The 114,975-nt window shown below is 68.7% G+C and carries 106 protein-coding genes, 2 tRNA genes and 1 riboswitch (1 of these 109 only partly in view); of the genes, 66 read left to right on the top strand and 42 right to left on the bottom strand.

Annotation, left to right across the window (positions count from 1 at the left end):
* A protein-coding gene (locus AB0F41_RS12445; protein ID WP_357422963.1) for a sulfurtransferase crosses the window boundary here: on the bottom strand, positions 1-556 show its 5' portion. The gene continues 302 nt to the left of window position 1, outside the view; only the first 556 of its 858 coding nucleotides appear in the window; its start codon is at positions 554-556; its stop codon lies beyond the left edge, outside the window.
* 170 nt (positions 557-726) lie between these two features.
* Between AB0F41_RS12445 and AB0F41_RS12440 the strand changes: the two genes are divergently transcribed.
* The gene (locus AB0F41_RS12440) at positions 727-1,689 is read left to right on the top strand and encodes a transcriptional regulator (protein WP_357422961.1); all 963 of its coding nucleotides are present in this window, start codon (positions 727-729) and stop codon (positions 1,687-1,689) included.
* On the opposite strand, the gene AB0F41_RS12435 is transcribed toward AB0F41_RS12440, so the two are convergent.
* The 3 genes from AB0F41_RS12435 to AB0F41_RS12425 all read right to left on the bottom strand — a co-directional run bounded on the left by AB0F41_RS12435 (position 1,618) and on the right by AB0F41_RS12425 (position 4,369).
* Complete coding sequence (locus AB0F41_RS12435) at positions 1,618-2,262, bottom strand: nucleoside triphosphate pyrophosphatase (RefSeq protein WP_357422959.1); 645 nt, start codon at positions 2,260-2,262, stop codon at positions 1,618-1,620. The genes AB0F41_RS12440 and AB0F41_RS12435 overlap by 72 nt on opposite strands.
* 25 nt (positions 2,263-2,287) lie before the next feature.
* Positions 2,288-2,617, bottom strand: a complete 330-nt coding sequence (locus AB0F41_RS12430; protein ID WP_357422957.1) for an acyl-CoA carboxylase subunit epsilon — start codon at positions 2,615-2,617, stop codon at positions 2,288-2,290.
* A 111-nt stretch (positions 2,618-2,728) separates the two neighbouring features.
* The gene (locus AB0F41_RS12425) at positions 2,729-4,369 is read right to left on the bottom strand and encodes an acyl-CoA carboxylase subunit beta (RefSeq protein ID WP_357422955.1); all 1,641 of its coding nucleotides are present in this window, start codon (positions 4,367-4,369) and stop codon (positions 2,729-2,731) included.
* A 261-nt stretch (positions 4,370-4,630) separates the two neighbouring features.
* On the opposite strand from AB0F41_RS12425, the gene AB0F41_RS12420 reads away from it, so the two are divergent.
* Positions 4,631-4,810, top strand: a complete 180-nt coding sequence (locus tag AB0F41_RS12420) for a hypothetical protein (RefSeq protein WP_357422953.1) — start codon at positions 4,631-4,633, stop codon at positions 4,808-4,810.
* A 63-nt stretch (positions 4,811-4,873) separates the two neighbouring features.
* Positions 4,874-5,674 (top strand): biotin--[acetyl-CoA-carboxylase] ligase, encoded by an 801-nt coding sequence (locus AB0F41_RS12415; protein ID WP_357422951.1) that lies wholly within the window; start codon positions 4,874-4,876, stop codon positions 5,672-5,674.
* Positions 5,675-5,703: 29 nt separating this feature from the next.
* Here AB0F41_RS12415 and AB0F41_RS12410 read toward each other — a convergent pair whose 3' ends face one another.
* Positions 5,704-6,651 (bottom strand): acyl-ACP desaturase, encoded by a 948-nt coding sequence (locus tag AB0F41_RS12410; RefSeq protein WP_357422949.1) that lies wholly within the window; start codon positions 6,649-6,651, stop codon positions 5,704-5,706.
* 260 nt (positions 6,652-6,911) lie between these two features.
* On the opposite strand from AB0F41_RS12410, the gene AB0F41_RS12405 reads away from it, so the two are divergent.
* The 3 genes from AB0F41_RS12405 to AB0F41_RS12395 all read left to right on the top strand — a co-directional run bounded on the left by AB0F41_RS12405 (position 6,912) and on the right by AB0F41_RS12395 (position 9,486).
* Positions 6,912-7,424 (top strand): PH domain-containing protein, encoded by a 513-nt coding sequence (locus AB0F41_RS12405; RefSeq protein WP_357422947.1) that lies wholly within the window; start codon positions 6,912-6,914, stop codon positions 7,422-7,424.
* Between the two features lie 72 nt (positions 7,425-7,496).
* The gene (locus AB0F41_RS12400) at positions 7,497-8,174 is read left to right on the top strand and encodes a response regulator transcription factor (protein ID WP_357422945.1); all 678 of its coding nucleotides are present in this window, start codon (positions 7,497-7,499) and stop codon (positions 8,172-8,174) included.
* Position 8,175: 1 nt separating this feature from the next.
* Positions 8,176-9,486: a HAMP domain-containing sensor histidine kinase gene (locus AB0F41_RS12395; RefSeq protein ID WP_357422943.1), complete on the top strand. Its 1,311-nt coding sequence runs from the start codon at positions 8,176-8,178 to the stop codon at positions 9,484-9,486.
* A gap of 144 nt (positions 9,487-9,630) precedes the next feature.
* On the opposite strand, the gene AB0F41_RS12390 is transcribed toward AB0F41_RS12395, so the two are convergent.
* Complete coding sequence (locus AB0F41_RS12390; protein WP_357422941.1) at positions 9,631-10,179, bottom strand: GtrA family protein; 549 nt, start codon at positions 10,177-10,179, stop codon at positions 9,631-9,633.
* An 87-nt stretch (positions 10,180-10,266) separates the two neighbouring features.
* Here AB0F41_RS12390 and AB0F41_RS12385 point away from each other — a divergent pair, with 87 nt between their 5' ends.
* The 6 genes from AB0F41_RS12385 to AB0F41_RS12360 all read left to right on the top strand — a co-directional run bounded on the left by AB0F41_RS12385 (position 10,267) and on the right by AB0F41_RS12360 (position 15,133).
* The gene (locus AB0F41_RS12385; RefSeq protein ID WP_357423013.1) at positions 10,267-11,439 is read left to right on the top strand and encodes a 5-(carboxyamino)imidazole ribonucleotide synthase; all 1,173 of its coding nucleotides are present in this window, start codon (positions 10,267-10,269) and stop codon (positions 11,437-11,439) included.
* Complete coding sequence (purE, locus tag AB0F41_RS12380) at positions 11,432-11,959, top strand: 5-(carboxyamino)imidazole ribonucleotide mutase (protein WP_357422939.1); 528 nt, start codon at positions 11,432-11,434, stop codon at positions 11,957-11,959. Before AB0F41_RS12385 ends, purE begins: the two co-directional genes overlap by 8 nt.
* Positions 11,960-12,016: 57 nt before the next feature.
* A complete protein-coding gene (locus tag AB0F41_RS12375) occupies positions 12,017-12,721 on the top strand; it encodes a TetR family transcriptional regulator (RefSeq protein ID WP_357422937.1) in 705 nt (234 codons plus the stop codon).
* 111 nt (positions 12,722-12,832) lie between these two features.
* On the top strand, positions 12,833-13,993 hold the full coding sequence (locus AB0F41_RS12370; protein ID WP_357422935.1) for an acyl-CoA dehydrogenase: 1,161 nt from the start codon (positions 12,833-12,835) through the stop codon (positions 13,991-13,993).
* A gap of 184 nt (positions 13,994-14,177) precedes the next feature.
* Positions 14,178-14,492, top strand: coding sequence for a hypothetical protein (locus AB0F41_RS12365; RefSeq protein ID WP_357422933.1), 315 nt, complete (start codon positions 14,178-14,180; stop codon positions 14,490-14,492).
* A 29-nt stretch (positions 14,493-14,521) separates the two neighbouring features.
* Positions 14,522-15,133, top strand: a complete 612-nt coding sequence (locus AB0F41_RS12360; protein ID WP_357423011.1) for a Uma2 family endonuclease — start codon at positions 14,522-14,524, stop codon at positions 15,131-15,133.
* A 473-nt stretch (positions 15,134-15,606) separates the two neighbouring features.
* Here the strand turns inward: AB0F41_RS12360 and AB0F41_RS12355 are convergent, their stop codons facing one another.
* Complete coding sequence (locus AB0F41_RS12355; protein WP_357422931.1) at positions 15,607-15,849, bottom strand: hypothetical protein; 243 nt, start codon at positions 15,847-15,849, stop codon at positions 15,607-15,609.
* Between the two features lie 317 nt (positions 15,850-16,166).
* Between AB0F41_RS12355 and AB0F41_RS12350 the strand changes: the two genes are divergently transcribed.
* Positions 16,167-17,288 (top strand): helix-turn-helix transcriptional regulator, encoded by a 1,122-nt coding sequence (locus AB0F41_RS12350; RefSeq protein WP_357422929.1) that lies wholly within the window; start codon positions 16,167-16,169, stop codon positions 17,286-17,288.
* A 97-nt stretch (positions 17,289-17,385) separates the two neighbouring features.
* Here AB0F41_RS12350 and AB0F41_RS12345 read toward each other — a convergent pair whose 3' ends face one another.
* The 3 genes from AB0F41_RS12345 to AB0F41_RS12335 all read right to left on the bottom strand — a co-directional run bounded on the left by AB0F41_RS12345 (position 17,386) and on the right by AB0F41_RS12335 (position 19,530).
* On the bottom strand, positions 17,386-18,369 hold the full coding sequence (locus AB0F41_RS12345) for a hypothetical protein (RefSeq protein ID WP_357422927.1): 984 nt from the start codon (positions 18,367-18,369) through the stop codon (positions 17,386-17,388).
* A 419-nt stretch (positions 18,370-18,788) separates the two neighbouring features.
* Positions 18,789-19,280: a hypothetical protein gene (locus AB0F41_RS12340; RefSeq protein ID WP_357422925.1), complete on the bottom strand. Its 492-nt coding sequence runs from the start codon at positions 19,278-19,280 to the stop codon at positions 18,789-18,791.
* 16 nt (positions 19,281-19,296) lie between these two features.
* Positions 19,297-19,530: a hypothetical protein gene (locus AB0F41_RS12335; RefSeq protein ID WP_357422923.1), complete on the bottom strand. Its 234-nt coding sequence runs from the start codon at positions 19,528-19,530 to the stop codon at positions 19,297-19,299.
* 199 nt (positions 19,531-19,729) lie between these two features.
* Between AB0F41_RS12335 and AB0F41_RS12330 the strand changes: the two genes are divergently transcribed.
* From AB0F41_RS12330 to cutA, 3 genes are all read left to right on the top strand, one after another.
* The gene (locus tag AB0F41_RS12330) at positions 19,730-20,560 is read left to right on the top strand and encodes a sigma factor-like helix-turn-helix DNA-binding protein (RefSeq protein WP_357422921.1); all 831 of its coding nucleotides are present in this window, start codon (positions 19,730-19,732) and stop codon (positions 20,558-20,560) included.
* A gap of 113 nt (positions 20,561-20,673) precedes the next feature.
* On the top strand, positions 20,674-20,985 hold the full coding sequence (locus AB0F41_RS12325) for a hypothetical protein (RefSeq protein ID WP_357422919.1): 312 nt from the start codon (positions 20,674-20,676) through the stop codon (positions 20,983-20,985).
* A gap of 93 nt (positions 20,986-21,078) precedes the next feature.
* Entirely contained in the window at positions 21,079-21,405 is a 327-nt protein-coding gene (cutA, locus tag AB0F41_RS12320; protein ID WP_357422917.1) for a divalent-cation tolerance protein CutA, read from the top strand.
* Between the two features lie 73 nt (positions 21,406-21,478).
* Here the strand turns inward: cutA and AB0F41_RS12315 are convergent, their stop codons facing one another.
* The 4 genes from AB0F41_RS12315 to AB0F41_RS12300 all read right to left on the bottom strand — a co-directional run bounded on the left by AB0F41_RS12315 (position 21,479) and on the right by AB0F41_RS12300 (position 24,890).
* Positions 21,479-22,045, bottom strand: a complete 567-nt coding sequence (locus AB0F41_RS12315) for a Uma2 family endonuclease (protein ID WP_357422916.1) — start codon at positions 22,043-22,045, stop codon at positions 21,479-21,481.
* A gap of 108 nt (positions 22,046-22,153) precedes the next feature.
* The gene (locus tag AB0F41_RS12310; RefSeq protein WP_357422914.1) at positions 22,154-22,441 is read right to left on the bottom strand and encodes a GNAT family N-acetyltransferase; all 288 of its coding nucleotides are present in this window, start codon (positions 22,439-22,441) and stop codon (positions 22,154-22,156) included.
* A 40-nt stretch (positions 22,442-22,481) separates the two neighbouring features.
* Complete coding sequence (locus AB0F41_RS12305) at positions 22,482-23,840, bottom strand: FAD-linked oxidase C-terminal domain-containing protein (protein WP_357422912.1); 1,359 nt, start codon at positions 23,838-23,840, stop codon at positions 22,482-22,484.
* Between the two features lie 48 nt (positions 23,841-23,888).
* Positions 23,889-24,890, bottom strand: a complete 1,002-nt coding sequence (locus AB0F41_RS12300) for an NAD(P)/FAD-dependent oxidoreductase (RefSeq protein WP_357422910.1) — start codon at positions 24,888-24,890, stop codon at positions 23,889-23,891.
* Between the two features lie 196 nt (positions 24,891-25,086).
* Between AB0F41_RS12300 and AB0F41_RS12295 the strand changes: the two genes are divergently transcribed.
* Positions 25,087-25,551: a GtrA family protein gene (locus AB0F41_RS12295; RefSeq protein ID WP_357422908.1), complete on the top strand. Its 465-nt coding sequence runs from the start codon at positions 25,087-25,089 to the stop codon at positions 25,549-25,551.
* Between the two features lie 35 nt (positions 25,552-25,586).
* Here the strand turns inward: AB0F41_RS12295 and AB0F41_RS12290 are convergent, their stop codons facing one another.
* From AB0F41_RS12290 to AB0F41_RS12280, 3 genes are read right to left on the bottom strand one after another with little or no spacing between them, the layout of a single operon-like run.
* The gene (locus AB0F41_RS12290; RefSeq protein WP_357422906.1) at positions 25,587-26,228 is read right to left on the bottom strand and encodes a Type 1 glutamine amidotransferase-like domain-containing protein; all 642 of its coding nucleotides are present in this window, start codon (positions 26,226-26,228) and stop codon (positions 25,587-25,589) included.
* 1 nt (position 26,229) lies between these two features.
* Positions 26,230-27,066 carry a maleylpyruvate isomerase family mycothiol-dependent enzyme gene (locus AB0F41_RS12285; RefSeq protein ID WP_357422904.1) on the bottom strand — a complete coding sequence of 279 codons (837 nt, stop codon included), beginning with the start codon at positions 27,064-27,066 and terminating at the stop codon, positions 26,230-26,232.
* A 58-nt stretch (positions 27,067-27,124) separates the two neighbouring features.
* Entirely contained in the window at positions 27,125-27,565 is a 441-nt protein-coding gene (locus AB0F41_RS12280; RefSeq protein ID WP_357422902.1) for an HIT family protein, read from the bottom strand.
* A gap of 281 nt (positions 27,566-27,846) precedes the next feature.
* On the opposite strand from AB0F41_RS12280, the gene AB0F41_RS12275 reads away from it, so the two are divergent.
* The 6 genes from AB0F41_RS12275 (at position 27,847) to AB0F41_RS12250 (ending at position 33,570) form a co-directional block, all read left to right on the top strand.
* Positions 27,847-28,980: a Re/Si-specific NAD(P)(+) transhydrogenase subunit alpha gene (locus AB0F41_RS12275; protein WP_357422900.1), complete on the top strand. Its 1,134-nt coding sequence runs from the start codon at positions 27,847-27,849 to the stop codon at positions 28,978-28,980.
* Entirely contained in the window at positions 28,980-29,300 is a 321-nt protein-coding gene (locus AB0F41_RS12270) for an NAD(P) transhydrogenase subunit alpha (protein WP_357423009.1), read from the top strand. The genes AB0F41_RS12275 and AB0F41_RS12270 overlap by 1 nt, the downstream gene beginning before the upstream one ends.
* A 3-nt stretch (positions 29,301-29,303) precedes the next feature.
* A complete protein-coding gene (locus AB0F41_RS12265) occupies positions 29,304-30,725 on the top strand; it encodes an NAD(P)(+) transhydrogenase (Re/Si-specific) subunit beta (RefSeq protein ID WP_357422898.1) in 1,422 nt (473 codons plus the stop codon).
* A 246-nt stretch (positions 30,726-30,971) separates the two neighbouring features.
* The gene (locus tag AB0F41_RS12260; RefSeq protein ID WP_357422896.1) at positions 30,972-32,111 is read left to right on the top strand and encodes a DUF5925 domain-containing protein; all 1,140 of its coding nucleotides are present in this window, start codon (positions 30,972-30,974) and stop codon (positions 32,109-32,111) included.
* 54 nt (positions 32,112-32,165) lie between these two features.
* Positions 32,166-33,119, top strand: a complete 954-nt coding sequence (locus AB0F41_RS12255; RefSeq protein ID WP_357422894.1) for an AraC family transcriptional regulator — start codon at positions 32,166-32,168, stop codon at positions 33,117-33,119.
* A gap of 19 nt (positions 33,120-33,138) precedes the next feature.
* Positions 33,139-33,570 (top strand): thioesterase family protein, encoded by a 432-nt coding sequence (locus AB0F41_RS12250; protein WP_357422892.1) that lies wholly within the window; start codon positions 33,139-33,141, stop codon positions 33,568-33,570.
* A 117-nt stretch (positions 33,571-33,687) separates the two neighbouring features.
* On the opposite strand, the gene AB0F41_RS12245 is transcribed toward AB0F41_RS12250, so the two are convergent.
* Complete coding sequence (locus AB0F41_RS12245; RefSeq protein ID WP_357422890.1) at positions 33,688-34,527, bottom strand: SDR family oxidoreductase; 840 nt, start codon at positions 34,525-34,527, stop codon at positions 33,688-33,690.
* Positions 34,528-34,790: 263 nt separating this feature from the next.
* On the opposite strand from AB0F41_RS12245, the gene AB0F41_RS12240 reads away from it, so the two are divergent.
* On the top strand, positions 34,791-36,197 hold the full coding sequence (locus tag AB0F41_RS12240) for a glycosyltransferase (protein ID WP_357422888.1): 1,407 nt from the start codon (positions 34,791-34,793) through the stop codon (positions 36,195-36,197).
* A 25-nt stretch (positions 36,198-36,222) separates the two neighbouring features.
* On the opposite strand, the gene AB0F41_RS12235 is transcribed toward AB0F41_RS12240, so the two are convergent.
* A complete protein-coding gene (locus AB0F41_RS12235) occupies positions 36,223-36,717 on the bottom strand; it encodes an Lrp/AsnC family transcriptional regulator (protein ID WP_357422886.1) in 495 nt (164 codons plus the stop codon).
* Between the two features lie 143 nt (positions 36,718-36,860).
* On the opposite strand from AB0F41_RS12235, the gene pdhA reads away from it, so the two are divergent.
* From pdhA to AB0F41_RS12215, 4 genes are all read left to right on the top strand, one after another.
* Positions 36,861-37,982 carry a pyruvate dehydrogenase (acetyl-transferring) E1 component subunit alpha gene (gene pdhA, locus AB0F41_RS12230; protein WP_357422884.1) on the top strand — a complete coding sequence of 374 codons (1,122 nt, stop codon included), beginning with the start codon at positions 36,861-36,863 and terminating at the stop codon, positions 37,980-37,982.
* Positions 37,979-38,953, top strand: coding sequence for an alpha-ketoacid dehydrogenase subunit beta (locus AB0F41_RS12225; RefSeq protein ID WP_357422882.1), 975 nt, complete (start codon positions 37,979-37,981; stop codon positions 38,951-38,953). The genes pdhA and AB0F41_RS12225 overlap by 4 nt, the downstream gene beginning before the upstream one ends.
* Before the next feature lie 66 nt (positions 38,954-39,019).
* Entirely contained in the window at positions 39,020-40,579 is a 1,560-nt protein-coding gene (locus AB0F41_RS12220) for a dihydrolipoamide acetyltransferase family protein (protein WP_357423008.1), read from the top strand.
* A gap of 105 nt (positions 40,580-40,684) precedes the next feature.
* On the top strand, positions 40,685-41,500 hold the full coding sequence (locus AB0F41_RS12215) for a sulfurtransferase (protein ID WP_357422880.1): 816 nt from the start codon (positions 40,685-40,687) through the stop codon (positions 41,498-41,500).
* 6 nt (positions 41,501-41,506) lie between these two features.
* Here the strand turns inward: AB0F41_RS12215 and AB0F41_RS12210 are convergent, their stop codons facing one another.
* Positions 41,507-42,217 (bottom strand): HNH endonuclease family protein, encoded by a 711-nt coding sequence (locus tag AB0F41_RS12210; protein WP_357423006.1) that lies wholly within the window; start codon positions 42,215-42,217, stop codon positions 41,507-41,509.
* An 82-nt stretch (positions 42,218-42,299) separates the two neighbouring features.
* Positions 42,300-42,662, bottom strand: a complete 363-nt coding sequence (locus AB0F41_RS12205) for a hypothetical protein (protein WP_357422878.1) — start codon at positions 42,660-42,662, stop codon at positions 42,300-42,302.
* Between the two features lie 318 nt (positions 42,663-42,980).
* Here AB0F41_RS12205 and AB0F41_RS12200 point away from each other — a divergent pair, with 318 nt between their 5' ends.
* Entirely contained in the window at positions 42,981-45,794 is a 2,814-nt protein-coding gene (locus AB0F41_RS12200; RefSeq protein WP_357422876.1) for a DEAD/DEAH box helicase, read from the top strand.
* Positions 45,791-46,555: an SWIM zinc finger family protein gene (locus AB0F41_RS12195; protein WP_357422874.1), complete on the top strand. Its 765-nt coding sequence runs from the start codon at positions 45,791-45,793 to the stop codon at positions 46,553-46,555. The genes AB0F41_RS12200 and AB0F41_RS12195 overlap by 4 nt, the downstream gene beginning before the upstream one ends.
* A 25-nt stretch (positions 46,556-46,580) precedes the next feature.
* Here AB0F41_RS12195 and AB0F41_RS12190 read toward each other — a convergent pair whose 3' ends face one another.
* On the bottom strand, positions 46,581-47,639 hold the full coding sequence (locus tag AB0F41_RS12190) for an amidohydrolase family protein (protein ID WP_357422872.1): 1,059 nt from the start codon (positions 47,637-47,639) through the stop codon (positions 46,581-46,583).
* 148 nt (positions 47,640-47,787) lie between these two features.
* On the opposite strand from AB0F41_RS12190, the gene AB0F41_RS12185 reads away from it, so the two are divergent.
* From AB0F41_RS12185 to mmsB, 5 genes are all read left to right on the top strand, one after another.
* Positions 47,788-48,915 (top strand): DUF2157 domain-containing protein, encoded by a 1,128-nt coding sequence (locus AB0F41_RS12185; protein WP_357422870.1) that lies wholly within the window; start codon positions 47,788-47,790, stop codon positions 48,913-48,915.
* Positions 48,916-49,097: 182 nt separating this feature from the next.
* Positions 49,098-50,597: a CoA-acylating methylmalonate-semialdehyde dehydrogenase gene (locus tag AB0F41_RS12180; protein WP_357422868.1), complete on the top strand. Its 1,500-nt coding sequence runs from the start codon at positions 49,098-49,100 to the stop codon at positions 50,595-50,597.
* Between the two features lie 2 nt (positions 50,598-50,599).
* Positions 50,600-51,751 (top strand): acyl-CoA dehydrogenase family protein, encoded by a 1,152-nt coding sequence (locus AB0F41_RS12175; protein ID WP_357422866.1) that lies wholly within the window; start codon positions 50,600-50,602, stop codon positions 51,749-51,751.
* Positions 51,752-51,788: 37 nt separating this feature from the next.
* Entirely contained in the window at positions 51,789-52,877 is a 1,089-nt protein-coding gene (locus tag AB0F41_RS12170) for an enoyl-CoA hydratase/isomerase family protein (RefSeq protein WP_357422864.1), read from the top strand.
* Positions 52,874-53,776: a 3-hydroxyisobutyrate dehydrogenase gene (gene mmsB, locus AB0F41_RS12165; protein ID WP_357422862.1), complete on the top strand. Its 903-nt coding sequence runs from the start codon at positions 52,874-52,876 to the stop codon at positions 53,774-53,776. Before AB0F41_RS12170 ends, mmsB begins: the two co-directional genes overlap by 4 nt.
* 2,680 nt (positions 53,777-56,456) lie before the next feature.
* Here the strand turns inward: mmsB and AB0F41_RS12160 are convergent.
* Positions 56,457-56,534, bottom strand: a complete 78-nt coding sequence (locus AB0F41_RS12160) for a hypothetical protein (protein WP_357423004.1) — start codon at positions 56,532-56,534, stop codon at positions 56,457-56,459.
* 432 nt (positions 56,535-56,966) lie between these two features.
* Between AB0F41_RS12160 and AB0F41_RS12155 the strand changes: the two genes are divergently transcribed.
* From AB0F41_RS12155 to AB0F41_RS12145, 3 genes are all read left to right on the top strand, one after another.
* Entirely contained in the window at positions 56,967-64,214 is a 7,248-nt protein-coding gene (locus AB0F41_RS12155; RefSeq protein WP_357423002.1) for a toxin glutamine deamidase domain-containing protein, read from the top strand.
* 201 nt (positions 64,215-64,415) lie between these two features.
* Complete coding sequence (locus AB0F41_RS12150) at positions 64,416-68,333, top strand: hypothetical protein (protein WP_357422860.1); 3,918 nt, start codon at positions 64,416-64,418, stop codon at positions 68,331-68,333.
* A 38-nt stretch (positions 68,334-68,371) separates the two neighbouring features.
* Positions 68,372-68,692: a hypothetical protein gene (locus AB0F41_RS12145; RefSeq protein WP_357422858.1), complete on the top strand. Its 321-nt coding sequence runs from the start codon at positions 68,372-68,374 to the stop codon at positions 68,690-68,692.
* A 61-nt stretch (positions 68,693-68,753) separates the two neighbouring features.
* On the opposite strand, the gene AB0F41_RS12140 is transcribed toward AB0F41_RS12145, so the two are convergent.
* A complete protein-coding gene (locus AB0F41_RS12140) occupies positions 68,754-69,440 on the bottom strand; it encodes a hypothetical protein (protein ID WP_357422856.1) in 687 nt (228 codons plus the stop codon).
* A 195-nt stretch (positions 69,441-69,635) separates the two neighbouring features.
* Here AB0F41_RS12140 and AB0F41_RS12135 point away from each other — a divergent pair, with 195 nt between their 5' ends.
* The 5 genes from AB0F41_RS12135 (at position 69,636) to AB0F41_RS12115 (ending at position 75,280) form a co-directional block, all read left to right on the top strand.
* Positions 69,636-70,112, top strand: a complete 477-nt coding sequence (locus AB0F41_RS12135; protein ID WP_357422854.1) for a YbaB/EbfC family nucleoid-associated protein — start codon at positions 69,636-69,638, stop codon at positions 70,110-70,112.
* Between the two features lie 77 nt (positions 70,113-70,189).
* Complete coding sequence (locus AB0F41_RS12130) at positions 70,190-72,823, top strand: hypothetical protein (RefSeq protein WP_357422852.1); 2,634 nt, start codon at positions 70,190-70,192, stop codon at positions 72,821-72,823.
* Positions 72,820-73,641 (top strand): ESX secretion-associated protein EspG, encoded by an 822-nt coding sequence (locus tag AB0F41_RS12125; protein ID WP_357422850.1) that lies wholly within the window; start codon positions 72,820-72,822, stop codon positions 73,639-73,641. Before AB0F41_RS12130 ends, AB0F41_RS12125 begins: the two co-directional genes overlap by 4 nt.
* A gap of 6 nt (positions 73,642-73,647) precedes the next feature.
* Entirely contained in the window at positions 73,648-74,394 is a 747-nt protein-coding gene (locus AB0F41_RS12120; protein ID WP_357422848.1) for an ESX secretion-associated protein EspG, read from the top strand.
* 109 nt (positions 74,395-74,503) lie between these two features.
* Complete coding sequence (locus tag AB0F41_RS12115) at positions 74,504-75,280, top strand: enoyl-CoA hydratase (protein ID WP_357422845.1); 777 nt, start codon at positions 74,504-74,506, stop codon at positions 75,278-75,280.
* A gap of 34 nt (positions 75,281-75,314) precedes the next feature.
* On the opposite strand, the gene AB0F41_RS12110 is transcribed toward AB0F41_RS12115, so the two are convergent.
* The gene (locus AB0F41_RS12110; protein ID WP_357422843.1) at positions 75,315-76,361 is read right to left on the bottom strand and encodes a hypothetical protein; all 1,047 of its coding nucleotides are present in this window, start codon (positions 76,359-76,361) and stop codon (positions 75,315-75,317) included.
* 121 nt (positions 76,362-76,482) lie between these two features.
* Positions 76,483-77,025, bottom strand: a complete 543-nt coding sequence (locus AB0F41_RS12105) for a MarR family transcriptional regulator (RefSeq protein WP_357422841.1) — start codon at positions 77,023-77,025, stop codon at positions 76,483-76,485.
* Between the two features lie 208 nt (positions 77,026-77,233).
* On the opposite strand from AB0F41_RS12105, the gene AB0F41_RS12100 reads away from it, so the two are divergent.
* Positions 77,234-77,305: transfer RNA gene (locus AB0F41_RS12100), tRNA-Cys, on the top strand.
* 63 nt (positions 77,306-77,368) lie between these two features.
* Here AB0F41_RS12100 and AB0F41_RS12095 read toward each other — a convergent pair.
* On the bottom strand, positions 77,369-78,790 hold the full coding sequence (locus tag AB0F41_RS12095) for a metallophosphoesterase (RefSeq protein ID WP_357422839.1): 1,422 nt from the start codon (positions 78,788-78,790) through the stop codon (positions 77,369-77,371).
* A gap of 10 nt (positions 78,791-78,800) precedes the next feature.
* On the bottom strand, positions 78,801-79,502 hold the full coding sequence (locus tag AB0F41_RS12090; protein ID WP_357422837.1) for a hypothetical protein: 702 nt from the start codon (positions 79,500-79,502) through the stop codon (positions 78,801-78,803).
* A 180-nt stretch (positions 79,503-79,682) separates the two neighbouring features.
* Here AB0F41_RS12090 and AB0F41_RS12085 point away from each other — a divergent pair, with 180 nt between their 5' ends.
* The 3 genes from AB0F41_RS12085 to AB0F41_RS12075 all read left to right on the top strand — a co-directional run bounded on the left by AB0F41_RS12085 (position 79,683) and on the right by AB0F41_RS12075 (position 82,230).
* The gene (locus AB0F41_RS12085; protein WP_357422835.1) at positions 79,683-80,714 is read left to right on the top strand and encodes a hypothetical protein; all 1,032 of its coding nucleotides are present in this window, start codon (positions 79,683-79,685) and stop codon (positions 80,712-80,714) included.
* Positions 80,715-80,725: 11 nt separating this feature from the next.
* Positions 80,726-81,622, top strand: a complete 897-nt coding sequence (locus AB0F41_RS12080) for a hypothetical protein (protein ID WP_357422833.1) — start codon at positions 80,726-80,728, stop codon at positions 81,620-81,622.
* A 152-nt stretch (positions 81,623-81,774) separates the two neighbouring features.
* Positions 81,775-82,230, top strand: a complete 456-nt coding sequence (locus AB0F41_RS12075; protein ID WP_357422831.1) for a nitroreductase/quinone reductase family protein — start codon at positions 81,775-81,777, stop codon at positions 82,228-82,230.
* 76 nt (positions 82,231-82,306) lie between these two features.
* On the opposite strand, the gene AB0F41_RS12070 is transcribed toward AB0F41_RS12075, so the two are convergent.
* The 5 genes from AB0F41_RS12070 to AB0F41_RS12050 all read right to left on the bottom strand — a co-directional run bounded on the left by AB0F41_RS12070 (position 82,307) and on the right by AB0F41_RS12050 (position 84,844).
* A complete protein-coding gene (locus AB0F41_RS12070) occupies positions 82,307-82,519 on the bottom strand; it encodes a hypothetical protein (protein ID WP_357422829.1) in 213 nt (70 codons plus the stop codon).
* 100 nt (positions 82,520-82,619) lie between these two features.
* Positions 82,620-82,889, bottom strand: coding sequence for a hypothetical protein (locus tag AB0F41_RS12065; RefSeq protein WP_357422827.1), 270 nt, complete (start codon positions 82,887-82,889; stop codon positions 82,620-82,622).
* Positions 82,890-83,041: 152 nt separating this feature from the next.
* A tRNA-Arg gene (locus AB0F41_RS12060) sits at positions 83,042-83,117 on the bottom strand.
* Between the two features lie 93 nt (positions 83,118-83,210).
* Positions 83,211-83,921, bottom strand: a complete 711-nt coding sequence (locus tag AB0F41_RS12055; RefSeq protein WP_357422825.1) for a DUF305 domain-containing protein — start codon at positions 83,919-83,921, stop codon at positions 83,211-83,213.
* Positions 83,918-84,844 (bottom strand): DUF3105 domain-containing protein, encoded by a 927-nt coding sequence (locus tag AB0F41_RS12050; protein ID WP_357422823.1) that lies wholly within the window; start codon positions 84,842-84,844, stop codon positions 83,918-83,920. The genes AB0F41_RS12055 and AB0F41_RS12050 overlap by 4 nt, the downstream gene beginning before the upstream one ends.
* Positions 84,845-85,003: 159 nt before the next feature.
* Here AB0F41_RS12050 and argS point away from each other — a divergent pair, with 159 nt between their 5' ends.
* The 8 genes from argS (at position 85,004) to prfA (ending at position 96,087) form a co-directional block, all read left to right on the top strand.
* Positions 85,004-86,662, top strand: coding sequence for an arginine--tRNA ligase (gene argS / locus AB0F41_RS12045; RefSeq protein WP_357422821.1), 1,659 nt, complete (start codon positions 85,004-85,006; stop codon positions 86,660-86,662).
* A 61-nt stretch (positions 86,663-86,723) separates the two neighbouring features.
* A complete protein-coding gene (gene lysA, locus AB0F41_RS12040) occupies positions 86,724-88,136 on the top strand; it encodes a diaminopimelate decarboxylase (RefSeq protein ID WP_357422819.1) in 1,413 nt (470 codons plus the stop codon).
* 23 nt (positions 88,137-88,159) lie between these two features.
* Entirely contained in the window at positions 88,160-89,521 is a 1,362-nt protein-coding gene (locus tag AB0F41_RS12035; RefSeq protein ID WP_357422817.1) for a homoserine dehydrogenase, read from the top strand.
* Between the two features lie 80 nt (positions 89,522-89,601).
* A complete protein-coding gene (thrC, locus tag AB0F41_RS12030; protein ID WP_357423000.1) occupies positions 89,602-90,663 on the top strand; it encodes a threonine synthase in 1,062 nt (353 codons plus the stop codon).
* Positions 90,664-90,689: 26 nt separating this feature from the next.
* Positions 90,690-91,664 carry a homoserine kinase gene (gene thrB / locus AB0F41_RS12025; protein ID WP_357422815.1) on the top strand — a complete coding sequence of 325 codons (975 nt, stop codon included), beginning with the start codon at positions 90,690-90,692 and terminating at the stop codon, positions 91,662-91,664.
* 411 nt (positions 91,665-92,075) lie between these two features.
* Entirely contained in the window at positions 92,076-94,124 is a 2,049-nt protein-coding gene (gene rho, locus AB0F41_RS12020) for a transcription termination factor Rho (protein ID WP_357422998.1), read from the top strand.
* Positions 94,125-94,531: 407 nt separating this feature from the next.
* Positions 94,532-94,759 carry a 50S ribosomal protein L31 gene (gene rpmE / locus AB0F41_RS12015; RefSeq protein WP_327148199.1) on the top strand — a complete coding sequence of 76 codons (228 nt, stop codon included), beginning with the start codon at positions 94,532-94,534 and terminating at the stop codon, positions 94,757-94,759.
* Between the two features lie 254 nt (positions 94,760-95,013).
* Entirely contained in the window at positions 95,014-96,087 is a 1,074-nt protein-coding gene (prfA, locus tag AB0F41_RS12010; protein WP_357422813.1) for a peptide chain release factor 1, read from the top strand.
* Positions 96,088-96,363: 276 nt separating this feature from the next.
* Here prfA and AB0F41_RS12005 read toward each other — a convergent pair whose 3' ends face one another.
* Positions 96,364-97,245, bottom strand: a complete 882-nt coding sequence (locus AB0F41_RS12005) for an alpha/beta hydrolase (RefSeq protein WP_357422812.1) — start codon at positions 97,243-97,245, stop codon at positions 96,364-96,366.
* Between the two features lie 103 nt (positions 97,246-97,348).
* Here AB0F41_RS12005 and AB0F41_RS12000 point away from each other — a divergent pair, with 103 nt between their 5' ends.
* The 4 genes from AB0F41_RS12000 to AB0F41_RS11985 all read left to right on the top strand — a co-directional run bounded on the left by AB0F41_RS12000 (position 97,349) and on the right by AB0F41_RS11985 (position 99,713).
* A complete protein-coding gene (locus tag AB0F41_RS12000; protein ID WP_357422811.1) occupies positions 97,349-97,984 on the top strand; it encodes a TetR/AcrR family transcriptional regulator in 636 nt (211 codons plus the stop codon).
* Positions 97,985-98,148: 164 nt separating this feature from the next.
* Complete coding sequence (locus AB0F41_RS11995; protein WP_357422810.1) at positions 98,149-98,757, top strand: TetR/AcrR family transcriptional regulator; 609 nt, start codon at positions 98,149-98,151, stop codon at positions 98,755-98,757.
* On the top strand, positions 98,754-99,344 hold the full coding sequence (locus tag AB0F41_RS11990) for an N-acetyltransferase (protein WP_357422809.1): 591 nt from the start codon (positions 98,754-98,756) through the stop codon (positions 99,342-99,344). Before AB0F41_RS11995 ends, AB0F41_RS11990 begins: the two co-directional genes overlap by 4 nt.
* Positions 99,345-99,404: 60 nt before the next feature.
* Positions 99,405-99,713 carry a hypothetical protein gene (locus tag AB0F41_RS11985; protein WP_357422808.1) on the top strand — a complete coding sequence of 103 codons (309 nt, stop codon included), beginning with the start codon at positions 99,405-99,407 and terminating at the stop codon, positions 99,711-99,713.
* 163 nt (positions 99,714-99,876) lie between these two features.
* Here AB0F41_RS11985 and AB0F41_RS11980 read toward each other — a convergent pair whose 3' ends face one another.
* A complete protein-coding gene (locus tag AB0F41_RS11980; RefSeq protein ID WP_357422996.1) occupies positions 99,877-100,191 on the bottom strand; it encodes a MerR family transcriptional regulator in 315 nt (104 codons plus the stop codon).
* Positions 100,192-100,902: 711 nt separating this feature from the next.
* Between AB0F41_RS11980 and AB0F41_RS11975 the strand changes: the two genes are divergently transcribed.
* Positions 100,903-102,045, top strand: coding sequence for a class II histone deacetylase (locus AB0F41_RS11975; RefSeq protein WP_357422807.1), 1,143 nt, complete (start codon positions 100,903-100,905; stop codon positions 102,043-102,045).
* Between the two features lie 101 nt (positions 102,046-102,146).
* A complete protein-coding gene (locus AB0F41_RS11970) occupies positions 102,147-102,530 on the top strand; it encodes a nuclear transport factor 2 family protein (protein WP_357422806.1) in 384 nt (127 codons plus the stop codon).
* A gap of 69 nt (positions 102,531-102,599) precedes the next feature.
* Here the strand turns inward: AB0F41_RS11970 and AB0F41_RS11965 are convergent, their stop codons facing one another.
* From AB0F41_RS11965 to AB0F41_RS11950, 4 genes are all read right to left on the bottom strand, one after another.
* Entirely contained in the window at positions 102,600-104,726 is a 2,127-nt protein-coding gene (locus tag AB0F41_RS11965; RefSeq protein ID WP_357422805.1) for a glycosyltransferase family 39 protein, read from the bottom strand.
* The gene (locus tag AB0F41_RS11960; RefSeq protein ID WP_357422804.1) at positions 104,723-105,973 is read right to left on the bottom strand and encodes a bifunctional glycosyltransferase family 2/GtrA family protein; all 1,251 of its coding nucleotides are present in this window, start codon (positions 105,971-105,973) and stop codon (positions 104,723-104,725) included. Before AB0F41_RS11960 ends, AB0F41_RS11965 begins: the two co-directional genes overlap by 4 nt.
* 190 nt (positions 105,974-106,163) lie before the next feature.
* Complete coding sequence (thiD, locus tag AB0F41_RS11955) at positions 106,164-107,003, bottom strand: bifunctional hydroxymethylpyrimidine kinase/phosphomethylpyrimidine kinase (protein ID WP_357422803.1); 840 nt, start codon at positions 107,001-107,003, stop codon at positions 106,164-106,166.
* Between the two features lie 172 nt (positions 107,004-107,175).
* The gene (locus tag AB0F41_RS11950; protein ID WP_357422802.1) at positions 107,176-107,730 is read right to left on the bottom strand and encodes a TetR/AcrR family transcriptional regulator; all 555 of its coding nucleotides are present in this window, start codon (positions 107,728-107,730) and stop codon (positions 107,176-107,178) included.
* A 31-nt stretch (positions 107,731-107,761) separates the two neighbouring features.
* On the opposite strand from AB0F41_RS11950, the gene AB0F41_RS11945 reads away from it, so the two are divergent.
* Both AB0F41_RS11945 and AB0F41_RS11940 read left to right on the top strand, forming a co-directional pair.
* A complete protein-coding gene (locus AB0F41_RS11945) occupies positions 107,762-109,018 on the top strand; it encodes a KasA/KasB family beta-ketoacyl-ACP synthase (RefSeq protein ID WP_357422801.1) in 1,257 nt (418 codons plus the stop codon).
* Positions 109,019-109,116: 98 nt separating this feature from the next.
* Positions 109,117-109,281: a hypothetical protein gene (locus tag AB0F41_RS11940; RefSeq protein ID WP_357422800.1), complete on the top strand. Its 165-nt coding sequence runs from the start codon at positions 109,117-109,119 to the stop codon at positions 109,279-109,281.
* Between the two features lie 27 nt (positions 109,282-109,308).
* Here AB0F41_RS11940 and AB0F41_RS11935 read toward each other — a convergent pair whose 3' ends face one another.
* The gene (locus AB0F41_RS11935; protein WP_357422799.1) at positions 109,309-109,662 is read right to left on the bottom strand and encodes a nuclear transport factor 2 family protein; all 354 of its coding nucleotides are present in this window, start codon (positions 109,660-109,662) and stop codon (positions 109,309-109,311) included.
* A 113-nt stretch (positions 109,663-109,775) separates the two neighbouring features.
* On the opposite strand from AB0F41_RS11935, the gene AB0F41_RS11930 reads away from it, so the two are divergent.
* Together AB0F41_RS11930 and AB0F41_RS11925 are read left to right on the top strand one after the other, a co-directional pair.
* On the top strand, positions 109,776-110,567 hold the full coding sequence (locus AB0F41_RS11930; RefSeq protein WP_357422798.1) for a helix-turn-helix transcriptional regulator: 792 nt from the start codon (positions 109,776-109,778) through the stop codon (positions 110,565-110,567).
* 128 nt (positions 110,568-110,695) lie between these two features.
* Positions 110,696-111,319 (top strand): SDR family oxidoreductase, encoded by a 624-nt coding sequence (locus tag AB0F41_RS11925; protein WP_357422797.1) that lies wholly within the window; start codon positions 110,696-110,698, stop codon positions 111,317-111,319.
* 103 nt (positions 111,320-111,422) lie between these two features.
* Here the strand turns inward: AB0F41_RS11925 and thiC are convergent, their stop codons facing one another.
* Complete coding sequence (gene thiC / locus AB0F41_RS11920) at positions 111,423-113,051, bottom strand: phosphomethylpyrimidine synthase ThiC (protein WP_357422796.1); 1,629 nt, start codon at positions 113,049-113,051, stop codon at positions 111,423-111,425.
* Positions 113,042-113,168, bottom strand: a riboswitch (TPP riboswitch). (Overlaps the previous gene by 10 nt.)
* A 168-nt stretch (positions 113,169-113,336) precedes the next feature.
* Between thiC and AB0F41_RS11915 the strand changes: the two genes are divergently transcribed.
* Positions 113,337-113,915, top strand: a complete 579-nt coding sequence (locus tag AB0F41_RS11915) for a Uma2 family endonuclease (RefSeq protein ID WP_357422795.1) — start codon at positions 113,337-113,339, stop codon at positions 113,913-113,915.
* Positions 113,916-113,922: 7 nt separating this feature from the next.
* Here AB0F41_RS11915 and AB0F41_RS11910 read toward each other — a convergent pair whose 3' ends face one another.
* On the bottom strand, positions 113,923-114,753 hold the full coding sequence (locus AB0F41_RS11910; RefSeq protein WP_357422794.1) for an exodeoxyribonuclease III: 831 nt from the start codon (positions 114,751-114,753) through the stop codon (positions 113,923-113,925).
* Between the last annotated feature and the right edge of the window lie 222 nt (positions 114,754-114,975).

Here is a 114,975-nt window from a genome sequence, read left to right as displayed (position 1 = left end):
GGGCGCCCGCGTATTCCTGCGGCGAGCGCACATCCACCAAGGGTGCGCCGAGCGCGGCCAGGACATCCTCCCGAAAGGCACGGACGGTCGTGTCGTCCCGTTCCACCAGCGGGTATCCGCTACGGGACGGTTCGGGCTTCTCGAAGACGGTGTCCCGGGCCTCGGCGATCCAGGCGTCGCGTCCACCGTCGAGCAGGCGGACGTCGCGGTGGCCGAACATGGTCAAAACCCACAGCGCGTGCGCGGCGTGCGAGTTACCGTCATTGCCGTACAGCACGATGGTGTCGTGGTGTTCGATGCCTTGGGAGCGCATGAGTTCGGTGAAGCGCTCGCCATCGATATAGTCACGGGTCACCGGGTCGTCGAGGTCGCTGCGCCAGTCGAGCTTGCTGGCACCCGGAACATGGCCTATGCCGTAGAGGAGGACGTCGGCATTACATTCGATGATTTTCAAACCGGGGGTGCCGAGGTTTGCCGACAGCCACTCGGTGGTTACCAAACGGTGTGGGTTTGCGTACGAGCCGAAAGCGGGAGATGGGTCCGGGGCGACGGGCACGTTCAGGGTCCTTCACAGGAGGCGGGCAGTGCTGACGACGACAGGTTCGAGCCGCACCTTGGATAGTAAGTGTGACTTGACGTGAACTTGTTGCAGAGCACAGAGTCGGTGCAATGGGCGAATTAGTCGCACATGACTCCGATAAAGTCTCCCCGAAGGAGGGGTGAGCTATGTCTGATTCTTGGCCGCGGCGGCGCCTGCTCGCGATCCTCCGCGGCGCGAGCGAGCCTCTCGACGCCCAGCAGCTGGCCCAGGTCACCGGCCAGCACGTCACGACCGTGCGTTTCCACCTCGATATTCTCACGCGGGAATCGCTGGTGCGGCAGTTCCAGCAACCCCCGCGCGGCCGTGGCCGGCCCCGGATCGGCTACCGCGCCGTCCAGCGCACCATGGGATACCAGGACCTGGCCCAGGCGCTGGCCGACCAGCTCGGACCGGGTCCGCAGGAGCAGGCGGCGGCCGGACTGGCCGCGGGCCGGGCATGGGGCGGCAAACTCGATACTTCCGAGGAACCCATCGAATCGGTGCGCGAGGCCAAGGACCGTGTCGTCTCGCTGATGTCGGAGCTGGGCTTCGCCCCCGAACGTGATACCAGGGACGTCTCCGGCCGCGACCCGGAAGAGGGCGTGGTGGTGCGGCTGACCGCCTGTCCGCTGCGCGATCTCGCCCGGACCCATACCGAGGTCGTCTGCGGTGTGCATCGCGGTCTGCTGGACGCGCTGCTCGAGCGCGGTGGCGCGGCGGGCAGGATCGAGGCCGAGTTGCGGCCTTTCGTGGCCGAGGAGACCTGTGAGGTGCTGTTGCGGCGAGTGCCCGCCACGGAGCGTTCGCGGACCGAGCAACCGGTTTCGGCCACGCGCGTGGCCGCCGGCCAGGGCCGCATCGATCCCGCCGCGGGACAGGCGGCGCGGATGTCGCGGGTTTCCGGACAGGTGGTCCCGCCCGGGAGTCAGCTGCCGCCGGCCTCGGCCTCGGTGGACGGCGAGCCCCGGCCCGCATCCGGGCCGCTCACGCCCGCGGCGGGACAGCAGGGGGGACGGGTACTGCGCGGGGCTCCGCCGTCAGGGATGGCCGGCCCACAGTTGCGCGATACCGACGCCCACTTTCTGGAGCAGTCGGCGAAGCAGTGGTAGGCCGATGCCCACCACACTGGAGGGGTCGCCGTCTATCCGGTCGACGAACCAGCCGCCCAGCCCGTCGAGGGTGAAGGCGCCGGCCACCTGCAGCGGTTCGCCGGTCGCGATATAGGAGTCCAGTTCGGCCGGGTCCGGGGTGCCGAAATGCACCGTGGTGGCGCTGCAGTCGGTCACCTCCGCGATGACCGTGCCGTCACGTAGCCGGAGCACGCAGTGCCCGGTCACCAGATCCGCGTAATGCCCCGCCATCGCCTGCCAGCGGGCCCGGGCGACCTCCGGGGTATGCGGTTTGCCCTGGAGCTCGCCGTCGATCAGCAGCATCGAATCGCAGCCCACCACGACGAGGTCGTTCCCGAGGGAGGCGATCTCGCCGATGAGGGTCGCGGCCACCGCCTGCGCCTTGGCGCGCGCCAGTTCGACCACGATCTCCCGCGGTCCGGTATCGGCGGGGAGGGCGGCCGCGACGGCGTCCTCGTCCACATCCGATACCCGGACGACGGGTTCGATACCTGCGGCGCGCAGCACCGACCGGCGGGCCGGTGACGCGGACGCGAGGACCAGCCGGGTCACGTCGGGAGATCTCCTGGATCGGGTATCAGAAACGCAGGTGGGAGAGCTGCGGGTAGGAGTACGGCGAGAACGGGGAGTTGCCCCGGTGCAGCATGGTGGGCCGGCCCCACAGGTCTTGCGGGCCCGAATCGGCGGGTGCGGCGGCCGCGGCCGCGGCGCTGAATACGCAGACCAGTGCGGCGATCTCGGCGTCGGTCGGCGCGCCCTTCTCGATGACGAGGAAAGGCTGCCCGCTCCCGGTCGTCTCGGCAGCCGTGCTCGCGTTGTCCCCGCTCACGGTATCGACCGTCAGTTCGCGGGTGGCGAGGTCCAGTTCGGCTGCGGCCAACACCTCTTCTTCTGCCACAATCGTCACAGTGCCAGATCCTCTCTCTTGCCTGGATCGCCGCGCGCGTAGGCCGGCCGATCGTCGTGCACTGATCGCATACCCGAAATCAGTGTCCGGCCTACTGAGCGTATCGCTGGATCACAGCGGGATGTTGCCGTGTTTCTTCGGGGGCATGGTCACCATCTTGCGCTCCAGCAGGCTCAGCGCGGAGACGATCTGGCCCCGAGTGTGCGACGGCGGGATCACGGCATCCACGTAACCGCGCTCGGCGGCGACATAGGGGTTGACCAACGTGTCCTCGTACTCGTTCTGCAGTTCGAGACGCAGTTTGTCCACGTCAGCGCCATCCTTGGCGGCTTCGGCGAGCCGCTTGCGGTACACGAACCCGACGGCGCCGGAGGCGCCCATCACCGCGATCTGGGCGGTCGGCCAGGCGAGGTTCACATCGGCGCCCATATGCTTGGACCCCATCACGTCGTAGGCGCCGCCGTAGGCCTTACGGGTGATGATCGTGATTTTGCCCACAGTGGCCTCGCCGTAGGCGTAGAGGAGCTTCGCGCCGCGCCGGATGATGCCGTTGAACTCCTGCTCGGTACCGGGCAGGAAGCCGGGCACGTCGACCAGGGTGATGATCGGGACGTTGAAGGCGTCGCAGGTCCGCACGAACCGGGCGGCCTTCTCCGAGGCGTCGATATCGAGGCAGCCGGCGAACTGGGTCGGCTGGTTGGCGACGATACCGACGCTGCGGCCGTCGATCCGGCCGAAACCCACGATGATGTTCATGGCCCGCTCGGCCTGGATCTCGAGGAACTCGTCGTCGTCGAGCAGCCGGCGGATGACCTCGTGCATGTCATAGGGCTGGTTCGGCGAATCCGGGATCAGGGTGTCGAGTTCGAGGTCTTCCTCGGTGAGGGAGTCCTCGATCGCACCGGCGATCGGATCGGAGGCCGGGAAGCGGGGTGCCTCGGCACGGTTGTTACTGGGCAGGTAGGACAGCAGATCCTTGACGTAGTCGAGGGCGTCCTGCTCGCCGGAGGCCACGTAGTGGGCGGTTCCCGACTTCACCATATGGGTGTGGGCGCCGCCCAGCTCCTCCATGGTGACCTCTTCGCCGGTGACCGTTTTGATGACGTCCGGGCCGGTGATGAACATCTGGCTGGTCTCGTCGACCATCACCACGAAGTCGGTGAGCGCGGGCGAGTACACGTGGCCGCCCGCGGCCGCGCCCATGATGAGCGAGATCTGCGGGATCACGCCGGAAGCCTGGATATTGCGGTGGAAGATCTCGCCGTAGAGGCCGAGCGAGACCACGCCCTCCTGGATGCGGGCACCGGCGCCGTCGTTGATGCCGACCAGCGGGCGGCCGGTTTTGAGCGCGAGGTCCATGACCTTCACGATCTTCTCGCCGTACACCTCGCCGAGGCTGCCGCCGAAGACGGTCGAGTCCTGGCTGAACAGGCAGACCTCGCGGCCGTCGATGGTGCCGTATCCGCTCACCACGCCGTCGCCGAGCGGCCGCTGCTTGTCCAGGCCGAAGTTGACGCTGCGGTGCCGGGCCAGGGCATCGAGTTCGACGAAGGAACCCTCGTCCACCAGGGCGAGAATGCGTTCCCGCGCGGTCATCTTGCCCTTGGCGTGCACCTTGTCGACCGCGGCCTCACCCATCGGATGCTTGGCCTCTTCGAGCCGGTTCCGCAGGTCAGCCAGTTTGCCGGCGGTGGTGTGGATATCGGGCGCACCTGCCGAATCCGGCGTGGGCTGCTGCTGGACACTCGTCATGGCTCGGAGTGTAACCAGAGCCCTACCGGCCTGTTAACCCACATCTGGCTACTGGTCAGTAGTGCCTGGTCGGGAAAACCCCAGGTGGGTACGTCGTAGACGCCTCTTATGTTGATCGTGAATCTCCCTGGTGACCTGTCACGACGTCCTTCCCGGCGGGTTGTACGGCGGGTACCGGCCGTAATTCGCTTTCGTCGCGTAGGTCTGATCAATACCCTTGTAGCAGATCACTTTTGGAGCCCAGAGGGGAGGTGGTCTGCTATGTGGCATTGGACGACTCTGACCGGGCAGTACCCGGAGGCCGTGGCCTTCACCGCGCAGGTGGGTGAACCCGAGCCGACCGTCACCGATCCGGTACCGGTGGCCGACGAGGCCGAGTCGGAGGGGATCGAGGAGAACCGCGGGGGCGCCCGCCTCGGTGGTTACGATCTCGCCGGCTAGGTCCCCCGGCGGTCACCGCACCACCCTGCGGTGGCCGCCGGGCCCGCCGGTAGCGTGCCCTGAATGCACAGGCCCCCGTTGGATCTCGAACAGCTGCGGCGAGCGCTGACCGGAACCCCGGAACCGGCGTTCTTCACCGGAATCGACGTGGTCGAATCGACCGGGTCCACCAATGCGGATCTGATCGCGCGCGCCGCCGATCCGGAGACCGACCGGATCGTGCTCGTCGCGGAGGCCCAGGAAAGCGGGCGAGGCCGCCTCGCGCGGGCCTGGTCGAGCCCGCCGCGCGCCCAGATCTCCCTGTCGATGCTGGTACGGACCGACGGAGTGGACGCCGAGATGCTCGGCTGGATTCCGCTGCTCACGGGGATCGCGGCGGTGGACGCGGTCCGTGGCGCCACCGGGGTCCCGGCCGCGCTGAAATGGCCGAACGATGTGCTGGTCGAGGGCCGCAAACTCGCCGGAATCCTCGCCGAGGTGGCGGCCACCGGACCGCGGCCCGCGATCGTGGTGGGGATCGGGCTGAACGTGAGCCTCACCGCCGACGAACTCCCCGTCCCGCACGCCACCTCGCTCACGCTCTGCGGCGCCGAACAGCCCGACCGCACCGCGCTCGTACTCGCGCTGCTCACCGAATTCGCGCGGCGCTACTCCGAATGGCGCGACAGCGGCTGGGATCCGGAGGTCCTCGCCGAGGCCTACCGGGAGCGCTGCGCGACGCTGGGAGCCCCCGTGCGCGCGGAGCTGCCCGGGGGACGGCTGCTCACCGGGATCGCCCGCGATATCGACACCGCCGGGCGGCTGCTGATCGGTGAGGAGGCCGTCGCCGCCGGTGACGTGACGCATCTGCGTCCCCAGGACTGATCGGTACCGCCCGCCCGGGCCCGCCGTTCCTACACCGACTCGGAGATCTGTTCGCGGCGGGCCGGCTGCCGGTCGCGTTGTTCCTCGAACCGGACCGTATCGGCGGCCAGCCGCGCCCGCAGCGCCGCGAGTTCGTCGCGCTGTCGTTCGCCCTCCGGCCCGAAATCGTCGCGTTCGAAGATGTTCCACCGGGTGAGCATCGGATCGACCACTTCGTCGAGATGCCGGCGCAGGTCGTAGATGCCGTGTTCGGACATCAGCGCCTCGGCGCGCCGAGGGTCCGGCATCGCGGCGCCCGGCATCCGGAACGCCGTCAGGACCCGGGTGATCGCCCGGATCGCCTGATCGGGGGCCAGATCCAGGGCGGCGCCGCAGAGGGTGCGGTAGAAGATCATGTGCAGGTTCTCGTCGGCGGCGACGCGCTGCAGTATCCGGTCCGCGACCGGGTCGCCGCAGATCTTGCCGGTATTGCGATGCGAAACGCGGGCGGCCAGCTCCTGGAATGTCATGAATGCGACACTTTCCAGGAGACCGGACCACTCCCGCGGTGAGTCCAGGCCGTTGCACATATGGACCATCCGATCCCGGTCCAGCGCGACCGGATCGACGCCGCGGGTGACCACCAGGTAGTCGCGGATGACGATGGCGTGGCGGTTCTCCTCGGCGGTCCAGCGGCCCACCCAGGTGCCCCAGGCGCCGTCCTCGGAGAAACTCTCGGAGATCATCCGGTGGTAGGCGGGAAGATTGTCCTCGAGGAGCAGAGCGGTGATCATGGCCGCCCGGGCGACCGCACCGAGCCCGGATTGCGCGGGCTCCCAGTCCTGCCCGCCGAGGGCGGCGAAATTGCGGCCCGCGTCCCACGGGACGTAATCGTGCGGATGCCAGTCCTCGGCCATCGACAGATGGCGGTCCAGGGACTTCTCGGCCACGGGTTCCAGTTCGATGAGCAGTTCGAGCTGGGTCAGATCTCTGGTCACGCACTTCTCCGATCGTCGCGGGCGTCCCGCTCGGCGGCGGATGGAGGCGCCGCGGGAGCGGGTGTACATGGCTTGCGCAGAACTTCGGTCGAGCGAGTGCGGCGGTGCGGGGACGTCCGCGAGCGGTGTGGTCCGGCTGCGGCGCGGCCCCGGTTCTCCGCCGCGGGCGTGAGATACCGGCCACTCGGTCCCGCGGAATCGCGCAGGTGCCGTGTGGTCGCCTCGGGCATTGTGGCATCTCTTGGAGGTAATGTGCGCCCATGGGTTATCCGGAGGATGCGCTGGCGCCCGACGAAGAGCTGATCCTGCATACCCATCCGCATTGGAAGATGCTCTTCTGGCCCATCGTCACGCTCATCGTCGCGACCGCGCTGGCCGGTTTCCTCGGCGGCCTCGTCTGGCGTACCACCGAGGAGACCGCGCGTACCGCGCTGCTGCTGGGAATTCTGGTCGTCTGGCTGCTGATTCTCGCCTGGCGCTGCGTAGCACCGATCGTGAGCTGGAAATCGACCCATTTCATCGTCACCGACCGCCGGGTACTGGTCCGCGAGGGGGTGCTCACCCACAGCGGTATCGATATCCCGATGAGCCGGATCTCGAGCGTCCAGTTCCAGCACGGACTGGTGGACCGGATGTTCGGCACCGGCGCGCTCATCATCGGCTCGTCCTCCGAGGAACCTCTCGAATACGCCGATATCCCGGATGTCGAACAGGTGCACGCGATGCTCTACCACCAGGTTTTCGAGGCCTCACCGCGTTACGGCGGCTACTGACTCCGCATATCTCCGGCGGTGGCCGGGTCGCGAGCGCGGGGGTACCGGGCCGGCGGACCGTAATGTGGTCGCATGACCGCCGTACTGCTGGGCGAAGACGACGAGGCCATTGCCGCGCCGCTCTCACGGGCTCTGGGCCGTGAGGGCTACTCGGTGACCGTGGAGAGCTTCGGCCCCGCGGTCCTGGATCGTGCGCTCGAAGGCCACCACGACCTGCTGATCCTGGACCTCGGGCTGCCCGGGATGGACGGTCTGGAGGTGTGCCGGCAGGTCCGCGCCCGCGGCGCGGAGATGGCGGTCCTGATGCTCACCGCCCGCACCGACGAGGTGGATTTCGTGGTCGGTCTCGATGCCGGCGCCGACGACTACGTGGGCAAACCGTTCCGGCTGGCCGAACTGCTGGCCCGGGTTCGGGCCCTGCTGCGGCGCAGCGGTATCGGTGACGACGCGGTGGAGGTCGGCGGGATCCGGCTGGAGCCGGCGGCGCGGCGGGTGCTGGTCAACGGGGTGGAAATAGGACTGGCCAACAAGGAATACGAGCTGCTGAAGGTGCTGATCGACCGCGCCGGGCAGGTGGTGGCGCGGGAGACGATCCTGCGTGAGGTGTGGGGTGACGCGGAACTCCGCGGATCCAAAACCCTGGATATGCATATGTCGTGGCTGCGCCGCAAGATCGGGGACGAGGGCCCGATGGCCGAGCGGCGGATCGTCACGGTGCGCGGAGTCGGTTTCCGATTGAACACCGACTGACGTGCGGCGGCGGATTCTGCGGTCGATGCTGACCGTGCTGATGCTGACCACCGTGATCCTCGGCGTGCCGCTCACCTATACCGCGTGGCTGTGGGTCGAGGACATCACCCGCAACGATCTGCGCAGCCGGTTGGAGCTGATCTCCGCCGAGGTCATCGTGCAGGAGAGCGATAACGGGGTGGTGCGCGGCGGGCTCGACCTGCGCACCGTGCAACCGCTGGTCCCGGAGGGCGGCCGGCTGACCGTGGTCTATCCGGCGCCCGGGGACAATGCCGCCAAGGTCGAGGTGGGCGCCGCGACCGTCACCGACCCACTGGTGGAATCACTGTCGATGGGTACCGACGGGTCGCTGCGGCTCGAAGTGCCCGCCACGCCGATGAAGGCCCGGCAGCGGCAGGCGGTGGCCGGTGTGGCGCTCGCCGTGGCGCTCTCCCTGGGGGCGGCCATCACGGTGGCGATCGTCACCGCCCGCCGGGTCGCCGACCCCATCCGTGATGTGGCCGCGCGCGCCGCCCGGCTGGCCATGGGCGATTTCCGGCCCGATCCGCGCCGGCACGGTATCGCCGAACTGGACCGGGTGTCCGATGTGCTGGATTCGGCGACCGTCGAGATCGCCGGCCGGCTGCAACGGGAACACGCGCTGGTGGCCGATGTCTCGCATCAGTTGCGCAGCCGGTTGACGGCGGTCCGGCTGCGATTGGACGAACTGTCCGCGCATACCGATCCCGAGGTCGTGCACGAGGCGGAAGAAGCGATGGCGCAGGTCGACCGGTTGACCGAGGCCATCGACGATCTGGTCCGCGCTTCGCGGGACGAGGACGCGAGCGACCGCGATCCGGTCCCGGTGATGGACGAACTGCGCGGCATCGTCACCGAATGGACGCACCCGTTCTACGAGGCGGGCCGCACGCTCACCCTCACCGGCGACGAATCACTACGGGCGCCGATCAGCGGCTCCCGGCTCCGCGAGGCGGTCACGGTTCTGGTGGACAACGCGCTGATGCACGGCGGCGGACCCTGCACCGTATCGGTGCGGACGGTGCGGCCGGGCCGGGATCGCGAACCGCTGGTGTGTGTGCAGGTCGCGGACGAGGGCGAAGGGGTCAGCGACGATCTGGCGCCGCATATCTTCGATCGGGGCTTCTCGGGGGCCGGGTCGACCGGGGTGGGGCTGGCACTGGCGCGCGCTCTCATCGAGGCAGACGGCGGCCGACTGGAGTTGCAGCGCCGGCGGCCCGCGTTGTTCGCGGTGTTCCTCGGAAAACCGCTGGCGGGGCGAATGGAGAATCGGCGGGTGGGGGAGCCGCGCTGATCCGGAGACGCTAGTGACCGCTCAGCGACCGGGATGAGGGCCGCTCAGCGGCCGGGATGAGGGGGCCGCTCAGCGGCCGGGATGAGGGGGCCGCTCAGCGGCCGGGATGAGGGGGCCGCTCAGCGGCCGGGATGAGGGGGCCGCTCAGCGGCCGAGGCGCCGGTGGTGTTCTTCCTCCACGAACTCCTCCAGGTCCTCGATCATCTGATCGACCTCGTCCGGGAAGACCCAGCGCCGCATCGCCCAGAACCGGAACGCCATCTGCAGGAGGTTGCCGATGAGGTAGGCGCTGATGAAGTCGGCGATGTTCTCGACCATGAAGCTGACCGTGGGCTGGTGCAGCTGGAAGGCGTAGCGGGAGACGTAGAGCGGCAGCATGCTGAGCACCACGCCGATGCCGCTGACCGCGAAGAACAGCAGCGCCTCGTGGTGCCGTTCGCGCCCGCCCCGGTTCTTGAACGACCATTCCCGGTTGAGGATGTAGGAGGCGATCACCGCGATCACACCCGCGATGATCTTCGCGGTGACCGGCTTCTCCTCCAGTACCGTCCACTTCAGGGCGTAGAAGATTCCGCCGTCGATGACGAACGTGGTCGCCCCGACGATCGCGAACTTGATGAGCTCGCGTTGCCGGAAGGCGATCTCCTGAAGGGGCTGCGGGAGGACGCGCACCACGTTGTCGACGAATGACACAAGGCCCGAGCATACCGCTAGCCACCGTTACCGCAGGACGTGACAGTATTGTCCGACGTGAACGCACGTACCTTCGATCCCGCGGCGATGCCCACCGTCACCATGGTCGGTGGCGGCCAGCTGGCACGGATGACCCATCAGGCGGCCATCGCGCTGGGCCAGCGGCTCCGGGTGCTCGCCGAACGCCCCGACGATCCCGCCGCGCAGGTCAGCCCCGACGTGGTGCTCGGCAGCCATACCGACCTCGACGCGCTGCGCCGGGCCGCCACCGGATCCCACGCCCTCACCTTCGACCACGAGCATGTGCCCACCGAACATCTGGAGACCCTGGTCGCCGAGGGCGTCAATGTGCTCCCGCCGCCGGGCGCGTTGCGTTTCGCCCAGGACAAACTCGCCATGCGCCGGGAACTGTCGGCGCGTGGTCTGCCGGTGCCGGCCTTCGCGATGATCGAATCCGAGGCCGACGCGGTGCGGTTCGGCGCCGAACACGGCTGGCCGACCGTGCTCAAGGCGATCCGCGGCGGATACGACGGCCGCGGCGTGTGGATGCCCGCCGACGCCGAGGAGGCGGCGAAGATCGCCGCCGAGCAGCTCGGAGCCGGGGTGGAACTGCTGGCGGAGGTCCGGGTGCCGCTGAAGCGTGAGCTGTCGGCGATGGTGGCCCGCTCCCCGTACGGCCAGGCCGCGACGTGGCCGGTGGTGGAAACCGTGCAGCGCAACGGTCAGTGCGCCGTGGTCATCGCCCCCGCGCCCGGCCTCTCGGACGAACTGGCCGGCCGGGCCGAGGAGCTGGCGCTGCGGCTGGCCGAGGATCTCGGTGTGGTCGGGGCGATGGCGGTCGAACTGTTCGAAACCCACGACGGCACCGTGCTGATCAACGAGCTGGCGATGCGCCCGCACAACTCCGGGCACTGGGGGATGGACGGGGCGCGGACCGGACAGTTCGAACAGCATCTGCGCGCGGTCCTGGACTACCCGCTCGGCGATACGAGCCCGTTGGCGCCGGTCACGGTGATGGCGAATATCCTCGGTGCGCCCGAGGCGCCCGCCATGTCGATGGACGAGCGGCTGCATCATCTGTTCGCCCGGATGCCGGACGCCAAGGTGCACCTGTACGGGAAGGGCGAACGCCCCGACCGCAAGATCGGGCATGTGAACGTGCTCGGTGACGACGTGGCGCAGGTGCGGGAACGAGCCGAGCGCGCGGCGCACTGGATGTCGCACGCGGTATGGACCGACGGATGGGATCCGCATGAGTGACGTGGTGACGGGCAGTATCGAGAATTCCCCCGCGGTCGGGTTGATCATGGGCAGTGATTCCGATTGGCCCACCATGGAGGCCGCGGCGGAGGCGCTGGCCGAGTTCGGGATCCGGTTCGAGGTCGGTGTGGTCTCCGCGCACCGCACCCCGCAGCGCATGCTCGATTACGCCCGGGACGCGGGCGGCCGCGGTCTGCGCGTGCTCATCGCCGGGGCCGGCGGCGCCGCCCACCTGCCGGGGATGGTCGCCTCCGCGACGCCGCTGCCGGTGATCGGCGTTCCGGTGCCGCTGAAATACCTCGACGGTATGGACTCGCTGCTCTCGATCGTGCAGATGCCGGCGGGGGTCCCGGTGGCCACCGTGTCCATCGGCGGGGCACGTAACGCAGGTCTGCTCGCCGCCCGGATCCTCGGCACCCACGATCCGGCCCTGCGGCAGCGGATGGAGCAGTTCCAGGCCGGGCTGGAGACGATGGTGCTGGAGAAGGACGCGGCGCTGCGCAAGCGTCTGATGGGCTGAGCGCGCGGCGAACCCGCGCGGTTCCACGCCCGGTACGTCGCTCGATACGGTATCGGTATGGACAACGAGGAATCCGTCCGCCGGGCCGGCGGTGCCGAGCTGGTCCGGTTCCGGCTCGGGGTGGTCGACGAGGCGTTGCGGTTGTTCGCCGATCAGGGGTACGAGGCTACCTCGGTCGACGAGATCGCCGAGGCGGCCGGCATCTCGCGGCGGACGTTCTTCCGGCAGTTCCGGTCCAAGGAAGATGTCATCTTCGCCGATCACGAGGCCCAGCTGGTCGCGGCGCAGGAGTATCTGCAGCAGTCGCCGCTCGACCCGTGGGACGCCATCTGCGAGGCCGCGGTCCAGGTTTTCGAACGGTTCACCCGCTGGCGTGATATCGCCGAGCGCCGGTATCACGTGGTGCGGCGGGTCCCGGCGCTGCGGGACCGGGAGATCGTCACGGTGTTCCGCTACGACCGGTTGTTCACCGACTATCTGCGGGAGCGGCAGCCCGATTCGCCGGATCTGGCCCGGGTCCAGTTCACCGCCGCGGTGACCGCCACGCACAACTACCTGCTGCGGCGGATGGTCCGCGGGGAGTCGGCCGCGGGTACCGCCGATCTGCGCGCGGAGCTGAGCGCGATCCCGCGCGGCGGTCGCCGGCCCGCGGGTGAGGACGAGCTGGTGCTGGCGGTTTTCCGGCGCGACCTGCCCGCCCGGCATGTCGCCGAACTCCTGAGTCAGCGGCTCGGTAGTTTGGCGGAAACAACCGCGGACTGACACCGAGTGCCATGCACTGCCACCAGGTGATCAAGTTCCGGGCGGTATAGTGGCGGAAGATCTGACACTGAGTGCCGACGGCCGGCACGGAGGCCGACAGGAGTGAAGCCAATGGCGGGAAACCCGGATTTCGATCTGTTCAAGCTGGAGGATTTCCACGACGAGCTGCGTTCGGCCATCCGCGCCCTGTGTGAGAAAGAGATCGCCCCGCACGCCAAGGACGTCGACGAGCACGCGCGGTTCCCCGCGGAAGCCCTCACGGCACTCAATGCCGCCGGCTTCAACGCCGTGCACGTCCCCGAGGCCTACGGCGGCCAGGGCGCCGATTCCGTCGCCACCTGCATTGTCATCGAGGAGGTCGCGCGGGTCTGCGGTTCGTCCTCGCTCATCCCCGCGGTGAACAAGCTCGGCACCATGGGCATGATCCTCAACGGCTCCGAGGAGCTCAAGCAGAAGGTGCTCGCCGATATCGTCAACGGTGAGATGGCCTCCTACGCGCTGTCCGAGCGCGAAGCCGGCTCCGACGCGGGCAGCATGCGCACCCGGGCCCGCCAGGAGGGCGACGACTGGATCATCAACGGCTCCAAGTGCTGGATCACCAACGGCGGCAAATCCTCCTGGTACACCGTCATGGCCGTCACCGACCCCGATAAGGGCGCCAACGGTATCTCCGCGTTCCTGGTGCACAAGGACGACGAGGGCTTCGTGGTCGGGCCCCTCGAACACAAGCTCGGCATCAAGGGTTCTCCGACCGCCGAACTGTACTTCGAGAACTGCAAGGTCCCCGGTGACCGGATCGTCGGCGCACCGGGCACCGGTTTCAAAACCGCCCTGCAGACCCTCGACCACACCCGCCCCACCATCGGCGCGCAGGCCGTCGGCCTGGCCCAGGGCGCGCTCGACGCGGCCATCGCCTACACCAAGGACCGCAAGCAGTTCGGCACGGCGATCGCCGATTTCCAGAACACCCAGTTCATGCTGGCCGATATGGCGATGAAGATCGAAGCCGCCCGCCTCATGGTCTACACCTCCGCCGCCCGCGCCGAACGCGGCGAGAAGAACCTCGGCTTCATCTCCGCCGCCGCCAAATGCTTCGCCTCCGATGTGGCCATGGAGGTCACCACGAACGCGGTGCAGCTGTTCGGCGGGGCGGGCTACACCACCGATTTCCCGGTGGAGCGGATGATGCGCGACGCCAAGATCACCCAGATCTACGAGGGCACCAACCAGATCCAGCGGGTGGTCATGTCCCGCGCTCTGCTCAAGGGGTAGTTCTCCGGATCACGACGCTCGGACGGCGGCCCGGGATTCACGCTCGGGCCGCCGCCGTGCCGTCAGCGTCGTCCGCCCCGGTGCGAGCGAGCGAACACGGCCCGGATATCAGCGGCCGGGTGAAACTCCCCGCCGACGGCCACAGAGCGGAGAGCCGAGCGTGTCGTCGGTACGCTCGGTGGACATGGGCGGGGACTTGTTGCTGCTGATCGTCACCATCGGCCCGTTGGTGCTGTTCGGGTGGGCGGCTATCCGGGCGAAGCACCACGGCCTCGGGGGTTCGTTCGCGGGGCCGTTCCAGGAGATGTTCGATCCCGGCGCGGCGCGCGCACAGATCGTCATCGAGGAGATCGCGGAACTGCCGGATCCCGCGGACTCCGGCGACCCGGATGACGACGACGCACCGAACAAAGCGGTGTACAGGGGCGGGCGGTTCTACATCAACTCCGATAAGCCTCGGCGGCGCGGAGATGACGGGACCGCCGGGCGAACTCGGTGAGCGCCCGCCCGGCCGACCTTCCCGAGTACATGACCTGGGAAGAATTCGAGCAACTGCCGGAAGACCTCGCCCAGCAGATCGAGCTCTGGAGCGGCCGGGTGGTGTGGGAGCACCGCGGCCCGGCGGAACATCAGATGTTCACGGTGCGCATGCGCAATGCGATCGAAAGCTGCGCACGTAGATCCATGTCGGAGAACCCGCAGACCTGCTGGCGGGTCAACGTGGAAACCGACGTCTTTCTCGGCAGCAACGGCAAGTCCGATTTCCGCACCCCGGATTTCCTGGTGCACCGCTGTCTGGAATCCCCGTACCAGGATGTCAGGGCGCCCGACACCCTGCTCGTCGGCGAGGTGCTCTCCCCCTCGAATACGCAGTCGGACATGGAGGCGAAGAAGAGCCGCTACGCGGGGGCGGGGATTCCCTGGTACTGGGAGGTCACCCTGGCGCGCAACGCCAGCGCGATCGCAGTGGTGCGAGCGTACGTACTGGAAACAGGCCACGCCGAGCTGCCGCCCGGGGTGCGTCCGCTGCACCCCTCCAACTACCTGATGGCAGGCGAGTGGACCCCCGCCGATGAGCGCGGGGTGCGGATCGAATTCCCGTTCCCGATCGCCATCGACTGGACCGACCTCGAATACTGATCAGCATCCAGGCGGGAACAGCGGCGGTGGCGCGCCACTGGCTGCGATCCATGTTCCTGACCACGGACACTGGGTCCGGCTGTCGCGCGGATGATCCGCCACATGGTCGTCGATCACGGATACGAGGGGAGCGGGGCCTGCACACAGCCCGGGGCAGTCGACGGACACCAACGGTCCGACGAGGTTCTTGCGGGTGAAAAGCCGCAGCTGCCGAGTGCTGATCCATGGACCGCGCCCACACTCGCAGGTCGCGTTGTCGGCGATCTTCATTCCGATCCAGGGGCACGGCCCCGGTACGTTCCGCCAGTGATCGGCGATCCGGCCGTCCATCAACCGGGCACCGTGCAGGCAATAGTTCGTTTCGGGGCAACGGTAAACACCCGAGGTGAATTTGGGGATGAGCATGCCGCCGTGAATCCACGGCTCGCGCCGGCACTCACACCCTTGTTGTGATGCTGTGCTGCGGAGCCGCGTCACCCGCCGGCCCCGGGTTTCATCTGCTTCACAGGATTCTGACGTGCATCCGGCGCGGATATTTCGATGGTCGAGACGGAATTGCCAACAGGCCGATCGTCGGTCTGTTCGCGCAGGCCGGACACGATGCGTTCGAGTGTCGTCGAGTCGGTGCACCCGATCTCGTTCCACAGCCGCAGCGTTGCGGCGATGGCCTGATTCGAGACGGAGCGTGTGGGCAGTATGTGGCGCTCGTGATGCAACGGTCTCCTCGCGAATGGCGGGGAAAGAACGGTTCGATCGCCGACACAGCCGTACCGCGGCCCGGTGTCGCGAAACGCGGTTCGCAGCCGACTGTTCCGCGCGAAGAACCGCCCTCTCCTGTCGGATCGTTGGAGGGCTCCACCCGGACGACCGTGGCCGGCCGGGTGGCCCTTGATCGGTAGCGGCCTCTCCCCGCTTCCCGCTGTCAATGGTTCTGCGGTGTGGCGGTTCCAACCAGTGGCATACGTAGTGGTCCCGTAGTGGCATCTCCAGTGGCACGCATACGAAATCGGGATTGTGGGGGCATCATGGCGATATGCACACGGGCAAGCTCATCCGCGACCTGCGCCAGGCTCGGGGATGGTCCCAGGGGCGTCTGGCCGACGAACTGGCCGAACATTCGGGCACCCCGATCAGCCGCGAATACGTTTCGCGGCGGTGGGAGTCCTGTAAGTCGGTGCCGTCCCCGTTCTGGCTGCGGCACCTGGCCGCTGTGCTCGATGTGCCGCTGGCAGTAATGGAGTCCGACGTGAACCGTAGACGGTTTCTATCCACATTCGCCGCGACGACGGTCGCACCCGGTGTCGCATCCGACCTGCTCGCGGAGGGGTTCTCCGCGCGGCTGAGAGGTGCCGGTCCGTCGGTCGAAGCGTGGGCGGACACCCTTGCCACCTATGGTGCCGATTACATGACCCTGGGTGCCGCCGAGATCCAGAAGCGGCTGGCCATCGACCTCGCGGTGATCCAGCAGCAATGTGACAGTCCGCGAATGTGGGCCCATGTGTCACGGCTGATGACGTTGTACGCCAAAACGTTCCCCGGATCGGACGGCGACAAGGCGGTGGCCTGGTACCGGATGGCGGCCGAGTCGGCAGACCGGTCCGGGGATGCGAATACTCGTGTGTGGGTCCGAGGCCGCGCCGCTATCGCCCTCGGATATGAAGGCGCTTCGTTGCCTGTTGCGACGATGTTCGCCGACCAGGCGCTGGCCATCGACGATCGGCCGTCGCTGGGCCGGCTGAATGCGATCTACGGAAAGGCGCATGCGGCCGCCATCGCTGGCGACGGGGACGCGGCACGGGAACTCGATACCGAAGGCCGCCGGGTATTCGACCGTGCCGGTTCGGAAGACGGTGAGGCCTCCGACTACGCGGTCCCGTATTGGCGGCTCGGAGTGTTCCGCTCGTTGCTGCGCGCCCGGCTCGGTGATGAATCGGATGCGGTGGTCGCTCAGGACGAAGCACGTCGACTCCTACCGCCGACACTTCCCAGGTTCGCCACCCACCTCGAAATGCATCGGGGGCTGATGCTGGTTCGTGCCGGTGACCGTGAGGAGGGAATCTCCTACGCCAGGACGGCGCTCGACGCACTCCCGCCGGAGAAGCACTCGCTCACTCTGCGCATGCTGATGGAGGAGATCACCAGGCCTGCGCGCTGAAAGGTACTCCTTCTCGCGGAGGAACCCGCGAGACCAGGACCTCCTCTTGCACCGGCTGCATGGTGTGGAATGAAAGTGGGCGATATCGGCGAATTCGTCAGGTGTAGCGAGGAGTCGCCGACGATGAGCCGGAGCGGGCGGCCGACCGGCCCTCGCGCGTAGCGGCGGTCCTCGTGCCGGTCTGCGGAGTACACGGCGCCCGCTTCCCGGGGCGGGGCCGGGTCCGTCGCGAGGTATTCCGGTCGCGGCGGATCTGTCCGGGCTGGTTCTCGGCGCGGTCGGGACGCTCGTTGCGCCGCAGCAGACGTTGAGTGTCCGATTCGTCGGAGAGATGCCGCTCGTCGTCGCTGACCGGCTCGTCCCGGTCGCTCAGCCGGTGCTCGTACCGCGTGAGCTGTTCGAGTTGCCGCCGCAGAAGTTCATCCGCCTCGCGGGCCGCATTCGGGCGGGTCGCCGGCTCGCCGACCACGTGCCGTTGTGCGGTCACCCACGGTGCGTCGGCAACGTCTGCGACCGAACGGATCCGGTTGCGCAGGCCGAGGGCGAATACGCCAGTGGCCACCGCGGCGAGGCTGCCGAGTATTGCCTGGTTGGTCAGGGCGACGGTGGCCGCCTGCCCGCTCGTGCCGGCGGCCGATGCCGCGTCGCCGCCGAGGAAGGAGTTCAGGAAAACGTCGAAGGCGGCTTTCAGCCCGTCGCGGTACTCGGTCATCGCACTGACCTCCGGCGCTTTGCCGTGGAGGTACAGCAAGGTTGCCGGACCGGATACGGCAGTGGCCGCGCTGCCTGCGATCACGGCACGCCGCCCGATTCCGAACATCCGGTACAGCAGTAGCCCGGACAAGATGATGAGCGTGGCGGCGGCCGTGAGGGTGCCCCCCAGTGCGCTGATCGATGCGACTCCGTCGACCGGGCGCTCGCCGGCCGTGGCGAGTCCGGGTACCGAACCTTCGAGCCGGCCGAATGCGTCGGTGTGCACATCACCGGACGGCCCCGAGGCCGACAGCCAGGGCTGGAAAAGGAGGGCGAGAGAGATCAGTGCGAGCGCGGCGATGGACCAGCATGCCCAATCGGATAGCAATCCGGAATTCGGTCGGACGGTGGTGCTGACGGTTCTGTTTTGTGAATATCCCATTATTCTGATCTCGACCTTTGGGTCTACCGATATTGTGCTGTCGCGCATTAGGAGGGAACGGTGGCATTCCCCGATGAACTCTCGCCGCTCATCTCGACATCTACTAGGTTAGAGCACTGAAGGCGCTGGTCGGATGGCTTCTGCGTCACAAAGAGAGCTGCGACACAATACCTTTCGGTAACTTGGCGTGAGTCTGCCCGGGTATGTTACGGGCGTATTTCACGAGAAAAGCTGCTGTGTAGTGGTTTTCGGATCGCGTGGAGGAATCGGCACCCGGGGCCCGGAATTCCGGCTGTGACCAGGCCCACGTCCGAATTCGAGACCGGCCCCACCCATCGAGCGGCGGAGCCGCTCCAAAATCACGCTCACGGCGGTGAATCGGGCGCACCCAGCGAGCCTGGCGGATCGGGTCGGCTGAACAGTGGTGGGGGCGTTCCGATGGGGACGATCCGGGTGCCCGACCACGGGCACGGTGTGCGGCTGTCGCGGGGGTGATCGAGGATCAGGTCGTCGCGGACGGCGATATCGGGTCCGGGGCACAGGCCCGGGCAGGCGACGGCCGAGACGGGGCCGGTGAGGTTTCTGCGGATGACGATCCGCAGTTGCCGCAGTGTGATCCATGGGCCCTGCCCGCATACGCAGACGGCGCGGCCGGTGACTTTCATTCCGGCCCATGGGCATTCGCCGGGAACATTTCGCCAATGTTCGGCGATCCGTCCGCCGGTGAGAGTCGTGCCGTGCAGGCAGTGCAGCGTTTCCGGGCAGCGGTACCGGCCGGGGCCGGATGCCGCGCGCAGCATGCCGCTGTGGATCCAGGGTTCGTTCCGGCAGTGGCAGGGCGGTTTTCCGAGTGACATCGGTGCTCCCGCGCGTTCAGTGGTGACCGGCGCGGGGGCCGGCGTGCCGGGGCGGGTGAGACGGAAGTCCGGTGTGACCCGGTGTGTGCGGGGCGGCGGTACCGCCCGCTACCCGGGCGGGCGGCGGATCGGGTAGCGCGCGCAGCCCGGAGGCCACGCGTACGAGGATCGCCGGATCGGTGTCTTCGCACGGCTCCAGCAATCGCAGGGTGGCCGCCATCGCGCGGTTGACGGGGCTTCGGGTGGGCAAGCGGGGACGATCATGGTGCATCGGATGACCTCGTATGTTCATGGATTCGTCGAGCCGGTCACTGGTCGCGAGCGGCGGTCCTGCCGAGATTTACCCCTGCTAAACTGCGCGGGCGCACCGAGTTGGGTTGTTTATGAGGGGTAAACTCGATGCTACGGCGGTCGGCCGATGCGGTCAAGTCGGCCACTAAACTCACGGCATGCGTGGCGCAGATGAATTCGAGCAGGTCCGTTCCGATCCTGATCCGGTCCGCCGGGCCCAGCGGGCCACCGAACTGATCACGCGCTACCAGCAGCGGGCCACCGAATTGGCGCGACTCCGCAAGGAGGCGATCGAAGAGGCGCACGGCAACGGGCTGAGCTATACCGAGATCGCGGAACTACTCGGGGTCACCAAAGGCCGGATCAGTCAGATCAAATCGGGTGCACCGCCGGCCGAGCGGGCGTTCTTCGGCGTGGGGCCGGTTGCTGTCGGTATTCCCCGCAACAGCGAGGACGAAGACGGTCATGGAACCTCGGACGCCGCCGGCCGGGCGGCCCGGGAGCATATCGAAGCCACGCTGAACCGACTGTCACTCGCGTCGTCGCGGTTCGCGATCGAACCGGATGACGAGGACGTGCCCACTGGAGACGCGGTGCTGATATGCGGTCCCGAATCGGCCCCGGTGGCACGGCATCTGCTCGACGCCGACGACGCGTTGGGCTTCGAGAACGTCGACGGCACCTGGCATATCGTCGAAAAGGAGTCCGGCCGCCGGATCGGTTCGTCCACCGACTCCGGGAACCGCACGGATATCGCGTTTCTCGGCCGCCGGGAGGACCAGGGCCGCGTGATCGTCCACATCGCCGCTTTGACAGGCGCCGGGTCGCTGGGCGCCGCACAATGGCTGGACGGAAATCTGGACACGCTCTACGAACCCGGCACGCAGTCGACCAGCGCGGCGATCGAAAGCGAGGTCGGCGACGATATGTCGGTCACCGCCGGCCGTGCGGTCGCGGGGCCCTTCACGAAACCCGCACGAAATCGCTGACATCTCAACGCTTCCCGGAAGCCGGAGCACCGTAGCAGCCGGGTTCCGCGGTCGCCCGGCGCGCATCCCGGCAGAGGTTGCCGCTGTCGGGGCGGCCGGGTTCTACTCGGAGGATGTACGGTCAACCCCCGCTGTTGCAGGCCGGTCCGGGCCCGGTTTTCGAAGCCGGTGCCATTTTGAACGGCACGGTCGATATGCGCACCTATCAGCGTAGATATCTGGTCGTCTGCTCCGAGCCGACGCGGAAGTCCGGCTGGGACAGCTCATTGCGCGACGCTGATCATCGAGGGACGCTGTCGGCCCTGACCCTGTGTATCGAATGGCTGGACGAGAACTTCGGCTGGGAGCCGGTGAGTGTTTTCACCCGCCACGTCGACACCTTTTACTACATCCACCACGCGCTGCTCCGCCGTCGGAAAACCTAGCCCGGGCGCGTTCCGGTATCGCGGCACTGCCGGCTCGCCGGTGCGGAACCACTGCCTCGGCCTATCCGGGCGGGGTCGTGGATCATGGACGCCGTGAGCGAAACCGATCTTGTGGACGTGACCGTCAGCGGACCCGACGAGGAGTGGCTGGCCGAGTTCACCCGCCGCCTGGTCACCGACCGGCTGGCGGCCTGCGGCAACATCCTGCCCGATGTCCGGTCGATCTACCGGTGGGAGGGCGAGGTGGAGGACGCGTCGGAAGCGGTGGTCATCCTGCACACCCGCGCCTCGCTCGTGGACGCCATCATCGAGCGAGCCAATACCGAACATCCCGACGAGGTGCCGCAGGTGATCGCGGTACCGGTGGCGGGGGTGAATCCGGCCTACGGTCAGTGGATTCTGGACGAAACCGCGAGCTGACCCGGCCGGCCGCGGTCGGTGCCGAACTCCGGGCGCGACCGCGGGCCGTGGCCGCAGTGCCCGGCCGGACCGGTCAGATCCGGCCGAGATCGACGTTCACGGGGAACGGGGCGGCCACCTCGACGATTCCCGTGAACATCTCTCCGGTCCGATACGAACCGGTCGCCGGGTCCAGGATGTAGGTGTAGATCAGCGGCACGCCGGTCGCCGCCTGCTCGATCCGCCAGTAGAACGCGATACCGGCCTTGGCGTACTGCTCTACCTTCACGATCCGGTCGGTGGTCTCCGAACCCGGTGACACCACTTCTGCCACCAGCAGGACATGCTCGGGGCGGGTCGGCGTGATATCGATCGTGTCGGTGCGATACACCACGACATCCGGGCGCCGGTTGTTCAGCGGTACGTCCTGGAGCCGGACATCGAAACCCGTATCGGCGTTCCAGTCCGGTCCGGCCGCGGCGTCGAGCGCGTTCGCCAGGAGGCGGGCGAGGCGGTTGTGCCGTTTCGATGCGCTGGGGCTCACGACGACCATTCCGTCCACGATCTCGATCCCCGCACACTGCTCCTCGGACCAGGAGTCGTACTCCGTAATGGTGATCTGCTCGTGCATCCATGCGGGGGTGATCGTCTCGGCAGTCATGACGCTCCTCCCGGATACCGTCGGGCGGGGGTACTGTCCCGCTGCACGCAGTGTACTGCGACGACCCGGCGCCGAGGTGCGCTCGCGCGGGGCGGTTCACGGGATCGGTCAGCGGTGGACCAGGCTCGCGTATTCGGGGTTGCGGCCGATGAACTCGTCGACGTACCAGCAGGTGGCCACGACCGAGAACCCGGCGTCGCGGCTCTCGTCGAGGGCGTACTTCACCACCTGACCGGCCACTCCGCGGCCCCGGAACTCCGGGAAGGTGATCGTGTGGTGGAAATTGCGGACCTTCGGGCTCTCGGTTTCCGCGTAGTCGGCGTATCCGGCCAGGGTGCCGTCGAGAAAGATCTCGAAGCGGGTGTCGGCGGCGTTGTGTCGGAGTTCGGTGGTCACCTTCCCTGGAACCCCACCGGAGGCGGGGTTTGTTCCGGGATCAGAGGATCGCGCCGGGGTTGAGGATGCCGTGCGGGTCGAGGGCGTCCTTGACGCGACGGGTCAGGTCCATCACCTCGGGGCCCAGTTGATCCGGGAGCCATGCCTTCTTCAGCCGTCCGACCCCGTGTTCGCCGGTGATGGTGCCGCCCATCCCGATGGCCAGATCCATGATCTCGCCGAAGGCGCGGTGGGCGCGGGCGGTCTGGTCGGGGTCGTCGGGGTTGTAGACGATCAGCGGGTGGGTGTTGCCGTCGCCGGCGTGCGCGATCACCGAGACGGTCACCTCGTTGCGGTCGGCGATCTCGGCGATACCGGTGACCAGTTCGCCCAGGCGGGGGAGCGGCACGCCGACATCCTCGAGCAGCAGCGGACCGATCTTCTCCACCGCCGGTATCGCGAAGCGCCGGGCGGCGGTGAAGGCCTCGCCCTCCTCGGGGTCGGCGGTGTGGAAGGCTTCGGTGGCCCCCGCGGCCCGGCAGGCGTCCAGCATGATCTTCGCCTCGTGGGCGGCGTGCTCGCCGGGTGCGTCGGAGCGCGCGACCAGCAGGCCTGCCGCTCGGCGGTCCAGGCCCATCCGGAGTTCGTCCTCGACCGCGTTGATCGCGACGGAATCCATGAATTCGAGCATCGCCGGACGCAGCGCCCCGGTGACGGCGAGGATCGCCTCGGTCGCGGCGGCGAGGGTCGAGAAGGAGGCCACGACGGTGCTCTGCGCGGGCTGGGCCGGCAGCAGGCGCAGGGTGAGTTCGGTGATCACGCCGAGGGTGCCCTCGCTGCCGACGAACATCTTGGTCAGCGACAGGCCCGCCGAATCCTTGAGTCGCGGACCACCCAGGCGCACCACGGTGCCTTCGGCCAGCACCACCTCCATCCCGAGCACGTAATCGGTGGTCACGCCGTATTTCACGCAGCACAGACCACCGGCGTTGGTGGCGGCGTTACCACCGATCGAGCAGATCTCGAACGAGGAGGGGTCCGGCGGGTACCACAGCCCGTATTCCGCGACCGCCCGCTTGACCTCGGCGTTCAGCAGGCCCGGCTGGACGACGGCGGTCCGCGTGACCGGGTCGACGCTGATCTCGCGCATCCGTTCGGTACTGAGCACGATCCCGTCGTCCACGGCCGTCGACCCACCCGAGAGCCCGGATCCGGCACCGCGCGGCACCACGGGCACCCGGTGCTCGTTCGCCCAGCGCAGTGTCGCGCTGATATCGGCGGTACTGCTCGCCCGGACCACCGCCGCGGGTGTTCCGGCGGCGGGGTCCTTGGCCCAGTCGTGGCGATATCCGGCGAGTAGGTCCGGGTCGGTGAGCACCGCGCCCTCGGGTAGCTGATCGATCAGTTCACGCAGGTCCACGTCCTCACGCTAGCCGTTCCGGGGCGGCTGCCGAACCTGCTCGGCGAGCTACATCCCGCTCACGGCCGATGATCCCGCGGCGACTGCCGCCCGGACCTCCTCCTCCACCAGATCGGCGTTGATCTGCGCCCCCGCCATCGCGCCTGCTGCGGCGGCGGCGCCGACCTGCGCGGTCAGTTCGGTGACGTTGCCCGCGGCCCAGACCCCGGGCACCTCGGTGCGCCCGGTCGCGTCGGCCGGGATATAGCGTCCGACTCCGGCCGGATGGTCGATCGCGGGCAGTCCCAGGCTGTTCAGGAAACCGGCCCGGGCGACCATCCGGGTGCCGACTGCCACCACATCGCGGGCGACGACCTCGCCGTCCGCGAGACGCAGTCCGGTGATGCCGCCCGATCCGTGTTCGACCGCGGTGACCTTTCCGGTCACCACCCGGATACCGCGGGCGGCCATCCGCTCGGCCTCGTCGGCGGTGGGTTCGGGGCCGTCGTGGGTGAAGAACACGACATCGTCGCTGAGCTGCCGGAACAACTGCACCTGGTGTTGCGACATCGGACCGGTGTTCAGCACGCCGATCGCGCGGTCGCGGACCTCCCAGCCGTGGCAGTACGGGCAGTGCACGACATCGTGACCCCAGCGTTCGCGCAGGCCGGGGATATCCGGGAGCTCATCGGTGAGCCCGGTGGTCACCAGCAGCCGCCGGGCCCGGACGCGGCGCCCGTCGGCCAGGGCGATCGAGAAACCGTCGCCGTCACGCACCGCCTCGGTGATCTCTCCGGACACCACGTGCCCGCCGTAGCGCCGGACTTCCTCCCGGCCCCGGGCCACCAGTTCCGCGGGCGGCATACCGTCGCGGGCCAGTAACCCGTGCACTCCTTCGGCGGGAGCGTTGCGCGGTTGCCCGGCGTCGATCACCACTACCGACCGCCGGGAGCGAGCCAGCATCAACGCGCCGTTCAGGCCGGCCGCCCCACCACCGGCCACCACCACGTCGTACGAGTTCTCCAGTTCTTCGGTCACCCTGACCACCTCCTTGCCGACGACTATCCGCACGGGACGAATTATTGGCAAGGAAATTTGCTCCAATAGCAATTTGTGAGCCGGCTTCCGAGCCCGAAGTGCCGAGCCGCGTGACCTGGGGCCGGACCGTGCGCGTGGCCGGCCGGGAGGGAAGAAGCAGGTGCCGCTCCGTTTCCCGGCCGCTCACCTCCCCGTCACCTGACCCTGCGAGGCTGGCCGCGTGCACGGTGTGGCGACGAACCCCGAGACATGGGCGAGCCGATTCGCCCGGTGGTGCGAGGCAGTGGTCGCCCGGCTGCCCTGGGGGCTGGACCGGGTGGTGCCGCCGACCTTCCTCGGGTTCGCCCTCATCAACACCTTCACCTTCGGGGTCGATCTGGTCATCCTCACCGGTATGCGCAGTGGGCTCGGGCTGCCCGGCTGGCTGTCGGTGTCGGTGGGTTATGTCTGCGCCTTCGCGCTGGCGTTCTACCTGAACCGGACCCTCAACTTCCGCTCCCACGCCCCGGCCGGACGACAGGCAGCGGTGTACACCGTGGTGGTCGTGATCAACTATCTCGCCTTCATCCTGGGCGTCGGTGCGGGGCTGGCGGCGCTGGGCGTGCAGTATCACCTGTCGCGGCTGGCCGCGGGCGCCTGTGAAGCGGTGTACATGTACTCGGCCATGCGCTGGGTGGTGTTCCGGCGCCGCTGAATCCGCACCTCGACGGAATCGCCGGCGAAACCCGGTCAGGCGGTGCGGAGTCGCAGTTCGCTCCCGGTGCGGACGAGTACATCGTCATCGGTCAGCGCCCAGTGTGCGGTGCCCGCGGCCCGCAAACCGGCGGCGAGGGCGTTACCCGCGCCGTCCGGATCGGTGCGCGAATCGATATGTGGGACGATCACCCGGTCGACGAGGCCGAGCCCCTCCCAGATCGGATCGATCCCGCATACCGGTCGCACCTCCGCCGGATCGTCGGAGGTCTCCAGACCGCGCAGATGCGGACCCAGGACACAGGCGCCCGCGCTGTACCCGGCGTAGACCAGAGCGTCGGCGGTGAGCAGGTCCGGAATGATCCGGTCGGCACCGCAGCGCGCGAATTGGGCGCGCAGCACGAAGGTGTTGCCGCCGCGGACCCATACCGTGGGGAAGCGCCGCAGCGTCCGCTCCAGTTCCGCCGGACGTCCGGCGTAGTCGCGCAGGTCCACTTCTTCGGGCGCGTAGCCCTGCTTCCGCAACGGCACCAGTTCGCTGGTCAGCGCGGCATCGCGGGCCTGCGGCCAGGAGTCGCAGGCATTCGCGATCACCGCGATCGGCCCCGGTCCGCCGGTCAGGTGGGCGAACTCGGCGTAGTGGGCGCCGAACCGGTAGGAGGCCAGGAACAGTCGCATCTCAGATGGTGAAGGCGAGGTTCCGCACGATCCGGTGGCCCAGTTCGGCATCGCCACCGAAGGTCACCCGCTCCAGCACCTTCTCGGGATTCACCCGGCCCCCGCCCAGCCGTACCAGCAGACCCGAATCGAGGGTGACGGTCGCGGTGGCGTCGGCGGTGGGCGCCGGCACGTAGCGGGCCCGTTCCGCGACCTCGATATACAGAGTCCGGGCCAGCGGGCCGGTCACCTCGAAGGTGATCAGCGATCCCGCGGGCGCCCCGCCCCGTTTCGCCACCACCCGCGGCAGGGACTGCGCGAACTCCGCGAAGGCGGCGTCACCGCGCGCCCCGCCCTCGTCGACCGCGATGCCGAGCGCATCGGCGATATCGAGTTCGTGCATCCAGCAGTCGAACAGCCGGACCCGCATGAACCGGGCGTAGGGCACTTCGCCCACCGGCGACGGTCCGGGCGCGAGCCAGGCCGCCTCGTCCATCGCGGCCAGCGCCGCGCGGCGGCGCCCGGTCACGTCGCGGTACCGGTCCAAGAGTTGCGTGCCCGGCAGCGGGCGCAAGCGCTGCAACCAGATCTCGTTGAATTTCCCGATCTCGTTGCGGACATGCGGCAGGGTGGCGACATCGACGTCCGCGGTCTGCGGATCACGCGCCGGCGGTTTCTCCCCGAGCAGCATCGACTCGGTGCCGATCACATGGCCGATCACATCGAATACCGTCCACCCCGGCAGCGGGGACGGGGTTCGCCACTGCTGCTCGGGGAGGTCGGCGACCAGTTCGGCGAGCGCGTCGAACTGCTCGGCGAGTAGCGCCGTGAGGGTTGCGTGGTCGGGTAGTCCGGTCATCAGGTTGCCTTCCGTGGGCTGTTCGGAATTCGTCCGTATGCTCGCCGAAGCCGAACGGCTAGCCGGTATCGGGTTCGCTCCGGCTCGCCAGGGCGGCGCGGAGGGCGGCGGCGACCTGGGCGGGCCCGTGCGGCCGGCGCAGCAGCAGCCCGGCCGCGAACCGGAACTTGTCGCCGTGGTTGCGCGGGAGCACGTGCAGATGGACGTGGCCTACCGTTTGGAATGCCGCCTTACCATCGTTGATCAGCAGATTCGCGCCATCCGCGCCGAATTCGGGACCCTGTACGGCCCGGGCGATCCGGTGGCCCACCCGGAACAGGTCGGCGCCGGTCTCGGCGTCCAGTTCGGACAGATCCGTGGCGTGCCGCTTCGGGATCACCAGGGTGTGCCCGCGGGTGATGGGCCGGATATCGAGGAACGCGCAGACGATGTCGTCCTCGTACACCCGGTGCGCGGGCGCTGTTCCGGCCACGATCCGGCAGAAAACGCAGTCACTCACACGGGGGACTCTACGGCGTAAGGCCGCACCCGGGCCTCGCACCGGGCAACCGGGTTCGCAAACTTTTCAAGCCGGGCGGCCGGTACGGCTCGATATGTCCTGTGAACTGTCTTTACCTTTGTTAAAACTACCCCCGTCCGCAGGCGAATGTGACGGGCATCTCAGCTAATCTCACTTCGGCCGATGTACGGTTGCCAGGATTTCGGGCGGTGGTGTTCACGAACACCTCCGCCCGGCGCCGTGATCGGCGGCCTAGCACAGTGGAGAGGGAAGTCAGACAAGTGGAGACAACGCAGACCGTAGGCGATTCGTCGCCGCGCGGGGCGCGTGTCGGTGTCGTACGCGAGACCGGCGCGGGCGAGCGCCGGGTTGCCCTGGTGCCGAAGATCATTCCGACCCTGGTGAAACAGGGCCTGGAAGTCGTGGTCGAAACCGGTGCCGGGCTGGGCGCGCTCATTCCCGATACCGCCTACACCGAGGCCGGTGCCACGATCGGCGACCCCTGGTCGGCCGATGTGGTCGTCAAGGTCGCGCCGCCCAGCGATACCGAGGTGGGCACACTGTCCTCGGGACAGACCCTCATCGGGTTCCTCGCGCCGCGTAACGCCGACAACCAGATCGACGCTCTGAAAAAGGCGGGGGTGCAGGCCTTCGCGGTGGAGGCCATCCCCCGTATTTCCCGGGCCCAGGTGATGGACGCGCTGTCCTCCCAGGCCAATGTCGCCGGTTACAAGGCGGTTCTGCTGGCCGCGTCGGAGTCGACCCGGTTCTTCCCCATGCTGACCACCGCCGCCGGCACCGTGAAACCGGCGACCGTCCTGGTTCTGGGCGTCGGTGTGGCGGGCCTGCAGGCCCTGGCCACCGCCAAACGGCTCGGCGGCCGCACCACCGGCTACGACGTGCGGCCCGAGGTCGCCGATCAGGTGCGCTCGGTCGGTGCCCAGTGGCTGGATCTCGGTATCGACGCCGCCGGTGAGGGCGGATACGCCCGCGAACTCACCGATGCGGAGAAGGAGAAGCAGCAGCAGGCGCTCGAGGACGCCATCAAGGGATTCGACGTGGTCATCACGACCGCGCTGGTGCCCGGACGCCCGGCGCCGCGCCTGGTGACCGCCGCCGCGGTCGAGGGGATGAAACCGGGCAGCGTCATCGTCGACCTGGCCGGGGAGACCGGCGGCAACTGCGAACTCACCGAACCGGGCGAGACCGTGGTCAAGCACGAGGTGACGATCTGCTCGCCGCTGAACCTGCCCGCCACCATGCCCGAGCACGCCAGCGAACTGTATTCCAAGAACATCGCCGCGCTGCTGGAACTGATGGTCACCGACGGGCAGCTGACCCCGGACTTCTCCGACCAGGTGCTGGCCGACTCCTGCGTCACCCGTGACGCCGAACCGACTACGAAGGCCGAATGATGTACAGCGAGCTCTTGGCGAATATCGCGATTCTGGTGCTGTCCGGATTCGTGGGTTTTGCGGTGATCTCCAAGGTCCCCAACACCCTGCACACTCCGCTGATGTCGGGAACCAACGCCATTCACGGCATCGTCGTGCTGGGCGCGCTGGTCACTCTCGGGCGGATGGAGGACCCGTCACTCGGGGTACAGATCATCCTGTTCGTGGCCCTGGTGTTCGGAACGCTGAACGTGATCGGCGGCTTCGTGGTGACCGACCGGATGCTGGGCATGTTCAAAGGCAAGAAGCCCGCAGCGGGTGCCGAGAAGGCAGGTAAGTGACCCATGGACAATCTGGTCGATATCCTCTACATCCTGTCCTTCGCCCTCTTCATCTACGGCCTGATGGGTCTGACCGGCCCGAAGACCGCGGTCCGGGGTAACTGGATCGCCGCGGCCGGTATGGCGCTCGCCGTGATCGCCACGCTCATCGCCGTACGCGATACCAGCAATTGGATCCTCATCGTCGCGGGCCTCGTGATCGGTGTGGCCCTGGGTGTGCCGCCCGCCCTGCGGACCAAGATGACCGCCATGCCGCAGCTGGTGGCCGCGTTCAACGGTGTCGGCGGTGGCACGGTCGCGCTGATCGCGTGGGCCGAGTTCATCGACACCACCGGGTTCTCGGTATTCCATCACGGCGAGGAACCGACGGTGCACATCATCGTCGGCTCGCTGTTCGCGGCGATCATCGGCTCGATCTCGTTCTGGGGTTCGCTCATCGCGTTCGGCAAACTGCAGGAGATCCTGCCGGGTAAACCCATCGGGCTCGGCAAACTCCAGCAGCCGGTGAACCTGCTGCTGGCGGTGGTCGCGATCGCCGCCGCGATCGTCATCGGCCTGGGTGCCTCCGACGGCGGCGTCTCGCAGTGGTGGATGGTCGGCCTGCTGCTGGCCGCCGGTGTACTCGGCCTCATGGTGGTGCTGCCGATCGGCGGCGCCGATATGCCCGTGGTGATCTCGCTGCTCAACGCCCTCACCGGACTGTCGGCCGCGGCCGCCGGTCTGGCGCTGAACAACACCGCCATGATCGTGGCCGGCATGATCGTCGGCGCGTCGGGCACCATCCTCACCAACCTGATGGCCAAGGCGATGAACCGTTCCATCCCCGCGATCGTCGCGGGTGGTTTCGGGGGCGGCGGCGGTACCGCCGCGGCCGCCGGTGACGGTGCCCAGAAGCAGGCCAAGGCCACCTCCGCCGCGGATGCCGCCATCCAGATGGCCTACGCCAACCAGGTGATCGTGGTGCCCGGCTACGGGATGGCGGTCGCCCAGGCCCAGCACGCGGTCAAGGAGATGGCGGGTCTGCTGGAAGCCAAGGGTGTGGAGGTCAAATACGCCATCCATCCCGTGGCCGGACGGATGCCCGGTCATATGAACGTGCTCCTGGCCGAGGCCGAGGTCTCCTACGACGCCATGAAGGAAATGGACGATATCAACGGCGAATTCGGCCGCACCGATGTCGCCCTGGTCATCGGCGCCAATGACGTCACCAACCCCGCCGCGCGCGAGGATTCGGCCAGCCCGATCTACGGGATGCCGGTCCTCAATGTCGACCAGGCGCGATCGGTGATCGTGCTGAAACGTTCGATGAACAGCGGTTTCGCCGGTATCGACAACCCGCTCTTCTACGCCGACCATACGTCGATGCTGTTCGGCGACGCGAAGAAATCGGTCGGCGCGGTCACGGAGGAACTGAAAGCGCTGTAGCGGTTCTCGCTGTAGGCCCCGGTGCGCGGCTCGGTCGATCCGCCGAGTCGCCCCGGGGTCTTCTTCGGCATCCGGAGGCGGCACGAAATCATCGAGGACGCGACCGGTAAGGGAATCGAGACCGTGCCGCTGGTCGAATTGTCCATGGCATCGGCGGGTCCGGATCCACGCTGAACGACGGCTCAACGGCCCCGATCGGGAAAATCGCTGGACGGCGCGGCCTCGGCGGGTCGATCATGGTCGGCGATGCCGGACCGCAACGAACCACTGCGCCTGATCGAATTCGACAGCGCCGCTACCGACCCCGCCGACGCCCTGCCCTGGTCGGCGGTCCTCGATTCCTATTCCAACCCCCGCGATGTGCTCGATATGCTGCTGCATACGCTGTTCGGCCGCGGTGTGCAGCCGTTCTACCGGAAGAAGCAGCTGGACCGCGTGCGCGCCGAGGCACCGCTGCGCCCAGCGGGTTCGCAGATCTCCCGTTCCGTCACGGAGTCCGAATCGAGCGCGTTTCTCGTGCTGGGGGACGGCTGGACGCTGCGGGCCGATCGCTGGACGGATAAATCCGCGACGATCGAGGTCGTCGCGGTCAGCGACGAACTCGCGCAGCGCGTGCTCACCGTATCGGCCCACGAGGCCGAGGAACCGCCCGGCGATGAGCGGACCACGGTGAAGATGGGGTTCTGGCATCAGGGCGAACACGGGGCGAATCGGCGCGTGATGCCGGTGTCGACCCCCGAATGGGCGGAGATCCGCGGCAACTACAGCGGGTCCGTGGCCGGTGCGCTGGACCGGCTGATGGCATTGCGCCCGGAAGATATCCGCGGCCGCCTGCTCCTGCTGCACGGACCGCCCGGCACCGGAAAGACCACGGCGCTGCGGGCCCTCGCCCGGTCGTGGTCCGGGTGGTGCCAATCCGACTGTGTCCTCGATCCGGAAGTACTGTTCGCCAAACCCGGCTACCTGATGCGCGCGGCCATGGGCGCCGAAGGGGAGGACGAGGAGTCGGACCGCTGGCGGATGCTGATTCTCGAGGACTGCGACGAACTGATCCACGGTGAGGCGAAATCCACTTCCGGTCAGGGTCTTTCCCGGCTGCTCAACCTCACCGACGGCATGCTGGGACAGGGGCGCGACGTCCTGGTCGCGATCAGCACCAACGAAGACCTCGCCCGGCTGCACCCGGCGGTCACGCGGCCGGGTCGTTGCCTGGCTCAGGTGGAGATCGGAAAGCTGACGGGATCCGAGGCCCGGGCCTGGCTGGATGGAACGCCCGGTGATGTCCCGGACGGGGGTGCCACCCTCGCCGAGCTGGTCGCGCTGCGCGACGGTGCCCCGGCCATCGCCGTCCGTGCGCCGGAGGCCGACGGCGGGATGTATCTGTAGACCCTGGTCACGAGTGTTCGCCGGCTTGTCCGGGGCACGGCTATCGTTGGCGGGGTGGATGCATTGGCGGCCCTGCTCGAAGGCCCACGGGCGCGGGGTGCGTTTCTGCTGCGTTCCCTGCTCAGCCCGCCCTGGTCGCTGCGGATCCAGGACGAATCACCGCTCACGCTGGTGGCGATGGTCCGCGGCTGGGCCTGGGTGTGCACCGACGACGGTGCGCAGCGACGGATCGAGGCCGGTGACGTCGGGGTGTTCCGGGGGCCGCGGCCGTACACCGTCGCGGACGACCCCGGCTCCGAACCGCAGATCCTCATCAACCCGGGGCAGGTCACCACGACCACGAGCGGCGAAATCCTCTGCGAGACCATGAGTCTCGGGGTGCGGGAATGGGGTAACGACCCCGACGGGGACACCGTGATGGTCACCGGCTCCTACGAACAGGTGGGGGCTGTCGGCCGGCGGCTGCTGCGGGCGCTGCCGGAGATGCTGGTGGTGCCGCGCGGCCGGTCCGATGAACGGCTGGTGGGCCTGCTGGTCGACGAAACCGTCAAAGATCTGCCGGCGCAGAGTGTCGTGCTGGACCGGCTGCTGGATCTGCTGCTCATCGCGACCCTGCGCACCTGGTTCTCCGGGAACGAGGCCCCGCCCTGGTACCACGCCTACGGTGACCCGCTGGTCGGTAAGGCGCTGCGGCTACTGCAACACAACCCCGCCCACGCCTGGACGGTGGCCGATCTGGCCCATGAGGCCGGTGCGTCACGGGCTGCCCTGGCGCGGCGGTTCACCGAATTGGTCGGGGAATCGCCGATGGCCTTCCTCACCGAGTGGCGGCTGGATCTGGCGGCCGATCTGCTGCAGGGCACCGACGACACCGTGGAGGCCATCGCCCGCCGTGTCGGTTACGGCAGCGCGTTCGCGCTGAGCACGGCGTTCAAACGGCAATTCGGGGTGAGCCCGCGCGACCACCGGCTCGGCGCCGCGGCCGCCGCGGTGCCCTCGGCCGGCTGATCACGGTATCGTCGGCCGGGTGACGCAGCAGTATCCGGTGCTCTGGCCGGTGCCCACCCGGTGGGCCGATAACGACCACTACGGGCACGTGAACAACGTGACCTACTACGCGTACTTCGATACCGCGGTCAACGCGTGGCTGATCGACGCGACCGGCACCGATATCCGCGAACTGCCCGCTATCGGCATCGTCGCGGAGACCTCCTGCCGCTTCCACGCCTCGCTGAGCTTCCCCGACCGGCTCCGGGTCGGATTGCGGATCGCGCGGCTCGGCCGCTCCAGCATCACCTACGATCTGGCGATCTTCCGGGAGGCGGGCGACGATCTGGAATTGGCCGCGACCGGGAAATTCGTGCACGTCTACGTGGACGAGACCACCCGCAAACCCGTCGATATCCCCGAGGTCATCCGGACCGCCGCCCAGACGCTGGTCACCGGCGAAGGGGAATAGCCGGAGATCCCCGGCCACGGCGGCGCGTTCGCCGACTCCGGCGGCCCGGGCCGGCGCGCGTGGAGTCGTCACCGGGCCTACCGGGATTCCCGGAGCGGCCGGGGGAATACCGGGAGTTCAGGATCCCGGACTCTCCAGGGCGTGCTGGAAGCGCCGCATCCCCCGGATCCAGCGGTCGTAGTCCGACCCCTTGTGCTGGTACATCGTCAGGACCTCCGGATGCGGCAGGATCAGGAACTGCCCCGCCGCCACCCCGGCCAGTACGGTGTCGGCGACCGCTTCGGGGCTGAGTACGGCGCCCGCGGATTTCACCGCGTCGATGGCCAGGCGGCCCGCCGCGGCGTTGTTCTCGGGGATCATGCCCTCGCGCAGGAGTGCGGTGTCCACGCCCATGGGGCAGATACAGCTCACGCCGATACCTTTGTCGCCGTAGGTGACCGACAGCCATTCGGCGAAGCCGACGGCCGCGTGTTTGGAGACCGAGTACGGCGCCGAGCCGAGTTGGGTGAGCAGGCCGGCCGCCGAGGCGGTGCTCACGAAATGGCCGCTGCCGCGTTCGAGCCAGCGGGGCACCAGCAGCCGGGCGGCCCGGATGTGCGCCAGGGTGTTGATCTCCAGTGCGGCCGTCCACTGGGCGTCGGTGCTGTCGAGTCCCGCACCGCCGCCGATACCGGCGTTGGCGAAGTACAGGTCGACCGGGCCGAAGGACTTCTCCGCGGTGTCGATCAGTCGCTGGATCACGTCGGGGTCGGCGGCGTCGCCGCCGGCGGAGACCGCGGCCGCGCCGATTTCGCCGGCCACCTGGGCGGCGGTGGCGGGGTCGAGGTCGGATACGACGACCCGGGCGCCGTGGTCGGCGAGCCGGTGCGCGAGTGCGGCGCCGATGCCGGAACCGCCGCCGGTGACGATCGCTGTCCGGCCCGAGAAGTGGTCCGGCGCTGTCCCTGAGTTCTGCATGGGGGAACCATAGCCGCCGCTTGGGACATTTTGATTGTTGTGTCGCTTAATCGGGGGTGTGGGCGGCGTCGGGGCAGACGTTCGCGGCGGCCTGCGTGCCGGTTCGCCTCGGCGGGTAAACCCCCATAGACCGATCGTTTCCGACTGATCCCGAATGTTCTTACCCCCTACCCAGGAGTAGCGAGAACATGAACCAGTCCGTGGTTGGTATCGCAGAGAATTCTCCGATCGACCGGGTCGGTGATACCTCGTGGGGGAGACCGGTGTCCGGGAAACTCCCCGCGATCCGGGATCTTCCCGCGCATATGTCGTCCCGGCGAGTGTTGTGTTCCTGGCAGCGCCGATTCCTGGCGGTCGCGGCGGCGGTACTGCTACTGCTGCCGGTGCTGGACGCTGTCACCGGCCACGGTGTGCCGGTCTCGGCCCTGGTCCGGGCAGTAGTGGTCGCCGCCTTGGCCGCGAACCTGGTTCGGCTGCTCTATCTGCTGTGGATGTCGCTGGTGGCCTGGCGGGTGCCGAGTGGTTGCCCGGTGGGCGAGCCGCCGCCGGACTCGGAGCTACCCACCTACACCGTGCTCGTTCCTCTCTATCGGGAGGACAGGATCGTGCCGCGGCTGGTCGAGGAACTCGCCGCGCTGGACTATCCGCCCGACCGTCTGCAGATCCTGCTGCTCATCGAGGCGGACGACCACCGGACCCTGGCCGCGGCGGCGAACGTCGGCCCGCCCTTCGAGATCGTGGTGATTCCCGCGGACGGTCCCCAGACCAAACCCAAGGCCTGCAATGTGGGCCTGTCCCGGGCGACCGGCGAGTTGTGCACCATCTACGACGCGGAGGACCGGCCCGACCCCGACCAGCTGCGCCGGGTCGCGACCGCCTTCCTGGCGGCGGGGCCCGAGGTGGTGTGCATCCAGGCCGAACTGCACTACTGGAATCCACACACCAATTGGCTGACGGCGCAGTTCACCGCCGAATACGCACTACGATTCCGGCTGACCGTGCACGGCCTCGAACGCCTGCGCCTGCCCATTCCGCTGGGCGGCACCTCGAACCATTTCCGGGCCCGGGTACTCGCCGAACTCGGCGGCTGGGACCCGTACAACGTCACCGAGGACGCCGATCTGGGGATCCGTATCGCCCGGCGTGGGGGAGTCATCCATGTGCTGCCGTCGACGACGAACGAGGAGGCCAACAGCCGGCTGGGGAATTGGCTGCGTCAGCGCAGCCGCTGGTGCAAAGGACATATCCAGACCTGGCTGGTGCATATGCGCGCACCGCGGGAGTTGTGGCGCGAATTGGGTCCGCTGCGGTTCGCGGTTTTTCATATCGAACTCGGTCTGCCCCTGCTCACCTCGTTGCTCAACCCGTTTCTGTGGGTGCTCGCACTGCTGTTCCTGATCCAGCTCGGTGGATGGGCGGAGGCGATCGCGGCGCCGATACCGGTCGAGCTGGGCCTGGTCGTCGGGACGAGCGCCTATCTGGTGGCGACGATCCAGCTCGCGGTGGCCGCCCGGATCCGGGGTTGTCGCCGCGCGGCCGCCGCCTCGCTCACCGCGCCGGTCTACGCGATGCTGGTCACGGTGGGTACGTACAAGGGGCTGTTCCAGCTGATACATCCGCGCCGCCGGCATTACTGGGAGCACACCGAGCACGGGCTCGTCGACGAGTAACCGCCCGGGCGAGGGCGGGCCCGGGTCATTGCGGATGGGCGAGGCGGCGTAGGAGTGGTGCCGTGCGGGGGCCCACGAGTTCCTGCATCACCAGCGCCATATTCGTCCGGACCACCCCGGGAATCTTCAGGATCTGGCCGGTGATGCGGTAGAGATCATCGGCGTCGCGGGCCACCACCCGGACCGTCAGATCGGTGGGGCCGGTCATGCCGCACACCTCGGTGACCTCCGCGATCTCGGCCAGTTCCGCGACCACGGCGTCGAGCCGATGTTGATCGACCACGACGGCGACGAAGGCCGACAGCCGGTAGCCGAGGGCGCGCGGCGGCACCCGCCGCTCGAACCCCGCCAGCATCCCGGAGGTCTCCCAGCGGGCCAGCCGCGCCTGCACGGTATTGCGCGAGAGGCCGAGTCGCGCGGCCAGTTCCACACCGGTGGCCCGGGGGTTGGCGGTCAGTTCCAGCAGCATCCGGGCATCGGTCGGATCCAGTGTCGGCTCGACGGGCTCACGATTGGTCATATGACGCAGTATGGCACTCCGGCCCGGCCGGAAACCGGGCACTTTGCTCAGTTTCCGGATCGAGACTTGCGCAGATCGCATGAAGGTGGATGCTTGTGTTACAGGCCACATCAGCGCGTGACCCGCGTGAGGAGGCGAGGCCGATGCCCGGCACAACCGAGTATCCGGTGCAGTTGATCCAGCCCGACGGCGCTCGGGTGCACAACCCCGAATATCGGGCGCTGGTCGCCGATATCGGGCCGGACGAACTGTGGGAGCTCTACGCCGACCTGGTGGTCACCCGGCGGATCGATATCGAGGCCGTAGCCCTCGCGCGGCAGGGGCAGCTGGGGTTGTGGGCGCCGTTCCAGGGGCAGGAAGCCGCCCAGGTCGGGTCCGCGCACGCGTTGCGCCCCGACGACTACGTGTTCTGCAGTTACCGCGAAACCGCGGTCGCCTATTGCCGCGGGGTGCTGCCCAGTGCCGCGGCGGCGATGTGGCGGGGGGTCGCCCATTCGTCCTGGGACCCGGCGGCGGTCAATATGACGAACCCGGCGATCGTGGTGGGTGCGCAGGGTTTGCACGCCACCGGTTACGCCTACGCGGCCCAGCTCGACGGCGCGGAGATCGCGACCGTCGTGTACTTCGGGGACGGCGCCACCAGCCAGGGTGATATCGCCGAAGCGCTCACCTTCGCCGCGTCGTGGAGTACGCCGGTGGTGTTCTTCTGCCAGAACAACCACTGGGCCATCAGTGAGCCGGTCGGGCTGCAGAGCGCGACACCTATCGCACACCGCGCGGTCGGGTACGGAATTCCGGCGGTCCGGGTCGACGGTAACGATGTGCTGGCGGTTCTCGCGGCCACCAGGCAGGCGGCCGAACGCGCCCGCACCGGAGGCGGGCCCTCCTTCATCGAGGCCATCACCTACCGGATGGGACCGCACACCACCGCCGACGATCCCACCCGCTACCGGACCGCCGCGGAAATCGAGGAATGGGCCGGCCGCGACCCCATCCTGCGGGTGCGGCGGCTGCTGGAACGCGAGAACCTGTTCGACACCGCCGCCCAGCAGCGGCTGGACGAACGCGCCGACGCCGAGGCCGCGCGGATGCGCACCGAGATCCTGACCATGCCCGACCCCGATCCATCGGCGTTGTTCGAACACGTCTACTCGGCACCGCATCCGCTGCTCGACGCGCAGCGCGCCGAATACGCCGCCTACCTGGCCGACGATCCGGCCGAGGCCGCCGCGCCCGGCCCGCGCGGGGAAGGAGTCCGCTCATGATCACCACATTCGCCGCGGCGCTCAATGCCGGGTTGCGTACCGCTCTGGAGGATGACCCCAAGGTGGTGCTGATGGGCGAGGACATCGGCAGCCTGGGCGGCGTGTTCCGGGTGACCGACGCGCTGCAGAAGGATTTCGGCGACCGCCGGGTCATCGACACTCCGCTGGCCGAATCCGGCATCATCGGCACGGCATTCGGGATGGCGCTGCGTGGCTACCGGCCGGTGTGCGAGATCCAGTTCGACGGTTTCGTCTATCCGGCGTTCGATCAGATCGTCGCCCAGGTCGCCAAGATCCACTACCGGACGCGCGGGAAGGTGCGGGCGCCGCTGACCATCAGGATCCCGTTCGGCGGCGGGATCGGTTCGGTGGAACATCATTCCGAATCGCCCGAGGCCTACTTCGCGCATACCGCGGGGCTGCGCGTGGTGTCGCCGAGCAACCCCGCCGATGCCTACACGATGATCCGCCAGGCCATCGCCCTGGACGATCCGGTGATCTTCTTCGAACCCAAACGCCGGTACTGGGACAAGGCCGAATTCGATCCCACCGCCCCGGCGGAGCTGCCGCTGGACCGGGCCCGGGTCTGCGTCCCCGGGACCGACGCCACGCTGGTGGCCTACGGCGGTACGGTGGCGACCGCGCTCACCGCCGCGAAAATCGGTGCCGAGGAAGGTCTCTCGCTGGAGGTGATCGATCTGCGCAGCCTGGCACCGCTCGATATCGACACCGTCGCCGAATCGGTGGACCGGACCGGCCGCCTGGTGGTGGTGCACGAAGCGCCGGTGACCGGGGGCATCGGCGCGGAGATCGCGGCCCGGATCACCGAACGCTGCTTCTACCGGCTCGAGGCTCCGGTGCGGCGGGTCGGCGGATTCGATATCCCCTATCCTCCGGCTAAGCTCGAGAAGCATCATCTGCCCGACCCGGACCGAATTCTGGCGGCGGTCGACCTCTCGCTCGCGGCCTGAGGTGGCCCCGCCACTCATGAGCCCGGGGTGGCCGAGCCACCCGTGAGCCAGCCGGAGGTGCCCATCGTGGACGACGACGCCGATACCGCAGGGTCCGGCGAGATCCTGGAGTTCCGGCTCCCCGATCTCGGCGAAGGACTCACCGATGCCGAATTACAGAACTGGACGGTCGCGGTGGGCGACGAGGTCGCGCTGAACCAGACGATCGCGGAGGTGGAGACCGCCAAGGCGGTGGTCGCGCTGCCGTCGCCGTTCGCGGGCACCGTGGTGGAACTGCTCGCCGAACCGGGCGCCACGGTCGAGGTCGGGTCGCCGCTGCTGCGGATCCGTGCCGCCGCGGCGCAGGGCAACGGTAAAACCGCGGTTCTGGTGGGTTACGGGCCGTCGGAGGAGAAGCAGACGAGCCGACGGCGGGGTGTCCGGAAACCGTTGGGAGAGAACGTGGCCGGGGAACAGGGCGACGGCGGGGACCGGGCGGTGCGGGAACGCGCGGTGACCTACGAGGCCGGTGTGATCGGTGCGGTGGCGCAGGAGAGTGTGGTGGCGCCGGACAACGCGGACGCGTCGGCGCGGGAGGTGCCGGGTGAGGCGGGTCCCGGGGGAACCGCCGGTGCCGCGCCGCGGGAAACCGGCGCGCCGGCCGCGAACGGCGGGACCGGGGTGGGCTCGCCCGGGCGCGGGGAGTCCGGTAGCGGGCCGCGGACGACCGAGCCCGGGGGCGAGCGGGTCGCGGCGACACCCGGGGCCCGGAAACTGGCGCGGGAGCTGGGCATCGATCTCTGGTACGTCGCGGGTTCGGGGCCGCAGGGGGCGGTGACGGTCGCGGATGTCCGTGGCGCGGTACCGGTTTCCGAGCCGGATCGGCGGCCCCGCGCCGACGACGGTGAACCCGTCGCGGTCGATACGGCCGCGGCCGGGCGTCCGGCCCGCGAGGAGCGGGTGCCGATCAGCGGGATCCGCAAACGCACCGCCGAGGCCATGGTGGCCAGCGCCCGGATGATCCCGCAGGCCTCCACCTCGGTCACTGTCGACATCACCGCCTCATTGGAATTGCTGGAACATCTGCGCGCCACCAAGGCGTTCGACGGGCTCACCCTGACACCGCTGGCCCTGGTCGCGAAGTCGGTGCTGGCCGCGCTCGACGAATTCCCCGGTATCAATTCGTTCTGGGACGAAGCCAATTCCGAGATCGTCACCAAGTACTACGTCAACCTGGGTATCGCGGTCGCGACCGCGCGCGGACTGCTGGTGCCCAATATCAAGGACGCGCAGACACTGAGCCTGCGAGAACTGTGCCGGGAGATCGGCTGGCTGGCGCAGACCGCCCGGGACGGGCGGGCCGGGCTGACCGACCTGCGCGGCGGGACGTTCACCCTGTCCAATGTCGGGGTTTTCGGTGTGGATTCCGGAACTCCGCTGGTCAACCCGGGTGAGGCGGCGATTCTGTGCCTGGGCGCGGTGACCCCGAGGCCGTGGGTCTTCCGCGACGAAGTGGTCGTCCGGTCGGTCCTCACCCTCACCCTGAGTTTCGACCATCGGATGATCGACGGGGAGCTCGCCGCGCGCTTCCTGGCGGCCGTCGCCGGTCTGCTCGAGGACCCGCTGACCCTGCTCGCCCGCATCTGACCGGGATCGCCGCCACCACAGACACCCGTGTCCGCGTGGACTTCACAGTCCGCCTCCGCGTACGGTGACGAAAATCCGATCCAGACGTTTGGACGAGGAGCTGCGTTGAACGCGGTACTGATCTCGGCGGATGAACTCCGGGAAGCGCCGGGCGAGAATCTGCGCCTGCTGGATGTGCGCTGGCAACTGGGCGACCCCGAGGGGCCCCAGCACTATCAGAACGGGCATATCCCGGGCGCGGTGTTCGTCGACCTCGACACCGAACTGGCGGCCCTGCCGTCTCCCGCGCACGGCCGGCATCCACTGCCCGATCCGGCGCAGCTGCAGAAATGCGCGCGCAGCTGGGGGTTGTGCGCGGGCGATCCGGTGGTCGTCTACGACGAGCTCGGCGGTATGTCGGCGGCGCGGGCGTGGTGGCTGCTGCGCTGGGCGGGGATCGCCGATGTCCGGATCCTCGACGGCGGGCTGCCGGCCTGGCTGCGCTGCGGCGGCGAGCTGGCCACCGGGGTGGAGCCCGATCCGGTGCCCGGCGATATCGAGCTCGACCCGGGCCGGTTGCCCGTTATCGACGCCGATGCCGCCGCCCGCTGGCGCGGGGTGCTGCTGGACGCGCGCGCCGCCGAGCGATACCGCGGCGACCTGGAGCCGATCGATCCCCGCGCCGGGCATATCCCCGGCGCGATCAGCTTGCCGACCAGCGAGAATCTCGGCGAGGACGGCTGCTTCCTGCCTGCCGAACTGCTGCGTGAGCGGTTCGGCGGACTCGGCGCGGAGCCGGTGGCCGTGTATTGCGGGTCGGGTGTGACCGCCGCGCACGCCATCGCCGCACTCGCCGTGGCCGGGGTACCGGCGGCGCTGTACCCGGGTTCGTGGTCGCAGTGGGCGCATGATCCCAAACGGCCGGTGGCCACCGGAGTCTGACGGCGGCTATCCGCAACCGGCGGCGATATCGCGCAGGGTCGCGTGATCGGCGGCGGTCACCGGGAGTGTGTAGCGCAGCGCCACCGTGAGATATCGGCCGGCGTAGTAGCAGTGCCCGGGCCGGGAGGGCGGAAGCCACTGCGCGGGGGTGCTGTCGCTTTTCGCGGTATTGGTTGCGCGGTCGGTGACCTGCAGGTTGTAGTCGATATCGTTGGCGAAGCGAATGCGCAGCGGCAGCGGCCATGCCGACGCGCCGAGATCCCAGGCGGCGGCCAGCGGATAGATATGGTCGACCGGCAGCTGCCGGGCCTGTTCCCGGCGGAACGCGACCAGGGTGCCGGTATAGGGATCGGCCAGGGTGCCGGATTGCACGACACAGCGCCCGGAACCGGGCCGGTAGCCGACCGCGGTGAGCTGGCGGGCCAGCACGTTGTTGCGGGTATCGCAGCCGTCCCGGCCGCCGGGGCCGTCGTGATCGTCGGACCAGGCGGGCCCGAATACGCACCCCTGCCCGGCCCCGCAGTCGCGGTCGTAGCCACCGGGATGCGGCCGCGCCGGTACGACCCGGACGGCGGCGAGTAACTGTTCGAGCCGGTCGCGCCCCGGACTTCCCGGTGCCGAGGCGGAGCCGGGTAGGACCGCGCAGGCGCCCAGCGCGGCGAGCAGGGCGAGAGTGGACAGAATCGCGGTAGCCGCGTGAATGATCCCCCGTGTCATCACCTCTGCCGGTATACCGGATCCCTCCGACAACTATCGGGATCCCGGGCAGCTGCCGAGATCCCGGGACCTGCCGCCGGGTTCACAGCCAGGCTCTGGCCAGCAGTTCGTCGTTGGCGACCCCGCTGGTGCGCGGCGGGAAGCGGGTGGCGGCCAGTGAGTCGACGTGCAGCCCGTCGTGGCCGATCACCCACGAGCCGCCGCTGTCGGTGCATTCGGCGATCTTGGCGAAGGTGGTCAGCAGGAAGGCGATCGCTTCCTCGGGATGCGGGGTGCGGGCCAGACGCTGGGATTCGCCGGGGCGGGAGAGATCGAGCCATACCCCGCACTGGCCGTCCAGCCGCATACCGACGATCTTGCCGGCGTCGACGAAGGTGAATTTGCGCCGCTCCCACGGTGTGGTCGGGGTGTAGCTCTGCTCGAGTACCTGGAGCAGAATCGTCATGCTGCTGTCCTCCGCTGTTCGATGGCACCACTGTGTGAGGGATCCGTGTTCCCGGGCCGGATGTGCCGGACGCCGCGGGTCGACCGCCGGGGGCAGCATGTTCCGCCGGCGAGGCGCTACGGCCTCGACGGGCGCGTATATCTGCAATGACCAGCGGATATCCCCAGTATGTGCCGTCGGTGTGGATAAATCCAGGCACCGCCCTGGTGCGCCGTCCGGATGCGGGAAACCCCGGTGGACCGGACGCGCGCCGGGGCGCCGGGGCGGACCGGGCCGGGGGCGTCGCGGCCTGTCGGGGCGTGCTGATTTGATGTGGATATGTTGCACGGACTGTGGTCGCCCGGTTCCGGGCTGCTGCTGTGGCGTGCGCCCGGCACCGGGGACGGCGGCGCCGTCCCCGGCCTGCTCGGATCGGTTCTCGCCGAATCCCGGTTCCGGCATCGGGCCGAGGTGCTGATCGTGGACGAGGCGGGGTCGCGGCGGGAGACCGTCCGGGCGCATGCGCTCGCGCCTGCCGCCGCGGCCGCGGCGTTGCGGCAGCGGCTGCCCGCCGAGGCCGTGGCGGGCGACCTGAGGTTTCTGGGTCATATCGCGCAGGGGCTGGAACGCTGGGTGCGGGCGGGGATGGTGGTGCCGTCGCTGCGCCGCGACGACGGCGAATGGTGGGCGCGCTGGCAGCTCGCCGGCGGTTCCGGGCAGCGGGCCTGGCTCGCCGAACTGGCCGCGCTGCTGCCCCCGGCGCTGCGGGTGGCCGGCGAACCGGGCGAGGTCCTCGACGATCTGGTCACCGAACTGACCGACCCGCTGGTGCGCGAACTACTGGCGCCGCATCCGCATCCGCATCCGCTGATCCACGCGCTGGCCACCGATGTCCCGGTGGAAACGGGCAGCCACCAGGTCGCCGAGGTGCTGCGTCAGTGGCGTGAGACCCGGTCGGGGGAGGACACCGAGATGGTGCTCCGCCTGTGCGAACCGGACGCGGAAGCGGCCGAATCGGATGGCGGATCCGTTCTGTGGCGGCTGGAGGTCTGCCTGCGCGCAGACGGGACGGCGCCGCGCCCCGTCCCGGTGCCCGGGCCGGCCGAGGAGATGCGGCTGGGACTGGAGTGGCTGGGCCGGGCGCAGCGGGCCTATCCGCGGCTCCGGGATGTCCCCGGTGACCCCCACAGCCTCGATCTGCTGTTACCGACCGAGGTGGTGGCCGATCTGGTGGCGCACGGGGCGCAGGCGCTGTCGTCCGAGGGGATCGCGCTGCTGCTGCCCCGGGCCTGGAATATCACCGAGCCGAGTCTGCGCCTGCGGGTCGGGTCCACGGTGGCCGCCGCCGAGAGCACCGTCGGATTGGACGGCCTGGTGTCCTACCGCTGGGAGCTGGCCCTCGGCGATACGGTGCTGACCCGGCCCGAGATGCAACGGCTGATCACCGCCCAATCCGATCTGGTGCGGTTGCGTGGCGAATGGGTGCAGGCCGATCACACCGTGCTCGCCGCGGCCGCGAAATTCGTTGCCATGCACAGCGAGGACGCCGAGATCACGCTGTCCGATCTGATCGGCGAGATCGCCGCGAACCCGGTCGGCCGGGTTCCGCTGACCGAGGTCACCGCCACCGGCTGGCCCGCCGCGCTGTTCGATCCCGAGGTCGAGCCGGAACCGGTGTCCCCGCCGAGCCGGCTCAAAGCGCAGTTACGTCCCTATCAGGAACGCGGATTGAGCTGGCTGGCGACCATGAGCCGGCTCGGGTGCGGTGCGATTCTCGCCGACGATATGGGTCTGGGAAAGACGGTGCAGGTCCTCGCCCTGCTACTGCACGAGCGGGAGAGCCACGAGAGCACCGCCGATCCGGGACCCACCCTGCTGATCTGCCCGATGTCGGTGGTGGGCAACTGGCAGCGCGAGGCCGAGCGGTTCGCGCCCGATCTGCGGGTGCTGGTGCATCACGGCGCCGGGCGGGCCCAGGGCCGGGACGTGGATGCCGCGGTCGCCACATCGGATCTGGTGGTCACCACCTATGCGCTGCTCGTGCGTGATATCGGCGATCTGTCGCGGCAGCGCTGGGAGCGGGTGGTGCTGGACGAGGCCCAGCACATCAAGAACTCCGCGACCCGGCAGGCGCGGGCGGCGCGGGCACTGCCGGCGCGGCACCGGCTGGCCCTCACCGGCACTCCGGTGGAGAACCGGCTCGAGGAGTTGCGGTCGATCCTCGATTTCGCCGTGCCCAGGCTGCTGGGCAGTCCGCAGACCTTCCGCGCCCGGTTCGCGGTACCGATCGAACGGGAGAACGATCAGAACGCGGTGACCCGGCTGCGCACGGTGACCTCGCCGTTTCTGCTGCGCCGGGTGAAAACCGATCCGGCGGTCATCAGCGATCTGCCCGAGAAATTCGAGATGACGGTGCGGGCCAATCTCACCGTGGAACAGGCGGCGCTCTACCAGGCGGTGGTGGAGGACATGCTGGAGAAGCTGCGGGATGCCAAGGGTATGGCCCGCAAGGGCGCCGTCCTGGGTGCGCTCACCCGGTTGAAGCAGGTCTGCAACCATCCGGCGCATTTCCTCGGCGATTCCTCCGCGGTGCTGCGCCGCGGCGCACACCGCTCCGGCAAACTCGCGCTGGTCGAGGATGTGCTCGACTCGGTGCTCGCCGAAGGGGAGAAGGCGCTGCTGTTCACCCAGTTCCGGGAATTCGGCGAGCTGATCGCGCCGTACCTCGCCGAACGGTTCGGCAGTGCGATCCCGTTCCTGCACGGCGGGGTCGCCAAGGCCCGGCGCGACGCGATGGTGGACCGGTTCCAGGACGAGCACGGGCCGCCGATCATGCTGCTCTCGCTCAAGGCCGGGGGTACCGGGCTGAATCTCACCGCCGCGAATCATGTGGTGCATCTGGACCGCTGGTGGAACCCGGCGGTGGAGAATCAGGCCACCGACCGTGCCTTCCGGATCGGTCAGCGCCGCGCGGTGCAGGTGCGCAAACTCGTCTGCGTCGACACCATCGAGGAACGTATCGACGAGATGATCGCCGGGAAGCGGGAACTCGCCGACCTGGCGGTGGGGGTGGGCGAGAACTGGATCACCGAACTCGGTGACGCCGAACTCGCGCAGTTGTTCACCCTCGGATCCGAGGCGGTGGGCGAGTGACCGACTTCCGTGAATTCGGTAAACGCCGGCCGGTTTCCGGTGGGGTGCCCGCCCGGAGCAGACGGGGCGGATTCGCCCGGACCTTCTGGGGCCGGAGCCTGCTCGACGCGGTCGAGCGGCTCGCCGAGCCCGGCCGGATATCGCGGGGCCGCACCTACGCCCGGGCCGGGCAGGTGGTGAGTTACACGATCGAGCCCGGTGCCGTCCGCGCCGAGGTGCAGGGCAGCCAGCCACGCCCGTTCACCACGACCTGCGATATCCGCCGGTTGCGGCCCGACGAGGTGGAACTGCTGATCGAGTTGATCCGCTCGGCTCCGGGCATGCTGGCCCGCGTCGTCTCCGGCGATCTGCCCCGTGAACTCGCACCGCACCTGATCCCGGAGACCGCCGCCGATATCGATTTCGGGTGCACCTGCCCGGATCCGGGGTGGCCGTGCAAACACGCCGTCGCGGTCGCCTGCCTGCTCGCCGAACGCCTCGACGAGCATCCCCGCGACCTGCTGACACTGCGGGGGCTGGGTATCGACGCGCTCATCCGCGGTATCGAGGCGTCCGCGCCGGATCCGGGCGAGCCCGCGGACCCCTACGGGGAGGCCCTGGAGCTTCCGGCGCTGCCGACACCGGAAACGCAGCCCGCGCCCGACGATCTGGATCCCGCGCTGCTGCGCCGGGCGCTGCGGATGCTGTGCGCGGACGAGACGGACGCGGCGGCCGGTGGGCGGGCGCTGGTGGTCATGTACTCGGAGATGACGGGGCGCTAGGGGCCGGCCCGGCTGCGGACCGCGGTCAGTCCAGGCCGTAGACCCGCCGGGCGTTGTCGCGGAAGACCGGCAGGACGAAATCGGTCCCGCCGAGGCGGTCGGACAGCACCGCCGCGACGGTCCGGGCGCTTCCCGTGATCGAGGTGATGGGCCGGTCGACCGGGAAATTGGATCCCCAGATCAGGCGGTCGACTCCGAACACTTCCAGTGCGTGTGACAGCAGTGGAGCCACGCGGTCGGTGAGTTCGGGAACGGGAGTGGGGTGCCCCGGCCGGGGCACCGGATGCCCCAGAATCGGCATCATCAGCCCGCTGACCTTGGCCACCACCTTCGGTAGCCCGGCCAGGTCGGCGATATCGTCGCGCCAGCGCTCGAAGATCGTGCGGCGGGCGGCGGCGTCGAGTCCGGTGTGTTTGCCGACCCGCCCGAAGATCCCGGCCGGGGTGCCCAGATGGTTCAGCACGATCGTGGCCTCCGGATACCGCCGGGCCAGCGCTACGAGGTCGGGGAGCTGATGCGAGTACACCCAGGCCTCGAAGACCAGGTCCCGTTCGACGAGGGCGGCGAAACCGTCCAGGAACGCCGATGTGCGCAGCGCCCCGGGCGCGGCCGCGAAACTGCGGATGCCGGTGTCGGGGTGGTGGGCGACCATACTGCGGACCCCGCGTACCAGCGGCGACGCGGAGCGATGGGCGTCGAGCAGTTCGGCGAAACCCGGGGCGGCGGGGAAACCGCTCGCGCTCACCGCGGCCAGCGCGGGGGTGTCCACACCGAACGGCAGGGCGGTGACCCAGCGGGTCTCCTCGACCTTCGGCCCGGTCCATTCGACCTCGATGTGCACGACCGATTCGACGGGCAGCCCGGCGGCGTCGGTGCGGTAGTCGGCGGGCAGATAGGGCGCGAGATATGCCGAGGGCTCGCCGACGAATTCCCGGTCCCGGCGCGGTGCCAGCCGGACGGCGAGACCGAGCGGGACCGGTAGTGCCCGCATCAGTTTCGCGGTGCGGCTGAACTCGCGCGGGTTGGTGAACGGATCCCATTGATGGATATGCGCGTCGATGATCCGGATATCGCCGATGTCCATCCGCTGCAGGCACCTCCCGCGATCGCCGTCGGTTGCTGGCGCGAGCCTAGCGCGTGGGCGCGCCGGGCGGGGCGGGTTCACTCGTGCCCCGCGAGCGGGTTCTCTCGCGGCCCGGTGGGTCCGCGCCCGGGACTGCATACTGGGTGCTGTGGCCGAAGCGGATTCGGCGCCCGGAGCGTCGCACAGGGAGCCGGGGACCGATTCGGATCCCGGACGGGTCGAGATGGTGAAACCGGCGGCGGGAGCCGCGACCGGGGAGCCCGGAGCCGGGTCGGAAACAGCGGGGACCGGCGAAGCGGCGGATCCGGATCGCACCCCGCCCGCGCTGCGCGACCTGGTGGACCAAGGCGTCCTCGACGAGACCCAGCTCACCGCGGTGGTGTCCGCACTGGCGAAGCCGCCGCCGCGCCCGACTCCGGCCCGGCTGCTGGCCGAGATCGCGGCCTACGCCGGAGCGGGTCTGTTGCTCAGCGGGTTGGTACTGATCCTGGTGGAGTCCTGGGACGATATGGCCCGGCTCGGCCGGGTGATCCTGTTCTTGCTGGTCGCCTTCGGCGTGACGGTGGCCGGGGTGGCGACGGCCGGTGGCCGGTCGGTGCTGTTCCGTGCGGCGTGGCGCCGGGGCCCGGGGACGGGCCATACCGCCCGGCTGCGGCTGGCCATGGTGCTGTTCGCGCTCGCGGCGGCCGCTGTCGCCGCGGCGGCGGGGTCGGCCTACGACGACGGCGGTGGGGATACCGCCTGGGTCGGGGCCGCCGGGGCGGGGTTGGTGGCCGCTGTCGCCGGGTACGCGGCCCTGCCCTCGCTCCTCGGGCTGCTGCTGTGTGCAGGTTTCGGAGTCGCCCTGGTCGTCGGTGTGCTCGACGAGATACTGGAGATCGACGACGACTGGGTGGGTCTGGGTGTGCTGGCGCTGGGACTGGTCTGGCTCGGCCTCACCCGGGCGCGGTGGGTACTGGAGGTATGGGCCGGGTATCTGGCCGGCGTCGTGCTGGCGGTCGCGGGCGCGCAGACCGTGCAGGCGATCGATTCGACGCGGGCGGCGTACGTGCTGACCGCGGTGGTGGCGGCGGTGTGTTTCGCGGTGTACGCCACCGATCGGTCCTGGGTGCTCGTCCTGGGCGGCGCCGGGGCGCTGACCCTGGCCGCGGTGGAGGCGGTCGGGGATTGGACCGGGGAATCGGAGGGGGCGTCCGGGGCGATCCTGGTGATCGGCGCGGTGATTCTCGGGATCGGCAGCTATCTGCTGACGCGCTCGGCGAAGAATTCCGGATAGCCGGCGCCCGGCGGGGTATTTTCGCAGTTCGCGACCCTGTTTCGGGTAACTCTGGTCTGTAGCCGGGCCCGGGTGTATCGTTTTGCTTGGACGTCCAACTATTGGAAGCCCGCAAGAATGATCTTCGTGTGACGGACGGCCGCAGCGCCGCGCCCGCCACCCCGACACGAGGCAGGTATCGCATGGCTCGAGAACTCACACATTTCATCGGTGGAAAGCACGTCCCGGGCACCTCGGGCCGGTTCGGTGATGTCTTCGACCCGAATCTGGGCCAGGTGCAGGCCCGGGTGCCGCTGGCGAGTAAGTCCGAGGTCGAGGCCGTTATCGCGAATGCGGAAGCCGCGCAGAAGGGCTGGGCCGCGACCAACCCGCAGCGGCGTGCCCGGATCCTGATGAAGTTCCTGAGCCTGGTCAACGACGAGATGGATTCGCTTGCCGCGCTGCTGTCCAGCGAGCACGGTAAGACCATCGCCGACGCCAAGGGTGATATCCAGCGCGGCCTCGAGGTCATCGAATTCGCCGTCGGTGTCCCGCACCTGATGAAGGGCGAGTACACCGAGAGCGCGGGTACCGGTATCGACGTGTACTCGATGCGCCAGCCCCTGGGCGTGGTCGCCGGGATCACCCCGTTCAATTTCCCGGCCATGATCCCGCTGTGGAAGGCCGGCCCGGCGCTGGCCACCGGTAACGCCTTCGTGCTCAAGCCCTCCGAACGCGACCCGTCGGTCCCGCTGCGGCTGGCCGAGCTGTTCCTCGAAGCCGGGCTGCCCGAGGGGGTGTTCAACGTGGTCAACGGCGACAAGGAAGCCGTCGACACGATCCTGCACGACCCGCGGATCAAGGCCGTCGGGTTCGTCGGCTCCACCCCGATCGCGCAGTACATCTACGAAACCGCCACCGCGAACGGTAAGCGCGCCCAGTGCTTCGGCGGTGCCAAGAACCACGCCATCGTCATGCCCGACGCCGATCTCGACGATGTCGCCGACCAGCTGATCGGCGCCGGCTACGGTTCGGCGGGCGAGCGCTGCATGGCGATCTCGGTCGCGGTGCCGGTGGGCGAGGAGACCGCGAACCGTTTGGTGGAAAAGCTCACCGAGCGGGTGCACAAGCTCAACGTCGGCAAGTCCGACGATCCCGGCGCCGACTACGGGCCGCTGGTGGGTCTCGACGGTGTGGATCGGGTGAAGAAGTACATCCAGCAGGGCATCGACGAGGGCGCCGAACTGGTTGTCGACGGCCGCGGCCTCACCGTGGAGGGCGCCGAGAACGGCTACTTCGTCGGCGCGACCCTGTTCGACCGGGTCGGCAAGGAGATGTCGATCTACACCGATGAGATCTTCGGCCCGGTGCTCACCGTGGTCCGCGCGGGCGACTACGAGGAAGCGCTCGCGCTGGCCAACGACCACGAATACGGCAACGGCGTCGCCATCTTCACCCGTGACGGCGATACCGCCCGCGATTTCGCGGCCCGGGTGCAGGTCGGGATGGTCGGGATCAACGTCCCGATTCCGGTGCCGATCGCGTACTACACCTTCGGCGGCTGGAAGCGGTCCGGGTTCGGCGACCTGAACCAGCACGGCCCGGATTCGATCCGCTTCTACACCAAGACCAAGACGGTCACCCAGCGGTGGCCGGCGGGGCTGAAGGAGAGCAACAGCTTCGTCATCCCCACGATGGAATGACCATGTTCACTCTCGATGACGATGAGCGGGCCATCCGCGATACCGCCCGGGAGTTCGCCGACGAATATCTGGCGCCGCACGCGGTGGAATGGGACCAGGACAAGCATTTCCCGGTCGATGTGCTGCGGAAATCGGGTGCGGTCGGGCTCGGCGGCATCTACGTGGACGAGGAGTTCGGCGGATCCGGGCTGCGCCGGCTGGACGCCGTGCGGATCTTCGAACAACTCGCCACCGGATGCCCCGCCGTGGCGGCCTATATCTCCATCCACAACATGGCGACCTGGATGATCGACGCCTACGGCGACGATGACCAGCGCCGCCGGTGGCTGCCCGGGCTCACCGCGATGGATCTGCTGGCCAGTTACGCGCTCACCGAACCCGGGGTCGGTTCCGACGCCGCCGCCATCACCACCCGCGCGGTGCGCGACGGCGACGACTATGTCGTGAACGGTTCCAAACAGTTCATCTCGGGCGCGGGCAGCAACGATGTGTACGTGATGATGGTCCGCACCCAGGACAGCGGGGCCCGGGGCATCTCGACGCTGGTCATCCCCGCGGACACCCCCGGTCTCGAGGTGGGCCCGAACGAGAAGAAGATGGGCTGGAACGCCCAGCCCACCCGGCAGGTGATCCTCACCGACGCCCGCGTCCCGGTCGCCAACCGGCTCGGCGCCGAGGGCGACGGTTTCCGGATCGCCATGAACGGGCTCAACGGCGGCCGCCTGAACATCGCGGCGTGTTCGGTGGGCGGCGCGCAGGCGGCGCTCGAGAAGACCGTGCCCTATCTGGCCCAGCGCAGCGCGTTCGGCGCGCCGCTGCTGAACAACCAGGCACTGCAGTTCGAACTGGCCGATATGCGGACCAAGCTGGAAGCCTCGCGGACGCTGCTGTGGCGGGCCGCGGCCGCCCTGGACGAGGACGCGCCGGACAAGGTCGAACTGTGCGCGATGGCGAAACGGTTCGCCACCGACGCGGGGTTCGAGGTCGCCAACACCGCGCTGCAACTGCACGGCGGTTACGGTTACCTGGCCGAATACGGTCTGGAGAAGATCGTCCGGGATCTGCGGGTGCACCAGATCCTGGAGGGCACCAACGAGATCATGCGGATGGTCGTGGCCCGGTCGATGACTGCCTCGGTGGCGGGCGCGCCATGAGCGGACAGCGCCCGGATGCGCGCGCGAAAGGAAATCTATGAGCGACGAACCCGAAGTCCTGATCGAACAGCGTGACGGACTCGGACTCATCACCCTGAACCGGCCCAAGGCCATCAACGCGCTCAATCACGCGATGACCCTGACCATCACCGAGCAGCTGCGGGCCTGGGCGACCGACGAATCGGTGCGCACCGTCGCCCTCACCGGCGCGGGCGAGCGGGGGTTGTGCGCGGGCGGCGATATCGTCGCCATCCACCACGACGCCAAGGAACAGCAGGCCGCGGGACACGTCGGCGCCGCCGCGGATTCGGCCACCGGGAGGTTCTGGCGCGACGAGTACATCCTCAACGCGCTCATCGGCCGCTATCCGAAACCGTATGTCGCGGTGATGGACGGAATCGTGATGGGCGGCGGGGTCGGGCTGTCCGCGCACGGCAGCCACCGCATCGTCACCGAACGGTCCACGATCGGGATGCCCGAGGTCGGAATCGGGTTCATTCCCGATGTCGGCGGCACCTACCTGCTGTCGCGGGCCCCCGGCGAACTGGGCACCCATATCGCGCTCACCACGGCGCGGATGAAGGCCGGGGACGCGCTCGCCACCGGGTTCGCGGACTATTTCGTGCCCGCCGACCAGATCCCGGCGCTGCTGACCACGCTGCAGAGCGAGGCCGCCGATATCGCCATCGCCAAATACGCCACCGAGGCGCCGGAATCGGCGCTGCTCGGGCAGCGTGACTGGATCGACGCCTGCTACGGCGCGGAAACGGTCGCCGAGATCGTGGCACATTTGCAGCAACACGCCGATACCGAGGCGAACGCCGCGGCCACCGCGATACTCGGCAAATCGCCGGTGGCGCTGCAGGTCACCCTGCGGTCGCTGCGGTCCGCGCGCGGGGCGGGCAGTCTCGAAGCGGTGCTGAACGAGGAGTACCGGGTCTCGATCGCCTCGCTGGCCTCGCACGATCTGGTCGAGGGCATTCGCGCCCAGGTCGTGGACAAGGACCGGAACCCGCAGTGGCGTCCGGCGGCGCTGGCCGAGGTGAACGCGGCGCAGGTCGACGCGTATTTCGCCGAATTGGGGGACCGTGAACTGAATCTGATCACCCCGGAGGAGAGCAAGTGACGAAGACGATCGGGTTCCTGGGGCTCGGCCATATGGGCGGTCCCATGGCGGCGAATCTGGTGAAAGCCGGGTACGACGTACACGCTTTCGACCCTTCGCCGGCCGCCCGGGAACAGGCTCGCACGGACGGTGTCGCCCTGGTGGATACCGGCGTCGCCGCGGCCACCGGCCGCGACATCGTGATCACGATGCTCACCACCGGCGCACTGGTGCGGAATGTCTACGCCGAGCTGCTGGAGGTGGCGGAGCCGGACACCCTGTTCGTCGATTGCTCGACGATCGACGTGGCCGACGCCAAGGCGGCCGCGGACGCCGCGGTGGCCATGGGGCACCGGGCGCTGGACGCTCCGGTCTCCGGGGGCGTGGCCGGGGCGGCCGCCGGCACGCTGACCTTCATGGTCGGCGGCGCGGACGCCGATTTCGCCGAGGCGCGACCGGTGCTCGAGGTCATGGGCGCCAAGGTCGTGCACTGCGGCGCCTCCGGTGTCGGGCAGGCCGCCAAGATCTGCAACAACATGCTGCTGGGCATCTCCATGATCGGGCTGTCCGAAGCGCTGGTGCTGGGGGAGAAGCTGGGGCTGAGCCACCAGTCCTTCTTCGATGTGGTGTCCACGGCGTCCGGACAGAGCTGGGCGCTGACCACCTACTGCCCGGTTCCGGGCCCGGTGCCGACCAGCCCGGCGAACAACGACTACCAGCCGGGGTTCGCCACCGCACTGATGAACAAAGATCTCGGCCTGGCCGTGGAGGCGCTGCGCGCCAACGGGGTCGACGGCCGGATCGGACAGCTGGCCGCGGAGATCTACCGCGAATTCAACGAGACCTCGGGCGGCCGCGACTTCTCGGCCATCATCACCGAGGTGCGCGAACGCAGCGGAGGGCCCGAAACCTCCCGCTGACCACTCGCGCCGGCCTCGCGAACGACGCCGGAACCCGGTAGCCCCGGGTTCCGGCGTCGCGTCGTTCCGGCAGCCGAATGGTCCGCGAATTTGCCTGCGCGCCATAGAAAATTCAATCTCGTGCGATGTAATCGTGTGTGACGCAGTCCCCGTGCGGTCGGTGATGAGTCCGCACGCGGTGGCGATTCCGTGCGAAGTGGAGGTGGCCGGACGGGTGGACCGACCCGAACCCGTCGCAGTCCTCGAGTCGATGTGTGGCCGGTGATCCATGAGCCTCTATCTTCCGGAGGAGATGCGCTGGCTGGGCTGGATCGCCGGTGCGGAGTGGCCCGACGGTGACGAGGACAAGGCGTGGGAGGTCTCCGGGGTCTGGAAAGAGGCCGCAGGCGAACTGCTGGCTCTGCTCGCCGCCATCGACGAGGCCAAGGTGGCGACCATGGCCGCCTATCCCGCGGGGGCCGCGCGCGAGGAGATAGGCGCGCAGTACGACGCGCTGCGCAGCGGCGAATCGTCGCTGGAGGCGCTCGGCAATTCCATGCTGGGCACGGCGGACGCGACCTTCGATATCGGCACCGAACTACAGGCGCAGAAGCTCACCATCATCATCACGCTGTGCTGGCTGGCCATCGAGATCGCCTTGGCCTGGCTGTTCCCGCCGACCGCGCCGGCGGTGGAGGCCGCGGCCGTCGGCACCACCCGGGCGACACTGCAGGCGGTGACCACCGCCACGCAGCGGGCCATCTCCGCGCTGGCCTCGAAACTGGGTGCGCCGACGGTGAAACGCGGCTTCTGGAAAAGTCTGCTGGCCGGTAAGCCGGTGGCGCCCACGGCCAAGGGGTGGGGCCAGTTCGGCCAGGAGGTGCTACAGGGCGCGGCCGAGGAAGGTTTGATCAACGGGGCCATTCAGGCCGGGCAGATCGCCGCCGGGAAACGCGACGAATTCAACTGGGAGGAATGGGGATACGGCGTCGGAGCCGGTGGTTTCGCGGAACCGATCGGCAGCGCGGTCGCCAAGGGGATGAACAAGGGCTTCGGCAATGTCTTCGGTGGTGGGTTCGGCACTATCTGGGGACGAGCCGGGCAGAACACGGTGGTCGGCGCGACCTCGGACGGGGTCGCGGGGATTTTCGGCAGCCTGTTCGTCTCGGCGATCTCCGGGCAGAGTCTGGAGGACACGCTCACCGGTATCGGGGTCGCGGGCGGATTCATCCAGGGCGGGATCGTCGGGGCGGCCGATCCGTCGACCTTCGGATTCGGTCCGATGGGACACGGCGGTGGGTGGACCGGTGGTGGCGGTGACGTATTCGGGCGCAGCGGTCCGGCTTTCACCGATTCCCAGGGGGGTGACGGTTCCGTTCCGGGGGAGCAGATCCCGGACGCGCCCGGGCAGGGCGAGAAGGCACCCGGGGATGGATTCCGATCCGGTCCGGAGACCGCAGAGCGCGGCAACGAGTCGGGGCGGGAAGATCCGGGCGGCCCGCGCACGGTGCCGACCGCCGATCTCACGCCGAAACAACCCCACGGATCGGCCACCTGGCCGCAGAGTCCGTCCGGCGAACAGCAGCAGCCGCCCGCGAACGTATTCACCGGAAACGGTGGCGGCTTCGGGAGTATGGAGTCGAAGCAGGGCGGGGACCTCGGGGGGTCGTCGGAGAACGGCGAAACGGTCGGCGAGTCGTCGGAGGGCGGCGGGAAGGTCGGGGGGTCGTCCGGGGGCGTCAGCGGGTTCGGTGAGTCGTCGGAGGGCGGCGGCGAGTTCGAGGGATCGTCCGGGGGCGTCAGCGGGTCCGGCGAGTCGTCGGAGAGCGGCGGCAGGATCGGGGAGGCATCCGAGGGCGACGGCAGGGTCGGCGGCTCCTCGGAGCATGGCGACAAGGTCGGGGAGCCGGAGGGCGATCGCGGCGGCACCGAGTCGAATCGTCAGGACGACATCTCCGGTGACCAGCGGGTTTCGGAGGACGGCGGGCGGGAAGGTCTCACCGGAGACCGCTCGTCCGAGCACATCGAGGCAGCGGCCTCGGACGACCGCGGGGAGCAGCGCAACGATCCGGCGCGTTCGGAGACGCACGAAGACGGGCAGCGGTCGGATCAGCACAACGTGCAGACAGAGGACCCGCTCACCGACCGATCGGATACCGAGAGCGGGGTGACCGACCGCCGATTCGGCGACGATCCGGTCACCGGATCCCCGCAACCGGCCGGGGCGCCCTCGCCGCCGGCCACCCCGGTCGCCGGGTCGACTCAGACCGGGCCGCCGCCCCCGCCCGGGCAGTCCACGACCTCGACCCCATCGACAGGGCAGCCGCAGCCGGGGCGATCGGACGCACCGGCCGCGCAGTCGAGTTCCGCGGCCCAGCGCGCGACGCCTCCCGTATCGAGCACACCTGCCGAACCGCTGGGCGGCACCTCGGGTCCCGAATCGAACACCTCTCCCGCCCGGACGGATCCGCCGCCGGAGATCGACCCGGAGACCGGACAGCCGCGGTATCCCACCGAGATCGGCGCGACCGAATCGACCGAGCGGCAGGACGATTTCGATTGGGCCGGTCTGGCCGGTCCCGAATACGCCGGGGCATGGGATTCGTGGGACGGGACTCCGAGTTGGCTCGCCGATACCCAGATCTCGGCGAACTTCGCACCCCCAGCGCTCCCGCTGGTCGATCCGGGTATGCCCGCCCCGTCATCCGGCACGACGAATCCGGTGTCCCCGGTTCCCGCGCCGCAGCCGCCGCCCGCCGCGAATCAGACTGCCCAGCAACAGAACACACCCGATCGGGCGCAGAGTTCACCGGCGCAACATCAGAGTTCACCGGCCCAGAGCCAGAGTTCACCGGCGCCGCGGACCCCGCCCGCGAACCAGGGCGGGCAGCAGCCCTCTACCGAGGTAGAGGAAGGCGCCGGTAGGCCGAAGCGGCCGCATCCCGGGACGGAGTCGACTCCCGAGCCGGAGCCACCGTCGAAGAAGGCGCGCTCGGAGGGATCCCCCACCGGCCCGCACCGGGCCGCGGCGCAGCAGCCTGTGCCGCCGGTGCCGATACCGGTGACCGCCGGTCCGCAGGATCCGCCGCCGATCCGGCAACCGGGCCCGCAGTCGCAGCCCGAGACGGCGCCGCAGACACAGCCCGCGGACCCCGCTGCGCCGCAGAGCACGACCCCCGATCCCCCGGTGCGGCGGCGTCCGGAGCCGCCCATGCTCCTGACCAACCCGTCGAAGACCAGGGTGTTCGGCCCGGAACTGCTCGCCCCCGTCGACAACCCGGAATCGCAGCGGGCGCTCGAGGACGCACTGCGCGGCGACGACGGGGCTTTCATCCGATACGCCGATCCGCGCACCCACCCGGCCGGTGGCACGCCGTACGGCGAGTTGATCAATATCCGGGGACCCGGGGCGCTGGGGCGCGGCAACAACTGTCTCGATTGCGCGATATCGGCGCTCGCGACCTTCCTCGGCCGCCCCGAGGTCGCCGCCCCGCGCTATCCGGACATCGTCGACGGTGTCGTCGATACCGTGGGTAACGAGAAGAAGGCCCTCAACCGGGTCTTCCATATGCTGCGGACCTATCCGGACAGCTACCGGGACGGCAGCCGGTCGATCCCGGAGCAGTTCACCGCCATGCACGAGTGGATCGCCCATCTCGGAGAAGGGTCGGCGGCCTTCGTCAACAACGAGTGGCCGGTGATCGATCCGGCGACCGGTGCGCCGGTACTCGAGAACGGAAAGCCGAAGACCTACGCCCACGCCACGGTGATCGTCTACCCCCGGGGCGCTACCGGTCCGGTGTGGTGGGATCCCCAATCCGGCGGGATGTCCGACGGGCCGCCGCCGGATATGGTCGCGTCGACGGCCAAGGTCGACTTCATTCCGATTCCGCCCGGCCGGGTGGTGCTCGATGCGAACACCACCCCCGCCCCGCCGGTTCCCGTGCCGCCACCGGCACCGCCTCCGGGACCGGTGGTCCAGCCGGTCCACACTCGTCCCGACCCTCCGGCGCGGCTGACGGATCCCGCGCAGAGCCGGACCTTCGGCCCCGGCCATCTCGATCCCGTCGAACATCCGGGCCTGCAGAAGGTGCTCGAGGACGCCCTGACTGACGGCTCCGGCGGTTTCGTGGCCGGCGCCGATCCGCGGACCTTTCCGACACCGGGCGATCCGTACGCGAGGATGATCAACGCGGGTGGTCCGGCGCTGCCCGGCCGCGCCTCGAACAAGATCGATGCCGCGCTGTCGGCGCTCTCGTCGTTTCTCGGGAACCCGCAGGTCGCCGCTCCTCGGCACCCGGATCTGGGCCCCAACGGATTCGACGGGAAGGACGAACAGTCCGGGCATGTGCGGGCTGCGCAGTGGTTGCAGAGTACGCCGAACTATTTCGACCGCTCGCAACCGGTGGCTCAGCAGTACACCCATCTGCACAACTGGATCCATCATCTGGGTCAGGGTTCCGCCGCGCTGGTGTTCAGCGTTGTCCCGCAGCGGGATCCGGGCACCGGCGCGATACTGCGCGACCCGCAGAACCGGCCCGTGACGATCATGCAGCCCACCGTGATCGTCTACCCGCCGAGTGCCTCGGGGCCGGTGTGGTGGAACCCGGTCAGCGGCGAAACCTGGGACGGCCCGCCGGAAAACCTGGTCCGCGCCACGGCCGGATTCGGTTTCATCCCGATACCGCCGGGCCGGAGTGTCGATACGTCCCCGGCGGCGCCGGTACCGCCACCGGCCGCGGCGGGCCCCACTCCGCCGGGACCGGCCGGGGCACCGGGCGATCGAAGGGAGGCCGGAAACACTCGGTTCGAGCCGCTGGCCGACCCGTCCGGCGCGCCGCTGCAATTGCGACAACGACTGCGCCGCCTGTTGCACGAGACGACTCGGAGTGCGCCCGCGCCGACCATGGGGCCGGTCGAACTCGTCCCGCGACCCGACCTCTCGCTTCGCACGGCCCCGCCGCCGGAGCGGGTGGGAACCACGGACCCGGGCAGCGACGAGCAGAACGCGCCGCCGGTCCCACCGGAGCCGGAGCAGCAGCACGGGGCTCGGCAGGACGCGGAATCGCCGGAGTCCGATATCGCCCTCGGAGCCCCGCCCGACGGTACGGACCCCGATGTCCGGATGACCGATCCCGCCGCTTCGCCGACCGGCGACCCGGAACCCGGGACGAGCGGAACCGCCGGAACGAAACGCCCGTTGCCGGAACCACAGCCGGTCGCGGGACCCGCGAAGCGACCGCAACTGGAAGAGGCGACGCAACCGGCGCCGCCCGTTGTGCCTGCGGCAGGTCCTGTCCCGCCGCCCCCGGAGCCGCCGGCCCCGCAGATCCCGGACTCTCAGCAGACGGTCATGCCCAAGCCGGTGTACGACCGGCCCTGGCCGGGACCGCAATTGGTCAACGGAAACGACACCCGGATGTATGGGCCGGGATGGCTGGCGCCACTCGAGGATCCGGCGCTGCAACAGCAGTTCGAAGACGCCATGCGCGACGACGACGGCAACTTCGTGAAATACGCCGATCCGCGCACCTTCCCGTCCCCGGACAATCCGTATGGTTCGCGGATCAACGCGGGTGGCACCACGGCCCCCGGCCGAAGCAAGAATTGCTGTGACTGTTCGGTATCGGGCCTGATGTCGTTTCTCGGTCTGCCGCAGGTCGCGCTCCCGCGCTATCACCAGATCGTGAACGGCGTCGTCGACACCGGGGGTTCGGACGGGATAGACCAGACCCGGCTGTACCAGATGCTCGGCAACCGGCCGAACTCCTTCAACGACGGCTATCGGTCGATCAACCAGCAGTTCCTCGCCATCCACGACTATGTGAAGAATCTCGGGGAGGGGGCCGCCGCCTACGTGTCGTTCCACTGGCAGCCGCGCGACCCCCGGACGGGCCGGCCGATGGTCCGCAACGGCCGGCCGGTGCTGAGTGGCCATGCGACGCTCGTCGTCCATCCCGTGGGCGCCGCCGGCCCGGTCTGGTGGGATCCGCAGGGCGGCATCATGTCCGACCGTCCCACGGCGCGGCTGACCTACAGCACGGTGCGGGTGGATTTCATCCCGATCCCGCCCGGGCGGAGCGTGCTGCCGAGCCTCGCCGACAGGCGGGCCTCCGCGCCCGCGGCGCCGCCGGCTCCGGTGCGCGATCCGGTCCGGGAGCCGGTCATCGCGCCGGTCCACCACCGTCCGGAACCGCCGGCGGTCCTGGACAACCCCGCCGACAGCCGCCGGTTCGAGCCGGGCGGGCTGCGCGAGGTCGAGCATCCCGGATTCCAGAAGGCCCTCGAGGACGCGCTGCGCGACGCCGACGGCAGGTACCTGATCGCTGCGGACCCGCGCACTCACCCACGTTCCGAGCACCCCTACGGGACGATGATCAACCCCGGCGGCACCGCGCTGGGGGGCCGCGGCACCAACCGGTTCGATGCCGCCCTGTCGGCGCTGTCGACCTTCCTGGGCAAACCGGAGGTCGCCGCCCGGCGTGAACCCGATCCGGCCGTCGCGGGTAACGATCGAGCCGACGAGGCCGGTGGGCGGGATCGCGCGATCCGGTGGCTGGGTAGTGAACCCACCGGGTTCGACGAGACGCTGCCGATGGGGCGGCAGTACGACGCCCTGCACAACTGGGTGGCTCAGCTGGGGCCCGGTTCGGCCGCACTGGTACTGCCCGCGAAACCCGGACTCGACCCGCAGACCGGGCTGCCCCGGCCCGCGCCGGACGGGCGGGTCGCGCTGGATGATCCGGAACCGCTGGTGGTGGTCTATCCGCCGTCGTCGGCCGGACCGGTGTGGTGGAATCCGGTGACCGGGGAAACCTGGGACGCACCACCACCGTCGCTGGTCGATACGACCGCGAAGCTCGAGTTCTTCCCGATACCGCCGGGCCGGACGATCGCCGGTGCCGCCCCCACCGCGCCTGCGTCGCCGCGGCAGGTTTCGCAGCCCGTCGCCGACCGGGGCCTGCCGCCCGGTCCGTCCGATACCGCGCGCGGTGACCCGGAAAGTGACCCGCCCGCCCGCTCCTCCCCGAACCCCCACGATCCCGCGGGAACCCCGTTCCACCTGCGCGAGCGGTTCCGTCGCTGGACACAGCGGTTGCCGGCGGAACCACCGCAGGTGCAGCCGGTAGCGCACGCGGCCGAACCGGTACCGCCGGTCACCCGCCCGGCGCCCGACCCGGACCCACCGGGTCCCGGACCCGCATCCGAACGACGGGACCCCGGTTCACCGGCCGTTTCCCCGGCGCCGAGCCGGGTTCCGACCCCGCCACCACCGGCCCCACCGCCCCCGCGCCACGGGCATCCGCCGCCGCCGAGGCAGGTGGTGCATCCGGACAAGAGCCGCGTGTACGGCCCGGGGCAGCTGGCGCCACTCGAGGGTCCGGGCCCGCAGCGGGCCCTGGAACAGGCGATGCGCGATAAGGACGGACATTTCGTCCGCTACTCCGATCCGCGTGTCCATCCGGTCGGGGGCAGGCCCTACGGCGAACTCGTCAACGCCGCCGGACTGTCGGCACCGGGTCGCGAAACCAACTGCGTGGATTGCGCACTCGCGGCGCTGGCGACGTTCTTCGGCCGGCCGATGGTCGCCGCTCCGGCGTTCTTCCGGGTGGCCAACAGCGTGATCGGCCCGTCGGGTCCCGAGGCGGGCGGCGCCGACCGGATCACCCACACCTTCCGCACCGGGTTCGATTCCTACGACTACGACGGCAGATCGGTTCCGGAGCAGTTCGACGCCATCACGAAGTGGGTCGCGCATCTGGGCCCGGGCTCGGCGGCCGTGGTCACCAACCGCTGGCAGGCTGTCGATCCCCGCACCGGCGATCCGCTGATCAACCCCGACGGCTCGCCGAAGACGGCCGGTGCGCACGCGCTCGTGGTCGTCTATCCCGTCGGCGCGGCCGGTCCGGTGTGGTGGGACCCGCAGAGCGGAGATATGTCGGTTCGCCCGCCCGAGAACATGGACCAGCGCTCGGCGAGTGTCGAGTTCCTGCCGATACCGCCCGGTCGCACCGTCATCGCCGAACCGCCGGACGGCAGCCCACCGTTGCCGCCGCCGGCGACCGTCTCGCGCCCCCTGCCCGCCATCGGCCCGCGGCGCCGCAGGCCGGCGGCCATGCTGCTCGCCGACCCGGCCGAGAGCCGCCGGTTCGAACGCGGCTACCTGGACGAACTCGAGCATCCGGGGTACCGGACAGCGCTCGAGGACGCATTGCGCGATCGCGACGGGAACTTCGTGGTGGCCGCCGATCCGCGTACCTATCCGACAACCGCACTGCCCTACGGCAAGCTGGTCAACGGTGGTGGGCCGATATCCCCGCAACGCTCCTACAACAAGATCGACGCGGCACTGTCGGGCCTGTCGTCGTTTCTCGGCACGCCCCGCGTCGCGGTGCCGCGCTATCCGGATCCCGGGCTCGGCCGGGGTTATCGCGACGACGAACACGGCGGCCTGCACCGCCTGCAGTTCTGGGGGCGGACGAATCTGAGCCGATTCGGCTCCGAGATCGGTCCGGAAGCAGCGCATTTCCCGGCCCTCCACGACTGGGTGGACGGCCTCGGGCCCGGTTCCGCGGCGGTGGCGGTGATCGGGATCGGTACCCGGGACCCGTACTCCGGCAGCCTCGTCTCGAGCTTCTCCGACGAGACCGAGATCCTGCTGGTGGTCTATCCGGCCGGGGCGCCGGGACCGGTGTGGTGGAACCCGGTGACCGGGCAGACGTGGGACGCGCCGCCGGCCCGGGAGTTCCCCGACGCCGTGGATTTCCGCTTCCTGGAGGTGCCGCCGGGGCGCCGGGTCGACGGGAAGTCGGGAGTGCAGGCGAATGTCGGCCCACTGGTCGGTCCGAGCGTGTCGCAGCCGGAGCCGCCGCGGCGCCTGGCCCCGCCCGCCGCCGATCGCGACCAGCACTTCGGCCCGGTGGATCCGGTCGCGCAGCAGGCGTTGGAGAACGCGCTGGGTGACGGTCGCGGCGGGTTCGTGACCGCGGCCGATCCCCGGTCCTTCCCGACGCCCGCGAGTCCGTACCGCACCCTGGTGAACCCCGCGGACCCGGCGTCTCCGGGGTTCGGGCTCAACACCTTCGACGCCGCGCTGTCGGCCCTTTCGTCGTTCTTCGGGGCCCCGCAGGTAGCCGCACCGCGTCCCCCGCAGGCCGGTCCCGACGACGAGGACGCGGGCGCGGGCGACGGGATCGATCGCCTGCTGCGGTGGGCGAAGACCGACCTCGACGATTTCCCCGCGCGGTCGATGGCGGAGCAGTTCGCCGCCCTGCACGACTGGGTCAAGCATCTCGGTCCCGGTGCCGCGGCGGTGGCCGTCGGCGTGACCGTGCAGGTCGACCAGAACACCGGGACCTTCGACCGGACCCTGCCCGATGATCAGCTGGTCGTGATGGGTGCCGCCGCGCCGGTGGTCGTCTTTCCGCGGGGGGCGGCGGAACCGGTGTGGTGGGATCCGGTCACCGGTGCGGTGTGGGACAGCCCGCCGTTGTCGCTGATCCAGCGCACCGCCTACCTCAACTTCGTCGCGTTCCCACCGGGGCGGAGCATCGACACCGCGCAGGCGAACACCGGCGCTGCGCAGAACCCCGCGGGCGATCCGCTCGCCACCGAAATCGAGGAAGGAGTGATCGATGAATCTGCCGCTACAGACCGAGGAACAGGTACGCAATCACCTCCGGGAGGCACTTCCGGCCGGCCATCGGTACTTCATCGGCCGGATGCCGATCGGCGATTGGCTCCTCCAGCCGGAGACCACCGACGAGGACGTGGAAACCGGTCGCGCGATCGGGATGTCGTGCCTGGTCGTGGCGTCGGATACCGGGGTGATCCTGCAGTATCCGAGCTGGTCGGGTCAGATGGTGATGGAGGACTACACGGAGGCGGTGACCGCCGGCCGGGCACCGGCGGCACGGCAGATCTTTCCGCGCCGGACCCGGATCGAATTGCTGCGGATCGGCGAGAGCCCGGAGGTGGTCGAATACCGGGTCAACGTGACATCGGAACTGAAACCGGCGGAACAGTTCTCGATGGTGATAGCGAAGGGCACGCGGTTGCCCAGCCCGACGAGCAGCGACGCGATGGTCGGCGCGGCGTGGGCGAGCTGGCGGCAGGAGCAGGACGGAACCTGGCCGGAGATGGGGACCACCGAGTACTGACCGACGGACCGGACCCGGTGGCGGCGCCGGATTCTCCGGGACGGTCACCGGGTGTTCGCGGGCACGGACGTCCGCAACGCCGGCGTCCGATCGAATGGTCGTTGCCGACCGGCTTCCGGGCGCCGGACGCCGCCGGTGTGTCCTGGCTGCCGCCCGGCGCGGTGCCCGGTGACGGCCCACGGCCCGATACGGACGCTCCGGATATCCCGCCCACCGCCGACGGGCCCGCGGCGGATCCGGACCGGCCGGAGGTCGATGTCCCGTTCACCCTGAACGATTCCGATCCGGGGACGGCGTGAAAGACCCGGTGGCGGGCGTATTCGTGGGGTTCGAGGTCCGGACGCGGCCGCGCGGGATGTCTGGTGGTTCGCCGGGATATCGCGCCGAGTTGGTCTCCGTGAAACTGCGGGTTCAGCCGAATACGGTGCAATGGCAACGGTGTCGGCCGTCAGGGAGGTAGCGGTGAGCCAGCGAGGTCGGACAGTCGCGATCCGGTCGGCATGACCCTATATCTGCCGGAGGAACTGCGCTGGCTGGGCTGGATCGCCGGCGCCGAATGGCCCGACGGCGACGAGGACAAGGCGTGGGCCGTCGCCGCGGCCTGGGAAGAAGCGAGCAAAGAGCTCACGGCGCTGCTCGCCAAGATCGACCAGGCCAAACAGGCGACCATGGACGCGTATCCGGAAGGTGCGGGCCGCACCGAGATGGGTGCCCGGTACGACGCCCTCCGCAGTGGTGATCAGTCGCTCGAGTCGATCGCCGATCTGATGATGACCCAGTACGACTCCACATTCGATATGGGTACCGAGCTGCAGGCCACCAAGCTCACCATCATCCTCACGCTGTGCTGGCTGGCCATCGAGATCGCCTGGGCGTGGCTGTTCCCGCCGACCGCCCCCGCCGTGGAGGCCGCCGCCATCGTGTCCACCCGGTCGGCGCTCAAGATCATTCAGGACGCGGTGCAGAAGACCATCGCCAATATCGCCGCCCGGATGGGCGCCTCGAAGACCTCGACGGGGCATTTCTGGAAGAACCTGGTGAAAGGCACACCGACCTGGCCCACGGCCAAAGGGTGGGGTGTCTACGGTGCCCGGGCCATCGAGGGCGCCGTGGTGCCGATGGCGATCAACGGCAGTATCCAGGCCGGCCAGATCGCGGACGGAAAACGGCACGAGTTCAACGGTAGGGAATTCGGCCTGGGCGCCCTCGGGGGCGCGGCCGGCGCCATCCCCGCCCGCGAATTCGGCCGGTACTTCGGTGAATTCATCGACAAGGGCCTCAGCAAGCTGCCCAGCAAGATGGTCTACAACCCCGCGATGGGGACCTTCCGGGGAATGTTCATCGGTGCCACCTCCGACGCTTTCGGCGCCGTCTTCGGCAACCTCGCCACCGCGCTGGCCGCCGGTGGTGATTTCTCGGCCTTCGCCAACGGGCCGGGCTGGGTCGGCAATATCGCGCAGGGCGGCATAGTCGGCGGCGTCCGCGGTGGCGCGGCGTTCAACAGCTATATCCCGAAGACGGCAGACGGCTTCACCGACGCCTCGCATTTCCGGTCGGACCACTGGTTCCGCGGTCAGCTGTGGCGGTTGCCGCGGTACAGCGGTGACGGGCTGTTCGCTCCGGCACCGCCCGCCGCAACGACCGGCACCACCGATGGGGGCGGGGGTGGTGTCGATGGTGGTGGCGGCCTGAATGGTGGTGGCGGCCTCGACGGTGGGGGCGGTGTCAACGGTGGTGGCGGCCTCGATGGTGGGGGCGGTGTCAACGGTGGTGGCGGCCTCGATGGTGGGGGCGGTGTGAACGGCGGGGGTGGCCTGAATGGTGGCGGTGGCCTGAATGGTGGCGGTGGCCTGAACGGTGGTGGCGGCATCAACGGTGGGGGCGGTGTCAACGGCGGGGGTGGCCTGAACGGTGGCGGTGGTCTGAACGGTGGGGGTCCGCTGACGCCTGCGGGTGGGTTCGACGGGAATTTCGGGGGCACAGGGAACACGGGGGGCGCCGGGAACACGGGGGGATTGCAGGGGGATGGCGGGCTGTTCCAGCAGAACTCGCAGTCGTTCGGCAACGAGCAGGGCGGCTTCGGCGGCGGGAATCGGGACTACGACGCCGGTAGCGAGGGTTCGTTCGGCGATCGGAGCAGCGAATTCGGCGGCTCCGAGGGCTATCGCGAGGGTGACGATGGTTTCGGGGGGTACGGCGGTGACCGCGGGGGTGATGGCGGTTTCGGGGGGTACGGCGGTGACCGCGGGGGTGATGGCGGTTTCGGGGGGTACGGCGGTGACCGCGGGAGTGACGACGGTTTCAGCGAGTACGGCGGGAACTCCGATCAGGGTGGTTACCAGGGCGGTTTCCGCAACGGGAGTCCGCTGGACGGAGACCCGGGCGCGCCGGTGAATCTCGGCAACAACTCCATGTGGATGCCGCAGCACGGGTGGTTCACCGACTCCGACGCCGGTTCTCTCTACGACGCACCGTTGGGCGGCCCGCGATCGGACAGCCCGACCCTGGGCGTACACGATTTCGGCGGATCTCAGCAGGGGCCGGCCGTCAGCGGGAACGGCGGCGCGCCCCTGGCCGGAGGCCAGCCGAATGTGCCGTCCGGAGGCCAGCCGAATGTGCCGTCCGGAAGTCAGCAGGGACCGGTCAACCCGGCTCCGCAGCCTTCGGCATCACAGCAGCAGCCCGGGCAGTCGAGCGCGCAGCAGCAGCCGGCCCCGCCTTCGCAGCAGCGGTCCGCGCCGGAGACCCAGGGTCTCACGGGCGGTTCGCGCTCGGGTACGTCGCTCTCGGGGCCGCTGGGAGGTCCGCAGGGACCGCTCGGATTCGGGGGTGCGCTGGACAACTCCGGGGCGGTACCGCTTTCACCAGATTCCGAGGGCCCGCCGATGCGCCCCGACGATATTCCGATGACGAATATGCCCGCGCAGTTCCACGGGCCGATCGGCGGACAGGACGGCCCGATCACTACGGGACGGCCCGCGCCGCCTCCGGTGAACCCGAACCAGCCTCCCGGGTCCTCGCAGCAGTCCTCGGACACGTCGCGCTCGTCCGGTCCGGTCCCGCCCCCGCACAACCCGAACCGGGACCAGGGGCCGCCGTCGCGGACGGTCTCGCCGTTGACAGCGGAGGAGCAGGCGCTGCCGCTGCCTTCGCGATCGGTTTCGCCGCTGACCGAGCAGGAACGGTCCGGCGATCATTCCCCGAACCCGTACGAGGGCCGGGATCAGGGGTCGGAGGGTAGCCGTTCGCCGGCCGAGTCCGATATCTCCTTCGACACCTTGCTGTCGCAGTTCCCGATGCCGCCGCAGGGCCCGCCGGGTGGGTACGGCCCGCCGCCGGGTGGTAACGACGGCACGCGTATCCCGCAGCCGCCGCCTCCGAACCGGTTCCCCGAGATCGTGGCGCCGCGTCCCATCCGGCCCGCGTTCCCGCCCCCGCCGGTCCAGGATTCCGAAATCGGGTCGCGACCCGTATCGCCGTCGACCACGGAGGAGGGCCCGTGGGATCCACGAACCAGCAACAGCGACAACGAATCACAGGCGCTCCCGTTGGGACCCCCGCCGCCCGCGAACTATCCGCCGGCGCCGAATTACCCGCCGCCTCCGCCGCCCGCGAACTATCCGCCGGCGCCGAATTACCCGCCCCCGCCGCCGCCCGCGAATCACCCACCGGCGCCCAACTATCCGCCGCCTCCGCCGCCCGCGAACCACCCACCGGCGCCCAACTATCCGCCGCCGCCTCCGCCGGGCCACGCGCCGGCGGCTCCGCCTCCCGCCCCGAACAGGCTGCCGCTGTGGCAGCTGCAGGGTCTGACTCCCGATTCACGCGAGGCCTACGAGGCCTACCGCGAAAATCACCGGCAGAACCCGGGCCATGTGCACGACCATCTCGGCGAGGGCAAGGACGTGCGCGGGAAACCGCGCCCCCAGCGCTGGCCGATGCGGGTTCCGTACCCCATCGCCGCCTTCTCGGCGCCGGATGCGCCGGGTGACGGCTGGTTACCCGAGGGAGCGGTCCCGCCGGACGGCCCCGGCGATCCGGACGGCCCCGGCTCCGACCCGCCGCGGCCCATCATCTCGCCGGAGGCGGTCGTCGACCCGTCGGCAACGGTCGGGCCCGGAGCCGAGGTGCAGGCCGGGGCCACGGTGGGCAAGGACGTGGAGATCCGGGCGGGTGCGGTCGTCCATTCGGGGGCGACGGTTCAGGACGGCGCGGTGGTGGGCGAGAACGCCGAGATCCACCGCGGTGCGCAGGTGCATCCGGGCGCCGTCGTGGGCAAGGACGTGGTGGTGCACGAGGGCGCGGTGATCCTGCCGGGCGCGGTGGTGCCCGACGGCACCGTGGTGCGGTCGGGTCAGGTGTTCGGTGGTGACCCGGGGACCGGCAATTCCGGCGTGGACGTGCCGTTCACGTTGTAGTGATCCGGCGGGCAGCCGGAACGAGGAAGGAGCACGCCATGGTGGATCGCGTAGAGGTGGATCCGGACCAGTTGGAGAGGGCCGCGCTGCTGACCCAGGACCTGGCCGATTCGGTGAAGGGTGTGGGTACCGAGCTGCGTAGCCGGCTGGACGGTATCGAGGACGAGTCGACCCAGCAGCCCTGGGGCAACGACTCCTTCGGCCGAAAATTCGTCGACGGTAAGAACAAGGACGGGTACGGCACCTCGAAACCGAATCTGCTCGACGGCGTCGACGGGATCTCCGGCACCTTCGGCGCGTTCGCCACCGGTCAGCGCGACGCGGTCGGACAGCTGCGGTCTATGGACAGCGAGTTCTGACCGACAGCGGTGGCGCGTGGAATCCGCCGGCCGGTCACCGGCGGTCCCGCGCCACCCGGGGTCAGTTGAATCGGTAGGTATAGCTGGCGAAACGCGGTTTTTCGGCGCCGGCGTCCTCCCAGCTGTAGCTGTAGGTGCCGATATGGTCCAGCCGGAACCGGGTGTCGGCGTGGATGGCGTGGCCGCTGCGCCGTGCGCGTTCGCAGAAGGAGTAGTCCTCGGCGAGATACCAGTGGCCGCCGTCGGGCTCGGGGACGACGAGCGGGAGGAAGAACGGGATCAGCGTCCGGCCGAACCGCTCGTTGCAGACCGGCAGCTTCTCCTGTTTCACGATGTCCTCGTACACATAACGCCGGGTGTGCAGAAATCCGGTCCCCGCGTAGAGGATTTCCTCCAGTCCGCCGCCTGCGCCGAGCTCGAACTTCGCGGTTCCGGGCAGCACATGACAGGCCAGTGCGCGCTGGCCTTTCTTGACGCAGATACCGCTCACCACCGGGAGATCGTGGGACCGCAGCATGTCCACGGCATCGGCCTCGAATCCGGTATCGGAGTCGATCCACATCAGCTCCTCGAAACCCGCCGCGAGCGCGTCGGTGGCGAGCTGGCTGCGGACCTGGTCGATCGCCGCGCCGCCCGGCACCCGCCATACCGGGTAGCCGCGTCGTTCCAGTTCCTCGAGCGCGGATTCGCACGGTGGTTCGATCCGGCTGCCGACCGGTACCAGGACAACGCAGCGTGCGGGATCCATGTCCAATGCTCCACCTGTCGATGCGACCACGATCGAAACCGAATGTACCTCCGGTGCCGGGCCGGACCGCGCGATGTACCGAGGTCCGACGACGAATTTCCTTGCAGGCCACGAGGAATTCACGCTGGTGCGTTGTAATCCGGGGGTGCGGTCTTCGCGGAGGCCCCGGACCGGAAGGACTGAGAAAGCACCGTGGTGAACGAACGTCTGCAGGAAGATATGGCGACCATGCTGTCCGGCCTGAGCCATCAGATGCGCAGCATCGCGGAAGTGCAGAAGAAGCGTTCCTTGCTCACCGCCACGGTCCTCGCCGAGGAGAAGCGGATCGAGGTGACGGTGAATGCCGACGGCTTGCTCATCGACACCAAATTCGCCGGCGATGTTCTGGACCTGACGATGGACGAGATCGCGGTGGCGATCACCAAAGCCGTTCAGGATGCCGCGGCGCAGGTCCAGAAAAAGGCCCGGCAGCTCATGGAACCTGTTATGGAGCACCGGAATTCGCTGCCGAAACTCTCCGAGATGGTCGAGGGCGCGCCGGATCTGGCGGGGTTGATACCCCAGCCGCCGAAAACGCCGATCGTATCGCCCGACTCACCGGACTGGCCGGGGAACAAACCGGATGAGCCCGACGATCCGGGGCCGGTTTCCGTGGTCGCGGACCGGGACTGACAACGCATCCGATCATGACGGGCCCCGCGGTGCCGCAGCAGGCGCCGGTCGCCGAATACGACGGAAAGTGAACGCTCATGGCATTGGACCTGAATACGCTGTCGAGTCTCACGACGCAGGCGAACGAGGGACATCTGCAGTTCACCCCGAAGGATGCGATCACCGCGGCCCGGGCGGCCGCCGATCTGGTCGATGATCTGCGGGGAATGGCCGATGCCATCACCGAGCACAAGCTGGATATGCTGGATCCGGCGCCCTTCGGCGCATTGGGGTCCAGTAATCAGCTCGCCGGCGTGTACAGCAAGAAGGCCGGTCGGCTGTACGAGATTCTGCGCGAGCACGCCACGGTGCTCGAGGGTATGAGTCAGCTGTTCATCGCCGCCGGCAAGGCCTACAAGGATGTCGATCAGGCGTCGAAAGACCAGCTCGCGGCCATCAAACCGGGGGAGGGTGCGGCGGATTACAATCCCGCCACGGTCGGCGGCGCGGTCGAACCGCCGGACTGGCAGACGCTGTTCTCCGGCAAGGGCCCCGATATTCCGACCGGTGTGAAGAACTACGGCGGTAACAAGGATCCGGGCGACGCCATCAAGGTCGAGGCGCAGGACGCGGTGTCCTGGCGCGAGATGTACGACCACGGTCAGTCCATCAACGCGCAGGCGGTCATGGATCGTTCGGCGACCTGGGGGTCGCTGGCGAGCGATTTGGGCAACAAGCTGAACGGCCTGGTGAACACCATTTTCCCGCTGGCCGACTCGTGGAAGGGCACGGGCTCGGCGGGGGCGCAGGAGGCGGTCCGCAACTACCGCAACGGAGTCCAGCCGTTGATCGACTCCATCGAGCAGGTTCGCGACAATATGGCCTACGCGGCGACGTTCTTGGCGTACACGAAGGCATTCATGCCCGGTGTCGCGACGGAGCCGGGTGGCTGTCATGAACCGGACCTCGGGGATTTCCGGGGCTACCTCAACACCTACTACCTCGAACCGATGAAGGAAACGGTGAAGGTCATGCCCGTCCTGGACGGGCCCATCACCAAGCCGGAGGGCAACGGTGACGGTAGTGGTTCCGGTAGCGGTAGTGGTAGTGGGTCCGGCAGCGGCAGCGGCAGCGGTTCCGGCAGTGGCAGTGGCAGCGGTAGTGGTTCCGGCAGTGGCAGTGGCAGCGGTAGTGGTTCCGGCAGTGGCAGTGGTTCCGGCAGTGGCAGTGGTTCCGGTAGTGGTAGTGGTTCCGGTAGCGGCAGCAGTTACCAATCCGGTTATGAGGACGGCTACGAGCAGGGCTTCGAAGACGGTCAGAACACCGACCAGGGCCCCGGAGGTTCCGGTGGCGGTTCCGGCAGCGGCCAGGGGTCCGATTACACCGGTGGGCAGAACGGTTCGGGCGGCGGCCCCGGCAGCGGCGCCGGAATGGGCAACGGTTCCACCGGATACAGCACGCCCATCGGAGCCGGTTCGAAGGGCAACTCGTCTGGTGGCGGCGGGCCGGCCAGTACGCCCACCCAATCCTCGGGCGGCGGACCCTCCATTCCGTCCATGCCCGAAACCGCCTCTTCGGGCCCGCCCATGCCCTCCATGCCCGAAACGGCCTCCTCGGGCGGTAGCGAATCGGGCGGCGGAAGTCCCGGCGGGCAAAGCGGCGGCGGCAGCCCGGCCTACACCGGCAAGCAGCAGAGCCCGTCGATGCCGAAGATGCCGTCGGCCGAGGATCTGCTCGGCGGCGGAGGCGGCGGCCCCGGGTCGACTGCCGGCAACAGTCCCGGCTCGGAGGGCGGACCCGGTTCGGACTCCACCGGCGGTGGCAGCGAGATGCCGGAGAACCCGACGGCCGCGGATATCCTGAGCAAGCTCACGGGTATCCCGATCTCCGAGCTGCCGGACGCGCTGAAGAACCGGAAGATCACGGCATCGGACGGTTCCGGCGAGCCGTCGCTGGCGGACGCGCTCTCGCAGCTCACCGGTGTCCCACTGGAGGAGATGCCCGAAGAGCTGAAGAACACCCCGCTCTCGTCGCTGTACGACGAGAACTCGCCCTTCGGTCAAGCGGATACGCTGTTCGGCGACGGTTCCGGTTCGGGCAGCGGCAGTGGCCTCGGCGGCGGGCTCGGTGACGGCGCCCCGGGCAACAGCTGGTCGGGCGCGGGTGGCGGAAGCGGGGCCGGCGGTAGCAGCAGTCAGGACCCACTGGGAATTCTGTCCAACCTGCTCACCCAGGGCATCCAGGCCTTCGCTCAGCTCGGCGGTGGTCTTCCGGGTATGGACGAACTGGCCCGGATGCTGGATCCCGGCCAGATCCAGCAGCACCTCCAGGGCATGCTGGATCCCGCTCGGGAGCAGCTCGACCAGCTGGCCAATGCGTTCGGCGGCGGCGCCGGGGCCGGGGCCGGCGGTGGTGGCGCGGGCGTGCCGGGCGGTGTTCCCACTCCGGAGCAGCCCATGGCGCCCTACCCCGAACCGCAGCAGGCGCAGTCGCAGCTGTTCCCCAGGGCCGCGTTGGCCGGGCCGGGAATGGATCCCGCAGGCGGCCATCAGTCGCCCACCGGTTCCTCGGCACCGATGGGTGGAGCGCCGATGGGCGGCGCTCCGGGGGCCGGTGCCGCTAATTCCGGCGGCCAGAACGACTACAAGGCGCCGAAGTTCCTGCAGGGTCGCGAGAATATGGACGATGTCTTCGACATTCCGGACCGGGTGAAGCCGGTGATCGAACCGTGAGGAGTTGGGGGCTCACCGATCTGGAGTTCCGGGCCCTGTGCGGAGAGCACACCGAAGGCAGGTTGCCGCGGCCGCTTGTCTTCACCAGTTCCATCCGCTGGGCCGACGACCTCGAATGGGAGCTCACGGAGGTCGCCCGGGATCTGCGGGCACGCCACAACGGCGAACTGGACGCGTTCGGTGTCGCGCTCGCCAAACCCGATGTCTTCGTGAGTCTGCAGGCGTTCGGTGGCGACGAGGATTTCGACAACCCCGAAACGCGGGTCCGGGTGCACGCGTTCCGGCAGCGCGCCCGGGGGTTCGTGATCACCCAGCGGCCCGGCAAGACGGTGCACCACGCCGCCGGCTTCGATATCGTCGAATGCGATCCGCACGCGCTGGGCGAGATCGTGCTGTCCCGGGTGCCGTTCGCCCGGGCGGGACGACTGCCCGACACCGCGATTCCCGACACCACCCGTGATCCCAGGTTCGAACCCGGATACAGCTCATCCGGTTCGATCATCTCCGATTACGACGACGACGAGAACGAAGACGGTGGTAACGACTACGACCGAGCGCTGACGTTCTTGCGTACGGCCGCTGTGCGCAGTGGCTCCCTCCGGGTGGTCCAGGGACGGTCGAAATACGGTCCCCGCGGTCGTATCGAGATGGGAATGCTGTGGCGCGATGTCGCGGGGGACGGCCGGTACGTGATCCCGATGAACCATCCGGCACCGTCCGCGACGGGAATGGGGACCGAGGAATTGACGGCGTGGATCGATGAGCAGATGGATCTGCTGGTGACCCGGCTCGACCGGAATATGGAAATCGAGGAATGACCGCCGGTGCCTGAGTCCGTCGAATACCGCTGGAGGCTCACCGGTCTGCAGTTCAAGGTGCTCTGCGAAGACCGCCGTATCGGCGGCCGGCTGCCGCGCCCGTTCACCTTCACCAGCGACACCAAATTCGCGGACGACTACGAGGCCGAGAAGAACGAGGTGCGCGCCGGCCTGCGGCAACTGGCGGACCCGGAATTCGACGTCATGATTCACACGCTCATCAGGCCCGACATCATGGTCACCGCGAACCTGTGGAACGAGCGCCACCATACCGATCCGCAGCAATGTGTCCGGGTCCACGCGGTCCGTCGTGACGATCGTGGCTATGTGATCACCCAGCGGCCGGGGGAGACCGTGGCCCATTCCGGTGGCTTCGATATCGCCGAATGCGGTCCGGAGGCCCTGGGGCGCGAGGTGGTCGGTCTGCTACCCGCCGTCGATGCGGGCCGTGACCCCGAGTCGGTGGCCGGGCTCCTCTCCGGAGACGGGGTCTCCGGGGCAGGTGAAATTCCCGCCGCTGCCGCGTCGTTCGCGGCACCCGGCCCGGACGCCGGAGTGTTGAAGGTGATCCAGGGGCATCTGGGATTCCGGGAGCCGGGCATCATCCACGTGGGTCTGGTCTGGCGAGATGTCCCGGGCGACGGCCGGTACGCGATGGGGCCCGAAGAGGAGATGACCGGGATGGACGGCAACGCGATCTGTGACTGGATCGAGGCGCGGATGGCGGAGATCATGCTCCGCCTGGAGCGGTAGCCGCCGCCGGAACTGCCCTCCGTGAGCCCTCGAGCCATGTCGATACCGCCCGCCCGGCGCGCGGTATCGTCACCGATGTTCATGACCATTACGAACCAGAGGATGCGCCGTGACCGACTTCGAGACGATTCTGCTGGAGCGTAAGGATGGGGTCGCCCTCATCACGCTGAACCGGCCCAAGGCGTTGAACGCGCTCAACGCGCAGGTCCTCGACGATGTTATCGCCGCGCTCGACGAGGTCGAACGCGACGACGAGATCGGCGCCGTGGTGATCACCGGTTCCGACCGGGCCTTCGCCGCCGGGGCCGATATCAAGGAGATGCAGCCGAAGTCGTATATGGATATGTTCCTGGACGACTATTTCGCCCGCTGGGAGCGGCTGGCCCAGTTCCGCAAGCCCACCATCGCGGCGGTCGCGGGTTACGCCCTGGGCGGCGGGTGCGAACTGGCCATGATCTGCGATCTGCTGATCGCCGCCGATAACGCCAAGTTCGGCCAGCCCGAGATCAAGCTCGGCGTGATCCCCGGTATCGGTGGATCGCAGCGGCTGACCCGCGCGATCGGTAAGGCCAAAGCCATGGATCTGGTGCTGACCGGCCGGAATATGGGCGTCGAGGAGGCCGAGCGGGCCGGGCTGGTGTCCAGGGTGGTGCCGGCCGCGGAACTGCTCGATACCGCGCTCGAGGTGGCGTCCACCATCGCGTCCATGTCGCTGCCGGTGGCCATGATCGCCAAGGAGGCGGTGAACCGCTCCTTCGAGACGACGCTGAGCGAGGGCCTGCGGTTCGAGCGGCGGGTCTTCCACTCCCTGTTCGCCATCGAGGATCAGAAGGAAGGCATGGCGGCGTTCGTGGACAAGCGCGACGCCCGGTTCACCAACCGCTGATCCCGCCTCGCCCGCCGGGCCGGCCGGAACCCGGTTACGGCTCGGGCGGGGCGTCGAGGACGTCGGTGGGCACGTAGTTGTTCCGGGCGGGCGCCGCCGTGCCGTTCTGCGCGGTGAGCAGCCCCGCGACGGTCGCGCCGAGGCCGATCGTCACGGCGGCCGCGGCGTACACCTTGCGCCGCCCGACCGTCGGCGGCGCCAGCGGGACCACCTGCCCACCGGCCCGGATATGAGCGGTGCGGATACCGGCGGCGGGGCGTTCGGCCGCGAACAGCAGCGCCCCGCGGGCCGATACGTACTCCGGTTCGGAGTCGCAGATGAGCGGGATCTCCAGGAGATCGCCCACGCGGGCACACAGCGCCGCGTTGCGGGTGCAGCCGCCGAGCAGGGCCAGCGCGTCGGGGGTGATCTCGGTTTGCTCGGCCACCCGCTGTACCAGCCCGGCGGCCTCGCGGACCGTGTCGGCGCAGAGTTCGGCGAGATCGCTGCGGGTGATGACCGCGCGTTCGGCGGTATCCGGATCGGCCGCGGTGACCACCCGGGCGCTGCTCAGCGCCTCGCGGTACCGTCCCGCCGCGGCCTCGTCGGTGAAGACGCCCGCGCCGTCGAGCCATTCGCACAGCAGCTCGTCGTAGGCGTCGCCGCCCACTCCGGTGCAGAAGGTTCCCGCGAGCACCGTATCGGTGCGGCAGTCGAGCTGGGTGAGGGTGACACCCGAAGAGCCCAGGTCGAACAGTGTCACCGAGCCGGCGGCCGGGAGTTTCTCGGTGAACCGCAGGTACCGCGCCTGGGCCAGGGCCTCGTCCACGAGCGTGACCCGCCCGGTGCCGAGAGCTTCGCCGACGAGTTCGGCCTGATACCGGTTCTGGCAGGTCACGGCGGTGCCGGTGATGTACTCGTCGCGCCGGCGGGCGGCGCTGTACATCCGCCGGACGGCGGTGAGCACGGGTTCGACGGGGGAGGCGCCGGCCGCGGCGCGGATATGGCAGCGATCGATCGGCGGCAGGTGGGGTTGATCGGAATGTGTGAGTACTGCGCGCGCTCCCGAGGAGCCCATTGATACCCCGAGAACCAGCACCATAAACATATGGTGCGCCGTGGGGGCGGTGTTGCCAAGCGGAATGACCGAGAAATTTGCTGTCCGGGTGCCTGACCGTCGTTTGTTTGCCGGCGCCCGGGCAGAAGAGGCCGATCGGTCGGTATCAGCTCTCGTGCCAGCGGGCGGGTTGCTCACCGGTATCGAAGTCGCCCGCGGTATGACGGAACTCCGCCAGCAACTGCAGCAGCGTCCGCAACCGGTCGGGCGGCAACTCCGGCCGCGCGAAGACCCGCTCGTTGAGGTATTCGGTGGCTTCGGCGACGAGATCCCTTCCGGAATCGGTGATCTCGATCAAAGTGGCGCGCCGGTCGTTGGGATGCGGGACCCGGTTCACCAGACCGGCCGCCTCCAGCCGGTCCACCGAATTCGTGACACTGGTCGGATGTACCTGCAACCGCGCGCTGGCCACCGCCATCGGTAGCGCGCCGGTGGTGCTGAAGTTCAGCAACTGCAGTAGTTCATAGCGGGAGAAGGTCAGGCCGGTCGGCCGCAGCGCCTCGTCCACCCGGGCCATCACGATCTGCTGGGCCCGGACCAGTGAGGTCACCGCCGCCATACCGTCGGCGACCGAGCCCCAACCGTGGCCCACCCACTGGCGATGGGCCTCCTGAATCGGGTCGAGCGGTAGCGGACGGGGGCGAGACATGTTTTCGATCATTGCACGCCGCCGGGCGCAGGCCCCGAACCGTGCGCCGGACGAGCGGCCGCCGCCGCCTCTACCGGCCGCGGCGGTCGAGACGGCGCCGATCTGCCGGCCATGCGGGCACGCCGCGACCGGCCGCCGCCGCGATTGCGATCTCCCCGATCTCAACTCTGTCCCGGACCGGGGGCCCGGGTCATGATGTTCCGGTCACGCGGGCGTGGCTGAGTGGTTGAGGCAACGGTCTGCAAAGCCGTTCACGCGGGTTCGATTCCCGCCGCTCGCTCGAGGGATCGGCCGGAACCGGGATGAGACCGGTTCCGGCCCGCCCTGACCGCGTTCCACCCGGTCAGCGCAGGCCGGAGAAGTCGCGTGTGACGACGTGATTGCGGTCCGCGAAGGTGCCCAGGGCGTAATCGGGCAGCAGGCCGAAGTATTCGCCCCGGGTCAGCGTGCTCCAGCGCCGCGATTCGGGGGTGCGGGTCTTGTAGAAGTTCACCATGTAGCCGCCCTCGTAGAGCCGCAGCAGGCTGTAGCCGCCGGGATACTCCTTGATGGCTCCCACCTCCAGGAACTCCACCGCGCACGCGGTATCGGGCCGGGTGCGGCGGGTGCGGTGGGTGTGCCCGCTGTGTTGCAGGAAAACCCCCGGCGTGCGCTCGTACAGCCGTTGCAGTGCCAGCGAATCGGCCCCGTCGAGCACGAATCCCGGTCCGGCGAAATTGGTCAGCCCGGACTCGGAGGTAACCGGGTGATGACCGAAAACCGCAGTGGGGCGGTCGGGTTCGGCGCGCAGCGCGGCGGTCATATGGTCGAACTGGACCGGGTCGATCACCCCGCCCGCCCCGTCGAGCGCGCTGGTATCCAGTCCGAGGATCCGCAACCCGCCCAGTTCGTGTTCGACGAGATGTTGCCGCGGGCCGAAAACCTCACTCCAGCAATCCCGGTGGTCCGCCGCGCCCGGTACCGCGGGGCAGCCGGCGTAATCGGCTCCCGTATGCGGCCGGTCGTGATTGCCCCGTACCGCGAGGTAGTCCTGTCCCGCCACGCCCCAGTGGTCCAGCCGGGTGCGCACCGCGCGCAGGTCGGCGGGCGCCGCCTCCGCGGTCAGGTCGCCGGCCAGCAGCAGGAGTTCGGCCCCGCGGTCGGCGCGGCGCAGATCATCGAGCAGAGCGTCGAGCATGACCTCCGGGTAGGGCGCCGCGCCCGGCTCCTGGCGCAGTCCCGGTGGCAGGTCACCGACCACCAGCCCGCTCACGGTTTCGCCGTAGTGGATATCGTTGGCCAGGGCCAGGGTTCGCAGGAGCCGGCCCGGCGGGGGCACCAGGGTGGTGAACATACCGGCCGTCTCCGGCGACCCGGGCAGCCCGGTGCCCGCGGAGAGCGCCGGCGTCGCCCGCACCCCACCGCAGCGTGCTTCGAAACGGTAGGCGCGACCCGGCTCCAGCCCGTCCACCTGTGCGTAGTGGAAGGGAGTCGCCGCTTCGGACGCCCAGACCTGGCGCAACGGCCGGGAACCGTCGGCCGGGCCGAGCAGCAGTTCACCCTCGGCGGGCACCGGAACCGGCCGTCCCGCGGCGTCGGCGGCGCGACCTGTCCAGGTGAGTACCGCCGAGGTGTCGGTGACCGTGACGACCTCCAGATCGGTCGCCGCGAACGACCCGGACCGCGCCGCCGCGCGACCCGCGCCGGCGAGCCCGGCGGCGGGCAGCAGGGCGGCGAGACCGAGCGCGCCGAGGAACGTGCGGCGCGAGGGTCCGCAGCAGCTCATCGGCGCATACTCAGGTGCCCTGGGCGCCGGACGACGAGCAGACCCGCCATTCGCCGTCCTCTTTGACCAGGTTCTCTTCCGAGCTGTCGTCCATCTCGTCGTCACTGCTCTCGCCGGGCATCGAGAAGCTGAACTTCCCGGTGAGCTGGGCCTTCGCCTGATCCCCGGTGATCACGACATCGTCGATGGATTGGATCTCCACCGAGAATTCGAGTTTCTCGGCTTCGGATTTCTCCGAATCCGACATCGCCCCGAACTCGTCCCGGTCGGCTTTGCAGGCCAGATCGGTGGCGGCCTGGAAGCCGTTGGCACTCAACGTGTCGTAGAACTCGTGCAGCGCGGCCTCGACCTGCTGTTCATCGGAGGACAGCGGGGTTCGGCCCTGGATGGTCAGCACCACCCCGACCGCCACCACACCCACGACCAGCAATACCGCGACTACTGCCGCGCCGATGATCACACCGGTCCGGCGTTTGCGCGGCGGCGGGGTGCCCGGCTGACCGGGATAGCCGGACTGCGGTGCGCCCGGGTCGCCCGAGTAGCCCTGCTGCCCCGGATATCCGGGCGGCTGCTGCGGGTAACCGCCCTGTGGGATCCCGGGTTGGGGTGGGGGAGCGGGCTGCGACCAGCCGGCCTGGTCGGGGTGGCCCGGTTGCGGGCCATCGGGAGGTCGCGGGCCGTTAGGCGGCGGGCCTGCCGGGGGGTTGGTCAAAGCCGTCTCCGTTCCGGGGAGTGTTTGCCCGAACATTACGACAAACGCCGTACCGGCGTCCCCTGCGCCCGCGCGCCTGTCGATTGTGGGCGGCGTCCGCAATCCCTTCCCGCGCGGGATCGCCGGTGCGCTTTTACACTCGTGCCGGGTGCGGGCCCCAGACACGCGGAGGTGTACGGCATGGGCGGATCCGGTGTTCACCTGTGTGGCAGCGTCCCACTGCCGGACGCCGCGGGTGTGTTCATCCAGGTGGCCACGCGTTTGGGCGTCCATATCACCCGGATTCCCGACGGCGAGACCGGTGACCGCGGCACCGGCGTGCCCTGGCAGCTGACCCGGCTCCGGGCCCATCCCGATCTGGTGGTCGTGCCGCCGCCCGGTCCGGAGTACGGACCCGGTGAACGGGTGCGACCGGCGCCCGGGATCGATCCCGCGGCAATAGATTTCGGACCACTCGGTTATGCCGAGTCGGCGCTGCGCTCGTGGCAGGTGTTCGAGCGCGTTCGCGCGGACGGTGCGATCCGCCCGGGCATCCGGTTCCAGGTGAGCCTGCCGACTCCGGTCGCGGTGACCGGTGCGCTGTGCGCCGGGCCGCAAGCCGCGCTCGAACAGCGCTGGGAGGCAGGGATACTCGACGAACTGGCCCGGATCTGCGCGGCGGTCCCGCACCAGGATCTGGCGATCCAATGGGATGCCGCGGCTGAATTCGCGCTCTTGGAGGGCGCTTCCCCGTCGTGGTTCGGCGACGACCGACCGGCGATCTTCGCCGGAGTCGTCGAACGCCTGGTGCGTCTGGGCGAGGCCGTCCCGGAGGGCGTACAGACCGGGTATCACCTCTGCTACGGCGATTTCGGTCACCCCCGCGCCACCGAACCCGCCGACACCTCGAAACTGGTCGCGGTGGCCTCGGGCATCGTGCACAGGCTGACCCGCCCGCTCGACTGGATTCATCTGCCGGTCCCCGAAGACCGCGCCGACGAGGAATACTACGGCCCGCTCGCCGCCCTCGCCCTCGCCCCGGAAACCGATCTGTATCTGGGCCTGGTGCACGCCGCCGACGGGTTCGACGGCGCCCGCCGCCGGATCAAGGCGGCGCAGGCGTTCGCGCCCCGGTTCGGTATCGCCACCGAATGCGGTATGGGACGCCGCCCGGCCGATCAGGTCCCGGCCCTGCTGGATCTCCATGCCTGCCTGGCGAACTCCCTCGACTGAATCCGGAATTCATGCCGAACCCGCCGCTACCGCGCTCCGATGACCCGCCTGCCCGTTTCGCCGTCACCATCGCCCCGCCACCGTCGTATCAGCATCGGGAAGCGTTCCGGGAGGTCGCCGAGACGGTCGATATCGCCCTGCGGCGACTGGGCCACGACAGTGTGCTCACCGACGAGCTCCGGGTACCCGGCCGCCGGCCCATCGTCTTCGGCAGCAACACCCTGTCCTGGTGGGGGCTCGAGGTCCCCGACGACGCCGTGCTCTTCAATCTGGAGCAGATCGCACCCGAATCCGAGTGGGTCACCGAGGAACTGCTGTCCCTGTTCCGCCGCCATATCGTGTGGGACTACAGCCTGCGCAATATCGCGGCGCTGCGGGAGCTGGGTGTTCCGGATGTACGCCACGTGCCGATCGGCCATGTCCCCGAGTTGGAACGTATCCCGCCCGCCGTCGAGCGGGACATCGACGTCCTGGTGGTCGGATCGCTCAACGAGCGCCGGCTCGCGCCGATCGAGCGGTTGCGCGGACTCGGCGTGAACGCGCAGGCGCATTTCGGCCTGTACGGCCCCGCCCGCGACGCGCTCTACGCCCGCGCCGAGATCATCCTGAACACCCACTACTACGACACCAAGATCTTCGAGATCGTCCGGGTGTCGTATCTGCTGGCCAACGGGCTGTTCGTGGTGTCGGAGGACTGCGCCGACGCGGAGGAGGCGGCTCCTTTCGCTCCCGCCGTCGCCTTCACCGGTTACGACCGCGTGGTCGAGACCTGCCTGCACTACCTCGACTCACCCGCCGAACGCGCGGCCCGCATCGAAGCGGGCCGCGAGATCATGCGCGACCGCCCGGCCACCGGATACCTCGCCGCCGCCGTCGCCGACCTCGAACGGCGGGTCGTCGGGCCCTGACCGCCCGCACCGCCCATAATTCGCGGATCGGTGACCCAACCGATCAGGAATCGAGAAGCGCAGGTCAGCGCGCCGCGGCTACCGTTTCCGGCAGAGACAGGCGCCGGGGCCGTGGTCCCGTGTGACGGACCGACCGACTGGAGGTCGAGCAGATGGCACAAGAGCAGAAGCAGAACAAAAGCGGCGGGTTCACCGCGCTGTCGCTGTGGTTCCAGCGCAAGATGAACACCCGCACGACCCGCCGCATCCGGCGCAAGGGCGGCCGGTTCATGGGTATGGACATGCTGATCCTGCACACGGCCGGCAAACGCACCGGCGAACCGCGCGAAACACCGATCAGCTGGTTCTCCGGCGGCGACGACTGGCTGCTGGTCGCGTCGGGCGGCGGCGACCGGAACCCGGACTGGTACGCCAACCTCATGGCCCATCCGGAACGCGCCGCCGTCGAACTGCCCGGCCGCGGCACGGTCCCGGTGACGCCCCATCTGCTCGCCGGCGACGACCGGGCGGCGGCCTGGAAGCGCATCACCGACGCGCAACCCCGGTACGAGAAGTACCAGCGGAAATCCGACCGCGAATACCCGGTCGTCCGGCTCACCCAGCGCTGACCGGGGGACCGCCGGACGTATGAACCACGAGGCTCCCGCCGGGTTCCGGTGGGAGCCTCGCTCGTGGTCGCGCGTCTCACGCCCGGCCGACCCCGCCGCGTTCGATCATCCCCGCGAAGGTCACCAGGTCCACGAGACTGCCGACCGGCCGCCACGGATGGTCCGCCCGCAGCCGGCCGATCACGAGGTGCGGTACGACGACCACCTCGGCGTCGTGCTCCAGCAGGTGCTGGATGGCGATGATCACAGCGAGTTTCGAAGTCGTATCGACAACCGCCGTGAACACCACGTCGAGCCCGTGCCGCGCTGTCAGCAGTTCGATATCCGTTGGTCAGAGACTTACTGATGGCGGTGCGTGCGGTCTACGTGCGATTGCGCGCCCGGGTTGTCTACTTGCGGTCGAGCGCTCGGATCAGAAGATCCTTGATCTCGGCCTGGGATTCTTCGAGGGAGCGCACTCGTGCGTTCGTGTCATCGACCTTGGTCGCGACCTGCCGGACGTTACTGTCGACACGATCGACCTTCTCGTGCAGGTGGTCGAGCCGTTCGCGGGTCTGCTGTCCGAGGGCGTTGACGGTGACCAGACCAGCCCGGTAGTCCGCGCGCTCCGCCTCCAGAGCGGCGACGCGGGCTTCGAGTTCGGCGAGCGTGGCGGACATAGCTTCCAAGAGTACCTGCATCAGTTTTCACCACGATCGACTTGGGCAGGGGCGCAGCGGTGCCTCTGGCGGCGAGTTTGCTCAATTCGGCGGCGATTTCCATCTCACGGCACGAAAAAGGCCACCTACCATGTGAAATGGAAGGTGGCCTGTGGTGCCCTCGGCAGGAATCGAACCTGCGGCCTTCTGCTCCGGAGGCAGACGCTCTATCCCCTGAGCTACGAGGGCGGGGATCCACCCGGCCGGACCGGTGACCGGTCGATCGGGCGGACCACAGCGTATCGCATCACCGCCGAGGAGGCCAAAACGTGTGGTGACAGGTCAGTTCATCGGTAGCGGCTCGGCGCCGCGGGCCGTGAGCATATCCGTCATCAGTCGCGCTTCGCCCTGCTGGGCGACCAGCATCTGCCCGGCCAGTACCCGGATTTCGGTGGTGGCGGCGTGTGCGGCGCCGTATTCCAGCATCGGCACCCCGCCCTCGTGATGGCGGAGCATGAGCTGGAGGAACAACGTGTCCTGGGCCGCACCCTTCGCGTCGCGAAGCTGCTGGATCTCGGCGGTGGTGGCCATACCCGGCATCGGCCGGTCGCTGTCCGCGTGCTCGTGGCCGCCGTGCCCCTCGTGCCCGCTGTGCTCGTCGGCGGGCATCCACGCCATATAGCCCGCGGACCCGCGCGCCGGCGCGCCCCACATCTGCAACCAGCCCTGCATCCGGCCGATCTGGCTCTGCTGCGTGGTGAGGATGTCGTAGGCGAGGCGCTGGACCGCCGGGTCGGTGGTGCCGGTGAGACTGATCCCGGACATCTCCACCGCCTGGGCGTGATGGGCGGACATGTCCTGTGCGAATCCGATATCGGTCGAGTTCGGCGGGGTGCGGTCCGGTTCGTCCGGGGACAGCAGCACCCCCGCCCCGAACCCGACCACGAGCAGGATGATCGCGCCGATGATCGACAGCGCGGTGCGTTGCCCGCGGACCTGCGCCCGCCAGCCGGTTTCGGGCGCAGGATCCGTCGTGTCGGTGTCGGCCGTCACCCGGCGGCTCCGGCGGGTGCCTGCTGTTCCGGCATCGTGCCCGGCATACCGGGGATGGCCGGGATACCGCCGGGCAGTCCGCCGCCCGGCAGGCCGCCGGGCAGTCCGCCGCCGGGCATACCGCCGCCGAGCTCGGCCTGGTCGGGCTGCAGGCCCTTACCGTCCATCGGCACCGCGTCGGGACCGGGTTCGCTCGGGTCGTAGGGCGGCGGGTTCTGGGTGTCGAACGCCATGGTGGCGCAGTCCGCGCCGACCTCGGGGTAGGCGAACTGGTTCAGCCGCAGCGCGGTGATGAACTGGCCGACCCGCTCGTCGTCGGCGCTGGGGACGGTGAGCTGGTGACCCCACGACTGCAGCGAGATCGGCGCCTCCTGGCCGGGGTGCGGTGACATCAGCATGTACTGCTGACCTTCGACCTTGCCCTTCAGCGTGTCGATACCCGACTGGTCGACCTTGTCCGGGTTGTAGGTGATCCACACCGCACCGTGCTCCAGCGAATGCACCGCGTTCTCGTTCCGCAGTGCCTTGTCGTAGACGGTGCCCATGCAGTTGGCCCACGACGCGTCGTGCGGGCCGCCGAACGGCGGGGTCTGGTCGTAGGCCACCCGCTGGGTCGCATCGATATGCAGACCGGCCGGGTACTCCTTCTTGACCACGCCCTCGATCTCGTCGGAGGGGTCCTTCTTCTGCTCCGACGGAGTGAACTTCTCCAGGGCGGCCCGCTCCTGGTACTTGGGCACCAGGTTGACGGCGAGTGCGGCGACGAGGCCGATGAGGAGCACCACCGCCCCCACCGTCAGCCAGGGAATTCGCTGGCCGAGCGGTGGCTTGCCCTTGTTCTTCTGGTTGTTCGTCCGGGCGGCGGTCACTTTGCCCGCCGCTTTGACGGCCTTCGCCGATTTGGCGCTGGTCCTGTTCGGCATACCGGTTCCAGTTCTTTCCACGCGATGAACAGTGCCCAAGGGGTGCGGCAGGGCCGGGCCCATCCACGGTCCGCGCGTGGCCGCAGCAGGGGCGGAGCTCCGCCTCGCTGCGGTGCCCACTCGCGGCGCGCACCCACTCGGACCATAGGATAGAGACTCGTGACTCCAGCCGACCTTGCAGATCTCCTTCACGCGACGGCCGCGAAGGTATTGGCCGAACGCGGCCTGGACCCCTCGGTGCTGCCCGACAAGGTCGATGTGGAGCGTCCGCGCAACCCGGAACACGGTGATTACAGCACCAATGTAGCGATGCGTGTCGGGAAGAAAGCGGGTGCGAATCCGCGCGATCTGGCGGGCTGGCTGGCCGAGGCACTGACCGGAACCGATGCCGTGGCATCCGCGGAGGTCGCCGGGCCCGGATTCCTCAACATCCGGGTCGCGGCCTCGGCGCAGGGCGCGATCCTCGATCAGGTGCTGACCGCGGGTGTGAAATACGGCACCGCGGACGTCCTGTCCGGAACGAAGATCAATCTCGAGTTCGTCTCCGCCAATCCGACCGGTCCGGTGCACCTCGGCGGTACCCGCTGGGCCGCGGTCGGTGACGCGCTGGGCCGGATCCTCGCGGCGCAGGGTGCCGAGGTCACGCGGGAGTACTACTTCAACGACCACGGCGCGCAGATCACCCGATACGCGGAATCGCTGGTCGCCGCCGCCACGGGCGCGCCGACCCCGGAGAACGGCTACGCCGGCGCCTATATCGGTGAGATCGCCGACCGGATCGTCGCGACGCACCCCGAGGCGCTCGGACTCGACCCGCAGCCGCGCCTGGAACTTTTCCGCGCCGAGGGCGTGGAATTGATGTTCGCGCATATCAAGAAGACGCTGCACGAATTCGGCACCGATTTCGATGTGTACTACAACGAGAGTTCACTGTTCGCGTCCGGCGCCGTGGATCGCGCGGTGGAGGCGCTGAAGAATTCCGGCGACCTGTATTCCAAGGACGGTGCCTGGTGGATCGCCAGTTCGGAATACGGTGACGATCAGGACCGGGTGGTCATCAAAAGCGACGGCAATGCCGCCTATATCGCCGGTGATATCGCCTACCTGCAGGACAAGCGTGCGCGCGGTTTCGATCTGTGCATCTATATGCTCGGCGCCGATCACCACGGTTATATCGGCCGCCTGAAGGCCGCCGCGGCGGCCTTCGGCGACGACCCCGACAGCGTCGAGGTGCTGATCGGGCAGATGGTGAACCTGCTGCGCGACGGGGTCGCGGTGCGGATGAGTAAACGCGCCGGCACCGTGGTCACTCTCGACGATCTGGTCGAGGCCATCGGGGTGGACGCGTCCCGGTACTCGCTGGTGCGCAGCTCGGTGAATTCGAGCATCGATATCGACCTGGACCTGTGGACCAAACAGGACAGCATCAACCCCATCTACTACGTGCAGTACGCGCACGCCCGCGCGGCCTCGATCGCCCGCAATGCCGCCGAGTTCGAATACGACTCCGTGACACCGGACTTCGCGCTGCTGGACTCCGAGTTCGAGGGTGCGCTGATCCGGACCATCGGGGAGTTCCCCCGGGTGGTGGCGAGCGCGGCGACCCTGCGCGAACCGCATCGGATCGCGCGCTACCTGGAAGAACTGGCCGGCGCCTACCATCCGTTCCAGACCAACAAGGCCCTGCGGGTGCTGCCGCTGGGCGACGAACCCGTGAGCCCGGTCAACGCCGCCCGCCTCGTGCTGGTGAACGCGACCCGCCAGGTCCTGGCCAACGGCCTGGGTCTGCTCGGCGTCACCGCGCCGGAGCGGATGTGACCACCACCACCCGCTATCGCAACGACCGACTGTTCCGGCAGTGGGTGAGGAAGGGAGACCGATGAGCGTCCATCCGGCCGGGCCCCGGCACGCCATCCCGCACGCCCCGAATCTGCCGGAACGCCCCGCCGATCCGCGCCAGCTGATCGACCTGCCCGCGCAGGTGTGGCCGCGCAACGCCACCCGCGGCGCCGACGACGTGGTGCGCCTGGCGGGCGTACCGGTCACCGAACTGGCCGCGCAGTTCGGCACTCCGCTGTTCGTGGTGGACGAGGACGATTTCCGGTCCCGCTGCCGGGATATGGTGCGCGCGTTCGGATCCGATGCGCGAGTCCACTACGCCTCCAAGGCTTTTCTGTGCGGTGAGATCGCGCGCTGGATCCGCGACGAGGGGCTTTCGCTGGACGTGTGCTCCGGCGGCGAACTGGCCGTCGCGCTGCACGCGGGTTTCCCGGCCGAGCGCATCGCGCTGCACGGAAACAACAAATCCGTCGCCGAACTCGAGGCCGCAGTCGCGGCCGGCGTGGGCCATGTGGTGGTCGATTCGCTGATCGAGATCGAGCGGCTGGAAGCCGTCGCCGGAGCGGCCGGGGTGGTGCAGGACGTGCTGGTCCGCGTCACCGTGGGTGTCGAGGCGCACACCCACGAATACATCTCCACCGCGCACGAGGATCAGAAATTCGGTTTCTCGATTGCCGGGGGCGACGCCATGGAGGCGCTGGCCCGGGTTTTCGAGGCGGATAATCTGCGCCTCGTCGGGCTGCACAGCCATATCGGATCGCAGATATTCGAAATCGACGGTTTCGAAATAGCCGCGCATCGCATGCTGGGCCTGCTGCGCGAGGCGATCGACAAATTCGGCGTCGAACGGACCGCACAGATATCGCTGCTCGACCTGGGCGGCGGTCTCGGCATCTCCTATCTGCCCTCCGACGATCCGTTGCCGCTGGATCTGCTGGCCCAGAAGATGCGCGAACTGGTGGCCCGCGAGGCCGAACGGGCCGGGCTGCCGGTCCCGACCATCGCGGTGGAACCCGGCCGCGCCATCGCCGGACCGGGCACGGTGACCGTCTACGAGGTGGGGACCGTCAAAGACGTCTCCCTCGACGGCGGCCTGCGCCGCCGGTATGTCAGCGTGGACGGCGGGATGAGCGACAACATCCGGCCCGCGCTGTATCAGGCCGACTACCACTGCCAGCTGGTGTCACGCGGGTCCGAGACCGGACCGGTGGTGGCGCGCGTGGTCGGAAAGCATTGTGAGAGTGGCGATATCATCATCCGGGACACCTGGCTACCGGCGGATGCCGGGCCCGGTGATCTGCTCGCGGTGGCCGGAACCGGGGCCTACTGCTATTCCATGTCGAGCCGGTACAACATGCTGACCCGCCCCGCCGTCGTCGCTGTGCGCGACGGTGCGGCCCGGCTGATCCTGCGCCGGGAAACGGTCGAGGACCTGCTCGGTCTGGAGGTCTGATGGACGCGACGAAAGGAACGACCATGCCCGAAGTGACCGATGTGGTGGCAGGCCGATGGGGGCCCGATCGGCCGATCGGTATCGCAGTCCTGGGTATGGGCAATGTCGGTAGCGAGGTCGTGCGGATTCTGCGCGACCACGCCGACGATCTGCAGTCGCGCGTCGGTGCTCCGGTGACCCTGCGCGGGGTGGCGGTACGCGACCTCGACCGCGACCGGGGTGTGCCCGCCGAGCTGCTGACCACCGACGCCGAGGCCCTGATCGCCCGTCCCGACGTGGACGTCGTCGTCGAGGTCATGGGCGGGATCAACCCGGCCCGCGCCCTGATCCTGGCCGCGCTCAATGCCGGCAAATCCGTGATCACCGCCAACAAGGCCCTGCTCGCCGATTACACCGGTGAACTCGCCGCCGCCGCCGAACGCAGCCGCGCCGATCTGTACTTCGAGGCCGCCGTGGCCGGTGCCATCCCGGTGGTGCGGCCGCTGATCCAGTCACTGTCCGGCGACCGGGTCAACCGGGTGGTGGGCATCGTCAACGGCACCACCAATTTCATCCTGTCCGCCATGGACGAAACCGGCGCCGACTACGGCGAGACGCTGGCCGAGGCCACCCGCCTGGGCTACGCCGAAGCCGATCCGACCGCCGATGTCGAGGGCTACGACGCCGCGGCCAAGGCCGCGATTCTGGCCTCGCTGGCCTTCCACACCCGCGTGACCGCCGCCGACGTCTTCCGTCAGGGGATCTCCCAGATCAGCCCGGAGGACCTGGAGACCGCCACCGCGCTGGACTGCACCGTCAAATTGCTGGCGATCTGCGAGCGCGTCCCGGCCGGGCCCGGCGAGCCGACCGTGGCCGAGGGCGGTAAAGACCGGATCTCGGTGCGGGTGTATCCGGCGCTGATCCCGCGCAAGCACCCGCTGGCAGCGGTCACCGGCGCGTTCAACGCGGTGGTCGTCGAGGCGGAGAACGCCGGGCGGCTGATGTTCTACGGCCAGGGCGCCGGTGGGGCCCCGACGGCGTCCGCGGTGCTCGGCGATCTGGTGATGGCGTCCCGGAACAAGTTCTTCGGTGGCCGCGCGCCCGGAGAATCGGTCTATGCTCAGCTACCGATTGCGCCGATCGGTGACACACCCACCCGGTACCACGTGAATCTGCAGGTCGAAGATCGTCCCGGCGTGCTGGCGGCGGTGGCGGGTGAATTCTCCGACCACGGGGTCAGTATTTCCACGGTCCGCCAAGAGGGCCACGACGACAAGGCACGGCTGGTAGTCGTCACCCACCTCGCGACCGAATCGGCGCTCGCCGAGACCGTCGCGGACCTGTCGAATATGGAATCCGTCACATCTGTCACCAGCGTTCTGAGATTGGAAGGCACCGAAGAATGACCACTGCATCGCGCAGCGATTCCGCCAGGGGTGGCGGTGGGGCGACGGGCGGGCCCACCGGCGTCGCCCCGCAGGCCGGAGTGCACTCCCGCTGGCCCGGGCTGATCGCGGCCTACCGCGACCGCCTCGCGGGCGCGGCCGACTGGGAACCGGTCACCCTGTTCGAGGGCGGAACTCCGCTGGTGCCCGCACCGCATCTGTCGGAACTGACCGGCTGTGAGGTGTATCTGAAGGTCGAGGGCGCCAACCCCACGGGCTCCTTCAAGGACCGCGGCATGACCATGGCGATGACCGACGCCAAGTACCGGGGTCAGCAGGCCGTGCTGTGTGCCTCCACCGGCAACACCTCCGCGTCGGCCGCCGCCTACGCGACCCGGGCCGGGATGACCTGCGCGGTGCTCATCCCGCAGGGCAAGATCGCGATGGGCAAACTCGCCCAGGCGGTGATGCTGGGCGCGCGCATCATCCAGGTCGAGGGCAATTTCGACGACTGCCTGGAGCTCGCCCGCAAGGTGACCTCGGATTTCCCGGCCATCGGCCTGGTGAACTCGGTGAACCCGGCCCGGATCGAAGGGCAGAAAACGGCCTCCTTCGAGATCTGCGATGTGCTGGGGCGGGCCCCCGATGTGCACGCGCTGCCGGTCGGCAACGCCGGCAATATCACCGCGTACTGGCGCGGTTACCGCGAATACCACGCCGACGGTGTCACGGATTCGCTGCCGCGGATGCTGGGTGTCCAGGCCGCCGGTGCGGCGCCGCTGGTCAACGGTGCCCCGGTCAAGGAGCCCGAGACGATCGCGACCGCGATCCGGATCGGTGCCCCGGCCTCGTGGAACGGCGCCGTCGCCGCCAAGGAGGAGTCCGGTGGCGCGTTCCGCGCGGCCACCGACGACGAGATCCTGGAGGCATACCACCTGGTGGCGGCACGCGAGGGCGTTTTCGTGGAGCCCGCGTCCGCGGCGAGTGTGGCCGGTGTGCTGGCCGCCCACCGGGAGGGTTGGCTGGAGCCGGGACAGACGGTGGTCTGCACGGTCACCGGTAACGGCCTGAAGGATCCGGATACCGCCCTGCTCGGGATGCCCGAGGTCCAGGCCGTCGCCGTCGATCCGGTGGCCGTCGCCGCCCGTCTGGAACTGGCCTGATCTTGGATACTCGCGAAAGCCGGCTCGTGTCCCCGACCCTGCCCGCCGGAATCACCGTCTCGGTCCGGGTGCCGGCCTCCAGCGCGAACCTCGGACCCGGATTCGATTCCCTGGGCCTGGCCCTCGGGCTCTACGACGAGATCGAGGTGCGCAGCACCGATTCCGGTCTCACCATCCGGGTCGAGGGCGAAGGCGCCGACGAGGTGCCGTGGGGTCCGCAGCATCTGGTGGTCCGGGCCATCGAGCGCGGCCTCGAATCGGCCGGCGTCTGGGCCGACGGCCTGGACGTGGTGTGCCGTAACGCGATTCCGCATTCGCGCGGTCTGGGATCGTCGGCCTCCGCGGTGGTCGGCGGGCTCGCCGCCGGGTGCGCGCTGGCCGCGGAATTCGATGCCGCCCTGGCGGTGGACCCCGATCGAATGGTGCAGCTCGCCGCCGAATTCGAGGGACACCCCGACAATGCCGCGGCCAGTGTGCTCGGTGGGATCGTCGTGTCCTGGACCGAGACCGGGTCCGGTCCGGACAGCGACGATATCGCTCTGCCGCAGCGCACCTACCGGGCTGTACGCCTCGACGCGCATCCGTCGCTGCGTCCGGTGGTGCTGGTTCCGGAGGAGCGGTCCTCGACCGCGCAGACCCGCGGGCTGCTGCCCGACCTCGTCCCGCACCGGGACGCGGCATTCAACGTGAGCCGGGCCGCGCTGGCCGTGGTCGCGCTCACGCAACGGCCGGATCTACTGCTCCCGGCCACCGAGGACCGGCTGCATCAGACCCAGCGCGCGCCCGCGCTGCCGCTGACCACCACCTGGATCGAACGACTGCGTGCGGCGGGTATCGCGGCCACGGTCTCCGGTGCCGGGCCGACCATCCTTGCGCTGATGACCAGCGCTTTTCCCGATGAATTGCGGGCGCTCGCGGTCGCGGAAGGGCTGCGAGTCCTCGAGCCCGGCTTCGCCGAGGGCGTCCAGGTGGGCACCGCCGAAGGGGCCCGGATCGGCTGACGGGCGCGTCCGCCTTGCCGACCTTCGTACTTGCCCGCTATCCTGGGCAAGTCCGTACATCGCGCGCATCAGACGCCGGTGCTTCATCAGGGCAATCGCTCCAGCAGGCTCCAGGCTCGAGCCCTCATGCCATGGGGGTGCTGCGCAGCCCCGCAACTGGAATGATCTCTTCCACCATTAGATGAGCGGTGGCGAAGCACCCGGTCCCGGAGGGGCAGGCGATACGGCTACAAATCCGAGTCCGGCAGCGAGTTCGGGCTACGGAACGAAACCCTCGACACAGCACACGGCCATCGAGGGAAGGAAAGGATCTCCGTGACAGATACGGACCTGCTCGCGACACCCGGGGTGGTATCCGACTCCGAACCCTCGGGCAACCGCGAAAGTGACTCCGGACAGATTTCATCCAAGATGAGCGAAAATACCGACATCGGATCGGGGCTGACTGGAATGTTGTTGCCGCAGTTGCGCGCACTTGCAGGGGAACTCGGAATTCGAGGCACCTCCGGTATGCGCAAGGGTGATCTCATCGCCGCAATCAAGGAAAACCAGGCCGGCAGACCCGCCGCCGCGGAGCGTAGTACCCGCGCCAAGACTGCCAGAGAACGTAAAACCGCAGACCAGCCTGTCGAGGCCGGGTCCGCCGCGCCCGAGTCCGTCGCATCCGCCGCCCCGGTCGCGGCCGCCGTGGAATCCGCCGAGCAGAAGCCGGGCCAGGCGCCCGACGCCGCCGCGGGCAAGGACACTGCCGCCGACAACGCGGGCAAGGGCAGCCAGGGGGCCACCAACGGCACGGTCGTCACCAACGGCGCCGTCGCCGGGACCGAGCATGCGAACGACGGCAAGGCCGATTCGAAGGGCGCTGATTCCAAGAACGCCGATTCGAAGGACGATGCCAAGTCCGATTCCAAGAACGACGGCAAAGCCGATTCGAAATCCGGCGACGGCTCCGATGACGGCGGCCGGGATTCCGGCCAGCGCGGCCGCGGCCGGCAGCGTCGTGGACGGGATCAGCAGGGCAAGAACAACGCCGACCAGGGTGGCGACTCCCGCGGCGACGACGGGAAACAGGACGGCAAGGACGGTAAGGACGGCGATCAGGGTGACCGTCGCCGTGACCGCAACCAGTCCGGCCAGCAGGGCCAGGGTGGCGATCAGCGCGGCTCCGGTGGCAACCGGGGCGGCGACCGCGACCGTGGTGGCGACGACGAGGAAGGTGGCCGCGGCCGCCGCGGCCGCCGGTTCCGCGAACGGCGCCGGGGTCGTGATCGCGAGGCCGGCGGCGAAGCGCGCGAGCCCGAGATTCGCGAAGACGATGTACTCCAGCCGGTCGCGGGCATCCTCGACGTGCTGGACAACTACGCGTTCGTCCGCACCTCCGGCTACCTGGCCGGCCCGAACGACGTGTACGTGTCGATGAACCTCGTGCGCAAGAACGGCCTGCGCCGCGGTGACGCGATCACCGGCGCGGTCCGGGCCCCGCGTGACGGCGAGCAGAGCAATCAGCGGCAGAAGTTCGATCCGCTGGTGCGGCTGGATACCGTCAACGGCGCCGAGGTCGACGCGGCCAAGCGCCGTCCGGATTTCGGCAAGCTGACCCCGCTGTACCCCAACCAGCGGCTGCGTCTGGAAACCCTGCAGAACAAGCTGACCACCCGGGTGATCGACCTGATCATGCCGATCGGCAAGGGCCAGCGCGCGCTGATCGTGTCTCCGCCGAAGGCGGGCAAGACCACGATCATGCAGGACATCGCCAACGCGATCGCGATCAACAACCCCGAGTGCTACCTCATGGTTGTGCTGGTCGACGAACGTCCCGAAGAGGTCACCGATATGCAGCGGTCGGTGAAGGGTGAGGTCATCGCCTCCACCTTCGACCGTCCGCCGTCGGATCACACGTCGGTCGCCGAGTTGGCCATCGAACGGGCCAAGCGCCTGGTCGAGATGGGTAAGGACGTCGTCGTCCTGCTCGACTCGATCACCCGCCTGGGTCGCGCGTACAACAACTCCTCGCCGGCCTCCGGGCGCATCCTGTCCGGTGGTGTCGATTCCACGGCGCTGTATCCGCCCAAGCGGTTCCTGGGCGCGGCCCGCAATATCGAGAACGGCGGCTCGCTCACCATCATCGCCACGGCCATGGTGGAAACCGGATCCACGGGCGACACGGTGATCTTCGAGGAGTTCAAGGGCACCGGCAACGCCGAGCTCAAACTCGACCGCAAGATCGCCGAGCGGCGCGTGTTCCCCGCGGTGGACGTCAACCCGTCCGGCACCCGCAAGGACGAGCTCCTGCTCAACCCCGACGAGGCGGCGGTTCTGCACAAACTGCGCCGCGTGCTGACGGGTCTGGACTCGCACCAGGCGATCGACCTGCTGATCGACCGCCTGCGCAAGAGCAAGAACAACCTGGAGTTCCTGATGCAGGTCTCCAAGACCGCCCCCGGCGCCCTGGACGAGTAGGCAGTGTTCATGGCGGCGCCTCCGGCGCCGCGGGGTCGAGGCCCCCTGGTGTCTCGCCGTTCGGCGCCCGAGACTCGCGGCTTCGCCGCATGCGCTTCGGGCACCGAACGGCGAGACGGGCCTCGACCCTTCATGAACCTCGCTGAACTCGGCACCCTGCGGGTCGACCTTTTCGAAGGTCGACCCGCAGGTCGTTTCCGGAGTGGCCGCGACAGCGCGCGTAAGTGCCTGACGTGCTGGTCTCCCGGAACAAATGCAGGGGCGGGGGCGTTCTGGCAGGTATCGGCGGTTCTGGCATACTGGACAGCCGTGCGTCTGCGAATCACGCAGACAATCCCGCCTGAAGTCGGTTCCGGTTCACGTCCGAGGTATCGGACGACCCGGCGACCAATATCGAGAGGACATCCATGAAGGCAGGAATCCACCCGACCTACGTCGACACCACTGTCGTCTGCGGTTGCGGTAATACGTTCCAGACCCGCTCCACCAAGGAATCCGGGCACATCACCGTCGAGGTCTGCTCGCAGTGCCACCCGTTCTACACCGGCAAGCAGAAGATCCTCGACACCGGTGGTCGTGTGGCCCGCTTCGAGGCCCGCTACGGCAAGCGTGCCAAGAAAGCCGACGCCGAGTAGCTTTCCCGCCAACGCCCGGCCCTGCCTTCTGCGCAGGCCGGGCGTTGTCATTGGCGCGCTGGCGCGCGCGGGTTCGGGGCCCCCTTGTGTCTCGGTTCTTCACTCCCGCCGGTCGGTCGCTGCGCTCCCTTCCTCTGGTTGCTCCAGAACCGAGACGGGCCCCGAACCTTTGAGGTGGCCCGTTCGAAGGAGGCTTCGGCGCCCCGCCCGCCGGATAATCGGAACATCCGGAATCAGCCTGTAGGAGCCTTGTGATGGCCGAGAAAACCGCACCGTCCGTTATCGACGATGTGCTGGCCGAATACGCCGGACTGGAAACCCAGCTGGCCGACCCGGCGCTGCACAACGACCCGGGCGCCGCCCGCCGGGTGGGGAAGCGGTTCGCCGAACTGGCTCCGGTGATGACCACCTACAAAAAACTCACCACCGTCCGAGACGACCTGGAGGCGGCCCGGGAACTCGCCGCCGATGATTCGGCGTTCGCGGCGGAGGTCCCCGGCCTCGAAGAACAACTCGAGGAACTGGAAAAGCAGCTCGCCGATCTGCTGGCGCCGCGCGATCCGCACGACGGCGACGATGTGGTGCTGGAGGTGAAATCCGGTGAAGGCGGCGAAGAATCGGCGCTGTTCGCCGCCGACCTCGCCCGCATGTACATCCGCTACGCCGAACGCCACGGCTGGAAGGTCGAGGTGCTCGACGCCGCCATCTCCGATCTCGGCGGCTACAAGGAAGCGACGCTGTCCATCAAAAGCCGTGACGCCGCCCGCGACGGCGTATGGTCGCGATTCAAATTCGAAGGCGGCGTGCACCGGGTGCAACGGGTGCCGGTCACCGAATCCCAGGGTCGCGTGCACACCTCCGCGGCCGGGGTGCTGATCTACCCCGAACCCGACGAGGTGGAAGAAGTGCAGATCGACGAGAACGATCTGCGCATCGACGTCTACCGCTCCTCCGGAAAAGGCGGCCAGGGCGTCAACACCACCGACTCCGCGGTCCGGATCACCCACCTGCCGACCGGGATCGTCGTCACCTGCCAGAACGAACGCTCCCAGCTGCAGAACAAAGCCCGCGCGATGCAGGTGCTCGCCGCCCGGCTGCAGGCACTCGCGGAAGAACAAGCCGAACAGGAAGCGGCCCAGGGCCGGGCGAGCCAGATCCGCACGGTCGACCGCTCGGAACGCATCCGCACCTACAACTTCCCGGAGAACCGGATCGCGGACCACCGCATCGGCTACAAGGCGCACAATCTGGACTCGGTGCTCAACGGAGAAATGGACGCCCTCCTCGACGCCCTCGCCACCGCCGACCGCGCTGCCCGGATGAGGTGAGTGTGTTTTTGGCGCGCCTCCGGCGCGCGGGGTTCGGCCCTCCTGAGCGTCTGCTGTCAGCCCTCGAGCCACGATATGTCACCTCCAGCCTGCGCCACGGCGAAGCCATGCTCGAGACCACCCGAGCCGCCGCATCGCATCGAATCCTGGAAACCGCCGACATCAACGAGGCCGCCACCTCGCGGCGATAACCACAACACCGCCGGCTCCGGCCGGACAACTCCGGTACTCGCGGCCGTGACTCGCAGCGTTCGGTGGCGGTCCGACGTCCGGTGCTCAGTTCCGGACTTGATCGTGGTTGCCGGCGAAGTCCAGGAAGCGGGGGATCACCACTTCCTGGTTCGCCCACAGCAGGTCGTGTCCGATCCCCGGGTAGATCTGCACGTCGACCGACGGGATGTGTTGCCGGGCGCGGGCTGCCCCCAGTTCGGGATCGTTGACCACCGTCTCGGCGCCGAAGAGCACCAGGGTCGGCGCGGTGATGGCTGCCAGCTCTTCGTCGGTGAGTACCCGGTCCCATGGCATCCCGGTCCGGAATTTCAGGCTCGCCATCACCATCGCGAACTCCTCGTCTGTGAGCTGCGCGCGAGGGGTCAGCCAGGCGTTGAGCTTGCGCATCCGTTCGGGGGTCGGGCGCAGGCCGGCGGCGAGGAATTTGAGGAGCAGGCTCCATTTCGGTTTGGCGAAGGTGGCCCCGCCGGGTTCGAACATGGTGAGGCTGGCCAGGCGGTCGGAGTGGTAGACCCCGACCATGATGGCCATCCAGGCGCCCAGAGAATTGCCGGCCAGGTGGACTCGATCTTCACCGAGTCCGTCGAGGGTCTCGACCACCCACTTCGCTACGTCGGCGCCGTCGCGCACGGGCGCGGTCTGTACGCAGCGTCCCGGCCATCCGATGACGTCCGGCGTGTACACCACGCGCTCGCTCGCGAAATCCTCGATGAATCGCTGCCACACCAAGCCGTTGCCCGAGGTCCCGGGCAGCAGCAGGATCGGGGCACCCTTCCCGCTTCCGGACTTGCGTACACGCGTTGTGCCGAAAGACGTTTCGACGTCAACGACGGTCGAAGGGATCGGCCACCGCTGTGCCCACGCGTCGTAGATACGCAGAAAGTCGGCTTTCGCCTCCTCGCTGGTGAATCGCCCGATCTTCGGCATGAGCTCACTCCTTCAAGTTTTTATAGTATGAGCATACTATGTTAAATAGTACAGGCATACTATGAATCCGGAAGTTCTGCACATCCCGACAAGGAGCGAGCCGGTGCCACGATTGGTCGACCACGAACTGAGGCGGCGGCAGATCACCGGCGCGGTGCGGCGACTCATCGTCCGCGGCGGCCTGGAGGCGGTCACCTTCCAATCGGTCGCCGCCGAAGCGGGCTTTTCGGTGAGCCTGGTGCAGTATTACTGCGGCACGAAGAAGGACCTCCTCCTCGCGACCCATCGGTCGGTCATGGAGAACGTCGGTACCCGATTCACGCAGCGCTGGGCCGCTTTGGGTGAGGACGTACTGCCCCGCGAAGCTATTCGCGCAGTGCTGACCGAACTACTTCCCCTCGACGAGCAGCGCCGGGAGGAGACCATCGTTCTCGGAGCGTTCGGCACGGGATCGGTCACCGGCCAAGGCATCACCCCTGAGGAAACGCTTACGGCAGCGCGGCTGCTGGTCTCCATTGTCGCCGATCAGCTCGTGCGAGCCGACCATCTCGAACCTCCGGTGCACCGAATCGATCTCATCGCCGAGCTCATCACGGCATCCATCGCCGGGATAGCCCAGGGCATGATCCAAGGCCACGGGACGTCCCGGCTGGCGCTCGAACTCGTCGACCAGCAACTCGACCTCGTCCTCGGAAGTAGTCCCCGGAAGCCCTCCGAGTCACAGGAACTCTGCACGTGAAGTAAGGACTGCCCGCTTCGGGCCGACGGGCCTCTCGCGGCACTGCGGCTCTGTCCTCCGCGGCCGCCGGAATCGGCATGTCCCTGCGGGCTCGGAGCATCGGGGCGGGTATCGCGCGCTGTACTATATAATGAACATTCGTTCATTATATAGATGGGAGAGGCGTGGCACGCACCGCTGAGCAGAGTGCGGCGCTGACCGCGGCGACACGGAGCGCGGTTCAGACCGCGGCCGTGCGCGTTTTCGCCCGGCACGGGTACGCCGCATCGGCCATCCGCGATATCGCGGACGAAGCCGGCGTCAGCATCGGCACGATCTACCGTCACTATCCGACCAAAGACGCGCTGTACGCCGACCTGCTCGACCAAGCGCTGACCGGCCTCGTCGCCCTGACCGAGAAACTGTCCGGCCCAGGTCGTCCGGTTGAGACGATCCGGGAATTCACCGTCCGATACCTGTCGGGTCTCACCGCCGACGACGGCGCCGCGGAGTTCATGATCGTCATCAACCAGGGCGTCACCGCCGGTACCCCGGGCGCATCGATCGCTCGACTCCACGGCGCCCACCGCTCGATGTGGCGCGCTTTCGAAGACCTGATCCGTCGAGGCCAGGCGGCCGGCGAGCTCGGTCACGGTGATCCGGCACAACTTACGACCTGCTACTTCGCGATGCTCGGCGGCCTCACCTCGATCCGGGTAGGCCTGGGCTCCGAGTTCGCCGCCCCGGACGTCGACGTCGTACTCACATTGCTGACAGAAGGACGAACTGGATGATCGAGATCGAACACGGCGACGAACTGGGCGAGAGTTACCGCCGGCGGATCACCGAGGTGCTGGTGCGTGGCTTCGCCGAGGACTTCGCCTTCTTCTCCTCCGACCCGGAGAAATTGGCCGCGGCGTTCGAGCACATGCTGCTGCTGGAGCGTTTCGTCGTGGCCCTTGCCGACGGCGAACCCGCGGCCATCGCCTCGGTTACCACCGGCGATCAGGAGTGCTTCGCACCCCGGCTGCCGGAGTTCCGCCGCCACCTCGGTCTCCTGCACGGCACCATCAGCTACCCGGTCGTGCGCTCACAGTTCCTTGGCGCACCCGACGAGGCACGAGACGGGCTGGCCGAGATCGCTTTCGTCGCCACCGTCCCCGCCCACCAGGGTCGTGGGGTGGGTACCGCACTGATGCGGCACATCGTCGCTCTGCCCGGCTACGACGAGTTCGTCCTCCGCGAGATCAAGGACACGAACGCGGCCGCGCTCGGTCTCTACCGCAAGTTCGGCTTCACCGAATACCAACGGCGACCCGTCCGCTTCGCGCGCCGCGCCGGCTTCGGCCACTACCTCTCACTCCACCTGAAGAAGGACTGAGCCGGTGCACGCGTCGAATCGAAGACGGCAGAACTGCCGGGGTACTGATATTTTCGGGTCATGTCAGCGTCCGACGCCTCCGAAAACACCCAGGATCCCATCCCACCCCGCCGTACCGCCGGGCGCATCACCGGCGGCATCGTCCTGATCCTGTTTGCGATCGCCGTGCTGGCCGCCGGGATCCAGGCGATTGTCGATCCGGCCGCTGTCATCGCCGGTTCATCGAACTCCCCGCGCAGTCCGGACACCGACGCCGAGGCAAAGATCGGCGGCCTGCTGCTTTGTTTGTTCGGGATCACGGTGCTCGGCTTCGGTATCGGTCTGTTCACGAAGAAATCCGCACCGGGCACACCGTCCAGCACGCCCTGACCGCCCGCGGCAATCTCCATCGCCTATGACTCAGCGGGCCGCACCACCGATGCGATCGCGCTATCTGCTCTGTGCGATTGCGGGGTGGCGGACACCGATGCACCGCTGAACGCCGCCCCGGCGGGCGGGTGGTGATTCGCAGCCGGGAGGCGGCGAGTTCCACTCAATCCGGCTGCGTGAGGGTGGCGTTGATTTCGCGGGCTTCGGCGAGTTGGTCTTCGAGGATGATGATCCGGCACGCTGCTTCCAAGGGGGTGCCGGCGTCGACGAGTTCGCGGGCGCGGGCGGCGATACGCAGCTGGTATCGGGAGTAGCGGCGGTGCCCGCCGGCAGAGCGTTGCGGGGTGATCAGTTTCGCGTCGTCCAGGGTGCGCAGGAACGCTTGGGTGGTGCCGAGCAGGTCGGCGGCCCGGCCCATGGTGTAGGCGGGGTAGTCGTCATCGTCGAACTTCTCGTTCGCGGTCGTGAGTTCAGAAATCGCGCGGCCTCCATACGCCGAAGTGCCCCGGCGCCTGCGGCGCCGGGGCACTGAAAGGGGGAATTACTTCGTCTTCCGACATGTAACCGAAACGTCGGCGATCAGCCCGACAATATAACTTCACGGGCAACCCGACGGGCAACGCCTCCCTTCTCCTCACTGTGTTACTTCATCTTCTTTCCGTGCAACTTCACTTACGTCCCGGGGGCGGTAGGACCGTCTTACCTGCTGGTCCTGTGGCCGCGCCCGCCGGTCTTACCATCACGGGCAGTTCGTTATCTCCCGTGCCTTCTGGATCCTTCTTGCGCTTCCAACGACACAGAAGTTACCTCACCTTGTAGGGAATGTCTACTGTTGCCGCTGCAGATTTTTTCCTGTGCCCGAGCCGGGTAGTCGCGGGATGGTCGCTACCGGTACCGGACGACCCGATGCTGCTGAATCAGTTCGTGTGGGGGTGGTTCTTACGTGGGTGCCGGATGGAGTCGCCACCCTGTCTCGTGCAGCCGGCCGAACTGGCCGGCGAGCAGATGTGCCAGGCTCTCGGCCGCCCTCCCGACAGCGTGGTCGATCGCCGCGGCGACCACCGGTCGTGGACATCGCTCCGGTTGCGGGGTGTCCGGGGTTATGGCTCGATAAGCGCGCGCGATCGCTCGATTGCGCGAGATTTGCCGTCCGGCGCCCTTTCGGGTCGCCGACATGAGGAGCTCGACCATGACCATCGGCTACGTCTGGAATACCGTCTACGGATGGGTCGACACCGGTTCGGGGAGTCTGTTCCCCTCCGACGCGACCAGCGGCCTCCAGCCCATCGCCCATCATCTCGCCCATCCCGATACCAAACGCCGCTTCCACGAACTGGTCGCGGTCTCCGGCCTCCTCGACCGGTTGCGGGAGGTGCGGGCGCTTCCGGCGACCGAGACCGACATCCTGCGGGTACATACCGCCGAGCATCTGGCGCGGATCAAGGCGGAGAGTCTGCTGCCCAAGGGCGGTGACGCCGGTGACGGGTGTTCGCCGTTCGGCAAAGGGGGCTACGAGATCGCGGCGTTGTCGGCCGGTGGGGCGATCCAGCTCGTCTCACAGGTGGTGGCGGGCACGATTGATACCGGGTATGCCCTGGTGAACCCGCCCGGACATCACGCGACCCGCGCATCCGGCATGGGCTTCTGCGTTTTCAACAATGTCTCGGTGGCCGCCGCCTATGCCAAGGAAGTGCTGGGCCTGGAGCGGGTCGCGATCGTGGACTGGGACGTGCATCACGGCAACGGCACCCAGGACATCTGGTACAGCGACCCCTCGGTGCTCACCGTGTCGCTGCACCAGCATCTGTGTTTTCCGCCGAATTCGGGGTTCCGGGAAGAACGCGGCTCCGGCGCCGGAGCGGGTTATTCGATCAATATCCCGCTGCCGCCGGGCAGCGGTGACGCGGCGTATCTGCACGCGCTGGAGGAGGCGGTTTTCCCGGCGCTGCGCGCGTTCCGGCCCGAATTGATCATCGTCGCCTCCGGATTCGACGCGAGCATGATGGATCCGCTGGCCCGCCAGATGGTCACCAGCGCCGGGTTCGCGCAACTCACGCGGCGGATGCTGGATCTCGCCGCCGACCTGTGCGAAGGGAAGATCGCCTTCGTGCAGGAGGGGGGTTACAGCCCGTACTACGTCCCGTTCTGTGGTGTGGCGGTGCTGCGGGAACTGCTCGGGGAACCGTACGAACCCGACCCCTACACCCCGATCGTCAGCACGCAGGGCGGCGATGTGCTCCTGGAGCATGAGGCCGCCGCCGTCCGGGCTGCCGTCGCGATACCCGGGACACCAGCCGGCGAAGGGGATCCGCGGGCGATCACAGTCGGATGAACTTCCGCGTTCGGCCGCGCGGGGTGCCGAAAGGTCCACTAACCTTGGCTCCCGATTCGAAAAACCTTTTCTACCTGGGAAACTCAGCAAGGAGATAGACGATGTCGTCCGTTCGGAAAATAGTGGAGGAATACTACGGACTGATCGACTCCGGTCGACTGGGTGACGCCGCCGCGCTGATGACCGACGACGTAAAACTCACCTTCGCCAATGCCGAGCCGGTCACCGGGCGTGATACCGCCACCGCTTCCATCCAGTTCGTGCTGGACCAGTGCGACAAGATCGAGCACAAAGTGGTGCACTGGATCGAGCCGCATCCGCCGGTCGACGGAATCACCGAGGTCGTGTTCGAGATCCGGATCCACTACTGGCTGAAGAACGGTAAAGAGGTCGATATTCCGGGCGCGGTGTACGCGACGGTGAACGCGGACAACCTGTTCACCGAGCAGCGTCTCTACGGCGACCTCACCGAGGTGTTCGCCTGACCCGCCCTGCGCAACGAGTCGACGGCTCGGACCACAGCGGTCCGAGCCGTCGGCTTTTCCGAGTGCGGATTACTTCGGCGCCGTCAGGTCGTAGACGGTCACCCCGTCCACATCTTTCGAGGTGAAGTTCTGCTGGATCCATTCGGTGATGGCGGAGGTGGTGGCCTGCCGCCCGCCGGGTCCGTCGCCGCTGCCGCCGAGGAAGTAGTGGATCTGCCCCGACTCGACGTACTGCTGGAACTGCTCCAGCGTGGGCGAGGGGTCGCTGCCGTTGAACCCGCCGATCGGCATCACCGGCAACTCGGTCGCCAGCTGATATCCGGCGGCGCTGTTGGAGGCGATGGTGGCGGCGGCCCAGGTGTAGGCGTCGCCGTTGTCCGTCAGCAGCGCGACCAGGGCGTCGCTGGGGCGGCTGGCGCCCATCACTCCGCCGCCTGGCCCGCCCATACCGCCACGGCGGCCGTTCTGACCGGCGGCACCGGTCGCGCCGTCGCCGGCAGCCGTCCCGTCGTCCGGCATCGCGGGCATACCATCGGACCCGGGCACGGCATCCCGACCGTTGGCGCCCGGCGTACCACGGCCATCCGTTCCGGGCATACCGCCCGGACCCATACCGGATGCGGCGCCCTGATTTCCGTCCCCACCGGGCATACCGCCGGGGCCGCCGTCCATGCCGGGAGCGCCGCCGCGCATCCCGGGCGGACGCATCCCGCCGAACATTCCGTCACCGGGCCCTGCGGTCGGGATGGGGCTGTTGTGGGACGAGTTCAAGGTATCGACCGTATAGGCGACCGGCCCGCTCAGAGCGACGACCCCGGCCAGCGCCGCCGCTGCGACGGCGGCCCGGCCCGGTAGCCGGACCAGCAGCGCGAGGGTCGCGACGATACCGGTCACCAGGATCGTCCAGCGCAGCCACGGTACGAAATCCGCGGTACGTGACAGCAGCATCCACGCCGTCGCGGTGGTCAGGCCCACCGCCACGGCGGCGAGCAGGCGCACCCACCAACGGGACCGGTTGCGCCAGTACAGCACCCCGCCGATACCCACCAGCGCGGCGATCGCCGGCGCCAACGCCACCGTGTAGTACTGGTGGAAGATCCCGGCCATGAAGCTGAACACCAGCCCGGTCACCAGCAGCCAGCCGCCCCACAGCAGCGCCTGGGCGCGGGGGCCGTCGGTGCGTGCGGCCCGGCCGCGCAGCAGCAGTCCCGCCACCAGCGCGACGAGCGCGGCCGGAATCAGCCAGGCGATCTGGCCGCCCTGCATCTGATCGAACATGCGGGTGATCCCGGTCTGCCCCCACATTCCGTTACCGCCCGGCGGCAGCTCCCCACCGGGGCCGACACTGCCGGTCTCGTGACCGTTCAACCGGCCGAGCCCGTTGTAGCCGAGGGTCAGTTCGATAATCGAATTGTTCTGCGAACCACCGATATACGGGCGGGAGTCGGCCGGCCACAGCTCCACCGCCAGCAGCCACCAGCCCGCGGCGACCAACATCGCGGCACCCGCCGCGCAGAGTTGCGCGATGCGTTTTCCCAGTTTCGGCGGGCCCGCGAACAGATAGACCAGCGCCAGCACCGGCACGATCACCATCACCTGCAACTGCTTGGCCAAGAAGCCGAAACCGATCAAGGCGCCGGTGAGCACCAGCCAGCGCCAGCGGCCGTCGCCGAGCGCGCGCATCATCGCCCACACCGCCGCGACCATCAGGAACACCAGCAGCGCATCGGGGTTGTTGAACCGGAACATCAACGCGAACACCGGTGTCACGGCCAGGGCCAGACCGGCCAGCAGGCCGGCGGCGGGCCCGAAGGACCGTCGCACGGTCGCCCACAGCAGAGCCACCGTCGCCACGGCCAGCAGCACCTGTGGGACGAGCATGCTCCAGCTACTCAACCCGAAAATACGGACCGACAACTCCATCACCCACAGCGAAGCGGGCGGTTTGTCCACGGTGATCGAATTCCCGGCATCGGAGGAGCCGAAGAAGAACGCCTTCCACGACACCGAACCCGCCTGCACGGCAGCGGAATAGAACGAGTTGGCCCAGCCGTTGGCGCCGAGGTTGTAGAGATAGGACAGCAGGGTGGCCAGCAGCAACGCTGCCAGGGCGGGATACTCCCAACGCGGAACCCCGGGCCGCGACCGGGCGGTATCCGGTGCCGGGGCGGCGGGCGGATTCATGGTGAGGGTCATCGGGTCTCCTCGGTGTCGAGGCCGGGACGGCCGGCCTCCCGGAACACCCAGCGCAGTCCCACGAACCGCATCAGGGTGGCGATCAGGTTGGCCACGACCAGGACGAACAACTCCAGCTGCACCGGTGCGCCCGGCGCCCAGCGATGCAGGGCGAACAGCGAACCGCTGGTGACCAGCAGGCCGAATCCGAAAATCAGCAGCCCCTGGAAATGATGCGACGCGATCCCGCGCTGCCCGCGTACCCCGAAAGTGAAGGCGCGGTTGGCGGCGGTATTGGCCACCGCCGTCACCAGCAGGGCTCCGAAATTCGCGGCCTGGGCACCGGCCCACGGCTGCAACAGCACATACAGCAGCATGTAGGCGAGGGTGGAGGCGACGCCGACTGCCGCGAAGCGGATCAACTGACCCACCATCCCCAGCGGCACGCCCGGCAGCAGCGGCTCCCGGCCCACCGCGTGCCGCAGCTCGGCCACCGGCAGCGTACCGGCGGCCAGCGCGCGGCCCAGCCGCCAGATGCCCCGCAGATCCTTACAGGCGGTATCGACGATATCGACCCGGCTGTCCGGATCGTCGATCCAATCCACCGGAACCTCGTGGATCCGCAGACCCGCGCGCTCGGCGATCACCAGCAATTCGGTATCGAAGAACCACTCCCCGTCCTGCACCAGCGGCAGCAATTTGCGCGCGACATCGGTGCGGATCGCCTTGAAACCACACTGGGCATCGGAGAAACGAGCCCGCAGCGAAGCCTTCAGCAACAGGTTGTAGCCGCGGGAGATGACCTCGCGTTTCGGTCCCCGCACCACCCGCGACGCCGCGGTCAGCCGGGAACCGATCGCCAGATCGGAATGGCCCGAAACCAGCGGCGCGATCAACGGAAGCAGGGCGTTGAGGTCGGTGGACAGATCGACATCCATATACGCGACGACCTGGGCATCCGACTCCAGCCACACCGCCCGCAACGCCCGCCCCCGGCCCTTGGCATCCAGATGCACCACCCGCACACCGTCGAGTTCGGCGGCGAGCACTTCGGCCACCGCGAGCGTGGCATCGGTGCTGGCGTTGTCGGCGATGGTGATCCGGGCGGGAAACGGGAACCCGTCCCTCAGATAGTCGTGCAATCGGCGCACACACACGCCGAGATCGGTCTCTTCGTTGTACACGGGAACGACCACATCGAGCACGGGTGGCGGCGAGGCGGCGTCCGTGGATTCCACCGGTCCGGCGGCGGTCACGGTCTGGGTCATGATGACCAGATTCGGCCCGCCCGCTGGGGCCCGGCTCCAGCCAACCTGTGAACCTGCTGTGTGATGGCCCCGCTCTCGGAGCCGAACGATTACGCGCCACGCGAACTACGGTGTTCTCATCCCCACGTCGTTGTGGTGGCGGTGGCGCGTAATGACGTCGAGTATGCGCGGGGGGTATGACAGGTGCGGGTTAGGACAGGCGCCATAGGGGGGATACCGGGCCGTGGCCTTTGCCCAGGTCGTAGGAGGCTTCGAGGCAGCGGCGGGTCCACTCCTTGGCGAACTCGAATGCCTCGGGGACCGTGTATCCGTGTGCCAGGGCGCAGGCGAGGGCGGCGGCGAGGGTGTCGCCGCCGCCGTGGTCGTTGCCGGTGGCGATGCGGCCGGCCTCGAATTCGAGGAAGCGTTCGCCGTCGAACAGCAGGTCCGTGCTGGACGGGGAGGTCCGCAGGTGGCCGCCCTTGACCACCACCCACTGCGGTCCGAGTGCGTGCAGGGCCTCGGCGGCGGTGCGTGCGGAGTCGGGGTCGGTGACCGTCACGCCGGTGAGCAGCCGCACCTCGTCGAGATTCGGGGTGACGATGGTGGCCAGCGGGAACAGTGTGTAGCGGACGGCGTCGAGGGCCTCGGTGTGCAGGAGCGGATCGCCGTGCATGGACGCGGCCACCGGGTCGACGACCAGCGGGGTCCCGGTATCGCGGCCGATCCCCACCTCACGGCACACAGCCGCCACCGCCTCGATGATGCCGCTGGACGCGAGCATCCCGGTTTTCGCGGCCCCCACCCCGATATCCTCGGCCACACAGCGCACCTGATCGGCCACCACCTGCGGTGGGATCTCATGGAACCCGCTGACCCCGACGGAGTTCTGCACGGTCACCGCCGCTACGGCCACCAGGGCGTGCACTCCGCACAGCGCCATGGTCCGGGTATCGGCCTGGATTCCGGCGCCGCCCCCGGAATCGGTTCCGGCGATGGTGAGGACCCGGGGCGGGGTCTGTCCGGTGGGGGTCAACGGCAAGAGATTCACGGCACAACTGTATGTGCCGGGTTCCTCGCACGGAGCAGCCCGCTGCGGGTCCGCCGCTCACTGCCGGGGTGGCCGCGTTTCCGATGCCGCCGGTACCCGGCTACCGGCCGGGACCGCGTCGCCGACTCGGGCCGCGGGTTGTGCCGAGCGCGATATCCGTGCGGCGGTTTTCTCAGGGTAGGGACTGTTCGATCAGACGCCGGGCCGCGCGGTCGGTGCGTTCGATATCGCGGGTGATCGTGCGGTCCTGGAGGATCCCGCGGAGTCCGGAAACCAGCAGCGTGGCGACTATGTCGGGGTCGTCGGTCTCCAGTTTGCGCAGTTCTCCGGTCAGGGTGGAGATGAAGTCCGCTATCGCTTCGTCCGCGTAGCGGATGTAGGGGCCGTGCGGGGCGCAGGCCGCGCCCAGCACCTGCAGCATCACCGTGACGCTCGCGGCGTCGGGGCCGGAGGTGTTCGACCTCCAGAAGCCCCACAATCGCTCCCGCAGCGCCGCGGTGTCGCCGACCCCGGCGAATACGGCGGTCAGGTCGGGCCGGTGGGTGGACAGGGCCTGGACGAGGAGCTCTTCCTTGGTGCCGAAGTAGTAGATCAGCATGCGTGAGCTGGTGCCGAGTGCGGCGGCCAAGGGGCGCAGGGACAGGTCCGCGAGGCCGTGTTCGGCGATATAGCGCACCACCGCGTCGAGTAGTTCGGCGCGTTTGGCGTGGTCGAGGGGGCGGGCCATGGGTTGACTGTAGCGAACGGTACAGGTATTCATGGACATCGTGACTGTACCGATCGCTACAGAAACTCGACCCGCCGCGGGCCAGGTGGTGATGACCGCCTACGCGGCCGCCACCTCACTCGCCGACGATATGGACGAAACCTGGGCCCGCCTGCTGTCCGGGCACTCCGGAATCACCACCCTCGACGACGATTTCGTCACCGAATACGACCTCCCGGTCCGTATCGGCGGCAAGCTCACGGCACATCCCGGTGCCGGACTCACCCGGGTCGAACAGCGCCGGCACTCCTATGTGGAGCAACTCGCCCTGGTGCTGGGGCGGCGGGTATGGCGGGCGGCGGATGAGCCGGAGGTCGACGGCGAACGGCTCGCGGTCGTCATCGGTACCGGGCTCGGCGGGGGCGACGCACTGATCGATGCCGTGGACGCCATGCGCGCCGGGGGATACCGCAAGGTGTCGCCCATGTCGGTCCCGATGGTCATGCCCAACGGGCCGGCCGCGGCGGTGAGCCTCGAAATCGGGGCGAAAGCGGGTGTTTTCGCGCCGGTATCGGCCTGCTCGTCCGGGACCGAGGCCATCGCGCACGCCTGGCGGCTGATCGTCACCGGCGAGGCGGATGTGGTGGTGGCCGGTGGCGTCGAGGGGCATATTCACGCGGTGCCGATCGCGAGCTTCGCCATGATGCGGGCCATGAGCACGCGTAACGACGCACCCGCCGCGGCTTCCCGGCCGTTCGACCGCGACCGGGACGGGTTCGTGTTCGGTGAGGCCGGGGCACTGGTTATCCTCGAATCGGAGCGGCACGCCCGCGCCCGCGGTGCCCGGATCCACGCGCGCGTGCTCGGCGCGGGTATCACCTCCGACGCGTACCACATCGTCGCGTCCGATCCCGCCGGCGCCGGCGCCGCACGCGCCATGCGTAAGGCGATCGCCACCGCGGGGCTGGAGCCCGCCGATATCCAGCATGTGAACGCGCACGCCACCTCGACCTCGATCGGCGACGCGTCCGAAGCGGCCGCCATCGGCGCGGTCACCCCGGACGCCTCGGTCTACGCCCCGAAATCGGCACTGGGGCATTCCATCGGCGCGGTCGGCGCGCTCGAAACGATCCTCACCGCCCTCACACTGCGCGAACAGATGGTGCCGCCGACCCTCAACCTGGACAACCCCGACGCCGACCTGGATATCGTCCACGGGGTTCCCCGCACGCAGCGCATCGACTACGCGCTGACGAACTCGTTCGGGTTCGGCGGCCACAATGTCACCCTCGCTCTCGGCCGGGCCTGATCTTCCCGGGAAATCACCGGCCTGGATGTCGACGAGCGGACGCCGGCGGGCCCGAACTGGGGCTGCGGCTCACCGAGCCGCTGCTCGGTGAGTCCGCGATGCGCCGCCGTCACCGGCTGTACGCGGTCCGGGCGCATCTGTTCGAGATGGCCGGCCGGGCACCGGAGGCCGCGGAGAACTACCGGCGGGCGGCGGCGCTCACCGCGAGCCTGCCCGAGCAGCGCTACCTCAACGCCCGGCTGCGCGGGCTCGACTCCGGCTGAGCGGACGCGGCCCACCGGCCTCCGGTCTCAGCCCGGGACCTTGTCCAGGAAGCCCAGCACCGTCTCGATACGGCCCCGGTCGTCGGTGACGACCACGTCGAAGCCGATGATCACGGGCTCGGCTCCGGCCGGGCCCAGACCCCATTGGAACCGGATCTGGCGGTGGTGGGCGTCGGGTTCGCCGACCTGCGTGAATACGAAACCCGGAAACTGGTCGTGGATCGCGCCGATGGTGGCGCCGATCGCCTCGGCGCCCACGGCCTCGGCGAGCGGGTCGGTATAGGTGGCACCGGGGGTCCAGTGCCGGGCCAGTAGCGCGGTACGCGCCGCGGCGTCGGTGGTGTTCCAGGTCTCCAGGTATGCGGTGACGGTGTCGCTCATCGGATTTCCTCTCGGGTTGTGAACTCGATGCACACAGCATCTCCGGGTTCGGGCGAACCGGCGATTACCCGAGAGGTAATGGGATCGCTTACCGCGATGGATAGGCTGGATCGATGGTGACGATGGAGACCGAACCCTCGGTCGGCGGCCTGCTGCGGTCGTGGCGGGAGCGGCGCCGGATGAGTCAGCTACAGCTCGCCGCGCAGGCCGAGGTGTCGACGCGGCATCTCAGCTTCCTGGAAACCGGCCGGTCACGGCCCACCCGGGAAATGCTCGAACGGCTGGCCGGTCATCTCGACGTGCCGTTGCGGGAACGCAACGAACTACTGCTGTCGGCCGGGTTCGCGCCGGGCTACGGTCAGCGCGATGTGAACGCGCCGGAACTGCGCGCGGTGATGGATGCCTTCCGGGTGCTGCTGGACGCCCATCTGCCGCATCCGGCGCTGGTCCTGGACCGCTGGTGGGATGTGGTCGACCGCAATACCGCCACCGATGTGCTGCTCGAGGGCTGTGCGCCGGAGCTGCTGGAGCCGCCGGTCAACGCCATCCGTATCTCCCTGCATCCGGACGGTCTCGCACCCCGGATCCGCAATCTCGCCCAGTGGCGTGGGCACCTGCTCGGCCAGGTCCGCAGCCGCTATGAAACCACCGGTGACCAGCGGCTGAAGACACTGCTGGACGAGGTCTCGGCCTATCCCCACCGCGACGACGGCGCCTCCGCGCGCGCCGATGTGGTGATTCCGTTGCGACTGCGGGTGGGGGACGTGGAGCTCTCCTTCTTCAGCATCACCGCGCAGGCGATGTCGGCCACCGATGTGACGGTCGACGAACTGCATATCGAAGCCTTCTATCCGGCCGACGAGGCGACGATCCGGGCGCTGCGGCCACCAGCGGGGCCCGGGTGAACGATCCCGGGCCCCGCCCGTAGACGCTCGCTTATGTCCTCGAGAGTTCGAGCGATGTTCTGTCGCGCTGCGCGTTGATGTACTGGATTCAGCCAGCAGACAGCAGCTTTCGAGAGTCAGGAGCAGTTATGCGAATCACGGTCTTCGGAGCCACCGGAACGGTCGGACGGCATGTGGTGGAACAGGCGCTGGAGCGCGGATACGAGGTCACCGCGCTCACCCGGGACGCGAGCCGGATCGACCGGACACACAACGGTTTGCGCGTGGTGGAAGGTGATGTGCTCGATCCGGCCGCCGTCGAACGAGCGATCCTCGGCAGCGACGCGGTGGTGATCGCACTCGGCAACGGCCGCAAAGGGGTGGTGCGGGCCGAGGGCACCCGCGCGGTGATCGAGGCGATGAACCGGGCGGGAGTGAAGCGGCTGATCTGCCAGTCGACCCTCGGCGCCGGCGACAGCCGGGCCAACCTGAACTTCCTGTGGAAATACATCATGTTCGGCCTGCTGCTGCGCCCGGCCTACGCCGACCATCAGCAGCAGGAAACCTATGTGCGCGCCAGCGACCTCGACTGGACCATCGTGCGGCCCAGCGCCTTCACCGACGGCCCCCGTACCGGCACCTACCGGCGCGGGTTCGGCGGTGACGAGACCGGCCTCGACCTGAAGATCGCCCGCGCCGATATCGCGGAATTCCTGCTCGATCAGGTAACCGACCGCACCTACGTGCACAAGGCGCCCGGTATCTCCCACTGAACCGGGCCGCACGCGGTGACGGAGAGCGCCGACCCGGGCGGGCACGCCCGCACGGGCGGCCCGCCGCGTACGGGCCGCCCGCGATCGGCTACGAGACGATCGGCTACGAGACGATCGGGAGATACACCGCTTTGCCCGACTCGGCGAACTGCGACGACTTCTCCGCCATCCCCGCTTCGATGGCTTCGACATCGGTCAGGTTGTGGCGTTCGGCGTATTCGCGCACATCGGCCGAGATCCGCATCGAGCAGAACTTCGGACCGCACATCGAGCAGAAATGCGCCGTTTTCGCCGGTTCCGCGGGCAGTGTCTCGTCGTGGTACTCCCGGGCGGTGTCCGGATCGAGGGACAGCGCGAACTGGTCGTGCCAGCGGAACTCGAAACGCGCCTTGGACAATTCGTCGTCCCGCCGTTGCGCGTGCGGATGACCCTTGGCCAGGTCGGCGGCATGCGCGGCGATCTTGTAGGTGATCACACCGGTTTTCACATCGTCACGGTTCGGCAGGCCGAGATGTTCCTTCGGGGTGACGTAACACAGCATCGCGGTACCGGCCTGGGCGATCATCGCCGCACCGATGGCCGAGGTGATGTGGTCGTAGGCGGGGGCGATATCGGTGGCCAGCGGCCCGAGCGTATAGAACGGCGCCTCCTCGCACAGTTCCTCCTCCAGCCGCACGTTCTCCACGATCTTGTGCATCGGCACATGACCCGGACCCTCGATCATCACCTGCACCCCGTGCGATTTGGCGATCTTCGTCAGCTCACCGAGGGTGCGCAGTTCGGCGAACTGCGCCTCGTCGTTGGCGTCGGCGATCGACCCGGGCCGTAGGCCGTCGCCGAGCGAGAACGTCACGTCGTAGCGGGCCAGGATCTCGCAGAGTTCCTCGAAATGCGTGTACAGGAACGATTCCCGGTGATGCGCCAGGCACCACGCCGCCATGATCGAACCGCCCCGCGACACGATCCCGGTGACACGTTTGGCGGTGAGCGGCACGTACCGCAGCAGGACACCCGCGTGCACGGTCATATAGTCGACACCCTGCTCGCACTGCTCGATCACGGTGTCCCGGTACAGCTCCCAGGTGAGGGCGGTCGGATCACCGTTCACCTTCTCCAGCGCCTGATAGATCGGTACCGTCCCCACCGGGACGGGCGAATTGCGCAGAATCCACTCCCGGGTCTCGTGGATGTTCTTACCGGTGGACAGATCCATGATGGTGTCGGCGCCCCACCGGGTGGCCCACACCATCTTCTCGACCTCCTCGGCGATCGACGACGACACCGCCGAATTACCGATATTGGCGTTGATCTTCACCAGGAACTTCTTGCCGATGACGGTCGGTTCCAATTCGGGGTGCCGGTGGTTGGCCGGAATCACCGCGCGCCCCGCGGCGACCTCCGCCCGCACCAACTCCGGCTCCACCCCTTCCCGCGCGGCGATGAAACGCATCTCCCCGGTGACCACCCCCGCCCGCGCCCACGCCAACTGGGTGCGCGGCCCGGGAAGATCCGGTTTCTGCCAGCCGTCACGTAACGCGGGCAGACCGGCCTCCAGATCGATGGCCGCGGACTCGTCGGTGTACGGCCCCGAGGTGTCGTACACGTCGAAATGGTCGCCGTTGGTGAGGTCGATCCGGCGCACCGGAATGCGCAGACCGTCCGCCTCCCGATAGTGCTTGACGCTGCCCACGATCGGACCCGTGGTCACGGAATCGACAGATGTGCTCGTCATACTTGCCTCCCTACGCCGGCATTACCCGGTCAGGTTCATACGGTCGACGGCCCTGAACGCCCGGAATGGGCTAGCCGTCCTCTCAGCCCGCTGGTGCGAGCCCCCGTTGCTTGTGGAATTTTCGTTCGTGAGATTTCCGCCGCCGACCCTACCCGCCCGGAATCCGGCCCGCCGGGAGACGAGAAAACGGCCGCCCGTAACCACCGCGGACCCGTGGCACACGAGATACACCCGGTACGGGTGTTCCGGTACGGCCCGGGACCCGGCGGGCGATAGGGTCTAACGGTGACGCTCTCGCATGGATCGCTGATGACCGTGGACGAGTTCGAGGAACTCGACGCCGCGGCGCAGCGGATTTCCGAAGGGTTGCGGCTGGAGTACTTGAACGGTCTGCTGGCGGCGAAATCGCGACCGGACGTCAATCACAGCCGGGTCGTGCAGTGGCTGGCCCGCTTCCTGGTGCCCCGCCGATCCGAGCTGTGGCTGTTCGCCGATCGGGGCCTGCGGGCCGGGCGCGGCGGCGGTAGCCGGGTACGGCCGGACGCGATACTCGCGCCCGCGTCGGCATTCGCGGGTGAAGGCGAATGGTCGGATCCGCAGCCGGTGTTCATGACGATCGAGATCACCTCACGCGCCCAGCACACCGAACTACGGGACCGGCTCGACAAACCGTTCCTCTACGCGGCGACGGGCATCCCGCTGTACTTCCTCATCGACCGCGGCGCGGCCGAGGTCAGCGTGTACAGCGAACCCGAAGACGGGCGATACGCCACCAAGGTCACCGTCCCTTTCGGCACCGATATCGAGATCCCGGAACCACTCGGGGTCTTCCTGGCCACCGACCCCCTCGCGGACTGGACCTGATCCGGCCTCAGCCCTCGCCGGTGCCGATACCGAATTCGGCGATCACCGGCGCGTGATCGCTGGCGCCCTTGCCCTTGCGTTCCTCCCGGTCCACCCCCGCGTCGACGACCGTGGCCGACAGCGCCGGTGAGGCGAGCACGAAATCGATCCGCATACCCTCTTTGCGCGGAAACCGCAGCTGGGTGTAATCCCAATACGTGTAGACGCCGGGGCCCGGGGCGAACGGGCGCATCACATCGGCGAAACCGGTCTCGGTGATCGCGCGGAAAGCCTCGCGCTCCGGCTCCGAGACATGGGTCCTGCCGTCGAAGAACTCCCGCGACCAGACGTCGTCGTCGGTGGGTGCGATATTCCAATCCCCCACGAGGGCGATCCCGGCCTCCGGGTCGTCGGCCAGCCAGCGGGCGGCGTTACCGCGCAACGCGGCCAGCCACTCCAGCTTGTACTCGTAATGCGGATCGGCCAGCGAACGCCCATTGGGCACATACAGGCTCCACACCCGGACCCCGCCACAGGTCGCTCCCAGCGCCCGCGCCTCCACGGTGGGCGTGGTGATCAGGGTATCGGCGGCATCGCGGTCGAAACCCGGCTGCCCGGGGAACCCGACCTCCACATCCTCGAGCCCCACCCGGGACGCGATCGCCACCCCGTTCCACTGATTCAAACCCACATGCGCGACCTCGTAACCCGCCTCGGCGAACCGCTCGAACGGGAACTGGTCATCACGGCACTTGGTCTCCTGCAGCGCCACCACATCGATATCCTGACGATCCAGCCACGCCAGCACCCGGTCCTGCCGAGAGCGGATCGAATTGACATTCCAGGTAGCCAGCCGCACCCGGATACTGTATCCATGACGGCGCTGTAGTTTTGGAGCGGCTCCGCCGCTCGAGGGTGGGGCTGTAATTTTGGAGGCGCTCCGCGCCTCGAGGGTGGGGCCCTATTAACCCGGTTCTTCACTCCCGCCGGTCAGTCGCTGCGCTCCCTCCCTCTGGTCGCTCCAGAACCGGGCGGGCCCCACCCAGGACAGATAGCGACCATCCGGACAAAACGAGAGATC

This window comes from Nocardia sp. NPDC024068, assembly GCF_040638875.1.
GTDB lineage: Bacteria > Actinomycetota > Actinomycetes > Mycobacteriales > Mycobacteriaceae > Nocardia.
This window is presented reverse-complemented; position numbering and strand designations above follow the sequence as displayed.

Bases quoted from the DNA above. Each gene is read 5' to 3' on its own strand.
- AB0F41_RS12440 (WP_357422961.1), top strand. From the start codon at position 727: ATGTCTGATTCTTGGCCGCGGCGGCGCCTGCTCGCGATCCTCCGCGGC.
- AB0F41_RS12425 (WP_357422955.1), bottom strand. From the start codon at position 4,369: ATGACGAGTGTCCAGCAGCAGCCCACGCCGGATTCGGCAGGTGCGCCC.
- AB0F41_RS12420 (WP_357422953.1), top strand. From the start codon at position 4,631: ATGTGGCATTGGACGACTCTGACCGGGCAGTACCCGGAGGCCGTGGCC.
- AB0F41_RS12415 (WP_357422951.1), top strand. From the start codon at position 4,874: ATGCACAGGCCCCCGTTGGATCTCGAACAGCTGCGGCGAGCGCTGACC.
- AB0F41_RS12405 (WP_357422947.1), top strand. From the start codon at position 6,912: ATGGGTTATCCGGAGGATGCGCTGGCGCCCGACGAAGAGCTGATCCTG.
- AB0F41_RS12400 (WP_357422945.1), top strand. From the start codon at position 7,497: ATGACCGCCGTACTGCTGGGCGAAGACGACGAGGCCATTGCCGCGCCG.
- AB0F41_RS12385 (WP_357423013.1), top strand. From the start codon at position 10,267: ATGCCCACCGTCACCATGGTCGGTGGCGGCCAGCTGGCACGGATGACC.
- purE (WP_357422939.1), top strand. From the start codon at position 11,432: ATGAGTGACGTGGTGACGGGCAGTATCGAGAATTCCCCCGCGGTCGGG.
- AB0F41_RS12375 (WP_357422937.1), top strand. From the start codon at position 12,017: ATGGACAACGAGGAATCCGTCCGCCGGGCCGGCGGTGCCGAGCTGGTC.
- AB0F41_RS12370 (WP_357422935.1), top strand. From the start codon at position 12,833: ATGGCGGGAAACCCGGATTTCGATCTGTTCAAGCTGGAGGATTTCCAC.
- AB0F41_RS12365 (WP_357422933.1), top strand. From the start codon at position 14,178: ATGGGCGGGGACTTGTTGCTGCTGATCGTCACCATCGGCCCGTTGGTG.
- AB0F41_RS12360 (WP_357423011.1), top strand. From the start codon at position 14,522: ATGACCTGGGAAGAATTCGAGCAACTGCCGGAAGACCTCGCCCAGCAG.
- AB0F41_RS12350 (WP_357422929.1), top strand. From the start codon at position 16,167: ATGCACACGGGCAAGCTCATCCGCGACCTGCGCCAGGCTCGGGGATGG.
- AB0F41_RS12340 (WP_357422925.1), bottom strand. From the start codon at position 19,280: ATGTCACTCGGAAAACCGCCCTGCCACTGCCGGAACGAACCCTGGATC.
- AB0F41_RS12330 (WP_357422921.1), top strand. From the start codon at position 19,730: ATGCGTGGCGCAGATGAATTCGAGCAGGTCCGTTCCGATCCTGATCCG.
- AB0F41_RS12325 (WP_357422919.1), top strand. From the start codon at position 20,674: ATGTACGGTCAACCCCCGCTGTTGCAGGCCGGTCCGGGCCCGGTTTTC.
- AB0F41_RS12315 (WP_357422916.1), bottom strand. From the start codon at position 22,045: ATGACTGCCGAGACGATCACCCCCGCATGGATGCACGAGCAGATCACC.
- AB0F41_RS12290 (WP_357422906.1), bottom strand. From the start codon at position 26,228: ATGCGACTGTTCCTGGCCTCCTACCGGTTCGGCGCCCACTACGCCGAG.
- AB0F41_RS12285 (WP_357422904.1), bottom strand. From the start codon at position 27,066: ATGACCGGACTACCCGACCACGCAACCCTCACGGCGCTACTCGCCGAG.
- AB0F41_RS12270 (WP_357423009.1), top strand. From the start codon at position 28,980: ATGTACAGCGAGCTCTTGGCGAATATCGCGATTCTGGTGCTGTCCGGA.
- AB0F41_RS12265 (WP_357422898.1), top strand. From the start codon at position 29,304: ATGGACAATCTGGTCGATATCCTCTACATCCTGTCCTTCGCCCTCTTC.
- AB0F41_RS12260 (WP_357422896.1), top strand. From the start codon at position 30,972: ATGCCGGACCGCAACGAACCACTGCGCCTGATCGAATTCGACAGCGCC.
- AB0F41_RS12245 (WP_357422890.1), bottom strand. From the start codon at position 34,527: ATGCAGAACTCAGGGACAGCGCCGGACCACTTCTCGGGCCGGACAGCG.
- AB0F41_RS12235 (WP_357422886.1), bottom strand. From the start codon at position 36,717: ATGACCAATCGTGAGCCCGTCGAGCCGACACTGGATCCGACCGATGCC.
- pdhA (WP_357422884.1), top strand. From the start codon at position 36,861: ATGCCCGGCACAACCGAGTATCCGGTGCAGTTGATCCAGCCCGACGGC.
- AB0F41_RS12225 (WP_357422882.1), top strand. From the start codon at position 37,979: ATGATCACCACATTCGCCGCGGCGCTCAATGCCGGGTTGCGTACCGCT.
- AB0F41_RS12210 (WP_357423006.1), bottom strand. From the start codon at position 42,217: ATGACACGGGGGATCATTCACGCGGCTACCGCGATTCTGTCCACTCTC.
- AB0F41_RS12205 (WP_357422878.1), bottom strand. From the start codon at position 42,662: ATGACGATTCTGCTCCAGGTACTCGAGCAGAGCTACACCCCGACCACA.
- AB0F41_RS12200 (WP_357422876.1), top strand. From the start codon at position 42,981: ATGTTGCACGGACTGTGGTCGCCCGGTTCCGGGCTGCTGCTGTGGCGT.
- AB0F41_RS12190 (WP_357422872.1), bottom strand. From the start codon at position 47,639: ATGGACATCGGCGATATCCGGATCATCGACGCGCATATCCATCAATGG.
- AB0F41_RS12180 (WP_357422868.1), top strand. From the start codon at position 49,098: ATGGCTCGAGAACTCACACATTTCATCGGTGGAAAGCACGTCCCGGGC.
- AB0F41_RS12175 (WP_357422866.1), top strand. From the start codon at position 50,600: ATGTTCACTCTCGATGACGATGAGCGGGCCATCCGCGATACCGCCCGG.
- AB0F41_RS12170 (WP_357422864.1), top strand. From the start codon at position 51,789: ATGAGCGACGAACCCGAAGTCCTGATCGAACAGCGTGACGGACTCGGA.
- AB0F41_RS12155 (WP_357423002.1), top strand. From the start codon at position 56,967: ATGCTCCTGACCAACCCGTCGAAGACCAGGGTGTTCGGCCCGGAACTG.
- AB0F41_RS12150 (WP_357422860.1), top strand. From the start codon at position 64,416: ATGACCCTATATCTGCCGGAGGAACTGCGCTGGCTGGGCTGGATCGCC.
- AB0F41_RS12145 (WP_357422858.1), top strand. From the start codon at position 68,372: ATGGTGGATCGCGTAGAGGTGGATCCGGACCAGTTGGAGAGGGCCGCG.
- AB0F41_RS12140 (WP_357422856.1), bottom strand. From the start codon at position 69,440: ATGGATCCCGCACGCTGCGTTGTCCTGGTACCGGTCGGCAGCCGGATC.
- AB0F41_RS12130 (WP_357422852.1), top strand. From the start codon at position 70,190: ATGGCATTGGACCTGAATACGCTGTCGAGTCTCACGACGCAGGCGAAC.
- AB0F41_RS12110 (WP_357422843.1), bottom strand. From the start codon at position 76,361: ATGGTGCTGGTTCTCGGGGTATCAATGGGCTCCTCGGGAGCGCGCGCA.
- AB0F41_RS12105 (WP_357422841.1), bottom strand. From the start codon at position 77,025: ATGTCTCGCCCCCGTCCGCTACCGCTCGACCCGATTCAGGAGGCCCAT.
- AB0F41_RS12095 (WP_357422839.1), bottom strand. From the start codon at position 78,790: ATGAGCTGCTGCGGACCCTCGCGCCGCACGTTCCTCGGCGCGCTCGGT.
- AB0F41_RS12085 (WP_357422835.1), top strand. From the start codon at position 79,683: ATGGGCGGATCCGGTGTTCACCTGTGTGGCAGCGTCCCACTGCCGGAC.
- AB0F41_RS12080 (WP_357422833.1), top strand. From the start codon at position 80,726: ATGCCGAACCCGCCGCTACCGCGCTCCGATGACCCGCCTGCCCGTTTC.
- AB0F41_RS12075 (WP_357422831.1), top strand. From the start codon at position 81,775: ATGGCACAAGAGCAGAAGCAGAACAAAAGCGGCGGGTTCACCGCGCTG.
- AB0F41_RS12065 (WP_357422827.1), bottom strand. From the start codon at position 82,889: ATGTCCGCCACGCTCGCCGAACTCGAAGCCCGCGTCGCCGCTCTGGAG.
- AB0F41_RS12050 (WP_357422823.1), bottom strand. From the start codon at position 84,844: ATGCCGAACAGGACCAGCGCCAAATCGGCGAAGGCCGTCAAAGCGGCG.
- lysA (WP_357422819.1), top strand. From the start codon at position 86,724: ATGAGCGTCCATCCGGCCGGGCCCCGGCACGCCATCCCGCACGCCCCG.
- AB0F41_RS12035 (WP_357422817.1), top strand. From the start codon at position 88,160: ATGCCCGAAGTGACCGATGTGGTGGCAGGCCGATGGGGGCCCGATCGG.
- rho (WP_357422998.1), top strand. From the start codon at position 92,076: ATGAGCGAAAATACCGACATCGGATCGGGGCTGACTGGAATGTTGTTG.
- rpmE (WP_327148199.1), top strand. From the start codon at position 94,532: ATGAAGGCAGGAATCCACCCGACCTACGTCGACACCACTGTCGTCTGC.
- prfA (WP_357422813.1), top strand. From the start codon at position 95,014: ATGGCCGAGAAAACCGCACCGTCCGTTATCGACGATGTGCTGGCCGAA.
- AB0F41_RS12005 (WP_357422812.1), bottom strand. From the start codon at position 97,245: ATGCCGAAGATCGGGCGATTCACCAGCGAGGAGGCGAAAGCCGACTTT.
- AB0F41_RS11990 (WP_357422809.1), top strand. From the start codon at position 98,754: ATGATCGAGATCGAACACGGCGACGAACTGGGCGAGAGTTACCGCCGG.
- AB0F41_RS11985 (WP_357422808.1), top strand. From the start codon at position 99,405: ATGTCAGCGTCCGACGCCTCCGAAAACACCCAGGATCCCATCCCACCC.
- AB0F41_RS11975 (WP_357422807.1), top strand. From the start codon at position 100,903: ATGACCATCGGCTACGTCTGGAATACCGTCTACGGATGGGTCGACACC.
- AB0F41_RS11970 (WP_357422806.1), top strand. From the start codon at position 102,147: ATGTCGTCCGTTCGGAAAATAGTGGAGGAATACTACGGACTGATCGAC.
- AB0F41_RS11965 (WP_357422805.1), bottom strand. From the start codon at position 104,726: ATGACCCTCACCATGAATCCGCCCGCCGCCCCGGCACCGGATACCGCC.
- AB0F41_RS11960 (WP_357422804.1), bottom strand. From the start codon at position 105,973: ATGACCCAGACCGTGACCGCCGCCGGACCGGTGGAATCCACGGACGCC.
- AB0F41_RS11950 (WP_357422802.1), bottom strand. From the start codon at position 107,730: ATGGCCCGCCCCCTCGACCACGCCAAACGCGCCGAACTACTCGACGCG.
- AB0F41_RS11945 (WP_357422801.1), top strand. From the start codon at position 107,762: ATGGACATCGTGACTGTACCGATCGCTACAGAAACTCGACCCGCCGCG.
- AB0F41_RS11940 (WP_357422800.1), top strand. From the start codon at position 109,117: ATGCGCCGCCGTCACCGGCTGTACGCGGTCCGGGCGCATCTGTTCGAG.
- AB0F41_RS11935 (WP_357422799.1), bottom strand. From the start codon at position 109,662: ATGAGCGACACCGTCACCGCATACCTGGAGACCTGGAACACCACCGAC.
- AB0F41_RS11930 (WP_357422798.1), top strand. From the start codon at position 109,776: ATGGTGACGATGGAGACCGAACCCTCGGTCGGCGGCCTGCTGCGGTCG.
- AB0F41_RS11925 (WP_357422797.1), top strand. From the start codon at position 110,696: ATGCGAATCACGGTCTTCGGAGCCACCGGAACGGTCGGACGGCATGTG.
- thiC (WP_357422796.1), bottom strand. From the start codon at position 113,051: ATGACGAGCACATCTGTCGATTCCGTGACCACGGGTCCGATCGTGGGC.